The sequence below is a fragment of the Burkholderia sp. IDO3 genome, from assembly GCF_003366075.1.
Taxonomy (GTDB): Bacteria; Pseudomonadota; Gammaproteobacteria; order Burkholderiales; family Burkholderiaceae; genus Burkholderia; species Burkholderia anthina.
Map to the genome: position 1 here is coordinate 2389991 of NZ_CP028963.1, position 112519 is coordinate 2502509.

The window sequence follows — 112519 nt, forward strand, 5'->3', positions numbered from 1 at the left end:
GGCGACGTCGCTGGGCACTTCCATGGAGGCTTTGTCCGATTCGAGCGTGATGAGCGTTTGCTCTTTTTCGATCACGTCGCCCGGCTTCACGTTGACTTCGATGACATCGACGCCGCTGAAATCGCCGATATCCGGAACCTTGACTTCGATGAGACTCATATACGTCCCCTTCTTGTTTAGCTACTGACAGAGGGAGAGGGCTCAACCGCTGAACGACGGCCAGACAAGAGAACGCGACGCTGGGCAGGACCACCTTTGCCGTCCGCCCAAGGACGCGCCTTTCTTTTGGTTACTTTTCTTTGGAAGACAAAGAAAAGTAACCGCCGCCCCGCGCAGGGGCAACGCTAGCAGACCGTTAGCAAAACAGGTTCAACGACGGGGCACGGCGAACCGACAAAAAACCACGCCCCGCGAGAGCCCTCAGCTCATCAAAGAATGATGCGACGGAAATCCCCGAGCAACGCCCCGAGATACGCATTGAACCGCGCGGCTTCCGCGCCATCGATGACGCGATGGTCATACGACAGCGACAGCGGCAGCGTCAGGCGCGGCACGAACTGCTTGCCGTCCCACACCGGCTTCATCTGGCCGCGCGACAACCCGAGGATTGCCACTTCCGGCGCGTTGATGATCGGCGTGAAGTTGGTGCCGCCGATCCCGCCGAGCGACGAGATCGAGAAGCAGCCGCCCTGCATCTGGTCCGGCTTCAGCTTGCCGTCGCGCGCCGCCTTCGACAGCTCGGCCATTTCCTTCGCGATATCGACGAGGCCCTTCTTGTCCGCATCGCGGATCACCGGCACGACGAGACCGTTCGGCGTGTCCGCGGCGAAACCGACGTGGTAGTACTGCTTGAACACCAGGTTGTCGCCGTCGAGGCTCGCGTTGAAGGTCGGGAACTTCTTCAGCGCCGCGACGACCGCCTTGATCACGAATGCGAGCATCGTGAACTTCACGCCCGCCTTCTCGTGTTCCTTGTTCAGTTGCACGCGCAGTGCTTCGAGCTCGGTGATGTCCGCTTCGTCGTTGTTCGTGACGTGCGGGATCATCACCCAGTTGCGATGCAGGTTCGCGCCCGAGATCTTCTTGATGCGCGACAGCGGCTTCGCCTCGAACGGGCCGAACTTCGAGAAGTCGACCTTCGGCCACGGCAGCAGGTTCAGCTCGCCGCCGCCCGCCGGCGCAGCTGCTGCGCCCGGCGCTGCGCGCTGGCCCGTCATCACGCCCTTCACGAAGCCCGTGATGTCGTCCTTCGTGATACGGCCCTTCGGACCGCTACCCTGCACGCGTGCGACTTCGACGCCGAGTTCGCGCGCGAACTTGCGCACCGACGGCGACGCGTGGCTTGCACGGTACTCGCCCGACGCAGCGGCGGCCGGCGCGGCAGCAGCCGGCGCCGGTGCAGCCTTCGCGGGTGCCGGTGCGGCAGCGGCCGGCGCCGGCGCGCTTGCCTGCGGCGCGGCGGCAGCCGGTGCGCCTGCGGCTTCGAGCAGCACGATCAGCGTGCCTTCCGATACCGAGTCGCCCACCTTGACCTTGATTTCCTTCACGACGCCGGCGGCCGGGCTCGGCACGTCCATCGTCGCCTTGTCCGACTCGAGCGTGACGAGCGACTGCTCCTTCTCGACCGTGTCGCCGACCTTCACGCCGATCTCGATCACCGGGACATCCTTGTAGTCGCCGATGTCGGGCACCTTCACTTCGAGCGTGCCGCCCGATGCGGCCGGTGCCGCAGCCGGAGCGGCGGCGGCCGGTGCGGGCGCTGCCGCCGGAGCCACTGCCGGTGCGGCCGCGCCGTTCACCTGCGCCGCGGCGCCGCCTTCGAGCAGGATGATCAGCGAGCCTTCCGACACGGAATCGCCCACCTTGATCTTCACTTCCTTGACCGTGCCGGCCGCCGGACTCGGGACATCCATCGTCGCCTTGTCCGACTCGAGCGTGACGAGCGACTGCTCGGGCTCGACCGTGTCGCCCACCTTGACGAGCACCTCGATGACGGGCACGTCCTTGTAATCGCCGATATCCGGCACCTTCACTTCGATCGCTTGACTCATCTTTTTGTGTCTCCATGGCCGCGCGCGCCCCTCCCGGAAGCGGCGCGCGGCGTCACACGGCGCGTGTGCGTTAAACGGTCATCGGGTTGGGCTTCGACGGATCGAGGTTGTACTTGGCGATCGCTTCCGCGACCACCTTGCGCTCGATCGTGCCTTCGTCGGCCAGCGCGTTGAGCGCGGCGACAGTAACCCAGTGACGGTCGACTTCGAAGAAGTGACGCAGTTTCTCGCGGGTGTCCGAACGACCGAAGCCGTCCGTGCCCAGCACGACGAAGCGGCGGTCGATCTGACCACGGATCTGGTCGACCAGCGCGCGCACGTAGTCGGTCGACGCGATGACCGGACCTTGCGTGTCCTTCAGGCACTTCTGGACGTGCGACAGACGACGCTCTTCGGTCGGATGGAGCAGGTTCCAGCGCTCGATTTCGTGACCTTCACGCGCGAGTTCGGTGAAGCTCGGCACGCTCCACAGATCGGCGGCAACGCCCCAGTCGTTCTTCAGCAGGTCGGCGGCGGCAATCACTTCGTTGAAGATCGTGCCCGCGCCGAGCAGTTGCACGCGCGGCGCCTTCTTGTCGGCGTCGGCCTTCTTGAACGCGTACATGCCCTTGATGATGTCGGCAGCCACGTGCTCGCCCTGCGGAATCGCCGGGTGCTCGTAGTTCTCGTTCATCACCGTGATGTAGTAGTACACGTCTTCCTGGTCCTGCACCATGCGGCGCAGACCGTCCTGGATGATCACGGCGAGTTCGTAGCCGAACGTCGGGTCGTAGCTCACGCAGTTCGGCACCGATGCCGCCCACAGGAGCGAGTGACCGTCTTCGTGCTGCAGGCCTTCGCCGTTCAGCGTCGTACGGCCTGCGGTGCCGCCGAGCAGGAAGCCGCGCGAGCGCATGTCGCCCGCGGCCCATGCCAGGTCGCCGATCCGCTGGAAGCCGAACATCGAGTAGAAGATGTAGAACGGCACCATGATCTCGCCGTGCGTCGAATACGACGTCGCCGCCGCGATCCAGTCGCACATGCCGCCCGCTTCGTTGATGCCTTCCTGCAGGATCTGGCCGGTTTCCGATTCCTTGTAGAACATCAGCTGGTCGGAATCTTCCGGCACGTACTTCTGGCCTTCCTGGTTCCAGATACCGATCTGGCGGAACAGGCCTTCCATGCCGAACGTACGCGATTCGTCCGGGACGATCGGCACGACGCGCTTGCCGAGCGTCTTGTCCTTCAGCAGGATGTTCAGGACGCGCACGAACGCCATCGTCGTCGAGATCTCGCGGCCTTCGCCCGTGCCCTTCAGCAGCGGCTCGAACGCGTCGAGCGCCGGCACCGGCAGCGACGTCGCCTTCTCGCGGCGATGCGGCAGGTAGCCGCCGAGGTCCATGCGCTTCTGGCGCATGTATTCGAGTTCCTTCGAGCCTTCCTCGAACTTCAGGTACGGCACGTCGGCGATCTGCTCGTCGGTGATCGGCAGGCGGAACTGGTCACGGAACTTCTTCAGTTGCTCGACCGGCAGCTTCTTCTGCTGGTGCGTGATGTTCATCGCCTGGCCCGACTCGCCCATCCCGTAGCCCTTGATGGTCTTCGCGAGGATGACGGTCGGCGCGCCCTTCGTGTGCGTGGCTTCGTGGAACGCCGCGTAGATCTTGTGCGGATCGTGGCCGCCGCGGTTCAGCGCCCAGATGTCGTCGTCGGACCAGTCGGCGACCAGCGCCTTCAGTTCAGGCGTGTTGAAGAAGTGTTCGCGCACGAACGCGCCCGACTCCGACTTGTACGTCTGGTATTCGCCGTCGACGGCTTCCATCATGCGGCGCATCAGCGCGCCCGACTTGTCGCGTGCGAACAGCGCATCCCAGCGGCTGCCCCAGATGACCTTGATCACGTTCCAGCCGGCGCCGCGGAATTCCGATTCGAGTTCCTGGATGATCTTGCCGTTGCCGCGCACCGGGCCGTCGAGACGCTGCAGGTTGCAGTTGATCACGAACACGAGGTTGTCGAGCTTCTCGCGGCTCGCCATCCCGATCGCGCCGAGCGATTCCGGTTCGTCCGTCTCGCCGTCGCCGAGGAACGCCCACACCTTGCGGCCTTCCGTCTTCGCGATGCCGCGCGCCTGCAGGTACTTCATGAAGCGGGCCTGGTAGATCGCCATGATCGGGCCGAGACCCATCGACACGGTCGGGAACTGCCAGAAGTCCGGCATCAGCCACGGGTGCGGGTACGACGAAATGCCGTTGCCGTCGACTTCCTGACGGAAGTTGTCGAGCTGCTCTTCCTTCAGGCGGCCGAGCAGGAACGCGCGGGAATACACGCCCGGCGACGAGTGGCCCTGCACGAACACGAGATCGCCGCCGTGCTGGTCGGACGCCGCGTGCCAGAAGTGGTTGTAGCCGACGTCGTAGAGCGTCGCGGCCGACGCGAACGATGCGATGTGGCCGCCGACGTTCGTGTCCTTGCCGGCGCGCAGCACCATCGCCAGCGCGTTCCAGCGCGTGTACGAACGGATGCGGTGCTCGACGTCCTGGTCGCCCGGGATCTTCGCCTGGGCTGCGACCGGAATCGTGTTGATGTACGGGGTATTGGCGGAAAACGGCAGGTGTTCGCCGTGCATGCGAGCGAATTCGATCTGCTTTTCGATCAGGTAGTGCGCGCGGCCGGTGCCCACGGAGGAGATCACGCCGTCGAGCGACTCGAGCCATTCAACGGTTTCTTGCGGGTCGTCGTCACGTTCGGCGGCGACATACTTCATCACTTCGTTCGGTACAGCGGACATTCTCGTCTCCTGGGTCCTGGAATGTGAGGATCGCTCTGATGCAGACGTCGCGACGCGGCCGGCTGCGGGCAAGCTCCGACGGATTGTAATGAGCGTGTACGGCCCGGGCAACAAAATTTTCGAATTATGAGATCTTTTCTCATAATGCGGAATATTGCTGCGCCGCACCCTTGTTTCGGGCGTCTCCGGCACGCGCCATCCGGACAAATCCGTTTCCGTTCAACATATCCGGTATAGGTTTTCCATGTATTGCGCTGCGCTACAATCCTGCCATGTTGACCGATCGGCTTTTCGCACGCTCGGCGCGACCGTCGGGCCCGCCGGCGGAGTCGCAGCCGTCTCGCTGGCACCACGGACCGTGGTGGTCCAATTCCTATTTGCTGACCCCGCTGCTGTCGATCCTCGTGTTCCTTGTGGTAATGAGCCTCATTCTATGGAGCCTCAATCGCCGCGAACAGCAACAGCAGGAAGACACCCTGTTCCGTAACGTCGCGTGGGCGCAGCAGCAGATCCGCCTGTCGATGACGGGCGCGCAGGAACAATTGCAGGCGCTGTCGCGCGATCTCGCGTCCGGCCGCCTCGACCAGAACGCGTTCCAGATGGCCGTCGCGGACGTGATGCAGACGCATCCGGAAATCCTCTATCTGAACTGGTATACGTCGCCCGGCGTGCAGCGCTGGCCGACCGTGCACCCGCCGCTGCTCGGCCAGCGGCTCGCGAAGCCCGGCGACGCGCAGATGCAGGACGCCGTGCGCGGCGCATACGACGAAGCGCGCAGCACGCGCCGCCAGGCCTATTCGCCGCTGATCTACGACGACTTCGGCAACGGCTACATCACGCTGCAGACGCCCGTGATGCGCGGCGACCGCGAATATCTCGGCTCGATCGCCGCGGTGTTCTCGGTCGAAGGGATCCTGAAGCACGACATCCCGCAGGAGTTGTCGTCGAAGTACAAGATCTCGATCACCGACGCGAACAACCGCGAGCTGTCGTCGACGTCGACGCGCCCGCGCCTGCCGCGCGACTCCCACTACGACCTGCCGCTCGACCCGCCGGGCCAGGGGCTGACCGTGCGCGTGTACGCGTTCCCGCAGCTCACGAACCTGACCAACAATACGCTCGTGTGGCTCGTCGCCGGCCTGTCGTGCTTCGTGCTGTGGAGCCTCTGGAGCCTGTGGAAACACACGCGCCAGCGCTTCGAGGCGCAGCAGGCGCTGTACGCCGAAGCCTTCTTCCGTCGCGCGATGGAAAACTCGGTGCTGATCGGCATGCGCGTGCTCGACATGCACGGCCGCATCACGCACGTGAACCCGGCGTTCTGCCGGATGACGGGCTGGGACGAGACCGACCTCGTCGGCAAGGTCGCGCCGTTCCCGTACTGGCCGCGCGACGCGTACCCGGAAATGCAGCGCCAGCTCGACATGACGCTGCGCGGCAAGGCGCCGAGTTCGGGCTTCGAGCTGCGCGTGCGGCGCAAGAACGGCACGCTGTTCCATGCACGTCTCTACGTGTCGCCGCTGATCGACAGCTCGGGCCGCCAGACGGGCTGGATGTCGTCGATGACCGACATCACCGAGCCGAAGCGCGCGCGCGAGGAACTCGCGGCCGCGCACGAGCGCTTCACGACGGTGCTCGAAAGCCTCGACGCCGCCGTGTCGGTGCTCGCCGCCGACGAAGCCGAGCTGCTGTTCGCGAACCGCTACTACCGCCACCTGTTCGGCATCCGCCCGGACGGTCACCTCGAGCTGTCGGGCGGCGGTTTCGATCGTGCGCAGGCATCGTCGGACTCGATCGACATGGTCGACGCGTTCGCGGGCCTGCCGGCGGCCGCGCTGACAAGCAGCACGGCGGACGCGCAGGAGGTGTACGTCGAGAGCATCCAGAAGTGGTTCGAGGTGCGCCGCCAGTACATCCAGTGGGTGGACGGCCACCTCGCGCAGATGCAGATCGCGACCGACATCACCACCCGCAAGAAGGCGCAGGAACTCGCGCACCAGCAGGAAGAGAAGCTGCAGTTCACGAGCCGATTGATGACGATGGGCGAAATGGCGTCGTCGATCGCGCACGAACTGAATCAGCCGCTCGCCGCGATCAACAACTACTGCTCGGGCACGCTCGCGCTCGTGAAGAGCAGCCGCGGCACGCCCGAAACCTTGCAGCCCGCGCTAGAGAAGACCGCGCAGCAGGCGCTGCGCGCGGGAATGATCGTCAAGCGCATCCGCGAATTCGTGAAGCGCAGCGAGCCCAAGCGCCAGCCGGCGCGCGTCGCGGACATCGTCGCCGACGCGGTCGGGCTCGCCGAGATCGAGGCCAGAAAGCGCAGGATCCGGATCGTCACGGAAATCCTCGCAAGAATGCCTATTATTTATGTCGACCCCGTGCTGATCGAGCAGGTGCTCATGAACCTGATGAAGAACGCGGCCGAAGCGATGGCCGACGTGAAGCCGGCGTCGGCGGACGGCATGATCCGCGTCGTCGCCGACATCGATGCGGGATTCGTCGACATCCGCGTGATCGACCAAGGCCCGGGCGTCGACGAAGCGACCGCCGAGCGCCTGTTCGAACCGTTTTACAGCACCAAGTCCGATGGCATGGGCATGGGGCTGAACATCTGCCGTTCGATCATCGAATCGCATCGGGGGCGTCTGTGGGTGGTCAACAATGTCGAACCGGACGGCCGCATTTCCGGCGCGACATTCCACTGCAGCCTGCCCATTGGGGAACCCGCTGATCTCGGCCAAGGGGGGCGCGAGGCATCGGCATCACATACCGTTACGGGAGAACTATGAATAGCCCTGTCACCACCACTCAGGAAACTGTCTTCGTCGTCGACGACGACGAGGCCGTACGGGACTCGCTGCGCTGGCTGCTGGAGGCGAACGGCTATCGCGTGCAATGCTTCTCGAGCGCCGAGCAGTTCCTCGATGCCTATCAGCCGGCGCAGCAGGCCGGCCAGATCGCATGCCTGATCCTCGACGTACGGATGTCGGGCATGAGCGGCCTCGAACTGCAGGAGCGCCTGATCGCCGACAACGCCGCGCTGCCGATCATCTTCGTCACGGGCCACGGCGACGTGCCGATGGCGGTGTCCACGATGAAAAAGGGTGCGATGGACTTTATCGAGAAACCGTTCGACGAGGCCGAGCTGCGCAAGCTCGTCGAGCGGATGCTCGACAAGGCCCGAAGCGAAAGCAAGAGCGTCCAGGAGCAGCGCGCCGCCAGCGAACGCCTGTCGAAGCTGACCGCGCGCGAACAGCAGGTGCTCGAGCGCATCATCGCGGGCCGCCTGAACAAGCAGATCGCCGACGATCTCGGGATCAGCATCAAGACGGTCGAAGCGCACCGCGCGAACATCATGGAAAAGCTCAACGTCAACACCGTGGCCGATCTGCTGCGCCTCGCGCTGTCCAAGAAGCAGGCCTGAGCGTTGCTCGCGGCCGCGGGGCGCCTGTCCGGCCGGCCGCGCCACCGCGCCGCGCGATGCGGCCCACTCGCGCGGTGCTTTCCCGCTTTCGTCGCGGGACGTCTCGCACCGCCGCCATGACGCTTCCCGTGTATTCGCTGTCGGACGACGACAAGCGAACGGTATAATTGCGTGCTTTGCTGCGGCGTTTCGCGCGCCGCACGCCCGCATTCCAACTTCCCGGCAGGACCACCACCATGACAGCCCTCCTCATCGACGGCAACGCCCTATCGAAGACCTTGCGCGCGCAGGCCGCCGAACGCGCCGCCGCCCTGACCGCACGCGGCCACCAGCCCGGCCTCGCGGTGATCCTCGTCGGCGCCAACCCGGCGAGCGAAGTCTACGTGCGCAACAAGATCAAGGCGTGCGAGGACAACGGCTTCTTCTCGCAAAAGGACGCGTACCCGGAAACGCTGTCGGAAGCCGATCTGCTCGCGCGCATCGACGCGCTGAACCGCGATCCGAAGATCCACGGCATCCTGGTCCAGCTGCCGCTGCCCGCGCACATCGACAGCCACAAGGTGATCGAGGCGATCGCACCGGAGAAGGACGTCGACGGTTTCCACGTCGCGAATGCCGGCGCGCTGATGACCGGCAAGCCGCTGTTCCGCCCGTGCACGCCGTACGGCGTGATGAAGATGTTCGAAGCGCACGGCATCCCGCTGCAGGGCGCGAACGCCGTCGTGATCGGCCGCTCGAACATCGTCGGCAAGCCGATGGCGATGCTGCTGCTCGAAGCCGGCGCGACCGTGACGATCTGCCACAGCAAGACGCGCGACCTCGCCGCACACACGCGCCAGGCCGACATCGTGGTTGCCGCGGTCGGCAAGCGCAACATCCTGACGGCCGACATGGTGAAGCCGGGCGCGACGGTGATCGACGTCGGCATGAACCGCGACGACGCGGGCAAGCTGTGCGGCGACGTCGACTTCACCGGCGTGAAGGAAGTCGCCGGCCACATCACGCCGGTGCCGGGCGGCGTCGGGCCGATGACCATCACGATGCTGCTGATCAACACGATCGAAGCCGCCGAGCGCGCCGCCGCGGCCGCCTGATCGTCCTGCCCCGCCCAGCCGGCGCGCATTCGTGCGCCGGCATCTTGCCGGCCGCCGTCGCGGCCGCGTCATGACGCCGCGTTCGCGGCCCGTATCCGACCCTCCTCCTCCCGCCATCGGCCGTATCCCAATCGCGTCGTTAGAAACTAACGATTGGAAAGCGCGCGATGCGCCCCAATAATGTCGGTATCGGGCGCCGCCGTATCGCGCCTCACCCTTTTCACCCCGGTTCATCCGGCAACAGACAGGGAGTCTTAATGTCCGCCAGCGCCAACACCAATCCGCTCCTCGATTTCTCCGGCCTGCCCCGCTTCGGCGAGATTCGCCCGGAACACGTGACGCCCGCGCTCGATACGCTGCTCGACGCCGCCAACCGCGCGGTCGACACCGCGAGCGCGCCCGCGACGCCGGCGACCTGGGCCGATATCGTCGAGACGGTCGAGCAGGCGACGGAGCCGCTCGGACGTGCATGGGGCGTCATCGGCCACCTGAACGCAGTCGCCGATACGCCGGAGCTGCGCGCCGCCTACGGCGAGAACCTGCCGCGCGTGACCGAATTCTGGTCGAGCGTCGGCCAGAACCTCGCGCTGTACGAGAAGTACAAGGCGATCGCCGCGAGCGCCGAATATGCGACGCTGTCCGTCGAGCGCAAGAAGATCCTCGACAACGCACTGCGCGATTTCCGCCTGTCGGGCGCCGAGCTGCCCGAAGACCAGAAGCCGCGCTTCGCCGAACTGCAGGAACAGCAGGCCGCGCTGTCGAAGGCGTTCTCCGATCACGTGCTCGACGCGACCAACGCGTACGCGTATTTCGCGCAGGACGAGGCCGATCTGGCCGGTCTGCCGGGCGACGCGATCGAAGCCGCGCGTGAAGCCGCGCAGAAGGAGGGCAAGGAAGGCTGGAAATTCACGCTGCACTTCCCGTCCTACTTCCCGGTGCTGCAGTACGCCGAGAACCGCGCGATGCGCGAGACGCTGTACCGCGCCTATGCGACCCGCGCGTCGGAACTCGGGCCGCAGTACGGCGGCGGCAAGGCCGAGTGGGACAACACGGCGATCGTCGCCGATGAACTGAAGCTGCGCCGCGAAGAAGCGCAGATGCTCGGCTACCGCAACTTCGCCGAAGTGTCGCTCGCACCGAAAATGGCCGAATCGCCGCAGCAGGTGATTTCGTTCCTCGAGGATCTGGCAACGCGCGCGCGCCCGCATGCGGACAAGGACTGGGACGAACTGCGCGCGTTCGCGGCGAAGGAGCTCGGCCTGACCGAACTCGCGCCGTGGGACGTCGCGTTCGCGGCCGAACGGCTGCGCCAGCAGCGCTACGCGTTCTCGGAAAACGAGGTCAAGCAGTACTTCCCGGAACCGGCCGTGCTGAAGGGCCTGTTTAACGTCACCGAAACGCTGTTCGGCGTGCGGATCAAGCCGGACGACGCGCCGGTATGGCACAAGGACGTACGCTTTTTCCGCGTCGAGAACCGCGACGGCTCGCTCGTCGCGCAGTTCTATCTCGACCTGTACGCACGCGAAGGCAAGCGCGGCGGTGCGTGGATGGACGACGCACGTGCGCGCGCGAAGCGCGGCAGTGCCGTGCAAACGCCGGTCGCGTACCTGACCTGCAACTTCTCGGCGCCGGTCGGCGGCAAGCCCGCGTGCTTCACGCACGACGAAGTCATCACGCTGTTCCATGAATTCGGCCACGGGCTGCATCACATGCTCACGCGCGTCGACGAGCTCGGCGTGTCGGGCATCAACGGCGTCGAATGGGACGCGGTCGAGCTGCCGTCGCAGTTCATGGAAAACTTCTGCTGGGAATGGGACGTGCTGTCGTCGATGTCGTCGCACGTCGACACGGGCGCCTCGCTGCCGCGCGCGCTGTTCGACAAGATGATCGCCGCGAAGAACTTCCAGAGCGGGCTCGGCACGCTGCGCCAGATCGTGTTCTCGATGTTCGACATGCTGCTGCACGTCGACTTCGATCCGGCGGGCGCGACCGGCGTGAACGCGTTCGCGCGCGAGATCAACGAGCGCTACCACGTGATCCCGCAGGCGGCGTTCTCGCGCTGGCCGAACACGTTCAGCCACATCTTCGCGGGCGGCTATGCGGCCGGCTACTACAGCTACAAGTGGGCCGAAGTGCTGTCGGCGGACGCGTACGCGGCGTTCGAGGAAGCGGCCGCCGCACGCGGCAGCGTGCTCGACGCGGAAACCGGCACGCGCTATCGCCGCGAAATCCTGGAAGTCGGCGGCAGCCGCCCGGCGATGGATTCGTTCAAGGCCTTCCGCGGCCGCGAGCCGGAAATCGACGCGCTGCTGCGTCACAACGGGATGGCCGCGCCCGCGCACTGAGCGCGCTTGCCTGCCCGGTTCGCCGGCGGATCGAAACAAGGCACCGCTTCGGCGGTGCCTTTTTCATGGTGCGGGCGGGTCGCCGCCGGCTGCGTCGGCCTCGTCGGCCTCCTGGACTTCGTCGGCTTCGTCGTCGAACAGCGAGAACTGCCCGTGACGCTCGGCCGTATCTTCGTCGATACGCACGCCGACGCCCAGCAGCCGCACGGCCTGCGCACGTCGCCGCAACCCCTTCGCGAGCAGCGTGACGGCCGTCTGCGCACTCGTCGCGTCGGCCACGCATTCGACCGTCGTGCGCTGGAAATCGGCGAAGCGGATCTTCACGTACAGCTTGCGGATCGCGCGTGCCGCACCTGCGCGCGCGATCCGCGCATCGAGCTGCACGACGAGACGGCGAATCTCGTCCGCGCATTGCTCGAGCGTCGTCAGGTCGGTCACGTAGGTCGTCTCGACGCTGACCGACTTGCGCTCCTGGTCGGCCTGCACCGGCCGCTCGTCGATCCCCCGCGCCAGCTGGTACAAACGCCGCCCGAACGCACCGAACTCGCGGTGCAGATCGATCAGCGACCAGTCGCGCAACTGCGCGCAGGTCTGGATGCCGAGCCGGTCGAGCCGCGTGGCCGTCACCTTGCCCACGCCGTGCAGCTTGCGCACCGGCAGCGCCGCGACGAACGCATCGACTTCATGCGGGCGCACGACGAACAGGCCGTCGGGCTTGTTCCAGTCGGACGCGATCTTCGCAATGAACTTGTTCGGCGCGACACCGGCCGACACCGTCACGCCGACCGTGTCGTATACGCGCTGGCGAATCTCGCGCGCAATCAGCGTCGCGCTGCCCTGGCACAGTTCGGAACCGCTGACGTCGAGGTATGCCTCGTCGAGCGACAGCGGCTCGACGTCATACGTGTAGTCGCGATAGATCGCCATGATCTGCCGCGACGCCGCGCGGTACTTGTCCATCGCGGACGGCAGAATCAGCAGGTCCGGACACTTGCGCATCGCGAGCGCCGACGACATCGCCGAATGCACGCCGTAACGCCGCGCCTCGTAGTTGCAGGTCGCGATCACGCCGCGCTGATCGGGCCGGCCGCCGACCGCGAGCGGCCGGTTGCGCAGCGACGGGTCGTCGCGCATCTCCACCGACGCGTAAAAGCAGTCGCAATCGCAGTGGATGATCTTGCGCACGCGCGGCGGCGCGTCGCCGGATGGCGCGCCCGGATCGGCAGGCGGGAGGATGGTCGGGTTCACGGTGCCGATACTGTACAAAAACACAGTGACCGTTTCAACTGCCACGTGTTGCCTCGATCGGCCGTCGCCCTTTCCGGTCCGTTCGCGCCATCCGCGTGCGGCGACCCTGGCCGGGCGCACCGTACCGGTCCGCTTCGCGCGGATCGTACCGCCGCGCGGACGGGCCGCCCCCTATACTCGTCTGCCACGACATACGAAACGCACAGGTGACGGATGAAGACGATCGGACTGATCGGCGGGATGAGCTGGGAATCGTCGGCCGAGTATTACCGGATGATCAATCGCCACTCGAAGGCGCTGCACGGCGGCCATCACAACGCGAAAAGCGTGCTGGTCACGGTCGATTTCGCGGAGATCGAAGCGCTGCAGCGCGCGCAGGACTGGGCCGCGCTCGGCGAACGCATGGCCGATGCCGCGCGTCAGCTCGAAGCGGCCGGCGCCGATCTCGTCGTGCTGACGACCAATACGATGCACCGCGTGCACGAAGCGATCGAAGCGGCGGTGACGCTGCCGTTCCTGCACATCGCCGATCCGACCGGCGCCGCGCTGCGCGCCGCGGGCGTCGAGCGCGTCGCGCTGCTCGGCACGCGCTACACGATGGAGCTGCCGTTCTATGCGGAACGGCTGCGCGACAAGTTCGGCCTCGACGTGCTGGTACCGGACGAAGCCGCGCGCGGCGACGTGCACCGGATCATCTACGACAAGCTGTGTCATGGCGTGATCGACGCGGAGTCGCGCGCACGCTACGTGACGATCATCGACGCACTGGCGAAGCGCGGCGCGCAGGCCGTGATTCTCGGTTGCACGGAAATCACGCTGCTGATCGGCGCGGACGACTCGCCGCTGCCGGTGTTCGATACGACCGCGCTGCATGCGAAGGCGGCGGTCGAGTGGGCGGCGGGCTGAACGACGCGCATCGTCGTGCGCCGCGTAACGGTCGCGCACCGGATGCACGCGCCGGCAACCGCCGCGCGATGCAGCGGCCGCATTATTCCGCGGAACGCAAATAGCTATCCCGGGCTGCCCCCTCCCGCTGTTCCCGCTTCCCCGCTCTCGCCTGCCGCATGGGGCCGCAGCGGACAGCCCCCCGCGCATCGCGCGCGTGTCATCCGGCCCGCCGACACCACGGGTTATCCATTGGTCATAAAGTGACCGCACATTGGCATGCGAGCAGCGTCGCTGCGATCGACGCCGCTCGTCGCGATCTCTTTTCCACCAACAGGGGAACAGGAACATGAAAAAGCTCAACGCCGCGATCGGTGCGTTGCTCGCCGTGTCGACCATGCTCAACGCGCACGCCGATCCCAACATCACCGCGTCGGCCGCAACGACACCGAAAGGCGGCTTCGACCGGATGGCATGGGACATCACGCCCGAAGTCGTTCCGGGCAACGTCAACGCCAGTTACTACTGGGCCAATGAGTTGTCGTCCGAGCATGGCGGGCACGCGATCTACACCGGCATCCAGCCCCGCACCCAGGGTAGCAACCTCGTGATCTTCAGCGCATTCGGCACCGGCACGACGCCGCTGTCCGCGAATTGCCGCGGCGGCGCCGACGGCGGCGCGGGAACGTCGTGCTCGATTGCGTACGCGTGGAAACCGGGTCGCGCATACCGGCTGCAGATCACGCACACGCAGGCCGATCGCAGCGACGGGCGCTCGACCGTCGAAGGCTTCATCACGGACGTCGCCACCGGCATCACGACGCCGACCGGCAGCATCGCGGTGCCGGCGGACTGGGGCGGCCTGTCGAGTTCGGCTTACCTGTTCGACGAGTACTTCCCGTTCAACGGCGCGTCGAAGGATCCGCTGCAGCGACCGTGCGTGCCGTATGCACGCTACACGACGTCGCTGCCGCATTTCTATCTGAAGGGGGTGGACTATCCGACGACCGAACGGTCGATCCGGGTGAATACCGGCATGGACAAGTGCGCGGTGCTGGCCGGTGCGCCGAACGCGCGGGCCACGCTCGTCAACACGACGACGTATCTGCTCGAGAACGGCTTCCTGCCTGGAAGCCCGGGCGCGCCGAAATGACATTCGAGCGCTGAAAACAAAAAACCCGGCACGGGGCCGGGTTCCTGTCGACGAAGCGCGCATCGGTCACTTGCGCAGCACATCGTCTGGTGTGCTTGGTTGCGGGGGTAGGATTTGAACCTACGACCTTCGGGTTATGAGCCCGACGAGCTGCCAGACTGCTCCACCCCGCGTCAGAGAAATAAATTATAGGGTGAGGAAGTACTCACGTCAACACTTTTGTCACAATTTCTTTACAAGCCATCGACGTCGCGATGCGCGCCCGCTCTCCGCATCGCGTGCCGCGCACGTTCGCGCCCCGCGCTCGCGGTAAGATGGCGGCCTTCGCATTCACCCCGCACGCACTCCCTCGTTCATGAAAATCGCCACCTGCGATTTTCATTCACGTCTAAGCCTGTCTAAAAACGACTACCCCATCGCCCGAAACCCTAAGCCCATCAAGGGTTTTAGCCGAATGACGTCTAACAATATCCAAGGGTGGTTAATGAAATTTGGGTAGCTAGACGGGTAGCTAATCTGTCGGCAATATCGCCTGACTACCCACGAGGAACGATATGGCTAGGCAAACGAATGTGCTCGACGACATGCAGCTGCGGCGCTGGATCGCGGCCGGGAAGCCGGTCGCAAAGTCCGATGGTGACGGGCTGACTTTCACTCTTTCGACTGGCGGCACCGCCGCGTGGATTCTGCGTTACCGGCTGGCCGGCGGTCGCCGGCGCGAGTTGACGCTCGGCAACTACCCCGACCTGTCGCTCGCGGCCGCTCGCAAGGCGGCCCGTGCGCACCGCGTCGCGATCGACAACGGCGCCGACCCGGCCGCAGCAAAGAAGACCGAGCGCGCGGCGTCGGCCGCTGCCTGGACCGTGAACGATCTCGTCGCCGACTTCCGCACGAAGCGGTTCGCACAGGACATCGAGAAACCGCTTTCGGCCAGCACAATCTATTACCGCACATGGGATCTCGACAACGTCGTCGGCCCGAAGCTCGGTTCGCTGGAAGTGCGCCGCGTGACGCCGGCCGACATCGTGCAGGCCGTCGAGGATGCCGGCCGCGGCTGGACAATGTCGAAGCGGATCCTCACGACCATGACGCAGGTGTTCGACCACGCGTGCGGCCGCAAGATCATCGCTGCGAACCCATGCGCCGGCGTGAAGCTGACGGCGATCATGGGCGCCCGCCCGAAGGTCAAACCGCGCGTGATGCTGGCCGTCGACGAGCTCGCGCGGATGCTGCCCGGCATTGACGACACGATCGGCCGCGCCAACGGCTTGATGCTGCGCGTGCTGCTCGCGACGTGCGTGCGCACGAACGAACTCGTCAAGGCCCGCAAGGAATTCATCGACCTGCAGCGCGGCACGTGGTTCGTCGCCGACGAGACGGTCAAGACCCGCAACGGGTTCCTCGTGCCGCTCGTGCCGCTCGTCGCGTCGTGGATCGAGGAACTGATCGCGCTATCCGGCGATTCGCCGTGGCTGCTGCCGGCGCGCGGTCAACAACGTATCAACCGGCTCGGCGAGACGCACGTCGGGAATACGACGCTATGGGCGGCGATCGACCGTGCCTTCCTGCGCGGTGGCCTCGAAGTCCGGCGCTTCACGCCGCACGATACCCGCAGCACGGCCAAGGGCCACATGATGAACATGGGCATCCCGAAAGAGATCACCGAGATCGCGCTGAACCACAAGCTCAAAGGGATGGAGGGAATCTACGACGTGCGTCAGGAAATTCCCGAGCGGCGCGCGGCGCTGGAAAAGTGGGCCGAGTTTGTCGGTGCGTGCGCGGACGGTCGCGAAGCCGACATCATCCCGATCCGGCCGCCCCTCGGCGTGGCCGCTTGACGCAAAGCAAACAGACGCAAATACTGTGTTTTTATACAGTATTTGCGACGTGCATAAACCCGGCTCCGGCCTATTCATCGAGACGATCAACCACCCATGCTGGACGTGCGAGCACTGGTCCGGTGTGGCGTTCTGCGGCGGTGCGCATGCGATATGCATGCACCCCGGCAACGTCGACGGTGTTGTGACGCGGCCGCGCTTAGGGTGCGCATTTTGGGAACTGGCGATCGGCCTGGACGAACTCGACGATGAAACGTGCGACCGGCTCGCACATCAGTTCGCGCGGCCGACGCGCTATACGGCGGTGAGCTGAGCCGTTGCAGTAATATGGCGCCATCCCATTGCCGCCGGCAGCCCACATGCGCACGTTCGCTTTCCAACTTGGGGCGCTTTTACTTTACGGCTTGGTGCTCGCTGCGTCGGTTTGGCTTGGTGTCAGGGTAAGCAACGCGACTGGCCGAGGATGGCTCGGTATTCTTTCCGGCGCTATGGCGTTCTGTGCGGCCGGAACGTTGCTCGCGCTGCAAGGCTTGCCTGCGCCGGGCGGTTACGGTCTCGACTGACGGCCAACCGTCAGCGCGTCGTAGTCGCGCTCGCACTGCTTGCCGGCGATGCCCCGGTCGTCAGCGATCTTTGCCAGCTCGCCCGCGCGCTCGTCAGCCCGGCCGAGCACGTCGGCAAGCAGATCGAGGGCGTCGCCGGTTGCCGGGCTTCCGGCGGCAACGGCGGAATGGCGGGCAGCTGCGACGAGCTGATCGACGCGCTGCTGCAGGCTGCCAGCGGCAGCACGAGCAGCGAAAGCATCAGCCAGTGCCGCGGTGCGTTGTTGGTTCGCATCGTTTGCGATCTCCGTTTGAGCCGCAGTGCGGCGTTGTTCTTCGGCGCGCGCGGCTTTCAGGTCGCGGATCTGTTTCGCCTGGTCGGCAACGGTCGCGGACTGGTCGGCATCGTGATGGCCCTTGAAGTAACCGGCGCCGGCCGTGATAGCGAGCGAGACGATGAAGGCCAGCCAGACGCGCGGGTCGAGGATCGTCATGCCGCAATCTCCCCACCGGCAGCCTGGTACGCAGCGAGCAGCCGCTCGATGTCGTTTTCACGCTGCCCGTAACCGGCACCCGGCAGACTGGCCCATACGTTCGACACCTTCGCGACCGCCTCGCGGAATCGCCCTGCGTCGATCAGCGGCAGCGCGCCATGCTCGCGAAGCTGCTGCAGCGCGTACCGATCCTGCGAGATGGGCCCGAAGTCGGGCAGCTTCATCTGCGCCTGATAAATGCGCCACCAGCGATACAGGATCTGGTAGCGGCCGGCGGCCGTCGACGGCACCGGGATCTGCCGGTTGAGCATGTTCGGGTGCGCTGCGTAGCTCGAGAACAGCAGCGGGCGCGCCGGCGTCGCGCCGACCAGCACGTTATAGCCGTCGTCCGATTTCGCAAGCAGCGCGGCGCCGATCTCGCTCGCGGCGATCGTGTCGAGGAAAGCGACGCGGTTCTTGCCGCCCGCCGATGCGATGTCAATGCGCGCCATTGTGCTTGTGCTCCTTCTTCCACCAGTAAGCCTTGCGCCCCATCACCCATAGCGACACGATCGCCATGCCGACCATCATCAGCGTCTCGGGCAGGTCGATCGCCGACAGCATGCGAATCGGCTTCAGGACGTTGACGGCCGAGGCGATGCCGATAATCGAGAAGCCGACGGTGCCCCACCAGCCCGTAGCAATCGCGTCAGTAACCGCGATCCACACGCAGAAGCCGAGCACGACGAGGTTTGCGAAAACGAAGATCGTGACCATCACTGCCCTCCAAGGAAGCGTCGTTTCAAAGCCCCGATGAAGTCTGCGTTGTTGATTTCTTTGAACAGCTCTTTCGTGATAGCCAGCCCGAACAGGCCGATCAGGAAGCCGATCGCCTGCTGCGCGCCGCTGTCCGTGATCGCGAACCACGTGACGATCAGTGGCCCGACGAAGTACGAGAACGTGGCGCCTGCGACGAACGACACGGCCTTCTGACGGCCCGTCAGTCCGTCACCGATGAAGCGCAGCGCGATCAGCGATCCGATGGCGCCGGGGACGATTTTGACGAGCAAAGCACCGGCCGCCGCGAGCACGCTGGTTGTGGGTTCAGCCATTCGATTCCCCTGTGGTTACGCGGCCTTGGACTCGAGCGCGGTAACGCGATCCGCCAACGCGAGTTGAGCGGCAAGCATCCCGGCAAGCATGAAGAACAGCAGTTCGTTGTCGCGGAACGAATACAGGTCTCCGGCTTCGCGAGCGGGCACCGCCACCGCGCCATCTTCATCAAGCACGGCATCGATTGCGTCCCACTTGTCGTAACAGATGAACGAGTAGCGCATCGGATCGAGTCCGTGCGCCTGCATGATCTCGATGGCGCGTTGCACCGTCATGCCGACGTGCAGGCGCGCGCCATCGGTCCCCTTCTCAGTGATCATCGCAAGGAACTGGTAGGCGCCGATCTCAGCGACGAGTGCTTGTGCTGCCGCAATCTCGTTCGCGTTGAGCGAGCGCACTGCGGATTTCAGTCGAGCATCCGACGTGTTGATCGCGCCTGTACCGGCGAAAAATTCCTTCCACCGGAGGGCCGCCGTCCCGTTATTGCGCGCATTGTCCGTTGTGGGTGAAATCGCCCCGGAGAATGTCGTCGTGGCCGCGTTGATTGCGATCGCCCCGCCGTTGTTGGCGTTTCCCGCCGTATCGCCGCCACTATGGACGATCGACGAATCTGCCGATGCGGTGCTGGTCGACGTGTGATAGCGGTTCGTGTACGTCGAACTCGGGTTTCGAAGCATGCTCGTAATGGCGTCGTAGCCCCACGTGGAACCCGTAGCAGGATCGTAGCGAGAGACCTGACTCCACCATTCCTGCTTGTACGTCGGACTTCCGTATGCATCGCGAAAATCGCCCAGTACGATACCGCTCGTCGGACCGATGATCCCCGTGCCCGCACTGTCGCGTTGAAGGTTCGATACCCACACATTGCCGGCCGCCGGGCCGGCCGCAAACGGAACCGGGTCGAGCAGATAGCGCATGTTCGCCTGACCGCACGCGACCACGTGGTTATCGCCCTTCCCGACGCGGAATCCGATTTTCATCGTCGCCGTCGACGTGTAGGACTGGTCCGAGCGGACGTAGCAGTTCGAGATCGCGCTGTTCGTGCAATACGCCTCGATGCCGATAAACCCGTCTGGCTTCGCGTCAGGTGTCGTCTTTTCCAGCACGAACACATTGGTGAACATGTTGTACGCGCGCTGGTAAGTCGTGCCGGTATCCTGCATCTGGATACCCCGGAAATGCACCTTGAAGTGGGTATCCGAAATGACGTGGTTGTTCGCAGGATTGGTGTAATCGCTGAATACCGCGCCATAGCCGCAATCAACGTGCGTGCCGCCGGTCATGACCAGACCCTCGCTGCGCCCGCGAATCTGCGTGCAGGTCGACAACGCCTCCATCTTCGGGCGGAACACACGAAGCCCGGTCAGGTCGTTTGCGACGATCCCCTTCGCACCTGTTTGCGAGTTATAGAACTCGTTCAGGAACGAGCCGTAGATGATCGCATCGTCGATGTGGCAATCGAACAGGTTGTACTCGGACCCGAGTTCGCCGAGCTCGTAGTGGATCGCCCATTCTTCCGGATACAACGGCGCCTGGTTGTCGCCACGCCAAATCGATTCTGAGCAGGTCTGTACGCGAATCGACTGAAACGTGCGCGAGTAACCCCGCGTCGTGAGCCACGGCTTGACCTTGACAGCAGAGAACCCGCTCGCGAAGGTCGCCGTCGTCGTCAGTGCAATGTCCTCGAGAATGGGAAATACCGGCACGCCGGGCTGACCCGACAAATCGAATACAAGACCGTTCACGCCGTCGAACATGATCCGGCTGCGGGCAAAGCCCTGCCCGACCAGACGCAGCCCGTTCTTCAGATCCTGAAGCGCGCCCGTCACTCGGTAGCATCCGACGACCTTCGCACTGCCGCCCCAGCTATTCAGGCCGTTGACGTACTCGATGAGGTCATTGAGCGGCCCCGTCTGATCGTCGTTCTCGTCGCCGGTCAGACCGAACTTCGTTTTCAGGTCGACCGTTTCATCGAGGGCTTTCTTGACGAGGATGCCAAACGTCGGATTCTCAGCCGGGAAGTACGTGACGTAACCGCCACCCGGCTCGATGCCCTTGACCAGCGTTTCAGCATAAGTTCGGACGGCCTTGTCGCCTGCATCGGCATACGACTTGACGGACCGCATGTTCGCGGCATCCGTATCGGCGATCGGATCGCCAAGGTTCGCGATGCGGTTGTTGTTCGCACGGTACGCGCCGAAGCCGTTAATGTCGTACTTTCCAAGCAGCAACGCCCGCGACAGGCCCGGCACGCCGCCCCCGAAAATTGCCCAAATTTGCTGACAAATCATCGTCAGCTTGTCGAGCGCCTTCTCCGTGGTCTTCGCCGGGAACGGGTCGTTCTGCTGGTATTCGCGTTGCTGTGTGATCGCGACTTGCCGCTCGATGACGAGCTGATACCCGGTCGGGGGTGCCACGAACATCGTGAGCGTACCGCCGCCCGGCAGGCCCGCGCCGCTCAAAAAGAAGTCCGTACCGAACACAAGGTCCGTACCGGCCCCGTCCTTCGCGAGCGAAGCTTCGATATCCTCGTTCAGCAGAAAGTAGAACGGGATCGGAAAATCGGTAGTGGAGCCGTCACCGTTGTATGTGACGCTTTGGGTCGACGAGTTGACGGTCATGACGCAGCCCTGTTAGAGACTGTGCCATGCTGACGCTCGGCCATCGCGGAATCTTGCGTCTTTCCGTCTATGCTAGGATCGCCGGAAACACGAAACGGGGGTCACAATGAAGAAGATAGCCTGCGCTGTGGCGGCACTGTTGGTTGCGAATTTGGCGGTCGCGGCCGACTGGCGCCCCATTGACGGGGTGTGGGCGAAGGGCGCTACCTTCTCAATCGACCAAGCGACGGTCGACCGGACCGGCAAGCTCACGAAGGTATGGGTTAAGGCGTCGTTCGATGCTCCACAGCGCTACCGCTCCGGAAGCGAGTCGCACATCTACCAGTCCGCGATTTCGCAATACGTTTTCGATTGCCGGACCCGGCAAGCCGCGATCGTTCAGTCGGTGACGTACGACAAAGCCGACGGCGATGGCGTGCCTGTCGACTCAACGAAATACCCGAACCCCATCGCCAACCTGGCCGAAGTCGTGCCCGGCTCCATCGGCGCCGGGCTCCTGCAGGCTGTCTGTCGCCCCGCTTAACCGAACGCCGCTGCGAGGTTCGGTGCACGCTGCGGCGCGCCAGTGCCGGGCGACCAGTAGTAGTCGTTGTGGTACTGGTTGCGCGACCGGTTCATGTTCCGCTGCGTGACGCCCGGCGAAAGATTCTCGGCGAGGTTGTCCCAAATAAGGCGGTTCCACACCGTTTTCCAAAACCACAGGTTGATGAGTGGCGTGTTCGACTGCGCGATCTTCAGCAGATCGGCGCCAACGTGCGTGTCCTTGCCCTGCGCTGCGTCCTGCACGTTCGACGAGATCGCGCGCAGTGGCTGGAACATCGTCGACAGCAGCGGGCCGCCGACCGCGCTACCGAGCAATGAGCCGTAGTCGGCCGATTCGAACGCGGCGACGAGCATGTCACCCACGAAGCCGGCGCCCCCACCCACCGAGAAAGCACGTGTCCAGAATCCGCCTGCGTGCTTCACGTCGTCGAACACCGGCTCGGGATCCTTGCCGGCGAGCAGGTTCTTCGCCTGCGTCGAGATCGCACCGATCAGCGTCGTGCTGACGACGAGCGCCGCCGCGTATGCCATCGGGTTTGCGAGTGCGGGCGCGCCGTCGACGCGGAAGTCACCCGAGCGCCGCATGTCGCCGATGCGCCCCCAGTGCCGCGAGATCATCGCCATCGGGAAGGACTTGAACTGCATAAATGACTTCTTCAGCTCGCCCGTGACGGTGCCTGGCGTGGCCGACGCGATCACCTTCGTGCGCAGATCCGGATTCAGCACGGCGAATTCGCCTTCCTCGCGGATCATGCCGAGCAGCTTCGGCACGATATCAGCCGCGCGCGCGTCACCGGTCGCGTACAGCGCATCGGGCGTCAGGTATTCGGCATCGCCGTACTTGCCCGGCGTTGCCTTGTTCACGATCGCCCAATCGTCGGCCGTCAACCCTGCACGCGTCAGCGCGCGGCGGTCCCATTCGGTCAGGCTGCCCCAATCAGTGCGACCGATCCCCGCGAGCCCGCGCATCATGTGCGACTGGAACGCCGTGCGCAGCGCGTCGGTCCAGCCGGTGACGCCGCCGAACTTCATCGTCGCGGCGGACAGGTTGCGGGCCCACGTCGTCGCAAGGTTGTCGGTGCCCCACCGATTCAGGCCGTGCTCGAGCGATTCGGCGATAAGCCCCTGCGACGACAGCCACGAGCGGAAGTCCTTCGAGCCGGGCGCCATCAGCCGCGCAGCCGTGCCGAGCGTCTTGAAGAACGGCACTTTGTTGTAGCCGGCGGTCACAAACATCGTGCCGACGTCGCCGAGCGCCGCCAGAATCGTGCCCTGCAGCTTCACGGCGCTGACCGTCGTGCGCAGCGTCTCCATCTGGCGCGCGAGCGCCGGATTAACGGGGGTGTTTGTCGCGCCGGTCACGTAGTTCCAGTACGCGCCGACCGACGTCATGCCGCCTTCGAGCGTGCGCATTTCCGTGCCGTCGTGCACGGCCGTCAGCTGCATCTGCGTCTTCATGTTGCGCGTCGGATTCGGGCCGTACCGCTCGACGAGCGCGATGTTCTTCGCCATGCCGCCGACGTGATCGACCAGCGCGTTCAACAGTGAGCCCTCGCCGAACTGGCGGTTGTACTGCATGTGCGCGTCCGCGTCCCGGAAGTGCAGCACGCGGTGCGCAGATCCGGCGTTCGCGCGCGCGGCGTTGCCGGCCGTCTCGCCCGGCACGATCTTGTTGACGCCGCCGTATGCGATGGTGTCCCACACGCCCTGCTTGCGCGGCGCGATGTTGCCGCGCGCGGTGGCGTTCGCACGCTCCCACGCCTCGCGGTCCTCGCCGACCAGCACCTTGCGCAGTTCGACGTCGCTCAGCGGGTTCCCGGCGTCGTCGAGATACCGCGAGCGGTCGAGCAGCGGCATCACAGCATCGGCCCAGGCGTGCCGCTGCGCATCCGACCCGTTGCCGAGCACCTTGCTTTGCGCGTGCCGGATCGGCACGTAGCCATAGTCGAGCTCACCGACGTTGCCGCCGGCACGGTTGAAGCGCTCGCGCATCGCGCCCGTCGTCTTGCCGATCTGCTCGGCGGCCGCCTTCGCGACCTCGTTGCCTGTCGAGCCGTCCGCGCCGCGATACACCTCGCGGATGATGTCGCGTTCCATCGCGGGGTTGTCCACGTCGAACGCGCGCGCGAGGAAGTTCTGCCCGACCTTCATCGCGTCGATCGCGCCCATCGTCTGCCGCATGTAATCCGACTTGATCGCGCCGGCGGTTACGTACGTTTGCTCGATGTCGTGCTTTACGACTGTCTCGCGCGCGCGCTTACGGTGAGCGCTTTCGGGATCGGCATAGAGCGCTTCCTGAATCCGATCGGTCGTCTCGATCTGCTTCGCGATCTGCAACTGCTTGCGGGCCCGGTCGAGATCAGCCTCATGCACGAGCTGCTGCCGCGCCCACTCAGCGCCTGCCGCAACGCGATCGGCCTGCGACATCGCCGACCACGCGGCCGGATCCTGACGCGCGGTCGAGCGCATGCCAGCGCGCACGCGGTTCTCGATTCCGTCGATCTCGGTCTGCGTGAGCTTCCGGCCAGCGGCCGCCTCGACCGCGTTGACGCACTTCTGGTGCATTTAGCCCCCCAAGCTGATGAAGCAGTTCGCGGCGACTTCGAACAGCCCCGCGTCCTGTGTGTTCATGGCGTGTTCGTCATCGATCTGGCGCATCAGGTCCGCGACGGTGCCCGTGCGCTCGCCGGCGGGCGTGTCGATCGTCACTTGCATGTCCGGCCGCAGCGCGGCGGCGTCACGCAAGTTCGCGTCGATCGCACGTGCGCTCGGCGCGCCAGTGTTCGAAGGGGTATTCGCGCGCGGCGCTGCGCCGGCGGGAATCATGTCGGCCGCCTGCAACACCGGTTCCAGCGGCTCGCGGTACGGCACTGGCTCGCGGCGCGTCTGCGCGCGCACGACATCCTCGACGAACCGCGACAGCGGCGTGCGGCGCGTGGCCGGCGCGTCGATTCCGGCGCGCGCGGTGCGCAGATCTGCCAGCTGAGCATCGAGCGCACCGAGCTGCTGGTGCGCTTGCTGTGCGCGTGCGTTTTCCTCGATCGCGCCGCGCAGACGCTGCACCTGCGCCTCGTGGTCGGCGATCGCCGCATCGATCTGCTTTTGCGCCTTTGCGGCCGCGGCCTTGTACTTCATGCCTTGGTCCTGCAGCTGGCGTGTCAGCTCTTTCACGCCGGCGGCGGAATCGTCCGGCCGCGCGGCGGTGAGCTGATCGAGCTCGGCGCGCATCTGCGACACGGCGCCCTGATCAGCGAGGCCCGCAGCTTGCTGCGCGACGTCAGTGCGCTGCGTTTCCGTGTCAGCGATAAGCGAGTCGAGCGCTGTCGCGCGCGCCGAGTCATCACCCGTGACGAACCGCGCGACATCCGGGAACTGTCCGGCATCCATCTGACGCGCGGCGAGTTCGAACGCATCCTGGTGCGCGGTCATCGCGGCGATGTCGCCGGGCGTGCCGAACACGTACGCGTCGTCGACGATCCGCTGGCCGCGCGCGAGCAGTGCCGCGTCGACCTGCTCGGGCGTCACGTGGAACGTCGCCGAATCGATACCACGCGTCGCGAGGTAGTCGTTCACGCGATCGAGATACGCGGCTGTCTCGTTCGCCGGCGGGCGCTCGCCGCGCAGCACTGCGGCCGCCTGCTTCGGGCCGCCGTTGTAGTCGGCGATCATCGCCTGCAGGTTGCCGCCGTACTGCTTCTGCGTGTCGGCCAGATACTTCGCCATGCCGTCGAGCGCCTGCACGGGATCCGTCGGATCGGTCACGCCGTACTTTCGCAGGTTCTCGGGCATCATCTGCGACACGCCGGCGGCGCCCTTCGGCGACACCTGGCGCGAATTCGACTTCTCGCCAGCGTTCTTCAACGCGAGCATAAGGTCCGGCGGTACGCCGGCTGCCTGCGCTGCCTGCACGGCATAGGTGTCGAGCTGCGGCGAGTCGTACGGCAGCGCGCGGCGGGCATCGAGCGCGAGCGACTGCAGCGGCAACCGCAGCGGCTGCCGCCGTCTGCCGCGCGGCGCGCGCCGTTGCCGCGGTATGTGCGCCCGCGAACGCGCCTGCCATCAGCGTCGAGGCGGCGATGTTCACGGGATCGAGCGGGTCGATCTGGTCGGCGAGGTGGTCGTAATCAGCATTGCGCAAGATCGCTTTCTCGATCGTCGCCTGCGCGATCGCGGCGCCCGGGCCGCCGGCCGCGACGAGTCCCGCCGTGCGCGCAACGGTCGAGCCGGCAACCGGCAACACCGCGCCGGCCGCCGTGAGCGCGCCCTCGACCGCACCGACTGCCGTCCGCGTACCGACTTCGACGCCTTGCCGCTTCAGGTCTTCCGCACGCGACATGCCGATCGACGTGCCGCCGACAGCGGCGCCAGCCAGCGGCCCGCCAAGCACGGCAGCCGGTACGATCTGCGTCAGCCCCGACACGACGCCCTGCACGGTCTGATCGATCGTGGTCGCGCGCGTCGGGTCCGGCTTGAACGTATCCGACAGGTCGTACGCCTTCGTGCCGAGCGGCGACTCGAACAGGTGCCCGACGCGCTGCTTCGCGATCGCCGCGTTCACCTGCTTGTCGGCGTCGGCCTGCGCCTGCGGGTTCAGTGTCAGCGTGTCGGGATCGACGTACACCTGACTCAGGCCCGCGGCTAGGTCCGACGCTGCGCCGAACAGCGCCGTCCCACCCTGCCCGAGCCCGCGTCCGACGGCGCGCGCGATCGAGGTGATAGACGTCGACGGATAGACGCGCGGCTCAGGTACATCGATCTGGTTCTGCCCGCTCAGAAAGCTGGCGGTCTGGTCGGCAACAGCGAATCGACCGCATTACATACCTCCCGGGAACGGCATGGTCGGAGATTGTCCGGCCGGCGCCGCGCCGGTCTGTGCGTTCTTCGTCGGGAACGTCAGATTGCACCGTGACCGGCGCGCCCGTCTTGTCCGTGACGAACTTGGATCCGAGTCGACACCGCGTACGTCCCGCGCAAGCACGACACGCACGAGCCGGTAGCTCGCGAACTGCTTCACGAAGTCGGCGACCGGAATCTCGTGCCCGTTCGCGAGCACGCTGTCGACGCCCGGATTTTCGATGTTCGCAGCCGTCACCGACTTCACGGCGCTCTGGAAATCGTCCTCGCGCCAGCCGTACGGCATGCGACAATGTTCGGCTTGCCGTTGATCTGCTGGCCGCCCGTCGTCGAGATCCCGCCCGTCGCGCCGCTGATCGCGTTTTGCACGTCGGTGCTGCTCGGTTGCGTGCGCCCCCGCCGCGCGCCGCGCTGCCGGCGGCGATGAAGTACGCGGCTTCTTTCGCGTCGTCGGCCTGCTCGGGCGGCAGCGCGTCGCCGATCGCGTTCGCGATTGTGGCGCGCATGCCCGTGCCTGCGACTTCGTCGATTTTGACCGTCTTGTCCTTCAGCGCCTGCGCGCCCGTCAGAATGAACGTGCTGAGCGGGCGCCCCGCTCGTCGTCAGCAGCGGTTTGCCCGCCCACGTCCGCGGCGCCAGCCTTCAGTGCGAGCGCCATCGCCGGGCTCTTTTCCTTCCACTGCGCTGCGAGATCCGCGATGCGGCCGGCATTGCCGAACGCCTGCCCGATCTGGTTCAGCCTGCGCCTTCGTATCGATCGGCAGCGCGTCGACGGCGGTCAGCGTCTTTTCAGCCTCGTCCGGCGTCAACAGCGACACGCGACGGCCCGCCGCCTGCTCGACGGCGCCGGCGCTCTGTGCACGCGACGTGAGCGACGTGACGAGATTCGGCACGCTCGACGTGTCCACCTGCGGCACGCCCTGCAGCACCCCGCGGTCGAGCGCCGCGTTCCACGGGTCGGCCTTGTACGCGGCGACGCTCGCCGTGTGGATCTGCTCGAGCTGCTTCACGGCGGCCGCCTGATCCGGGTCGGTGCCGCGCGTAGCCGCTTCGGTCTGATACTGCTGAAGGGTCGCGGCCTGCTGCGGCAGCGACGCGCTCGCGAAGCCTGCGCGCTGGCTCGCCATGCCGACCAGTTCGCGCACCGCGCCGGCCACGCTCGTCCCTGCCGTCGCGGTCATGAGTTGGTTCGTGAATTCCGGGCTCAGCTGCTTTCCCTCATTCACGAGCGTCAACGCCTGTTGTGCAGGTCGACGGCCGTGTTCTCGCGCTGCAGCGCGCGTCGCCTCGGCGGCGTTCTGCTGCTGCGCGACGAGCGTGCGCGCGTGGCCTGCAGCGCGACCAGCTTGTGCGGCGGCAGATCGCCGACCCACTCGTAGCCGGCCGGCAGCGGCTGGTCGGGCTTCTGCGTCATCGCGCCGAGCGCGGCCGCCGGGTCTGCCGACACCATGCGCATGCCGGCCGCCGTCGACGCCACGTCCTTGAAGTTGTCCGACAGCTTCGCCTTCGTCTGCGGGTCGAGTGCGGCGGAATCGATCAGTGCGAGCTGCGACGCCCGCGTCGAGCCGTACAGGCTCGGATCCATCGCGATCGCGCGCGCCGCGGTGTCGTTGCCCTGCTGATACTGGTTGACGTTGTACGCGCGATGCTGCTCGGCTTGCCACGTCACCGCCTGCCCGGCGAGCGACGTGCGCAGATCGCCGAGCTGCATCGTGTAGAACCGCTTCGCCGGGCCTTCCGGCATCTGCTGCAGTTGTTGCTGCGCGTAGTCGTCGAAGCCCTTGATCAGGTTCGGCGTGAAGTCCGGCGCGCCCGGCGCGGCGCTATCCTTCGCGGTCTGCATGTTTTGCAGCCACGTCACGCGATCGTCGCCGATCTGGCGCGCGACGGCGGCCTGCTCGTCTTGACGCTTCTGCGCGGCGAGCACGTCTGCGCCCTGCCCGAGCGCTGTGCCAACCTGCTGCACCGCCGCGCCCGTGCTGTCATCGACGACAGTCAGCGGCGTGCGTGCGCCTGACGTCTGCAGCGCGGGCGTGACCTGCCGATCGTAGACGGGAATTCGAATCGACATTACACGCCCCCCGTAAAGCCGAACTTATTCGCGCCCGAGTACAGCCCGGCCGTCATGTTGCCCGCGCGCCCGAACGACGACAGCCCGCCGAGCGACGAGAACGAACCGCCCGTGCTGCTCGAGAACAGGCTGCTGCCGGACTTCGCGTACGATGCGACACCGCCGAGCAGCGACGCAGCGGCCGAGATCCCGCCGGCGAGCGCACTATTTCGTGCGCTGGCGCGCGCGCTGCGCGCCGCATACCGATCTTGCTGCGCCTGGTCCTCGAGCGACTGGCCCTGCAGAATGCCCTGGTAGCGCGTCTGCAGCGCGTCGAGCTCGGCATTGCGCACGCTCTGCACCTGCGTGTCGAGTGCCGAGCCACTGTTCGGATCGAACCCGGATTCGGCCACGGACGCACGCTGCGCACCGAGCTGCTGCGCCGCCTGCGCGCGCTGCGCTTCCTCTCGGTTCACGTTCTGCGCGTAGACCTGCCCGGCCTGCTGGTCGGACAGCGCGGCGTTACGATCGAGCGCGGCGGCCTGCTGGTTCGCCTGCGCCGACTTCGCCATGCCTCCCGAGATTGCGCCAACCGCCGAGACGGCGGCACTGCCAATGGTCAGTGCGGATACCGGATCCACTATTTCACCCTCGCAAAAAGAATCACGTCCCGCCCGTCGACGGTGTATTTCCGGCGCACGCCCTCGTTCACGAAGCCGAGGTGCTCGGCCCACGCGATGCCGGCCGCGTGCGATGCGTCGACGTCCATTTCGATACGGCGCCACGGCGCGTCGTCGAGCACGGCGCGCACCATCCGATGCGCGGGCCGGAATCGGCGCAGCAGCGCGGACGAGATCAGCGTCCACGCCTGCGCGCGGTTTTCCCAAATCTCGACGATGCCGCCGCAACCGAGCGTCACGTCGCCGTCGACGATCGCCCACCCGACACGTGTCAGCGTGCATAGTTTCTCGGCGTACTCGCGCGTCAGCGCACCAGCGACACCGGCTTGCGCCGGCTGCAGCTGGACCGACATGATGTGCTCAGGTGTCAGGCGCTTAGCGATCATCTTGCGTATCCAGAATCGGGAAGAAGCCGAGCAGCGTCACCGGCAGCGGCTGATCGTTTTGATAGCAAACCCACGACTGCCCCTCGTAACCGCCGCGCCAGTTCGATTCCATATCGCCGTCGAACAGCGGCACCGCGTTGTCCATCGCATTCGACGGCCTACGGAAATTCAGCGGTTCGAGATCGCTGTCGTCGAATGACGGGCCGACGGCGCCGCCCTGGCTCCGCGAGAAGCGCGTCACGATGTTCGACACGCGCTTTGTCTTTCCTTGCGCTGTCCCGTTTGCGGCGCCGGCGTTCAGCTGCATGGTTTGGATACGACATTTCGTCGGAACTCCGATGTGCACGACAGACGCCGGCCAGTCGAGCGGGATCGATCCGGCCGCGACCGTGCGTGACGGGTGCACCGCGCCGTCGGTCAGCACCGCGACGGTTTGCCCTTCGAGGTGCGCCAGCCCGGTAACGGCGGTGGTCGGCGCGCCGCTATAGGTAATACCCGCATCGACGTAGAATGCCGACGACTGCGCGTCGTCGTCCTGCAGCGACGGGTTCAGGTATTCGACATAGCGCACCGTGTGCCCGTTGATCGTGCGGCGCACGATCACCCACAGGTCATCGGATGCGCCATCCGGCGCGGGCATCGATGCAACACATTCGACGAACCCGTTCGCGTCCGGATGGCGGTGCCAGCCGTAGACGTCGCTGCGGCCTGCTTCTTCGTCATACGTGCAGCCGATCAGCTGGCCGTCGGCGCGCGCGGCCCAAATGACGGAGTGCGGCTCCTGCTGATAGCAGAGCGACATGATTCCGTTGTTCGAGCCAGCGCGGCCGCGCGTAATGTGGTCGGCGATCTTCGTGACGTCCGTCGACACGTAGTTGTCGGACGAAAAGTCGTATTTGAAGTCGCGCAGCTTGCGGCCCGACTTCTGCACGAACAGGATCGTGCCGCCGACCTCGACCGGCTGCAGGCGCTTCGAGCCGTACGACGTGCGCCGGCGGGCGTTCATGTTCGTCGCGCTCAGCGCCTGCGAACCGTTCGCCTTGCCGATCACCCACTCGTCGCCGGTCATCCCGACGAGCAGGCTGTCGGATTCGACCATCCACGCGAGCTTGTTGAGCCGGCGCGCGTTGAGCTGCTGCACGATAGCCGAGTCGTCGGTCGCCTGGTCGGCGTCCTTCGTCTTGAACACCTCGAAGTCAGCCGACACCGACAGCGCGAGCCAGCGATCGCGCATCATGCACAGGCGTTCGCTCCAGAACGTCCCCATCTGCGGGAAGCCGTCGGTCGAGTTGAACAGCGAGCGGCCCCATTTGTACGTACCCGATGCGACGACCGTGTTCGGCAGCATGCACGGATCGGCGGGATCGTTCGTCGTCACGGTGCCCGCGACGTGCTGCGCGTCGGTGAAAGCCGTGATCAGCACCGTGCCGTAACCCGAATGCTGATACTCCCATTCCGCGCCGATCGAGCCCCACTCGTCGGTCGTCGACTCGTCCTGCCCGGTGCCATCCCATCGACGGCCGATCGTATGCGTCGGTGTCTCTGCGCCCGTGACCTGCGGCGTGTTCGCGCCGATCTGCGTGCACTTATACACGCGGTTGTCGACGCGACGAAGATCGCCGACGGCGATCTTCTGGTGCACGACCCACGGCTTGACGTACGAGTTATCGACTTGCTCGAGATAGAACAGTGTGCCGATGTCGGACGCCCGGAAAATGCCCGAGCTCGCCGTCAGCGTCACTGCGCCAGTCTGCGCGCTTGCCTGCACCGTCACGCTGCTGTCGATGTTCACCGACGCGAACGGGCCGCCCACGAACGTGACGGCCTGCAGCGTGAACGTCGTCGCCCCGGTGCGCAGCAGCTTCTGCGTCGGGTACGCGCCGTGGAACAGGTACATCGTGTCCGCGCTTTGCGCGACGCGGATCGCGAACGTGCCGTCCTCCGTCGTCAGGTCTGCGAGCGCGTACGGCGTCGCGATCTCGACGGGTGTGCCGGCGCTGACGAGCTGGCCGCGATTCACGAAGAAGCGAAGGTAGTGATCGCCGAATTCCAGCATGTACGCGATGCCGTCCGACACGATGAACGGCAGCAACCACGCCTGCTTGGTCGAATCCTTGATCGGTGCGACGAAGCGCTTGCCGCCGCGGCGGATCGCCGGGCCCTGCACCGTGGCGATGAAGTTCTCCATCACCTTGCACCCGTTCGGGTACTTGGCCAGGTCTACGCGCGCGCCGAGCAGCGGCGAAAGCTCGCCGGCGTCGAACGAAACCTGCTGCGGTGCTGCCTTCGGCATGCGCCCTCCTAACTACGTACGATCGGGGTTTCGGCCAGGTACGGCACGCCGTTGCGCGATTCCAGCCACGTGTCGTCACCGATCGGCTGCGACGGGCGTTCGATCGCGTTGACGCGGATCGCCTTCGTGATCGCCTGCTCGTGCTCGGCCCATGCGGCTTGGCGCTTCGTCGAGCTCTGCGTCAGGGTTTCGCACGCCTCGGCGGCGAGGCGACATGCGAACGCCTCGCGGAACAGCGGATCCATCGCGTTCGGATCGGTGACGCGCTTCGCGTATCGGATCGCGAGCGGCGCTTGCAGATCGGTCAGCAGGTTGCCGTTCTCGATGCTGAACAGCCCGCGCGTGTCGGTACGCGGATAGATAAGGAACTGCCCGATCTGGATCAGGCGAATGAAGTCGGCGGGCAGTCGGTACTGATAGCCGAACCCGAACAGCGGCGCATCGGCGAGCGCCGCAAGCTGCGCGCGGGTCTTCGCGAACGACCAGACGTGCTCACGCAGGCACGCGTCGAGCACGTCGTCGTACATCGAATTCAGCGCGGCCGCTGCCTTCGAGTCCTCGTCGAGCGAAGTGATGCGCGCCGACCCGAGCTTGGTCAGCGCGCGATTCGCGATGCCTACCTGCGACGCCATTCGTCAGTCCGTTATTGCAGATCGTCGCCGGCCTGCGCGTCGGACGAGTCGGAACCATTCTTCGGATCCGTGCTCAACGTGCCGTCGGAGCGACCACGGGCTTTTGGGCCCGTCGGCGCCTCGTCGGACGGAACGAACCAGCGAGCCTTTTCGCCCTTCTCGACCTCAAACACTTCGCCAACGCGCTTGCGCGCTCCGCGGTAGAAGCCCGTTTGAATTGCCTTAACCTTCGGCATGTTTTACCTCGTTGTGTGCGTTGAGAGGGCGGCGACTGCCGCCCATCGATCAGCCAGCGTCGCTTACGCGATGCCGTCCGGATACGCCTGCCACGCCGTCGGATCCTGATCGGTCAGGAACGCGTTGAGCGTCACGCCCGGCGACGTGCCACCGAGCGTGTAGTTCAGGCGCAGATAGCGCTCGTTCGCGAACGGCATACCGATCACGAGACGCTGGCCAGCGGTCAGCGCGGCAGCGGCCGGCGAAACCGAGGCGATCTTCGTCGGCGACGAGAAACCGGAGTTGTCGTCGGTTTCCAGGTCGATCTGGTACGTGCCCGTACCGACCGCAGCAACCGCGACAGCGACGACGATCCACAGCGGACGGCCGGGACCGATGTCGCGGTCGCTGCCGAGGTCGATGATGTTCTGCGATGCGCCCGACGCCGACAGCGCCTGCGCACGCGAGAATTCGAGAAGCGAGTCGATGTACATTGCGATGTCCTTTCGAATGGGTTCGGTGGATGCCGACGGCGCCGTAGCGCCGCCCCGCCGCGTTAGACGACGCGCGATTCCGAGTTGAGGATCGCGTCCGTGCGGCGCACCGGGATGCCGTCGAACATCATCACGCGTTGACCCGACACGGTGTCCCACGTCAGGTTGTTCGCGATCTTGTCGATGATGCCGAGGCGCAGCTTTTCGCGAATGTTGCGGTTGACGTACCAGGCAGCGCGGCCCATGCCGAACTGCGGGATGCGTTCCGACGCCATGATCATGTAGCGGATCAGCGCCTGCGTATTCGCCGACGTTGCGAGATCGGACACGTCGATGTTGCAGACACGCGCCACGTAGCGCCAGTCGCGCAGCGTGAAGCCGAGATCCCACTTGTAGTGGGTGCGGTACGCTTCCATGCGGCCGCCATTGCCGTCGGCGTTTTCGACCGTCACCTGGCCCTTGTCGGTCACGGTGAGCCCGGTCTTCGAGCCCTTCGGCGTGATCATGTGCGCCGTATTCGGGCCCCACACGACCAGCCAGATCGACGTGTTGTCGGCGCCCGTGCCGCCAGCGTCGACGATGTTGTCGGCGTTCTGCGCGGCGAGCGAGTTGTAGCGCGGTGCGAGGCCCGTGAACTCGGCCGGCGCGGAACCTTCGTTGCCGTAGATCAGCGTCTGCGCGGCTTCTTGGTTGATGCCCTCGATGTGCGCGTGATCCTCCGACAGACGGAACGCCATCGCGTTGTCGTTCAGGTCGGCGGCAGCCTTGTCGACTTCTGCGTAGTCTTCGAGCTGGCCGCAATTGTCCGTGACCTGCACCTTCGTGGCCTTCGTCGGCTGAACGCCGCCGTACAGCTTGCGCCACGTCGGCGTCGGAAGACCGGAACGAATCGTCGTCCGGTTGCCCGTCGGCAGGTTGCCCTCGACGAACGTCGCGTCCGCGAGGATCTCGTTCGTCTGGTCGAGAATCTCGATCGTCTGTGCGACGGTGCCGTCCGGATCGAGGCCCTTCGCGATGTCCGCGAGGGTCGGGTTGTTCGTTGCAAGAGTAGGCATGGATGCTCCTTACGTTTTCGTGTTGGCGTAGAACTTCGCAGCGCGTTGTTCTTGAGTGAGCGCCGCGCCGCTGCCGCCGCCATCGCCACCCGGATTCAAAGTCCCTTCGCTCAGCGACGCGCCGATCTGCGAGAACACCTTGATCGCCGCCGCGTCGCCGGATGCACCGGCGAGCTTGTCGATCACCTCGGCCGACACACCAAACTTCCGCATCGCCTGACGGCCGAGCTCGACGTTCCTGTCGTAGCTGTCGCCCCATTCGCCTTTCAGCGCGGTGAGCTCCGCTTCGCCCTTCGCCAGTCGCGCGGCCTCGGCTGCCGTGTTCTGCTCGCCGACGTATCCGTTCCACTTCGCGGCCAGCGCCTTCGCGGCCTCGGCCGGGATACCGGCCTCGTGGAACCACGTCGCTGCGGTCTTCGCAAAGTCACCGTCGCCGAGCTGGTATTCTTCGACGGTCGCCGGCGCCGCATGCTTCGCTTCAAACTCACGCATCGCCTTCACTGCGTCGCCCACATCCTTGAAGCCCTTGGCCTCGACGAACTGGCGCAGCTCAGCGTCGGCGATAGATTGCAGCCACGCGGGCGCAGAATCGTGCGTGCCTGCTGCGGCAGTGTTGCCGTCGGCCGGCGCAGCGCCGGTTGCAGGCTGACCACCTTCGCCGGCCGGCGCGCCCGTTGCTGCGGGAGCTGCCGCCGGCGCACCGCCGGTCGGTTCGCCAGTCGTGCCGGACTCGCCTTCGAGCAGCCGGAATTTGCGGAACATGCGGTAAAACATGGAACCTCCTGAATCGGTTGGTTGTGGCCGAGGCGTTAGCTCGCCGGCTGCGCCACGGCGCGAACGAGCGCCATCACGCCGGTTTGGATGTCGGTCTTGCCGATATCGGCCCAGCGCCGCGGTTCGGCCTCGTTGAAACGCCGGAACTCGCGGCACTCGTCGGTCGCGCCCGCGTAGATCGAAACACCGGCGGCCTCGGGCCTGTCGAGCGAACGAATCGCATCGGCGCGCTTCGTTTCCCACTGCGTATCGATGAGCCCGGTGAGCCGCGCCTGCAACGCGAGCAGTTCCGCGCCCTTTGCCTTGATCTCGTTCATGAGATCGATCTCGTACTGCGACAGATCGCGGTAGCCCTTGATGTGCTTGTGCTGGTTGTCCATGCTGGTTCCTGGTCAGGTCGTCGGGGTGTTGCTGTAGAACTTGGCGGCGCGCTGCTCGGGCGATTGCGTTTCAGGTGCGAGCGCCATATCCGTGATCTGCAGCGACAGGCTGGTGTCGGTGCCCTTCTGGTTCTCGTACTGGCTTTTGCTGCACACCTCGACGCGCGCCATCAGCGTCAGCGGCACCCCGACGTCCGGCAGCGCGGTCATGCCGAGCTTGGCCAGCACCTCGTCGTCCAGGTAGATCGACAGCCCGCACGGATACGCCGGCTGATCCTCGGGCGCGGCGAGCGCGGTGTCTTCGGTGACTTCGGCCTTCGCTTCGGCCGGCGTGAGCTTCATCGATACGAGATTCATTCGGGGGCCTCGTCCTTCAGGGAGTTGAGCTGTTCGTCGTCCATGCCGAGGATCTGGATCAGGCGCACGAACACCTCGCGCCGGCCCTCGGCGACCATCGTCGCGAGCGGGTCGATCGTTCGCTGCACGGGGGACGTGATCACGGTCGACTGGTTGGCGCGGCAGAACTGCGCGAGATCCGCGAGCACGGCCTCGCCGGCCGGCGTCAACTTCCCGCGCTCGTCGCAGAAGCACCGCCGGTATTGCTCACGGCGGTTCCAGAATCGGAGAAAGCGGCTCACGGGTGCGCGCATCACACCCTCGCCGTTTGCGCGTTCACCTGCGCGTCGCTGAGATCCTTGATTGCACCGGCGGCCACGGGCGCTGCGGCGAGCATCTGCTGCATCTGCGCGGCCTGCGCGTCGGCAGCGTCCTGCGCCTGCAGTTCCTCGTCGGTGTTCATGGCCTCGACCGGCACCCCGCCGGAATCGGCGAGCAGGCGCGCGATGCGCTGACCGTTCGGCACCTTCGCGGCGCGCGGATCGAACTGCGCAACGATGCCGAGCTGCTGCAGCCACTGCAGCGTCGCGGCGCTCTCGCCAGCACGCATTGCCTTGTTCAGCGGGCTGTCGTAATCGATGTCGACGTTCGCGCCGGCGTCGATCAGTTCCTGCGGCATTTCCGGCAGCTGGCCGGCTTCTGCGAGGATGTCGATCTCGCGCGCGATCATCGGGCCGAGCAGTTCCGACTGCGTGCGGCCGAGCGTCGGTGCGAGCAGCACGCCCTTCTCCTGCGCGCGCTGCAGCACCTCGGTTGCGGTCATGTCGCCGCTGTCGACGAGGATCTGGAACAGCGTGACGTAGAACCACTGGTTGATCGTCTGCCGCGTGTCCTGCGAGAACTCGATGCCGATCTGCGCCTGCTTGCCCGTAAGCAGCGGCTTCACCATTTCCTCGCCCTTCTCGTTCAGGCCGCCCCAATTCAGGGAGCCGGAACGCAGGTCGAAACCTTCGAGCACGCCGTCCTCGCTCGCGAGCAGCGGCGGGTCGACCATCTTCTGCGCGCCGCGGATGTTGGTCTTCGCCATGTCGTTCGCCATGCGAATGTCCGGCATGGCGTCGTACGCGGGGCTGCCGCCGTACACATCGGCGGTGCCGACGTAGAAGCGCCCGATCGCGAACGGGAACGTGCGAAAGCCGCTGTTCTGGATGATCCGATCGCGGCCTTCGTCGAGCCAGTACGATGCGAATCGCATGTTGCGGCCGTCGAGCTTGCGCGTATCGCGATCGGCGCGCGGTTCGACGGCGTGATAGAAGATCGCCGACTTCTCGGGGTCACGCTCGAGCGCCGACTGCATGGACGGCGACAGGTTCTCGCGGCCAAAGCGCTGCGCGGCCTGGCGCAACGTCAGTTCCCACTGCACGTGCGTCTTGTCGATCAGCCCGGCATTGTTCTCGGCGAACCAGAGGCGCTGCATCGGCACGTTGCGATAGACGATGCCCTCGCCGACGTCGTGCTCGATCATCAGCGCGCCGGGCCCGAACAGGCCGATGCTCTGGTAGGTCGCGCCCATCTGCGTGACAAAGCCGCCCTGCCAGCGATAGCGCGCGCCGAACAGCGTGTGCACGACCTGCTGCAGATACGCCTTCACGGCCGCCGCTTCGTTCAGCGCGGTGTCGCCGGTCTTCAGCCGGTGCCACATCTGCGTCGCCGGCGTGATCATGGAATCCATCGCGGCGACGAAGTTGCGCAGCGCGAGCGGTGCGGTCGAGTCGAACATCTTCTGCGAGCGCTCGCGGCCCTTCTCGCTGTCCGGGCGCGGCAGCTGGCCGAACTTGTCGAGGCGCGGCATCAGGTAGTCGATGACGTCGTTCCACACCGCCTCGTACGACTGCCGTTTTTCCTTCATGCGGCCGTGGTCGGCGTTCAGCGCCTGCAGCAGCTTCGCGTCGTCGTTCGTCATTGGCCGAGCATGGCTTTGCCGGCGGCGCTGGCCGCGGGCGCGTTGACGGACGAGGAAGCAACCGACGTGGAGTCGCCGGCGAGGATCGTCGCGGCGGTGCCTCGGCGCTTGCGCAGCTTCGCGGTAGCGTCGTCGGCGGCCGCCGTGGTGTCGGTCGTCGCTTGCGTGTTGTCGGGCAGCGGGGCTGCTGCCGGGATGTCAGGGCTGAGCCCGAGGAAATTCATGCGCCTCTCCGGAGATTCCCGAAGAGGCTAGGCGGTCACGCACGCAGAATCGTGCGTTGTTGCGGCGGGGTGTCAGGCGGGCAACGTAGATCCGGCGATTTCGAGTGCTTGCGCGAAGCTGGCGGCATCGCTGAACGGCACTTCGATGTCGCGGTTGCCGGCACGGGCGTAGATGACGAATTGTCCGTTGCCCTCGTCGCGGATGCCGAACACGACTTGGAGCTTGGGAATGCTGATCCCCGCCATTTCCGGGGTTGCTGAATCGACGACAAGCGCCATACACCCTCCTGTGGTTGAACTTCGATTCTAGTCCGTCGTCGCGCGCGTCGGCCGCTTGCCGCTCGATCGCTTCACGCGCACCAGGTGCTTGTGCTCACCCGCGCCGACAAGCAGGTACTGGCTCGCTTCGGCCACGTGCGAGTACATGTTCTTGTCAGCCTTGTCCGCGTACCGCTCGCCGCTCACTGCCATGCGGCGGAAGCAGTAGCCGCCCGACAGCGCCTTGCGCAGCGTACGGCAATCCGGGTGGATCAGCAGCCCCGGCTCGCCGTCGATGATCCGCGTCAGCGCCTCGTCGACAGCGCCATAGCGCAGCGCGGTGTCGTTCGTCGGCGCGGGCTTCGCCTCGAAGCCTGCAGCGCGCAGGATCCGGAACGGCGTGTCCTCGTCGTCAGCCTGCGAGCGCTGGTCGCCGGCCGGGTCGCCGTAGATGCCGCCGATCTCGAAGCCCGGGTAGATCTCGGCGAGGTGCCGCTTCAGCTCGATGCCGAACTTCTTCGCGCCCATGCTCGTCGCGACGACTTCCGACCGGATGCGCCAGCCACCCATCGGTTTGCGCTGCCCGATCACCGCGGCCGGTGTCAGGCCGAAGTCCATGCCGATCCAGAGCGGCTGCGACTTCGACAGCTCGAACGGCTTGCAGTGCAGCGAATCCGCGTAGTCGGGATGCACCGGCCGACCGTCGACGACGAACCCGTACTGGTTGCCAAGGTTCACCTTGATCCAGTCGAATTTCTTGCCCTCCATGCCGCGCTCGTAGTACCGCGCCGGCAGGTTGTCGATGTTCTCGGCGTCCGCGTTCACGACCCACCGATCGCCGTCGCGGATGACGCCGCCCGGCTGGCGGAAGAACGCGTAGCCCTCGGGCTTCGTTTCCTCGGCCAGCACGTAGTACCAGTGGTCCGAGTCCGGCGCGTTGGTGTCGCCGAACACGCCGTACCACGTCGGGTGCACGTCCTTCGGATAGCGGCCGACGCGCAGGTCGAGCATGTCGAGGATCGGCTTCGCGAGCTCCTTCACCTCGTTCAGCCACGCGAACGTCAGCTGCATGCCGCGCAGCTTGCGCTCGTGCTCGGGGCGATCGAGCGCGATGAATACCATTTCGGCTTCGACGGTCGTGCCGTCCTCGAGCTCGAACGACAGGTAGTGCGTCGGCGGTTCGAGGCCGCCGCCCACCCATCGGCCCAGGTCGCCGAACATGTCGAGCCAGTCCTTCGCGGTCGTCGACAGCAGGTCGGGATAGGTGTTCCGCACGGCCGCGCCGCGCGAGCGCCGCACGCCGTCGGCGTCGGGCTCCTGCTCGCACATGATGCGGAACGCCTTCCAGCAGCTCGCGTTCGTTTTGCCGCTGCCGAGCGGGCCCATGATGAACGACCGCGACGCGCGGGACAGGATGTAGCGCTCGAGTTCGGCGCCCTGCGGCTTGTAGTGGAATTCGATTTCGCTCATGGAAAACCGGGCGTCGCGCCCGTCGAATGGGTAGCTAAGTGGGTAGCTGCGCGCGGTTTTCGTATGTTGCGCGGCGCGCAGCGCCCGCCAGATAAGGCGATCACGGATCGCTTTAAATCGCCGTTGCGGATTTCAACGCGTTACGACGCCTTCCCGCCGTCCTTCTTTCGGCCCGTCAGATCCTTCACGCGCACGCGCGGCTTCGTCAGTTCGAGCTTGTCGTTCAGCAGACCGTGATGCCGGAACATCAGCTCGACCAGGCGGTCTTTCGACTGCGTCTTGATCTCGAAGCCTTCCTTCGTGCGCTTCAGGCCCGTGTAGAGCGCGCGCACGGCCGGCGACAGCTTGCGCGTGTCCGCGATCACCTCGTGCTGGATGCCTTCGCCGAAACACTCGGGGCAATCGGCGTGCGGATCGCGACGTGGATCGAAGCCGAGGCCGCCCGACTCATCCGGCGGCGCAGGCCACGCGTCCGGCGGCACCTTGGCCTTCTTCGCGGCTGCGATCGCCCGCGCGTGCCCGTTGATCGCGAGCGCGAGTTCGCGCTCGTTCTTCCACTGGTACGCGTGGCCGACGCCCCAGCAATGTCGGCAGCAGCGATGTTGGAACGAGATCAGCTGATTCACGTCGGTGAGCAACATCGACTCGGCGAGTTTCAGCACCTGGTCGGCGGTCATGCGCGTGCGCTCGCCGCGCTCTTTCATCGCTTTGTCGACTGCGGCGCGGATCGCAGGTTTCCGCAAGTTCTCGTCGCCGATCGCGGCGGCGCTGCGCTCGCTGTATCCGGCGCGCCGCGCGGCGCCTGTAGCGTTCAGGTCGATCAGGTACTCGTCGACGAATCGCTGCTGCTTTGCGGTCAGCTTGCTCATGCCCGCACCACCCGCGCCAGAGGGTTCGAACGCAGCGCGATCGGCCGGCGCGGCGCGTCTATGCGCCGCTTGCCCGTCTTTTCGCACCAGAGATCGAGGATCAGCTCACCGCGTACGTGCGACGGCTCGCACACTTCCTCGGTGTACGCACGCACGGCGGGCTCGCTGATCACGCCACGCAGTTCGCGCGCCACGTCTTTCGGCATCAGGTCGAGGCGCCGCAGGTCGAACAGCACCTCGCGCCAATCAATTCCGCTTTGGGTCATGGTTTGCCCTTCCTTCATCGTTGACCGGAGCATTGTTCATCGCTCCGGTAAAGTCAAACTCGTAAATTCGTACAACTTAACGTGCAATTTTTAGCGCCTTCCGGTTTGCGACGTTAGCGACGATAAAACCCGTTTTTCCCTAAACTTTTCTCGCTCCTATAGAGACAAAAAGTTTATGAAAAGTGGGGGTTTATCGTCGCTAACGTCGCAACTGCGGCCCCGTGCCCACCAACAACGCGCAAATTTCTGCGCGTTCACTCAACCAAGGTCACAACCTTCGAAGTCCACTTCGTCGTCCACGCAAATTCCTGCAAATCCGCGCCCACGAATTCCGTGTGAGTCTTTAACTTGCAAAAAACCGCGCGCACCAAGGCGACGCGCCAACGCGCGCGAATTGGCAATAAATCGCAGTTCGCCGCGCTGCTCGGCGAACGAGCGCCAGGATCGCCACAAATCCTCGTTCGACGCTGCGCCCCCACTGTCGACCTTGCAGCGCTCGTCCATCCACTCGCCGAGCAGATCCATGTCGGCTTTGTATGCGTCGCGTGCCGCGGCGACAGACCGCGGCGGCTTGAGGCCGTGCGCCCGGTACGCGAGCGCGCCGCGCACGGACCACGCGAGCACGCCGGCCAGCTCGGCCGCGATGCGCTCGGCGCGCGCCGGATCCTTCACGACGTCCGGGTCGCGGTCGAAATTCCGGGTGAACGGCACGAGCATCAGGCGCCGCCAGATCGCATGGTCGTCGCCCTTCACGATCGGGCGATGGTTGGTCGGCATAAACGCGACCCACGTCGGCACGATCTCGACCGTCGCTTTCGCGTACATGCCGCGCGCCGGGATCGGGTCGCCGCCTGTCATGCTCTTGATCAGCCCCTCGCGCAGCTCGCTGCCCTCGTCAGGCTCGCTCACGTAGACGAAGCGCGCGCCGCGCAGGCGCAGCAGATCCTCGCGCGCGGCACCGGCCGAGCCGCCGCCACCCGCGCCGGCCGACAGGAACGTCTCGGCGCTGGCCGACTTCGCGTGCCCGCCGAACGCCGAACGGATCGCGCCGAGCACGGTCGACTTCCCGTTAGAACCCATACCGTAGGGGATCGCGAGCAAATCCTCGCGCGGCACGCCCATCAGCGCGTAGCCGATGAGACGCTGGAAGAACTCGATCTGCTCGGCGTCGTCGAAGAACACGTCGCGCACGGTCTGCTCGAACAGCGGCGCGGCCGCGCGCGGGTCGTACGACACCGGCGTGACGACGGTGATGCGGTGTTCCTTGTCCGGCGCCAGCAGCTCGCCCGTGCGCAGGTTGACGGCGCCGTTCGCGACGCCGAGCAGGTGCGTGTGGCGGTCGAGCTCGGTGACGGGCACGACGACGCGCGGATCGGACGCGGCCAGGCGGATCATGTTCGACACCATCGCGGCCTTCTGACACACCGCGCAGAACTTGAAGAACTCGATCCGTTCCTCGGCCGTCTGCAGCTCGTCGGCCTCATCCGGCAGCGCGCGGATCGTCTCCTTCGCCATGTTCTCGAGCTCGACCTGTACGGCGCGGCGCCAGTAGACGCCCGTCCACATGTACCAGGCTTCCAGCTCGGGCACGTACATCAGGCCTGCGCCGAAGCGATCGAGCATCCGCTCGGCGTTGCCGAACTCCGTGCGCGCGCGGTAGCCCTTCGGCGGCTCGTCGGCGCCCTTCTTTTTCCCGGCGCGCGGCGGCTTTGCCGGCGGTGGATCCGATTGCACGAAGATCACGTCGTCATCATCGAACGGTGCGTCGTCGCGGGTCTCGGCCACCGGCGCGGCAGCGCGCGGCGCACCAACGGCGACCGCCTCGACGCGGGCGGCAACTTCGAAATCGTCTTCGATCGGTTCCTGCCAGCCGTGCGCGCGCGCCAGGTGCAGCACCGTGCGGCCCGTGATCGGTGCGCGCTCGTCGACACCGGTCTTGCCGATGTGCGGCCATACGCGCTCGTCGAGGAATCGCGGGTTGTACTTGCTCGAGCGAGCCGAAAACTCGTGCGCGAGCGCGAGGCCCGCGTCGTCGCCGCGCGCCGCGTGGTGGATCCCGAACACGACGTCGCGCCACTGTTCGTAGTCGAGCTCGTCATCACCTGCGTTCGGGATCATGTCGAGCGCCGACTTCAGCGTTTCGAGCTCGACCGGCACGTCGACCGCGCCGGGCATCACGATTTCCTCGCGCGCGACGTGCGGCACCGGCGCGCTCACCGGCCAATCCATTTCCGCCGCGTATTCCTTCGGCATGTCGTCGAGCTCGAACGAATCGAGCGGCACCGACGCGCCGGCCAGCGGCAGCACGAACATGTTGCCGAAGCCGTCACTCGGCACGCTGTTCTGCTTCGGGAACACCTCGACCTGTCCGGCCGCGACGCCCTTCGTGCCGTCGCGCAGCTCGCACGCGGCGAGCGCATCACGCAGCAGGCACCGCACGCTGTACGCGTCCTGCGGCTCGTCCCACAGCATGTAGATGTGCAGCCCCGCCCCACCGGACGAGCGGAACGGGATCGGGCGCATGCCGCGCGCCTCGAGCTGCGTCATCACGCGCAGCGCCGCGACCTGCATGTCGTACCACGACGTCTCGCCCTTGTGCGAATCCAGATCGAGACACGCGACGCGCGTCGTCGACTCGCCCGGCGCGATCTGCGCGGCGCCGTAGGCCGGCCCACCGTTCACGTGATGCGCGAGCCGATCGGCCGTCAGCGGCCTGCGAATGTGTGACGGCGGCCCATCGCGCTTTATCCAGCAGTGCGAAGTGACGACGCGCGAAACGATCGGCGCGAGCGCCGCGACCAGAGTCTCATTGTTCATAGGAAATGTGCGCAGAACCGCGCGAGGATGTGGTGTCGGCGGGCACTCGCGATACCGACCCAATTTGCTGTTTCGGATGCGTTTTGCATGGACGAATACCCACACAGGCAACACGGGTATTCCCGTATGTGCCTGATTTTTCGGTTAATGTTCGGCCCGTGTTAGGTCGTACCTGACACTTTAGACGGGCAGCCCGTCGCGCGGATTGGGGTATAGCGCCGGCGCAATTTGGTGCGGCGTGAACTTCCAGTTCGTCAGCTCGGCTAGGCGCAGGACGCGCAGCTCGGGCACGCGGCCCTTGTCGATCCACTCGTAGATGGAGATTCGCGAGATGCCGAACGCCGCCGCGACAGCGGTTGCGCCGCCGGCCTCGGTTACTGCGTCCTTGATGAGTGACACGTTGCCCCCGTTCAATGTCAGGTAATGCTGTACATGGTAGTTATGCACTGCCGTACAGTCAACTGAAAGTTAGGAGTTTGTCGTGACGACCAAAATCGAACACATCGGCACCCGCATTCGTGACTTACGCACGGCGAAGTTCTTGACCGGACAGCAGCTCGCGGACGTGTTCGGGATTTCGCGCGGCTCCGTGTCCGAGTGGGAAAACGGGCGCTCCAAGCCTGACTCCGAAAAGCTGGTCCGCTTGGCCGAGGTTCTCGACACGACGGTCGAATACCTGCTGAACGGCGATATGAATGCACCGAAACACCACACTGCCTCTGCCGTGACACGCGCCCGACTGCGTGGCGCAGCGCAGCAGCCGCTTAAAAACGTTGACGAAGTTGAAAGCAACGTTACAGAATGGCCGGTAGGAAAGCTGCCCCTTATTTCATGGGTGCAGGCAGGTGAATGGAGCGAGATCGTGGACAATTTTCAACCGGGCGACGCAGAGGACTGGATCGCGTGCCCATTCCCGAGCGGACGGCACGGCTTCGTGCTGCGCGTCGTCGGCGACAGTATGTACAACCCGGGCGGCGACATCTCGTTCCGTGACGGCGACTTCATCAGCGTGAATCCGGAGCGCGACGCACTGCACCGCAGCCTGGTGATCGCGCGCCGCAACCGTGAAAAGGCGACGTTCAAGCAGCTGCTGCTCGACGAAAGCGAAGGCCCAATGCTGCACGCACTCAACCCGAACTGGCCGACACGTTACATTCCGTTCGACAAGACGACCGAGATCGTCGGCGTCGTCACCGGCCAGTGGCGCCCGCTCGTGTAAGCCGCACTGACCGCCAAACCGATACCCGCCGCGAGCGGGTATTTTTTCGCACTTTCTGTACAGCATCGCTTGACACCGAGGTATGGCGTCACCTACGATTCGTGTACAGCGTTGCCTAACGCGACGCACCCACCGAATCGGAGATCGTCGTGTTGCACACCGCCTATTTCGTGCTCGGTCTGCTGACCGACATTTTCCTCGCCGCAGTTGTCTGTCTGTTCGCGTTCGAGCACGGCAAGCACAACGCGCAGCGATCGTGAACTTCCACCGCCTGCACACCGAGATCGTGCCGCTCGCCGGCGGCTATCTCGAAGTCGCTTGTCCGGACATGGAGCGCCCCGCGCTGCAGCGTCACTGGCAGATCCGGCGCGTGGTGGACTGGAAGCACGTCGTCTGGTGCTGAACTGAATTACCTGCCGCGGCTCCGCGAGCCGCACAACCGTTAAGGAGTACTTTACATGAGTCTCGAACAGGCCCTCGCCGACAACACCGCGGCGATCAAGGAACTCACCGCCGCCCTGCTGTCGATCGGCGCACTGCAAACCGCGCAAGCAAGCGCCGCGCTGCACTCGGCGCCCGGCGTGCAGGCAGTCGCCGCCGCGCAGAAGCAGCTGAACGACAAGGAAGCCGGCGCGGCAAAAAAGCCGACGTCGGGCACGGCAGCGAATGCGCCTGCCGCCGATGCCTCGGGGTCCGCGCAGACCGCGAACGAATCGAAGCAGTCTGGCGCGACGTCTGCACAGACTCCCGCGAAATCCAGCGACGAGCAGCCGCTCGGCGCGCGACAACCGTGGGCAGATCACACGGCTGAAATCTACGCCGAGCTGAAGGACGCCGAGGCGACGCAGGAAAACGTGAAGCGCCTGATCGTCACGGGCCTGAACTCGAAGATCCCGGGCGACGGCCGCGCGATCGCCGAGGCCGTGCTCGCGCGCTTCGGTGCGAACGCCGTCAGCGAGAAACCCGGCAAGCGCGGCCTGACCGCTGACCAGTACGAGGACGTGTTCGCCTACGGCCTGCGCGTGCTGGCCGGCGAGATCGATCCGCGCGAATCCGAACAGGCGGCAGCATGAACCAGACCGCAATCGCGGCCGTCGTCGAGGATCAGGAGCACGCGCTCTTGTCCCCCTCGTCGGCCTATACCTGGATCGAGTGCGGCGCGTCGACGGCCGCGCAGATCGGCCAGCCGGACGAGTCGAGCGAGTATGCCGACGAAGGCACGGCGGCGCACGAGCTCGCGAAGTGGTGCCTAACCGCTGACGAGGACGCCGAGCAGCACATCGGCACGGTAATCCCGGTCGGCACGGTCGTGATCGGCCGTGACGAGCAGTCTGGCGAGACGATCACCGAGCCGCGTCGCTCGTTCGAAGTCGACGAGGAAATGGCCGCCTACGTGCAGCTGTACCTCGACGGCGTGCGCGAGCGCGTCGCGGCGCTCGAACTGGCCGGCGCCGAGGTGACACTGCTCGTCGAGCAACGGCTGTCGATCGAGCACATCACGGGCGAAGCCGGCGCGAAGGGCACGAGCGACTGCGTGATCATCGCCGTATGGCCGGACGGCCGCGCCGAGATCGAAGTGCGCGACCTGAAGTACGGGCGCGGCGTCGCGGTGCAGGCCGAGCGCAACTATCAGGCCATGATCTACGCCGACGCGGCGCACGAGGAACACAGCGCGTTCTACGACTTCGAGCGTATCAACATCGTCATCCACCAGCCGCGTGTGAACGAGAAGCCGAGCGAGTGGGCCACGACGCCGGCCGACCTGCACGCGTGGATCTCGGAAACCGCGAAGCCGGCCGCCGAGCGCGCGCTGCTGTACGTCGACAGCGTCGAGCTCGCACCGCTCAGCCGGAGCGACTTCAACCCGGGCGAGAAGCAGTGCAAGTTCTGCAAGGCCAAGGCGGTGTGCCCGGCGCTCGCCGCGCACGTCGAGCAGACGATCGGCGAAGACTTCGACACCGTGGCGGACGCACTCGCGGGCGGCACCGATGCCGGCGCAGCCGATCCGAAGCACGTCGACCTGCTCGACAACGAACGCCTCGGCGTCGTCTATGCGTCGCTCGATCTGATCGACTCGTGGGCGAAGGCCGTGCGCGGCCGCATCGAGCACGAGCTGCTGCAGGCTCGCGCGGTGCCGGGCGTGAAGCTCGTCGCCGGCCGCCGCGGTGCACGCCAGTGGAACGAGCCTGAAGCCGCCGAGGCGCTGCTGAAGTCGATGCGCCTGAAGCAGGACCAGATGTACAACTTCAAGCTCATCAGCCCCACGCAGGCCGACAAGCTGCTGTCGAAGGAATCGCCCCGACGCTGGAAAAAGGTCGAGGCCCTGATCGTGCAGCGTGACGGCCGCCCGTCGGTCGCGCCGGATTCCGACCCACGCCCCGCCCTCGAAATCCAACCGCCCGAAGACGACTTCGAAGTCGCGGCGGCCGACGACGGGAGCGACCTTGCATGACACCAGACCAACTTCGAGCCGTTCGCGAACCCGAAGAACGCGCGAAAGCGGCGCGGCGCCGCGAACAGATTGCCATTGCCGCATTGGCGACGTTGAAGTTCGAACTGATCGACAACACCCGTCTCGGCTACGAGGGTGCGGTCGCCCGCGTAGCACGCGATGCAGTCGCAATCGCTGACGCGCTGATCGCGCGTCTCGACAAATAACCCCTATTCCACCGAAGGAGCCACACCCATGAAAGTCAAGCTCACCAACGTCCGTATCGCCTTCATCAACAACCTGCGCACGGCCGCAGAATTCGAAGCCGGTGACGGCAAGTTCCGCTACAGCGCGACGTTCCTCGTCGAGAAAGGCAGCGAGAACGACAAGGCGATCGAGGCAGCAATCCAGGCGGTCGCGGCCGAAGGCTGGCCGAAGAAAGGCCCGGCAATGGTCGAAAGCTTCCGCACCAATTCGAACAAGTTCTGCTACCAGAACGGCGACCTGAAGGACTTCGACGGCTTCGAGGGCCACAACTACATCGCCGCGCACCGCAAGCGCGACGACGGCCGCCCGTTGCTGCTCGACAACGTCGCGGATCCGGACACCAACAAGCCCGCGCGCCTCGTCGATTCGAATGGCGAATGGCTCGCCGGCAAGGAAGGCCGCATCTACGCCGGCTGCTACGTGAACGCGACGATCGACATTTACGCGCAGACGAAGACCAACCCGGGCATCCGCTGCGGCCTGATGGGCGTGCAGTTCCACGCAGCCGGCGACAGCTTCTCGGGCGCGAGCCGCGCGAACGAAGACGACTTCGAGGCAGCCGCGCCGGCGGACACCGAGGACGAACTCGGCTAAATGCAGCCCCGGGCCTCGCGCCCGGGCGCCCTCTGATACGCGGGGCGCTCGTCTCCAGCCGTGGCCGGCGCCACGGCACAAAACCCTTTCTCGCTACCCGTCGTCGCCCGCAGGTCAGCCGCACGGCGACGGCATGCGCAAACCGCGAGCGCTGAAATCAGACAGCGGAAAGATCGGGACGCCGGACCTTCGCACTACTTATCAGGAGATCGACGTGAACAACGGAACCACTGTTCTATGGGATGGCGCACCACTGCTGCCGCCGATCGGCGCGTTGGTCCTGATCGAACACGGCCGCGACGACAAGGACCACGTCTGCGTCGTGACCGGCTACGAGGTGCACCCGAGTTTGCGCGGTAACGACCACCGTGTTTTCGTGAATCTCGTTTATCGAGGCACGGCCACGCAGAACCAGCGGTTGCTCAACGATCTGCGGCCACTGACGAAAGCCCGATCGATTGCCGCGAAATGAGCGTCATCCTGCCGCGCCGGCGTGTGCACATCCGCTGCAGTCGGGAGAAGTGCAAACGGCGCTTCACGCTGCCGAAGCACCCCGACGAGTACGTGCGCGGATGGAAGTGCACCGGCTGCGGCGGGACGAAGTTTCGCGTGATCAAGAACCGAGCGAAAGAAGCCTGCGCGACCGAGTGCCAGTGCGGCGCATTCATCTGGACGGGCTCGACCGGACGCTACGAATGCACGAAGCACCGGCGCGGCACGGTCGGCTGTTTCTTCCGGCGCAACGGCGAGGAGCGCAAGCCGGGCGACCCCGACTACCTGGACCCGAACTATGAACCCGAAACAGCAGATGCCGCTTGACCTGCACGGCGGCCATCACGTCGGCCCGCTGTTCGTGCCCGTGAAGCGCCGCGCGCCGATCCTGCGCACGAGCCGGATGCACGGCGCCCGCCGGCGCGCACGCGAGCGTCGCGCGACCCCGGCGTGGGCGAACCTCGCGGCTATCCGCGCGCTGTACGCGGCGGCCGAGGCGCGCACGCGCGAAACCGGCGAGCAGCACACCGTCGATCACATCGTGCCGCTCGACGGGAAACTGGTGTGCGGGCTGCACGTGCACTGGAACATGCGCGTCACGCACTGGCGCGAGAACGCGGTTAAAGCCTGGCACACGTGGCCGGATATGCCGTTCGAGCAGATCGCCCTTTTCTAACAACCCGTAGGCTGTATCTGACGGATACAGCCTATCGCCTGTACAGGATTGCTCTGATGGAATTCGAACTGTTCACCGGCGACTGCATCGACGTGATGCGCGCCCTGCCGGCGGCGTCCTTCGACGCGATCATAACCGACCCGCCGTACGGCGAGACGTCGCTCGATTGGGATCGGCACGTCGCCGAATGGACGGTAGAGGCCGCGCGGCTGCTAAAGCCGACCGGCTCGCTGTGGTGCTTCGGCTCGCTGCGCTTTTTCATGGAGCGCGCGAAAGACTTCGCTGACTGGACGATCGCGCAGGACACCGTATGGGAGAAGCACAACGGTACGAACATGTTCAACGATCGGTTTCGTCGTGTTCACGAGCACGCGATTCACGCTTACCGCGGCGCGTGGCGCGACGTCTACAAGAAACCGCTGTTCACGCACGACGCCCGCGCGCGCGTCGTCCGCCGAAAGGTACGCCCCGCGCAATGGGGTGACATCGGCGCAGCGTCGTATGCGTCCGTCGACGGCGGCCCGCGGCTGATGCGATCGGTCATGTTCTGCCGCTCGATGCATGGTAGCGCCGTGCACCCTACGCAGAAGCCTGTCGAGGTTGTCGCACCGCTCATCGAATATTCCTGCCCGCCGGGCGGCCGCGTGCTTGATCCGTTTATGGGCAGCGGCACGACCGGCGTAGCGGCGGCGCAGCTTGGTTGCGACTTCGTCGGCATCGAGCTGCGCGCGGACTTCGTCGCGATCGCTGGCGAGCGCATCGCCCACGCTTACGGACTGGACCTCGCATGACAGGTGCCTACTACAACGAGATCGATCCGCATGCCGCTCAGTGGCTGCGCAACCTGATCGCCGCCGGCCACATCGCGCCCGGCGACGTCGACGAACGGAGTATCGAGGATGTCCAACCTGATGACCTGCGCGGATACAGCCAGTGCCATTTCTTCGCCGGCATCGGCGTGTGGTCCTACGCATTGCGGCGCGCCGGCTGGGCCGACGACCGTCCCGTGTGGACAGGCTCCTGTCCGTGCCAACCTTTCTCCGCGGCAGGCAAAGGAGCTGGGTTTGATGACGAGCGGCACCTGTGGCCTGCGTGGTACTGGCTCATCGGCGAGTGCCGCCCTCCAGTCATCTTTGGAGAGCAAGTTGCGAGCTCGGCTGTCGAGCCTTGGATCGACCTTGTACACGCTGACATGGAAGCGCTGGACTACCCCTTCGGGTGTGTCCCGTTTCCGTCTGCGGGCGTCGGCGCCCCGCACATCCGCGACCGCGCGTACTGGATGGCCTACGCCGACCACGCGCGATCACAAGGACGGCGCGGAATGCGCGAACGTGCCGCTGAACGCTCTACTCGGTCGGGTGGCGTGGCTGGCCGGCTGGCCGACGCCGGTCGTCAACGATTCGAGCAACACGCGCAATGCGACCGCGAACCGCTCGCCAGATGCGAAGCCGGCGCACTCAGGGATGACGCTTCTGGACGCGGCGACGTTTGCGGGCTGGCCGACACCAGCGGCAGCGGACGGCTCGGGCGGCAAGGGATTCCGGCCAGGTGTTTCGATGACGGGTCGCATGCCAGACGGATCGAAAGTCACGATGGATCTGTCGGCTGCGACGAAGCTCGCATTTCACGAGTTGAGCCAGCCTGCCCGACTAACGGCGTCTGGCGAGATGCTGACTGGCTGCTCTGCCGGGATGGAAAGTGGCGGCCAGTTGAACCCGGCACATTCCCGCTGGTTGATGGGGCTCCCTCGCGAGTGGGACGACTGCGCGCCTACGGCAACGCGATCAACGCCGAAGCGGCAACCGCGTTCATCGAAGCCAGCTGCGCCGCGCTCGGCGACTACGACCTTTGCTGACGACGGAGCGGATCTCGCATGAAGCTCTGGCTCGACACCGAAACGTATAGCCCCACCCCGCTGAAGCACGGCACGCACCGCTATGCCGAACAGGTCGAGGTAATGATCTGGACGTGGGCCATCGACGACGGCCCGGTCGGCACGTGGGATAAGACCACTGGCGCACCGATGCCGGCTGAACTCGACATGGCGATCGACGAGGCCGACGAACACTGGTGGCAGAACGGCGGCATGTTCGATCGCGTCGTGCTGTCGCACGCCGAGCCCGAGATCTACGCGCGCATGCCCGAGGAAAAGTGGCGCGACACGATGGTGCAGGCGTACGCGCACGGGCTGCCCGGCGCGCTCGCCCTGCTCTGCGAGATCTTCAACGTGCCGACCGACCAGGCGAAGGATAAGGAAGGGGCGCAACTGATCCAGTTGTTCTGCAAGCCGCGGCCCGCGTTCAGCGAGCTGCGCCGCGCCACGCGCGAGACACACCCCGAGCAGTGGGCGAAGTTCCTCGACTACGCTGGCCGCGACATTACCGCGATGCGCGCCGTGCACAAGGCGATGCCGCGCTGGAACTACCCGAACAACGCGGCCGAGCTGGCGCTCTGGCACCAGGATCAGCGCATCAACATGCGTGGCATGCAGATGGACGTCGAGCTCGCCGAGGCCGCGGTGCGTGCGATCGATCGTGCGCAGAAGGATCTCGCTGCGCGCACGGTCGAGCTCACCGACGGCGAAGTCGCGAAGGCCACGCAACGCGACAAGCTGCTGGCGCACCTGCTCGCCGAGTATGGCGTCGACCTGCCCGACATGAAGAAGTCGACGCTCGAGCGCCGCATCAACGATCCCGACCTGCCCGACCCGCTGCGCGAACTGCTGGCGATCCGGCTCGAAGCGACGATGACGAGCTCATCGAAATACAAAACCCTGCTGCGCGGCGTGTCGGCCGACGGCCGGCTGCGCGGCCTCATGCAGTTCTGCGGCGCTGCGCGCACGGGCCGCGTCGCGCACCGGCTCTACCAGCCCGGCAACATGCCCCGCCCTGACGTCGGCCTGATGGCGCGCGAACTCGGGCTGCCGAAGTTCTCCGACGGCGACGCCGAGCGATACACCGAACTCGGCATCGAGGCGTTGAAAAACGGCTCGGCCGATCTCGTGTTCGAGAACGTCATCGGCCTGACGGCGAACGTCGTGCGCGGCACGATCATCGCGCCGGACGGCAAGAAGCTGTGCGTGTCCGACCTTTCGAACATCGAGGGGCGCGACGCGGCGTGGCTCGCCGGCGAGAAGTGGAAGCTGCAGGCGTTCCGCGACTACGACGCGGGCACCGGGCCCGACTTGTACAAGCTGGCCTACGCGCGCTCGTTCGGCGTCGACATCGCCGAGGTGACGAAGGAGCGCCGCCAGCTCGGCAAGGTGCAGGAACTCGCGCTCGCATACGAGGGCGGCGTCGGCGCGTTCGTCACGTTCACGATGACGTACAAGATGGATCTCGACGATATCCGCACGGCCGTGTTCGCGGCGCTCGACACCGTCGACCCGGAGATCGTGCGCGGCGCGCGCGGCATGTGGGATTGGGCCGTGAAGAAGCGCCGCACGCTCGGCCTGCCGCAGGACGTATTCATCGCCTGCGACATCCTCAAACGCGCATGGCGCGCCGCGCATCCGCAGATCTCAAGCTATTGGGGCGAACTGCGCGACGCGGCGGTGCTCGCGATCAGCTCGCCGGGCAGGACCGTGCACGCGCGGCGCGTGATCATGCGGCGCGATGGCGAGTGGCTGCGCGTGCAGCTACCGAGCAAGCGCCAGCTCTGCTATCTCGCGCCGCGCGTCAGCGACGACGGCGAGATCAGCTACATGGGTGTGAACCAGTACACCCGGAAGTGGCAGCGCACGAAGACCTACGGCGGGAAGATCTTCGAGAACCTGTGCCAGGCCGTCGCGCGCGACGTGCTGTTCTACAACGCGCCTGCCGTCGAGGCCGCCGGCTACGACATCGTGCTGTCGATCCACGACGAGCTGATTACAGAAGCGCCTGACACGGACGACTATTCGGCCGACGAACTGTCGGGCCTGATCGCGACCGCGCCGGCGTGGGCCGAAGGCATGCCGCTGGCCGCCGCCGGGTTCTCTGCGTACCGCTACAAGAAGGATTGATCATGGGCGAAATTGCAGACGAACACCTCGACCGCATGTTCGATCGGATGTTCGACGACGAGGACAGCTTTTTCACCGGTCCCGGCCCGTTCCGGCGGGGCTTCGACCGTACGTGCGACCGCTGCGGCAAGGCCGGCTTGAAGTGGCGCGAAGACGATACCGGCTGGCGTCTGTACGAGCGCGAACGCGGCGACCTAAACCAGTGCCTGCGGCACGAATGCAACCCTCCGTCGGAAGATGATTTCGACGTCATCGACCCCGCCGAAAATTCTCGTTGTTAGGCATTGCTGTACGTTCGCGTTAGGTGTATTGTACAGTTACACTTAACACGAACGGAGAACGGCGTGCAGACCATCCACTTCACCATCGCGCAGCTCAAGGCCGCGCAAATCCTCGCAGCACATCAAGACATCCGCTACTACCTCAACGGCGTGTTCATCGAGGCAACGCCGTTCGAAACCCGGCTCGTCGCAACCGACGGTCACAAGGCGGGTGTTTTCCGATACGCAGTCGAGAACGATGTTTCGGACGGCGCAACGGCCGAGGTGATCATTCCGCACGACGCCATCGATAAGCTCAAGGTGGCTAAAAGCGACCTGACGGCAGTCGTACGCCTCGAGGTGGACGATCGCCAGTGTGCGCTGTGTGTCGACGCAATGAGCGCGCGCATCCAATTCGTCGCAGTCGACGGTCGCTATCCCGACTACCGGCGCATCTTCCCGAAAACGATGTCTGGCGTTCCGGGCCAGTACCGCGCCGATCTGCTGATGGATTTCGCGAAAGCCGCGAAGCTGCTGATCAAAAAGTCGCCGGCAGTGATGCCGCGACTCACCTACGACGGCAACTGCGCACGCGTGTCGTTCGACGATTACGACGACTTCGCAGGCGTGGTGATGGGGTGGCAAATCCCCGCTGCGTCGAAGACGCGCCCGGCCGATACGAGCTGGATCTAAGGAGACGGCCATGCTCGAGAAGACCGTCGAAACCTACCTCGTCGACCGTGTCCGCGCAGCGGGCGGCGGCGCCTACAAATTCAGCAGCCCCGCGCGAGTGAGCGTGCCCGACCGCATCGTCGTGTTCCCGCCGGCGCGCATCTACTTCGTCGAGTTGAAGCGGCCCGGCGGCAAGCCGACGCGGGGCCAGATGCGCGAGCACGAGCGCCTGCGCGCGCTCGGCTGCGACGTGCGCGTGATCGACAGCCGCGAAGCTGTCGACGCGTTCGTGCGCGAAGTCAGCGCGGCGCCCGCGCTAACGCAGGGCGGCCATTGCGAACGCGCCGGCGGTTGCGTATGCGGCGGCGATCTGCCGCGCGTGCGCGAGGGTTGTTCGGAGTGGGTGAAGGCTGGCAACGCCCCGCGCGCGCCGTGGCCAGTGCTCGAACCGCTGCACCTCGAAGCGATCGTGTTCGCCTACAACGAGGGCTATTCGAAGGCGTATGACGGCCGCACGTTCCCGAATCCGTTTGCTGAATCAGGATCTCAGGCCGCCGCCTGGGTGCTCGGCACGCGCGATGGCAAGGACGCCCGTGCGCAGCGAGGTGTCGCGTGAAAGCCGCAATCTACGCCCTCGCCTGCGTCGGTGCGTTCGTCATGACGCTGGCCCTTGCTGGCGCGCTCGGCATCGGCAACTTCCGTCTGTACTACGGCCTGACCGCCGTCGAATTCTGCGCGGCGGGGTACGGCACGTGATGCAGACGATCAAACCCCGCGCGCGGCAGCTCAGCGCCGGCAACTGGTACGTGACGGACCGCCGCGGCATCGCCGCTTTCGACGACACGCTCGACGGCGCGCTCGCGCTGTACTTCCGTTGCGTGTTGCACGTCGCGACGGAGCCGCGCCCATGACCGCCCGCCGCAAGTTCATCCCGTGGGAGTATCAGGGCCCCATCATCGAGCACGAGCAGGAGATCGAGCGGTCGAACGTGTGGGCTGGCATGGGCCTCGGCAAGACGGGCAGCACGCTCACGGCGCTCGAATCGCTCTACCACTTCGGGATCGAGACGATGCCGACGCTCGTGTGCGCGCCGCTGCGTGTCGCTCAGTCGACCTGGCCGGACGAGTGCGAGAAGTGGGAACACCTGTCCGGCATGGAAGTGGTGCCGATCCTCGGCGATCCGGCGCGCCGCGCGATGCAGCTGCGCCGCGACGCGCCTGTGTTCTCGATCAACTACGAGAACATCCCCTGGCTGATCGACTGGTTCAAGCACAACCCACGCCCGTGGCCGTTCGGCACGGTCGTGGCCGACGAGTCGACGAAGCTGAAGTCGACGCGCGTGTCGAACCAGCGCAGCACGAAGGGCAAGGATTTCGTGAAAAAGTCCGGCGGCAGCGTGCGCGGCCGTGCCCTCGCCGAAGTCGCGCACACGAAGGTGCGGCGATGGGTGAACCTCACCGGCACGCCGTCACCGAACGGGCTGCAGGATCTCTGGGGGCAGCAGTGGTTCGTCGACGGCGGCCAGCGGCTCGGGCGCAGCTACTCGGCGTTCGAGGAACGTTGGTTCCAGTCCGTGCCAAACGGCAACGGCTACCACCAGACGCGCCCGTTGCCGCATGCGCAGCCGCAGATTCAGGAAGCACTCGCCGACTGCACGATCTCGCTCGATCCGGCCGACTGGTTCGACCTGGACGAGCCGATCGTGCGCCCGGTCTACGTCGAGCTGCCGGCGGCCGCGCGGCGGCTGTACCGTGACATGGAACGCCAGATGTTCATGGAGATCGACGACAGCCCGATCGAGGCCATGAACGCCGCGAGCAAGACGATGAAGTGCCTGCAGCTCGCGAACGGCGCCGTCTACAAGCAGGAAGACGACGGCCACGACACCGCGCCGTGGCACGAGGTGCACGACCTGAAGCTGCAGGCGCTCGAAGAGATCGTCGAGGAAGCGGCCGGCATGCCGGTGCTCGTCGCCTACCACTTCAAGTCGGATCTCGCGCGGCTGCAGCGCGCGTTCCCGCGCGGGCGGCAGCTCGACCACAACCCGCAGACAATCCGCGACTGGAACGCCGGCAAGATCCCCGTGATGTTCGCGCACCCCGCCAGCGCCGGCCACGGCCTGAACCTGCAGGACGGCGGCAACATCCTCGCGGTCTTCGGCCACTGGTGGAACCTCGAGGAATACATGCAGATCGTCGAGCGGATCGGCCCCGTGCGCCAGCTGCAGGCCGGGCACCGCCGCCCCGTTTTCATCTACCCGATCATCGCGCGCGACACGATCGACGAGGACGTCGTCGAGCGCCGCGAAACGAAGCGCGCCGTGCAGGACATCCTGCTCGACGCCATGAAACGCCGCGCCGGCCGTTGACCGCGCGCAGACCAGGAGCAACCACCATGCACACGCCCCTTCAATCCCCGCCGACACCGACGCCGCCCGTGAAGCTTTACCGCGTCGCCGAGGTGTCGAAGATGCTCGGCGTCTGCCGGGCCACCGTCTACAATCTGGTGCGCGACGGCAAGCTCACGCTCGTGAAGATTGGCAAGCGTTCGAGCGGCATCACGTCGACCAGTTTGGACGCGCTTGTGTCGCGCCCGAACAACACAAATTGAATCGGGTAGCTAGATGGGTAGTCAAAACCGGATTTCAGCTACCCATCGCCAGCAAACCCGCGCCGGATAAGGCGAAGAGGATTTAATGAAGATTGCCACCTGGAACGTCAACTCGCTCAACGTCCGCAAGCAGCACGTGCTCGACTGGCTCGCGCAAAGCGGGACCGACGTGCTGTGCCTGCAGGAACTGAAGCTGCCGGACGAGAAATACCCGCGCGCCGATCTGGAAGCAGCCGGCTACCGCAGCTGGTTCACGGGTCAGAAGACCTACAACGGCGTCGCGATCCTCGTGCGCGACACGCTCGCCGTCGACGAATCGGACGTCGTGCGCAACATCCCCGGTTTCGAGGACCCGCAGCAGCGTGTCGTTGCGGTGACGGTCGACGGCGTGCGCATCGTGTCCGCATATTTCCCGAACGGCCAGGCTCCCGACTCCGACAAGTTCGTCTACAAGATGCAGTGGCTCGATGCGCTGCAGGCGTGGCTGGGCACCGAGATGCAGCGCCATCCGAAACTCGCGCTGCTCGGCGACTTCAACATCGCGCCCGAAGATCGCGACGTGCACGACCCGGCGAAATGGGAAGGCCAGAACCTCGTGTCGCCGCAGGAGCGCGCGCACTTCGCGAAGCTGATCGAGCTCGGCTTCGTCGATGCGTTCCGTCGCTTCGAGCAACCCGAGAAGACCTTCACGTGGTGGGACTACCGGATGTTCGCGTTCCGCCGCAACGCGGGGCTGCGCATCGACCACATCCTGCTGTCGCCGGCGCTCGCCGAAACCTGCGCGTCGTGCGAGGTCGACCGCGTGCCGCGCACGTGGGAACAGCCGTCCGATCACACGCCCGTCGTCGCGATCGTCGGCTAAGCGCCCCACCCGCTCACGCCCGCGCTCAACCGCGCGCGGGCGCGGGCCCGAGATGGGCCCACAGGAAGCCGAATTCCGCCGCATCCGCTTCGGCACGCTCCAGATCGTCGGCGCTGCCGTGGCCGCCGTCGGTGTTCTCCCAGTACCACACCCGTTCGTGACCCAGCGCATGCATGCGCGCGGCCATCTTGCGCGCATGCGCGGGATGCACGCGATCGTCGCGCGTGGACGTCGTGAGCAGCAGCGGCGGATATACGACGCCTTCGCTCACGCGGTGATACGGCGAATAGGCGGCGAGCGCCGCGCCTTCGCGCGGATCGTCCGGATCGCCGTACTCGTCGAGCCACGCGGCACCTGCGTGCAGCTTCGGGTAGCGCCGCATGTCGAGCAGCGGCACGCGGCACAGCACCGCGCCGAACAGCTCCGGCCGCTGCACCATGCATGCGCCGACCAGCAGCCCGCCGTTGCTGCCGCCCTCGATCCCGAGCTGCGCGGCCGTCGTCACGCCAGTGCGAATCAGATCCTCGGCCACTGCGATGAAGTCGTCGAACGAACGCTGCCGATGCTCGCGCTGCGCGTCGACGTGCCAGCCCGGCCCGAATTCGCCGCCGCCGCGGATGTGCGCGAACGCCGCGACGCCGCCGCGTTCGAGCCATGCGATGCCGAGTGCATCGCTATAGCCCGGCAGGTTCGGAATCGCGAAGCCGCCATAGCCGGACAGCAGGCATGGCCGCGCGACGCGAGGCGTACCCCGCGCATCGCGTTCATCCAGCGCGTCGCGCGGCCCGATCAGCGTGTACGGGACGATCGTGCCGTCGCGCGAGCGCGCGTTCGCACGGCGCACGACGAGTCCGGCCGCATCGAAACGCACCGGCGGACGGTCGAGCAGCACGCGGCGCGACGGTGCATCGGCCGCCCGGTCGGCCAAATCGGCGAGCCAGCATTCGGGCGGATCGACGTAGGTGTCGACGTCCACATACACGTCGTCGTTCAGCGTCGACTCGACCGGCTCGACATCGATCTGCGCGTCGCCCGGCCAGTCGAACGGCCGCGCGTCCCACGTCCACGCACCGTCGTCGCGCTGCGTCGGCTGCCACAGCATCGTGCGGTTGTGCACGTCGTCGAGCCAGCTCGCGATCAGCGTGGTGCGCGTGTGCGTCCACGTGCACGCGGACGTCGACGGCCGCGGCTCGAACAGCGTCGTGAATTCGCGCGACCCGGCGAGGAACGCCTGCTCGCGGATCGCGAGCAGCGAGCCGCCCGCGTGATGCGTGCCGCCGCAGTCCCAGTCGAGCCGCGGCTCCAGCATCAGCCAGCCTTCCCAGAAACCGACCTCGACATGGGTCGGCACATCGTAGCGCGCCCATTCGCCGGCGTCGGTCAGCCAGTACGAATGCGCGTCGAAGAAGTCCACGCTGCGCCACGCGACATGGCGGCCGTCGATCGGATCGAACCACGCGCCCGCGCTGATGTCGTCGGGTTCGCCGCGAAACACGACGGGCGCATCCGCGAGCGGCGTGCCGCGCACCCAGCGTCGCGCGTCGTACGGATAGCCGGCCGCGGTCGCATGCGCTTCGCCGCGATCCCAGCTCACGTAGACGGTATCGCGGTCGATCCAGCCGACCGTGTGATGTCCCGGCGCGTCGATCGTGAAACCGCCGTCGACGAAACGGCGCTGCACGAGATCGAACTCGCGCACGACGACCGCGTCGGCGCCGCCCGGCGACAGCGACAGCAGCGCCCGGTCGCCGTCCGGATACAGGATCGTGTCCTGCTCGAACACCCACGACTCGCCCTCCTGCGCGCCGAGCGCATCGACGTCGAGCAGCGTTTCCCAGTCGGGCCGGCCGGCGCGCCAGTCGTCCCAGCGCGCGCGGCGCCACAGTCCTTTGGGATGGAGATCGTCCTGCCACAGGTCGTACGCCCAGTCGCGCCAGCGAGTCGGGATCACCGGGCGTTCGCGCGGCAGATACGCCTGGGCGAGCCGCGCGGCGAGCGCGCGATATGCATCGTCGTCGCGCAGCGCGACACGCGTGCGCGCATTCTGCTCGTCGACCCACGCGCGGGCGCGCTTGCTGTCGAGCGCTTCGAGAAAACGGAACGGATCGGCCCCGGCGGGCCAGCGGAAGGAATCGGACATGACGGAGACGCACGTGACGGCAAACCGCGATTATGTCCGATCGCGGCATGCGCGACGTCCGCGCATGCCGCGTGCGGTGCTTACGGCTCCAGGTGGAGCTCCTGGATCTTGCGCGTGATCGTGTTGCGACCAATGCCGAGCCGCTCCGCCGCCTCGACCTTGCGGCCGCGCGTGAAATCGAGCGCCTCGCGGATCACGGCCGCCTCGAAGCGGCGCGCGAGTTCGTCCATCACGTCGCCCGAATTCTCGCGCAACAGCCGCGCGACTTCGGTACGCAGGCCGCTCTCCCACATCGGATAGCCGGCCGGTGTGCCGTTCGGTGCGGCCGCGACGGGCGCAGCCGTCAGCTGTACTGCGCCGGGTACCGGCTGTGCGCGCGCCACGTCGCCGGCAGCGCTGCCGCCGTACGCATCCGCGCCGTCGGCCGTTGCGGCCACCGGCGCGCCGGCCGGCACGAGATCGGGCGGCAAGTCTTTGATCTCGACCGTCTGCGCGGGCGCCATCACGGTCAGCCAGTTCGCGAGGTTCTCGAGTTGCCGCACGTTGCCGGGAAACGCCAGCGATGTCAGGTACGCGAGCGCCTCGTCGGACACGCGCTTCGGCTCGACACCGAGATCGCGCGCACTCTTTTGCAGGAAGTGGCGCGTGAGCAGCGCGATGTCCTCGCTGCGCTCGCGCAGCGGCGGCAGCCGCAGCCGGATCACGTTGAGCCGGTGGTAAAGGTCTTCGCGGAACAGCCCCTGACGCACGCGCGCCTCGAGATTCTGGTGCGTCGCGGCGATCACGCGCACGTTCGCGCGCAGCGGGTTGTGACCGCCGACGCGATAGAACTGGCCGTCCGACAGCACGCGCAACAGGCGCGTCTGCAGATCGAACGGCATGTCGCCGATTTCGTCGAGGAACAACGTGCCGTTCTCGGCCTGCTCGAAACGGCCCTGGCGCGTGGTTTGCGCGCCGGTGAACGCGCCGCGCTCATGGCCGAACAATTCGGATTCGAGCAAATCCTTCGGAATCGCCGCGGTGTTCAGCGCGATGAACGGGCCGTTCGCACGCGGGCTGTGACGGTGCAGCGCACGCGCGACGAGCTCCTTGCCGGTGCCCGATTCGCCCGTGATCAGCACGGTCGCGGCCGAGTGCGACAGGCGGCCGATCGCGCGGAACATGTCCTGCATCGCGGGCGCCTGCCCGAGCATCTCGGGCGCTTCGGCCACGCGCTCGTCCTGCGGCGCGCCGCCGCGCAGGCTTTCCTCGACCGCGCGCCGAATCAGCTCGACGGCCTTGTCGACGTCGAACGGCTTCGCGAGATATTCGAACGCGCCGCCCTGGAACGCCGCGACGGCGCTGTCGAGGTCGGAAAACGCCGTCATGATGATGACGGGCAGGCCCGGCAGACGCTCGTGCATCGCCTGCAGCAACTCGAGGCCGGATCCGCCCGGCATCCGGATGTCGGACACGAGCACCTGCGGTGTCTCGTGATCGAGTGCGGCCAGCGCATCGCGCACGTTCGCGAAACTCTTCGTCGCGAAGCTGTCCCGGGCGAGCGCCTTTTCAAGCACCCAGCGGATCGATTGGTCGTCGTCTACTATCCAGATCGGCTTCATAGGTCGGTCAGATATTGGTGAATCCGGTGAATCGCACTGCCGCTCAATGGTCGAGCGGCAGCAGAATCTGAAACTCGGTACGTCCGGGCCGGCTCTCGACCTCGATCATCCCGTCGTGCTGCTGCACGAAGGTCTGCGCGAGCGTGAGGCCGAGGCCGCTGCCGTCGTCGCGGCCGGACACGAGCGGATAGAAGATCCGGTCGCGGATCTCTTCCGGAATGCCAGGCCCGTTGTCGACCACGTGCAAGTCCAGTGCCAGCTTGTACAGGCGCTTCGCGATCGTCACCTTGCGCGCGACGCGCGTGCGCAGCTCGATCTTCGCGTCGCCCTGCGCGATCCGCTCGCGCAGCGCCTGCGCGGCGTTGCGCACGATGTTCAGCAGCGCCTGGATCAGTTGCTCCTTGTCGCCGCGCAAGTCCGGCACGCTCACGTCGTAGTCGCGCTCGATCGTGAGCCCGCGCGGAAATTCCGCGAGCATCACCGCGCGCACGCGTTCGCACACTTCATGAATGTTCACGTCGCCGACGATGTGCGGATGCCGATGCGGCTCCAGCAACCGGTCGACGAGCGTCTGCAGGCGGTCGGACTCCTTGATGATCACCTGCGTGTATTCGCGCAACTCGCCGCGCTCGCGCTCGCTCAGTTCGAATTCGAGCAGCTGGGCTGCGCCGCGAATGCCGCCGAGCGGGTTCTTGATCTCGTGCGCGAGGTTGCGAATCAGTTGCTTGTTGACCGCGGTCAGATCGTGAATGCGCTCCTCGCGATCGGTACGCGACTGCCGTTCGTTCTCGAACAGCTCGACGAGCACGAAATCGGGCGCGGTCTCGAGGAAACCGACGATCGCATGCACGTGCAGCGCCTCGTGGCCGGGCCGGTCGAGCACCGTGTCGAGATGCGTCGCGTGAAAGCGCTCCTCGCCGATCGCGGTGATCGTCGACGCGAGCGCGTTCGCGTTCGGGAAAATCTCGCCCCACGGCCGCTGCGCGAGCTGCCGGCGCGAAAGGTCGAGCATCGCCTCCGCGGACGGATTCGCGAACACGACCCGCAGCGTCTTGCGGTCGAGCACGATCACGACCGTCGGCAGCGCTTCCAGCCCCGCCAGCAGGCCCGAGTGCATGAGCCGCTCGTCTTCCGTCAGTCGCTCGGGCTGCCCCGTCTTCGCCTTGATCAGATTCTTCAGAGCCATCGTGCGTATCGTCGCGCCTCACCGGGTCGGAAAATGGAAATGCTCGGAACAAAAAAGGGACGGCTGGACGCCGTCCCCTTTCAGACTCCGCGGTTCCCGCCGCAGGCCGCGCGACGGGAACGAACCGGCATGACGGCGCTGAATCTAAGCGCCATCGCCGATTACAGCGAGTAGTACATCTCGAACTCGATCGGGTGCGTCGTCATGCGGAACTTCGCCAGCTCCTGCTCCTTCAGCCCCAGGTACGCGTCGAGCATGCCGTCGGTGAACACGCCACCGCGCGTCAGGAACTCGCGATCCTTGTCGAGCGCTTCCAGCGCCTGGTCGAGGCCTGCGCAGACGGTCGGGATCTTTGCATCCTCTTCCGGCGGCAGGTCGTACAGGTTCTTGTCCGCTGCTTCGCCCGGATGGATCTTGTTCTGGATCCCGTCCAGACCCGCCATCATCAGTGCCGAGAACAGCAGATACGGGTTCGCCATCGGATCCGGGAAGCGCGTTTCGATACGGCGGCCCTTCGGGTTCGACACGTGCGGAATGCGGATCGATGCCGAACGGTTGCGCGCCGAGTAAGCGAGCTTGACCGGTGCTTCGAAGTGCGGAACCAGACGCTTGTACGAGTTCGTCGTCGGATTCGTGATCGCGTTCAGCGCGCGGGCGTGCTTGATGATGCCGCCGATGTAGAACAGCGCCATTTCCGACAGGCCGGCATAGCCGTTGCCCGCGAACAGGTTCTGGCCGTCCTTCCAGATCGACTGGTGAACGTGCATGCCAGAACCGTTGTCGCCGACGACCGGCTTCGGCATGAACGTCGCCGTCTTGCCGTACGAGTGCGCGACGTTATGGATGATGTACTTCGACCATTGCGTCCAGTCGGCGCGCTCGACCAGCGTCGAGAACTTCGTGCCGATTTCGTTCTGGCCCTGGCCCGCCACTTCGTGGTGGTGCACTTCGACCGGGATGCCGAGCTGTTCGAGCAGCAGGCACATTTCCGAACGCATGTCCTGGAACGTGTCGACCGGCGCGACCGGGAAGTAGCCGCCCTTCGTGCCCGGACGGTGGCCCGTGTTGCCGCCTTCGAATTCCTTGCCCGACGACCACGGCGCTTCTTCCGAGTTGATCTTCACGAAGCAGCCCGACATGTCCGTGTTCCACTGGACCGAGTCGAAAATGAAGAATTCCGGTTCCGGACCGAAGTAGGCGGTGTCGCCGATGCCCGTGCTCTTCAGGTACGCTTCGGCGCGCTTCGCGAGCGAGCGCGGGTCGCGCTCGTAGCCCTTGCCGTCGGCCGGCTCGACCACGTCGCAGGTCAGCACCAGGGTCGACTCTTCATAGAACGGGTCGATGAAGGCAGCGTTCGGGTCCGGCATGAGCAGCATGTCCGACGCCTCGATACCCTTCCAGCCCGCGATCGACGAACCGTCGAATGCATGACCGCTCTCGAACTTGTCTTCGTCAAACGCCGAAACCGGCACCGACACGTGCTGTTCCTTGCCGCGCGTATCCGTGAAGCGGAAATCGACAAACTTGACGTCCTCGTCCTTCACGAGCTGCATGACGTCGGCGACGGTTTTACTCATAACCTCTTCTCCTGATTGAACAATTCCGGCGGACTGGGAACCGCCTCGTTTATCGAGCTGCCCGGAGTCTGGCTTTGGCGCAGCGCGCTCCGGGTCGACCGAATTCTATATAGCAGCTTCCATGCCAACCCTGCGCCGAATCGGCGAGAATCGCGCCCGCCCGCGCCGTGGCGGGGCCCGGCTGCGCAATTCCGGGGCCACGCACCGCGGCGCCCGCCGGCCGATCGCACCGCGATGGTGCAATCGGCGCGGCACATCGGCGGGATGGAATCATTCTGGTGCATGCGCGCCATTCTGCACTCTTTTGGTGAGTGCGTGGGCGGTGCATGCACCGCACGGCGCCCGGACATCCCTGCGGCGGCAGCGCGCTAGAATGCGCGTTTGACCGATACGGAGACCTCCTGCCATGAGTACGCTCGACCAGCTTTACGCCAAGGCCGAAGAACGCCGCACCCAGGGCTCGCTCGACTATGCCGGCGCGCTGCTGCCGGTCGAGGCATTCGAACTGCTGCAGCTCGACCCGTCGGCCCGCCTCGTCGACGTGCGCACCCGCGCCGAGCTCGACTGGATCGGCCGCCCGCTCGTCGGCGACGGCCAGTACCTGCACATCGAATGGACGCGCTACCCGGGCGGCGTGCCGAACGCCGAATTCGTCAACGAACTAAAGGCAGCCATCGCACCCGACACGCCCGTGCTGTTCCTGTGCCGCAGCGCCGCGCGCTCGAAGCTCGCCGCGGTCGCCTCCGCGCAGGCCGGCTTCACGAAGGCGCTCGACCTGCTCGAAGGCTTCGAAGGCGCGAAGGACGCCGAAGGCCATCGCAAGACGGTCGACGGCTGGTGCTTCCGAAAACTGCCGTGGATCGGCGCCTGAGCGCGCCTGCCGTCCGCCGCGCCCGACTGCGACATCGTCGAGCCGGGCGATGACACCCCGATGACGGGCCGCGTTGCGCGGCCCGTGCCTTTTGTGCGGCCGTTTCGTGCTTGTGCGCGACCGGATTGCCGGCCGCTCAGGCGCGCGGCGCGTCCGGTTCGACGATGTCGCCGCCGAGCAGGTGCACGCCTTCGCGCAGCTTCACGAACGCGGCCGCGACCGCCTCCGGCTCGCCCTTCACGCCGAGATCGATATGCCGGCGCGCGTAGATCCCGCCGCGCTCGGCGTCGCCCACGCTCGGCAGGCTGAACACGCGCACGCCGGGGAAGTCGCGCTCGATCCTTTCCATCAGCGGCGCGAGCGTCGATTCCGGCAGTTCGAACACGTACAGCGAGCGCTCCGCGTGCGGGCTCGCGTGATGCAGGTGCCGGTACTTCGTGTCGAGCACCCATTCGATCATCGGCCACGCCATGACCGGGAAGCCCGGCACGAAGTGCAGATCGCCGACCGAGAAGCCGGGAATCCGGTTGTACCCGTTCGGGATGATCGCGGCACCCGCCGGGAACACGCCCATGTTGAAGCGGTGCTGGTTTTCCGGCGAATCGAAGTTGACCGGCGTGGCCGGATCGGTGTGCATCTCGCGGATGCGCTCCGAGATCAGCACCTTCGCTTCCGGATGCAGCTCGAGCGGCACGCCGAGCGCGGCGGCCGCGCACTGGCGCGTGTGGTCGTCCGGCGTCGCGCCGATCCCGCCCGTCGAGAACACGATGTCGCCGGATGCGATCGCGCGCGCGAGCGTCGCGGTGATGCGCGCCGGATCGTCGCCGATGTATTCGGCCCAGTCGAGCGCGAGGCCGCGCGCGCCGAGCAGCTCGATGACCTTCGCCAGATGCTTGTCCTGCCGGCGGCCCGAAAGGATTTCGTCGCCGATGATGATGATGCCGATGCTCATGCCTGCCCCATGTCGATTGCGGTGGCGCGCGAGCTCGCGCGCAGGTCTTCCAGCGCGCGCAGGCAGTAGTGCCCGAACCACAGCGCCGAGAAGACGAGGATGAAAGCGTATACCCAGATCATGGCCGCCGCGACGAACGGGAACAGCACCATCATCCAGACCGACGAGACCCACACGAAGGTCGGAACGGTGCCGAGCAGCCCGGTCGCGACGCCGATGCCGATCAGCGGCCAGCGATGCTGCCGCACGAGTGCCCGGCGCTCGTCGCGGCTCGCGTGCTGCGCGAGCGCGTCGTAGGTCATCACGCGGTACGTGAGCCAGCCCCAGATCACGGGCGGCAGCAGCGCGAAGAACGGCGGAATCAGCCACAGCGGGATCGTGACGACGAGCAGCACGACGCCGACGAGCGCCGCGCCGAGCGAATTGAACACGCTGCCGAAGAACGTGCCGCCGCGCTTCGTCTCGAGCGCAGCGAACTGCCGGTTCGACAGGTGCCTGATCACGACCGGCATCGAAATCGCCGCGATCAGCAGCAGCACGGTAAGCACGATCAGCGGAATCGCCAGCGACACGACGACGAACGGCGCGATGACCGCATGCAGCTGCGACATCCCGATCGCGTCGAATGCGCGGTACAGCGCGGCCGTCAGCATGAAGCCGTCGAGCGCGCCGCGCGCGGCGTCGATCAGTGTCTGCCACGAGAACCACAGCACGACGCCCCACAGCAGCGCCGACACGACGAACGGCATCAGGGTGAGCCACAGCATGCGCGGGTGCAGCGCGCTGACGAGCGCCCGGACGAAGGAGCGCAGCAAGTCGTTCATGCGAGCCTTTGGTGCCTGTATTGATGGAGAAAAACGGGGAAAGGATAAACCACACGGCCCGCATGCGCCAAAGCACATGCGGGCCGTGTGGGAACGCCGTTCAACGGGAAAATGACCGGATCAGGCCGATGCCGCGCCGCGCTTCGCGGGAACGATGCGCCGGAAGATGCGCACGAACGCGAGGCCGTGCTGCGCCCAGAAGCCTTCGCCGTAGGACACGCCTTCGACCTGCTCGCGGATGCCGGTCGGCTCGACCGTGCGGTTCCACGACGCGGTGCCGAACATCATGTCCCACCACGGGAACAGCACGCCGAAGTTGCAGCCGTACTTGGTGCCTTCGTGGCCGTAGCCGACGGCGTGGTGGCGCCGGTGGAAGGTCGGGCTCACGAGCAGGCGCTCGCCGAGCCGGCCGAACGACAGCCGCGCATTCGTATGCTGGATGCTCTGCAGGAAGTTGGTGACCGCGGTCAGCACGACGAACTGCGATGGCGTCACGCCGATCACGAGCGCGATCGCCGCGAAGAAGCACGATTGCAGCACGTCGTCGAGCAGGTGGTTGCGATCGTCGCACCACAGCGACATCTGCCGCTGGCTGTGATGGACCGCGTGCAGCTCCCACCAGATGCCGAACTTGTGCTGCCAGCGGTGATACCAGTAGCCGGCGAAGTCGAGCACGACGAGGTAGATCGCAAACGCGACGATCGGCTGCGAGGTCACGCCCGGCCACAGATAGTCGAGGTTGAAATTCGCGACGCCATGCAGGCGCATCCACGCCTGGAAGTTGTCGAACACCGGCTGCAGCGCGAAGAAGAAGAACAGCGTGTAGATGCCGAGCTTCGAGATCGCCGTGTAGATCACGTCGACCCGCACCGCGCGGCGGTTCTTCCAGCGCTCGACGGGCGCGAGCGCCTCGAGCGGGCGCAGCAGCGCGAACATCAGCACCATCTGCAGCGCGCCGATGATGACCCAGTAGAGTGCGTCGTAGGTGTCCTCGTCATAGTCCATCAGGTTGAACTTGAAGAGGAGCGGCTGCACGACGTCGACATACAGCCAGGTCTGGATGTCCGACACGAACGCATCGATCAGGTGCAGCATCGTTCGCCTCCGTCCGTCACGCGCCGTTCGCAGCCTTCCACGGCGCGCGGTCGTAGAAGTAGATCCCGTGCGGCGAGCGGCCGACGGAGATCGTCTGCACCAGCTTGCGCGACGGCAAGTCGATGATACCGACCTTCTTCGCGAAGCGGAACGTCACCCACAGCGTCTTCTTGTCGGCGGACAGCTCCATGTCGTCCGGCCCCGGCAGCAGGCCGGTGATGTCGCCGACGTTGGTGAGCGTGTTCTCGTCGATGATGCTGATCGTATTCGCGACCCGGTTCGTGACCGCGACGTGCGTGCCGTCGGCGAGCGAACGGAAGTTGTGCGCGCCCTTGCCCGTCACGATCTGCTTGACGACCTTCTGGTTGCGCCAGTCGACCACCGCGACGTAATCCGAGCCGGTCATCCCGACCAGCAGGTACTTGTCGTCCGGCGTGAGCCACAGGCCCGCCGGCACCTTGCCGACCTTCATCTTCCACTTGACCGTCTGCGTCGGCAGATCGATCGCCGCGATCTCGCCGGACACCTGCAGCGACACGAGCAGCGTCTTGCTGTCCTTCGTGAACGCGAGGTGGCTCGGCATGACTCCGAGCGGCACGCGCTTCACGAGGCGCAGGTCGCGACCGTCGTAGCCGTAGATGTCGACGCGGTCGAGGCGCAGCCCGGCAGCCGCGAACCATTTGCGGTCGGGCGAGAAGCCGAGCTGGTACGGATCGTCGATCCCTTCGACGGTGCGCTGCAGCTTGCCCGTCTTCGGATCGAGGAACATCAGGCTGTTCGAGACCGAATTTGCGACGATCAGCGACGCATTGTCGGGCGTAATCATCAGGTGGTGCGGCTCCTTGCCGGTTGGCATCGTGGAGACGACCTGGCGGGTCTGCTGATCGATCAGGGAAAGCGTCGCTTCGGCCGAGTTGAGGACGATCACGTTATTCGCGTGTGCGGCGGGCGCCAGTACGGCGGCGGCCAGCGCGAGCGTGCGGCCGAAAGAAAGGAAAGTGCGCATGAAGACTCACGTCGTGGAACAACAGTCATTGTAAAACGTTCGACCGGCCCCGCCGGTTGACGGGAGCCGGCGTTGCGCCACTTCGACGCACGCCGCGACGGCCATACGGCCGGCTGCGGCAGGCGCTGCGCCGCCGACCGGGGCCGGCGGCCGGTGCGGGCCCGGAAAACCGCCGTTGCACTAGCGCTGCATCGACTCCCAGACCTTGTGCAGACGCTTGACAGAGACAGGCATCGGCGTGCGCAGTTCCTGCGCAAATAACGAAATTCGCAGTTCCTCGAGCAGCCAGCGGAATTCCGCGAGCCGCGAGTCCGCCACGCCGCCGCGCTGCGACACCGCGCGCTGGTACTGCTGAACGAGCGGCAGCAGCTCGGCGGACTGCTTCGCGTCGCGCGCCGGATCGGCCTTCAGCTTGTCGATCCGCAGCGCGATGCCCTTCAGGTAGCGCGGAAAGTGCGCAAGCTGCACGTAAGGGGTGTCGATCACGAAGCGCTTGCCGACCAGCGCCGCGAGCTGCTGCTGGAGATCGGCGTGGGCCTGCGCGAACGGTTTCGCCTGTGCGAGCTTCTTCGCGAGACCCGCGTATTCGGCGAGGATCTGCCCGACGAGCCGCGCGATCTCCTGCGCAAGCAGGTTCAGGCGGCTGCGGCCCTCGTCGCGACGCGCGTGGAAGCTCGCGTCGTCGTCGGGCAGCGGATCCTGCAGGCACGCGCGGTCGAGCGCCGTGTCGATCAACTGGTCGCGCAGCTCGTCCTGCGTGCCGAGCGACATGTACTGCATCGCCATCTCGCGCAGCCCCGGCAGGTTCTTCTCGAGGAACTTGATCGGCTCCTTCAGTTGCAGCGCGAACAGGCGCCGCAGGCCGGCCCGGTGGATCCGCGCGGCCTCCTCGGGCGAGTCGAACACCTCGACGTCGCAGTGCGTGCCGCGATCGACGAGCGCCGGGTAGCCGTACAGCGTCTGGCCGCGCCGGCGGATCTCCAGCAGCTCGGGGAGCTTGCCGAAGTTCCACGTCGTCAGGTTCTCATACAGCGCCGTCGCGCCCGCTTCCGCCGGCGCGGCCGTCTGCGGCGCGGCGCCCTTGCCCGCCTTGCCGCCCTTCGCTGCGGGCGCCGGTGCCAGTGCCTGCCCGGCTGCGGACGCCGGCGCGTCGCCCGTGTCGGTTTCGCCGCCCGGGGAGATCGTCGACGCCGCCGCGATCTTCTGGAACTGCTGCTGCGCCTGCGCGCCGAGCTCCTGGCGCAGTTGCGCGAGGTTGCGCCCCATCGCGAGCTGGCGGCCGTGCTCGTCGATCACCTTGAAGTTCATGAACAGGTGCGCGGGCAGCGTCTCGAGCTTGAAGTCGGCCGTCTTCATCATGACCTGCGTCTGCGCACGCACGTCGGCGATCAGCGCCTCGACGAGACCGCCCGCGCCGAAGCGCTCGCGGCCCGTCCGCTCGACGAAACCGGCCGCGTACTCCGGCAGCGGCACGCAGTGCCGGCGCAGCTTCTGCGGCAGCGACTTGAGCAGCAGTTGCACCTTCTCCTTCAGCATCCCCGGCACGAGCCATTCGCAGCGGCGCGCGTCGACCTGGTTCAGCGCGTAGAGCGGCACCGCGAGCGTCACGCCGTCGCGCGGCGTGCCCGGCTCGAAGTGGTACGTGAGCGCCATCTCGACGCCGGCCATCGTCGCCCGCTTCGGGAACAGCTCGGTCGTCACGCCGGCCGCCTCGTGGCGCATCAGGTCGTCGCGCGACAGGTACAGCAGGCGCTGCCTGTCGTCCGGCTGGACGCCCTGCTTCACCTCGTCGCGATACCAGCGCTCGAACGCGGCGCCCGTGTGGATGCCCGCCGGAATCGCCTGGTCGTAGTACGCGTAGATCAGCTCGTCGTCGACCAGCACGTCCTGCCGGCGCGACTTGTGCTCGAGCTGCTCGATGTCGGCGAGCAGCTTGCGGTTGTGCGCGAAGAACGGCAGCTTCGTGTCGAATTCGCCTTCGACGAGCGCGCCGCGGATGAACAGCTCGCGCGCGCGCGCCGGATCCTGCTTGCCGAACGCGACGCGCCGGCGGTGGTAGATCGGCAGCCCGTACAGCGTCGCGCGCTCGAACGCGCTGACCTGGGCGGGACGCTTCTCCCAGTGCGGCTCGGACAGCGACTTCTTCAGCAGGTGCGCGCCGATCTTCTCGACCCACTCCGGCTCGATCTTCGCGAGGCAGCGCGCGTACAGCCGGCTCGTCTCGACGAGTTCGGCCGCCATCACCCAGCGGCCGGCCTTCTTCGCGAGCGCGGAGCCCGGCCATAGATAAAACTTGATCCCGCGCGCGCCGAGGTAATGCGGATCGTCGTCGGCCTTCATGCCGAGGTTGCCGAGCAGGCCGGTCAACAGGGCCAGATGCACCTGCTCATAGGTCGCCTCGGCCTCGTTGAGCCGCCAGCCGTGCTCGCGCACGACCGTCAGCAGTTGCGAATGGACGTCGCGCCATTCGCGCAGCCGCAGGTGCGACAGAAAATTCTGCCGGCACGCGTCGACGAGCTGGCGATTCGATTTCTTGTGCGCGACGGCCTCTTCGAACCACGCCCAGATCTTCAGCCATTGCAGGAATTCGGAGCGCTCGTCGGCGAACCGGCGATGCGCCTGGTCGGCCTGCTCCTGCGCCTCGATCGGGCGATCGCGCGGATCCTGCACGGACAGCGCGCTCGCGATGATCAGCACCTCGCGCAGCGACTGCTGGTCGCGCGCGGCGAGAATCATCCGGCCGACGCGCGGGTCGAGCGGCAGCCGCGCAAGCTCGCGCCCGAGCGGCGTCAGCGCGTTGTCGTCGTCGACCGCGCCGAGCTCGTTGAGCAACTGGTAGCCGTCCGCGATCGCGCGCCCGGGCGGCGGCTCGAGGAACGGAAACGATTCGATCGCCGTCAGGTGCAGCGACTTCATCCGCAGGATCACCGACGCGAGCGACGCGCGCAGGATTTCCGGATCGGTGAAGCGGGCGCGCGCCTGGTAGTCGGTTTCTTCATACAGGCGGATGCACACGCCGTCGGCCACCCGGCCACAGCGGCCCGCGCGCTGGTTCGCGGCGGCCTGCGAGATCGACTCGACCTGCAGCTGCTCGACCTTGTTGCGGTACGAATAGCGCTTCACGCGCGCGAGGCCCGTGTCAACGACGTAGCGGATGCCCGGCACCGTCAGCGACGTTTCGGCCACGTTGGTCGCGAGCACGATCCGGCGCGCGTTCGACGCCTTGAACACCTTGTCCTGGTCGGCCGCCGACAGCCGCGCGAAGAGCGGCAGGATCTCGGTATGCGGCGGGTGGTGCTTGCGCAGCGCCTCGGCCGCTTCGCGGATCTCGCGCTCGCCGGGCAGGAACACCAGCACGTCGCCGGGGCCTTCGCGGCACAGCTCGTCGACCGCGTCGACGATCGCGTCCATCAGGTCGCGTTCGGCCTCGCGCGCGGTCTTCACGCGGTCGCGGCCGCCGGTGCCTTCGGCGTTCTTCACGGCCGGGCGATCCTCGGCCACCGGCCGGTAACGCATCTCGACCGGATACAGCCGCCCGCTCACCTCGATCACGGGCGCCGGGCGCTCGTCGGTGCCGAAATGGCGCGCGAAGCGGTCGGCGTCGATCGTCGCGGACGTGACGATCAGCTTCAGGTCCGGCCGCCTCGGAAGAATCTCCTTCAGATAGCCGAGCAGGAAGTCGATGTTCAGGCTGCGCTCGTGCGCCTCGTCGATGATGAGCGTGTCGTACGCCTTCAGCAGCGGATCGGTCTGCGTCTCGGCGAGCAGGATCCCGTCCGTCATCAGCTTGACGGACGCGCCCGGCGCGAGATTGTCGGTGAAGCGCACCTTGTAGCCGACCACTTCGCCGAACGGCGTGCCGAGCTCCTCGGCGATGCGTCGGCCGGTCGACGACGCGGCCAGGCGCCGCGGCTGCGTGTGGCCGATCAGCCCCGTGCCGCCGGCACCGAGGCCGCGGCCGAGATCGAGACAGATCTTCGGCAACTGGGTGGTCTTGCCCGAGCCCGTTTCGCCGCAGACGATGACAACCTGATGACCGGCGATCGCACGCGCGATTTCGTCGCGTTTGCCCGACACGGGCAGGCTTTCGGGATACGTGATCGGCGGAACGGGGTTCGGTGCGACGGCGGCGCGCGGCGCACGCTCGCGGCGCGGTGCGCGCTCGCCGGTCGCCTGCGGCGCGCCCTTGACGGCTGGCTGGGCCGGCTGGCCCGACTCGCCGCGCCGTTCGCCGCCGCGCGGCCCGCGCGGCGGCTGGCTGGCCTGCTGTTGCTGCTGGCGCGGCGGCTGGCCCTGCTGCTGACGCGCATCGGCCGCACCATCCGGGTGCTTCGCCGACGGCGCTTTGGCCCGCGTCGGCGCGGGACTTTTAGGTACATTCGACATGGGGGCGCATTATAATCCCGCCCATGAATTCCCAAACCGACCTCCCTCCCGCCCAGACCGACGCCGCGACGTCGCCGGCCGCCGACGATTCGGCCGCCAGCCACGCGCAGTTCGTCGACTGGATGCGCTCCGTCGCGCCCTATATCCACAAGTTCCGCAACAGCACGTTCGTCGTGGGGTTCGGCGGCGAAGTGGTGCAGCAGGGGCTGCTGAACGCGCTCGTGTCCGACATCGCGCTGCTGCAGGCGATGGGCATCCAGATCGTGCTCGTGCACGGCTCGCGGCCGCAGGTCGAGGAGCAGCTGAGCCTGCATGGTGTCGAATCCGAGTTTTCGCACGGGCTGCGCATCACCGATGCGCGCGCGCTCGAATCCGCGAAGGAAGCGGCCGGCGAAGTGCGTCTCGACATCGAGGCCGCGATCAGCCAGGGTCTGCCGAACTCGCCGATGGCGCACGCGCACATCAGCGTCGTGTCCGGCAACTTCGTGACCGCGCGGCCGGTGGGGATTCTCGACGGGGTCGACTTCGCGCACACGGGCATCGTGCGCAAGATCGACGCCGAATCGATCCGTCATTCGCTCGCGAGCCGCAAGCTCGTGCTGCTGTCGCCGCTCGGCTTCTCGCCGACCGGCGAAGCGTTCAACCTGTCGATGGAAGACGTCGCATCGGCCGCCGCGATCGCGCTGCGCGCCGACAAGATCATCTTCCTGACCGAAGCGCCCGGCATCGTCGACGACGAGGGCGAGCTGGTCCGCGAAATGTCGCTGGATGCGGCCGCCGAGCTGCTCGATTCCGGCAACGTCCAGGGCGACGACGCGTTCTTCCTGAAGCATTCGATCCGCGCATGCCGCGGCGGCGTGACCCGGGCCCACCTGATTCCGCAGTCGCTCGACGGCAGCATGCTGCTCGAACTGTTCCTGCACGACGGCGTCGGCACGATGATCTCGTACGAGAACCTCGAGAGCCTGCGCGAAGCGACGCCGGACGACGTCGGCGGCATCCTGTCGCTGATCGAGCCGCTCGAATCCGACGGCACGCTGGTGCGGCGCGGCCGTCACCAGATCGAACGCGACATCGATCACTTCTCGGTGATCGAGCACGATGGCGTGCTGTTCGGCTGCGCGGCGCTGTATCCGTACCAGCAGGAAAAGATCGGCGAGATGGCGTGCCTGACGGTCGCGCCGGAAGCGCAAGGCTCCGGCGACGGCGAACGCCTGCTCAAGCGCATCGAGCAGCGCGCCCGCGCGCGCGGCCTCACGCACATCTTCGTGCTCACGACGCGCACCGAGCACTGGTTCCTCAAGCGCGGCTTCGTCAAGGTGAGCGTCGACGACCTGCCGGAAGACCGCCGCAAACTCTATAACTGGCAGCGCAAGTCGCTCGTGCTGATGAAACAGCTCTGAGCGCAGGCACGACTGCCCTCCCCCAGACACCGATTACAGGAGAAGTACACGATGGCTCGAATGATCCAATGCGCGAAGCTCGGCAAGGAAGCCGAAGCGCTCGATTTCCCGCCGCTGCCGGGCGAACTCGGCAAGCGCATCTACGAAAGCGTGTCGAAGGAAGCATGGCAAGGCTGGCTCAAGCAGCAGACGATGCTGATCAACGAGAACCGCCTGAACATGGCCGACCCGCGCGCGCGCCAGTACCTGATGAAGCAGACCGAGAAGTACTTCTTCGGCGACGGCGCGGACCAGGCGTCCGGCTACGTGCCGCCGACCGAAGGCTGAGCCTCCGCGAATCGCGATGGCCGGCCATGCCGGCGCATCGCACAAAAAGCAAACGGCACCGTGTATCGCACGGTGCCGTTTGCTTTTGGCGGGGCGTTTTCCGGGAACGCGCCGCCCCGCCCGGCTTACCCCGCCGGTTTCAACGTGGCGCGCTCGTCCTCGCGCGCCGTCGTGCCCGCCGGGTTGTCGGCGCCGGTACTTTCGGTGCCCCATTCGGCCGCATCGCTGCGCTCGGCCGTCGACAGTTCGTTCGCGCGATAGCCGGTGCGATTCAGCAGCGCCAGCATGCACGCGAGCGATACGAGCGCATAGAGCCCCGACGCGATCGCGACGCCGACGATGCTGCCGGTCGCATTCAGGATCGCCTGCGCGAGCACCGGCGTGCCGCCGCCGACGACGAGCGCGCTCAACTGGTACGCGAGCGACAGCCCGGTGTAGCGGATGTTGGCCGGAAACACGCGTGCGAGCACGCCGCCGACCGCGCCGTAGAACATCGCGGACGGAATCGTCGAGATGCACATGCCCGCAACGGCGACCCCGTACGAACGCGTGGCGAGCGCATGGAACATCACCGGCATCAGCACGATCTCCGGAATCAGGATCCAGCACATCGCACGCCGCATGTCGACCTTCGACACGAACCACGCGCCGATCGGCTGCATCAGGAACTGCACGACGAGCGAGATCGACAGGATGCCGAGGAAGGTGCCCTGCGCATAGCCGAGCTCCTTGGTGGCCCACGACAGCGCGAACGTGCTGCGGAAGTACGTGACGTTGATCACCGGCAGCGTGCCGGCCGCGAGCAGTACGACGGGCCAGTGGTCGCGCACGACGTCGCGCAGCGGCAGCTTCACCGTACGCTTGCGCGCGAGCACGCGCTGCATGTCGACCGATTCCTCGAGCCGCAGCCGGATCACCATTCCGATGAGCACGAGTACGGCCGACAGCAGGAACGGGATGCGCCAGCCCCACATCAGAAACGACGGCGTCGGCAGCGCGCTCAGCGCGAAGAACGCGGCCGTCGCGAGCAGGTTGCCGGTAGGCGAACCCTGCTGTGCGAATGCCGCGTACAGGATGCTGCGATGCTTCGGCGCGTTCTCGCTCGCGATCAGCACCGCGCCGCCCCACTCGCCGCCGACAGCGATGCCCTGCAGCACGCGCAGCACGACGAGCCCCACCGGCGCCCATACGCCGATCGACGCATAGCCGGGCAAGAGACCGATGCCGGTCGTCGCGAGGCCCATCATCACGAGCGTGATCACGAGCGCCGTCTTGCGGCCGACGCGATCGCCGAGATGCCCGAACACGATCCCGCCGAGCGGCCGCGCGGCGAAGCCGGCCCAGAACGTGACGAATGCGAGCAGCGTCGCGACGCCGGGATCCATCGTGCTGGAAAAGAACACCTTGCCGAACACGAGCGCCGCGGCCGTGCCGTAGATGTAGAAGTCGTACCACTCGATCGTGGTGCCGACGAATGCCGCGAGGGCGGCGCGGCCGGGCCGCGGTTGCGGTTGTGCGGCGGACGGGGATTGCGGACGGCTCATCGATGTCTCCATGTTCGTGATCGGCCGCGCGACTGTCGCGCGCGTTGCCGGATGGCCGGCATTGCGCCGCCGGCTGGCGGTGTTGCGGTGTTGCGGTGTTGCGTTGAGTCCGCCGAGGGGGTTCACGTGCAGCCGCCCCCTCGGCCGGTCACGTCGGGTCCGGTGCGACCTTCAGCACGCCGGCGTCGAGCAGTTGCTGCTGGAGCACCGGATCGACGCCGAGGCGATCGAGCACCGCGCGCGTGTCGCGCCCGAGCGCGGGCGGCGGCGTGCGGTAAGTCGCCGGCGTACGCGACAGCTTCACCGGCGATGCGGTGCCGCGATACGCGCCGAGCTCGACGAACAGGTTCCGGTGCAGCGCATGCGGATCGCGCGTGACGTCGCCGACGTTGCGTACCGGCCCGCACGGCACGCCCGCTGCCATCAGGTCGCGGGCGAGCGGCTCGCACGAATGCGCGGCGAGCCGTGCCTCCAGCTCGACCTTCAGCTGCGAGCGGTGCGCGCAACGGCTGCGGTTGTCGACGAAACGCGGGTCGCCGGCCAGCGCCGGCGCGCCGAGATGCGCGACGAGCCGCGCGAACTGCCGGTCGTTGCCGACCGCGAGAAAGATCGGCACGGTGGCCGTGCGGTAGCTGTCGTACGGCGCGATGTTCGGATGCGCGTTGCCGCTGCGCTCGGGCACGCGCCCCGAGCCGAAGAAGTTCGGCAGGTGCGGATGCAGCAGCGACACGCCGCAGTCGTACAGCGCGATGTCGATCGACTGGCCCTGGCCGCTCTTCTCCCGCTCCGCGAGCGCGAGCAGGATGCCGGCCAGCGCGTTGAGCCCCGTGACCATGTCGACGATCGGCAGACCGATGCGCATCGCACCGCCGTCGCGCTCGCCATTCACGCTCATCAGCCCGGCCATCGCCTGGATAACCGCGTCGTAGCCGGGCAGCCCGCCGAGCGGGCCGTCTTCGCCGAAGCCCGTCACCGCGCAGTGGATCAGGCGCGGAAAAAGCGGCCGCAGGTCGCGCGCGTAGTCCATCCCCCAGCGCGCGAGCGTGCCGGGCTTGAAGTTCTCGACGAGTACGTCGGCCTCTTCGAGCAGGCGCCACAGGATCGCGCGCCCTTCGTCGCGGGACAGGTCGAGCGCGAGCCCTTCCTTGTTGCGGTTCACACCCATGAAGTACCACGCGGTGTCGCCGAGGAACGGCGGCCCCCAGCCGCGCGTCTCGTCGCCGTCCGGCGGCTCGATCTTGACGACCGTCGCGCCGTGGTCGGCGAGCGCCTGCGTACAGTACGGGCCGCCGAGCACGCGGCTCAGGTCGACGACCTTCAGACCGTCCAGTGCCCCTCGCGTCGCGCTCATCGTTCGACCTCCGGCAGCAGGTCGAGCGCCATGTCGAGCGGCACCGGCGTGCCGCGCAGCAGCGCGTCGAACGCCGCCGGTTCGTCGTCGCGCGACGGCGGCGCGAGCGGGTCGACCGGCAGCAGCTTGTGACGCACGATCAGGTGCGCGAGCGCGAGGCGCCGGTAATCGGGCGCGAGCCGCACGCCTTCGCATGCCATCAGCACGGCCGCGCTCGCGTAATACAGCGCCGACGCGGCCTGCCGCACGCGTGCATCGTCGCCATCCGCCGCGACCCGCGCGAGCGCGTCGCACGCGCGCGTCAGGATGCGCCGCAGTGCCGCGCGGCTCGCGTCGGGCAGCGGCGCGGCGCCGAGCCGGTCGCCGAGGAACGTACGCAGCGCGTCGAGCGCATGCTCGCGCTGCGCGGCACGCGCGACGTCGAGCGCGACGATGTTGCTCGTGCCTTCCCAGATCGAGCCGAGATGCGCATCGCGCACGAGACGCGCATCGCTCCACTCCTCGATGTAGCCGGTGCCGCCGCGCACTTCCATCGCATCGCCCGTCACGCGGCGTGCGTCGCGGCACGCGCGGAACTTGATCAGCGGCGTCAGGATGCGCACGCAGCGCGCGGCCTGCTCGTCACCCGCATCCGCCTGCGGCAGCAGCAGCGCGATCTGCATGAACATCGCGCGCGCGGCCTCGGCGGGCAGCAGCATCTTCATCAGCTGGCGCTGCATCAGCGGCATCTCGATCAGCTTGCGGCCGAACGCGGCGCGGTTCGCCGCCACGTGCAGCGACTCGTTCAGCGCGCGCCGCATCAGCCCGGCCGCCCGCACGCCGTTCGACAGCCGCGACATGTTGATCATGTCGGCCATCTGGTGAAAGCCGCGACCGATCTCGCCGATCAGATACGCCTGCGCGCCTTCGAGCGCGATCTCGCCGCTCGCCATCGAGCGGCTGCCGAGCTTGTCCTTCAACCGCACGATCCGGTACGCGTTGCGCGTGCCGTCCGGCAGCGTCTTCGGCAACAGGAACAGCGCGAGGCCCTTGATGCCGTCCGGCGCGCCGTCGGGCCGCGCCAGCACCATCGCGAGATCGGCGTCCGCGTTCGAGCAGAACCACTTGTCGCCGTACAGACGCCAGACCGCGTTGCCCTGCGCATCCGTTTCGCGCGCCGCGCGCGTCGCGATGCGCGCGACGTCGGAGCCGGCCGCCTGCTCGGTCATGAACATCGCGCCCTGGAACAGCGTGTCGAAATCGCGCGACGCGAGCATCGGCAGGTAACGCTCGACGAGCGCCGGCTCGCCGAAACGGCGCAGCGTGCGCGTAAGCGAATCGGTCATGCTGACCGGGCAGCACAGCCCGAATTCGGCCTGCACGAACAGGAACGTCAGCGCGTATTTGACGAGCGGCGCCACCGCCTCGGGCTGGTGGCTCAGCGACGCCAGCCCGAGCTCCGCATAGGCGACGCGCTCGAGCGCGACATACGCGGGATCCTTGTCGATCCGCTGCACGGCCTCGCCACGCCGGTTGCGGTACTCGAGCACGGGCGGATGCTTGTCCGCGCGCGATGCCCATTCGTCGAGCTCGCCCGACACGCGTGCGCCGAGCGCATGCAGCCGCGGTTCGAGTGCTGCGTATTGGTCGGTGCCGAGATGCAGCTTCAGCAATGCGCCGAGATCGGGATCGGCCGTGAAGAAATTGATGCCCCGGCTGTCGGGGATATTGGATGCGCCGGCCTCCGGCGTGCGAGCGGTGTCGTTCATGCGTGCGTCTCCATGGTGGCCCGGCTGCCGGCCGCTGCCCGCGCCGTGGCGGCGCGGCCGGCCGATGCCAGTCGTTCAGCAGAGCGTAGGCGCGCGATCGATAAGCGTCCAATACAGGATTTATCCGGTACGATAGACGACGCTTATCGATGCCGATGCGGCGAGGAGACAGCATGGAACTGAGGCAGTTGCGCTACTTCGTGGCGGTCGCCGAAGAGCTGCATTTCGGGCGCGCGGCGAAGCGCCTGTTCATCTCGCAGCCGGCGCTGAGCTTCGACATCCGCAAGTTCGAGGAAGCGCTCGGCGTGCAGCTTTTTTCGCGGACCAACAAGACCGTCGCACTGACCAATGCGGGCGCGGTGCTGCTCGGCGAAGCGCGCCGGCTGCTGTTGCAGGCGGCCGAGGCCGAGCGCCTCACCGTGCGTTCGGCGTCGGGGCTCGCGGGCCGGCTGCGGATCGGCTTCGTGCATTCGATGCTGTATCGCGGGCTGCCCGATGCGGTGCGGCGCTTCGAGGCCGACTATCCGGGCGTCGAGGTCGTGCTGAGCGAGATGAACACGCAGGCGCAAGTCCAGGCGATCCAGCGCGGCCAGATCGATCTCGGCTACGCGCACTGGGGCCACTGCCCGCCCGAGGTCGAATCGGCGCCCGTCTACGCGGAACCGTTCATGTGCTGCCTGCCGGCCGCGCATCCGCTCGCGCGGCGCCGGCAGGTCGCGCTCGCCGCGCTGGCCGCGGAGCCGTTCATCCTGTTTCCGCGTGAAGCGGCGCCGCACTATCACGACCTGATCATCGCGCAATGCGTGAACGCGGGATTCAGCCCGCTGATCCGTCACGAGGCGCGGCTGTGGCAGACGATCCTGTCGATGATCGAGTTCGGAATGGGCATCGCGCTGGTGCCGCGCGTGCTGCAGCAAGTGAAGAGCGACCGGCTGGCATTCCGGCCGCTGAGGGATGGGTCGCTCGAATCGCGCACGCTCGAACTGAAGCGCAGCGGCACCGCCGAACCGGTCGCGCTGCGCTTCGCCGACTACGTGCGCGCGTCGATCGACGCGCTGCCCGTGCTGGCGGGCTGACCCGGCCCGCCGCTACTTCGCTCCCGGTTGCAGCACCGGCTGCGCGCGCCGGTACCACACCGCGTACACGACGGACAGCACGATCAGGAACGGAATCCCGAAGATCAGCGTCATGTGGAACTCGGCCGTGAAGTAGGTCGTCACCATCACCGCGAGCATCAGCCCCGCACCGAGCAGCGTCAGCAGCGGAAAGCCGCGCATCCGGAATGCGGGCGCCGGCAGGCCGAGCGCCGCGCGGCGACGCCGGAAGCAATAGTGCGTGACGAAGATCATCATCCACGTGAACAGCGCGCCGAACATCGACACCGCCATCATGATCGTGAACGACGCGTCCGGATACAGCACGCTCAACACCGTGGCGAGCGCGATGCCGAGCGTCGACAGCATCAGCGCACCGAACGGCACGCCGCGCGCGTTCACTTCGCCGAGCGCCTTCGGCGCATGGCCCGCGCGCGACAGGCTGAACATCATCCGCGTCGTGATGTAGAGCTGGCTGTTCATCGCGGACAGCGCGGCGATCAGCACGACGAAGTTGATCAGCCCCGCCGCGCCCGGCAGGTGGATCGCCTCCATCACCTTCACGAACGGGCTCTCGTCGCGCCCTGCCGCCGTCCACGGCACGATCGCGAGCATCAGCGCGAGCGTGACGAGATAGAACAGCACGAGCCGCACGATGGTCGAGCGGAATGCGCGCGTGACCGCGTGCTCGGGGTCTTCCGCCTCCCCGGCCGCGACCGCGATCATCTCGATGCTCAGGTAGCTGAAGATCGACACGATCACCGCGACCCACATCCCCCACACGCCCTTCGGAAAGAAGCCGCCGTGATCCGTGTAATGGTGGAAGCCGGCACGCGCCGCGCCGTTGCCCACGAGCGCCGGATCGCCGAACACGACGTACGCGCCGAGCACGATGAAGCCGACGATCGCCGCGATCTTCACGACGGAGAAGCCGTACTCGACCGCGCCGAACACGTCGACGCTGCGTGCATTGACGAACACGAGCAGCGCCGAGAAGCCGACGATCCATAGCCAGCCCGGCACGCCCGGGAACCAGTACTTCATGTACAGCGCGATCGCGGTGACTTCGGTGCCGACCGCGAGCACGATGCACGCCCAGTACGCATAGCGCACGAGAAACCCGGCCCACGGGCTCACGTAATGTTCGGCGTACGCACCGAACGACCCGGAGGTCGGGTGCGCGACCGTCATCTCCGCGAGACAGCCCATCAGCAACAGCGAGATGAACGCGCCGATCGCGTAGCTCACGAGCACGCTCGGGCCCGCGAAGCCGATCGCGAACCCGCTGCCGAGAAAGAGACCGGTGCCGATCGCACCGCCGATCGCGATCATCGCCATCTGCCGTGCGGAAAGCGTGCGGCGCAGACCGTGCTCGCGCGCCGCGATGTGCTGGAATTGCCCTTCTGGTTGCATCGAATGACCTCGTTCGAAAGCGATTGTCCGGTCGAAACTTCGACGGCGCGCTGGCCGGCGCCGGACCGCACCGGCCGTCGCGCGCCGTGTGCTCAGAACATGTGGCGCAGGCCGGCCGCGATGCCCGTCTGGTTGCCGCGTCCGGGCATTTCGGTGAACGCGCCGCCGCTCACGCGGTTGTAGTCGAGCGTCGCGTAGACCTGCGTGGCCTTCGACAGCGCGTACTCGGCCTCGAGCACGCCCGTATAGCGCTTTCCGCCGTTGCCCGCGACGCCGTTGACGTTGCGGATGTCGTCGTAGTACGCGACGCCCGTCACCGATACCGCGGGCGTGATCTTCACGCTCGCACCGGTGTAGAAGATCGCGTCGCGGCGCGGGTTGTCGACGAACGAACCGTAGGTCACGTCGCGCCCCGCCGCGTTCAGCAATTGCTGGTCGAGCATGCCCGTGCGGTCGATGCCGCCGAGGTAGCCCGCATACAGCGTCGCCACGCCGAACGCATAGCGTGCGCCCGCGCCCCATGCTTGCTGCGCGCGGCTCGTCTGGTCGCGCACCTGCTGGTACGTCGCGCCGACCATCAGCCCGCCGAGCGTGTACGACACGTGCGTGCCCCAGTACGCATTCGCGCCGAGACTGCCCGCCACGCCGCCGAAGCCGTAGCTCGCACCGACGTTCAGCCCGCCGAACGTGCCGTCATAGCTGACGACGTTGCTCGCGCGGCCCTGCGTGAGGAAGTACGGCCACATGTTGGCCGTGTAGTTGCCGACCGTCAGCGGATCGAGATCGCCGAACAGGTTGAACGCTTCGGTTGCCTGCCGGCCGAGCTTCACGGTGCCCCAGTCGCCGGCGAGGCCGACATATGCGTAGCGGCCGAACAATGCGCCGTCGAGCTGCCCGTTCTGCGGCTCGAAGCCGCTCTCGAGCTGGAAGATCGCCTTCAGTCCGCCACCGAGCGCTTCGCTGCCCTTCAGGCCCCAGCGGCTGTTGGTGATCGCGCCGTTGGTCATCTGCACGCTCGCGTCGTTCGATGCGTCCGCGTGCGTCGTATAGCGGATGCTCTGGTCGACGATCCCGTACAGCGTCACGCTGCTCTGCGCCATCGCGCCGCTCGCGGCGAGCAGGCCCGCCATCGTCGGCAGTGCGAATCGACTGATTCTCTTCATGTTTGTCTCCATCCTTGTCTTTCGTTTGTTGATGTTGTCGGTATCGTGGTGACTGCTGTCCGCGCGTGGCGGCATGCGTGCTAGTCGCGCGCCGCCGGCAGCGCGACGTACGCGACGAGTTCGACGCGCATGTCCGGATGCGCGAAGCCCTGCACGCCCACGCACGTGCGGTTCGGGTACGGTTCACGGAAGTGGCGCCGGTATTCGGCGTCGAATTCCGGCATTGCGCTCACGTCGGACAGGTAGACGAGCACCTGCGCGACGTCGTCCATCGTCGCGCCCGCCGCGGCCGCGGCCTTCGCGAGATTGCCGAGCGTGATGCGTGCCTGCTCGGTCATCGTGTCGCCGACGATCGCGCCGGACGCATCGACCGGCCCGTGACCGGTAAACATCAGCCCGCCCGCGCGGGTCGCCCACGAGAACGGCTGCGCGAGCTGCGGCAAGTCGACCGGGATCCTGTCTGCCATCGTGTCCTCCTTCGATTCGAAACCGGTTGCTCAGGCCGCCTGGCGCGGCGCGCCGCCGAGCACGTCGGCGATCGCGTTCGCGACGTGCTCGACGTTCGCGTCGTTCAGCCCCGCGATGCACATGCGGCCCGAGCGCAGCAGATAGACGCCGTGCGACGTGCGCAGGCGATCCACGTCGGTCGCGGCGATGCCCGTATAGCTGAACATCCCGCGCTGCGTGACGAGTGCGTCGAAGGCCGGCGCGGGCAGGCGCGCATCGAGCCGCGCCTTCAGCGCGCCGCGCATGCGCTTGATGCGCGCGCGCACCTGTGCGACCTCGTCTTCCCAGCGCGCGCGCAGCGCGTCGTCGTTCAGCACCGTCGACACGAGCTGCGCGCCGAACAGCGGCGGGCTCGAATAGGTGCGGCGCACGCCGGCCTGCAGCTGGCTCAGCACCGTCGCGGCTTCGCCCGCGCTCGCGCAGACGATCGACAGCCCGCCGACGCGCTCGCCGTACAACGAGAAATTCTTCGAGAACGAATTGCTGACGATCGCCGGCAACCCTGCCTCGACGATCGCGCGCACGGCCCATGCATCGTCGTCGAGACCGTCGCCGAAGCCCTGATACGCCATGTCGAGAAACGGAATCAGCCCGCGGCGCACGAGCACGTCGATCACCGCACGCCATGCGTCGTGGCTCAGGTCGAGGCCCGTCGGGTTGTGGCAGCACGGCTGCAGCAGCACGATGCTGCGCGCGGGCAGCGCGTCGAGCGCCGCGAGCATCGCGTCGACGCGCAAGCCGTTGCGTGCTTCGTCGTAGTACGGATACGTGTGCACGTCGAGCCCGGCCGCCGAGAAGATCACGCGATGGTTGTCCCACGTCGGATCGCTGATCCAGATCGCGCTGTCGGGGAAATAGCGCTTCACGAACTCGGCGCCGAGGCGCAGCGCGCCCGACCCGCCGAGCGTCTGCAGCGTCGCGATGCGGCCCTGCGCGAGTGCCGCGCAATCGGCGCCGAACACGAGACGCTGCACGCCCTGCCGGTACGCGGCGAGCCCTTCCATCGGCAGGTAGGTGTGCGGCGCGCCCGCTTCGCGCAGCCGCTCGGCCGCGATGCGCGTGCTCTCGAGCACCGGGATGCGGCCCGCATCGTCGTAGTAGAGGCCGATGCTGAGGTTGACCTTGTGCGGATGCGCATCCTGCTGGAATGCCTGGAACAGCGACAGGATCGGATCGCCCGGATAGGCGGGAATGTGTTCGTACATGGCGGAATGTCGGTAGGAGTGGAAATCGGTGCGACCGGCGGCATGGCATCGGGCCGGGCCGTGCGATCGAGGCATGGGGCGCATGTTATCGAGGACGAAATAGAATGAGCTTCACTTTTCGGTGACGATCCGAACCGATTGCAGTAGAGTCTTCGACTACCATCTCAAAATTGACGGGATTCTGCGAAATGACCCTGGATCGAACCGACATGCGGATCCTCCGGCACCTCGAACGGGACGGACGCATCAGCAATCAGGACCTGTCGAACGCGGTCGCGCTGTCGCCGTCGGCATGCCTGCGGCGCGTGAAGCTGCTCGAGGAACGCGGCGCCATTGCGGGCTACCGCTGCACGATCGAGCCGAAGAAGGTGGGCGTGGCGTTCGAGGCGCTGGTGCACGTCTCGATGCGCCCGGACGTGCCCGAGTGGCACGACCGGTTCGTGGAGGCGATCCAGCAGTGGCCGGAAGTCGTCGCCGCGCAGATCGTGACGGGCGGATCGAACTACGTGCTGACGGTGCGCGCGCGCGACCTCGACCACTACTCCGACTTCGTGATCAATCGGCTGCACCGCGCCACCGGCGTGATGTCGATCAATTCGAGCATCGTGCTCGCGACGCTCAAACGCGACGGCTCGATCCTGGATCTCGTCGAGCCGTCGACGGCCGGCTGACGGACAGTCGCGCGGCCCTGAAAATTATTTGCAGAAAGGTCTTTACGAACCCCAAAAGCTCTGACATAATTTGATTCTTCTTTGGGCGGTTAGCTCAGCGGTAGAGCACTGCCTTCACACGGCAGGGGTCACTGGTTCGATCCCAGTACCGCCCACCAAGGATTCATCGGTGTGTGAAGCCCGAAGAACAAAGGCCCTCAGGCGAAAGCCGAGGGCCTTTTTCTTTGCGCGCAAAACCTCGCCGAATGCCCTTTTGGCGCGAGCGGGTGCACCTCGAACATTAGCCCAGACAACGACCAACGACCAACGACTGTCTGGAGCATCCAGTAGCATCAATCTTGAAGCGGGGAAACTATTGGGCGCGCGTGCATTCGTCGATGCGGCTACCCCCTAAAGTTACCCGCGAGAGTGTCGCTCGCGATGCTGGCATGTCGAGCAATCAGCGTAAGACCGCATTGCGCGTCGCCGCCGTTCCGAAGGCCGAGTTCGAGCGGCAAGTCGAGAGCGAGAAGCCGCCGTCGCGCTTGGATTGGCCGCATACGACGACGAACGCACGAAGGCGAAGGAACGGCAGCGGGAAGGATTGCGTAAAGGAAACTCTCCCGTTCCGGCCAGCCGGCCGGAACGGGGACAAGACGAGCGCACGAACGAGTCGCGTGAACACGTCGCAAAACTGACAGGCGTTAGCGGTCGCGCCGTGAGTCGGGATTAGCGCTTGCGGCGTCGCGGATCGATGCCGTTCTGTTCGAGTAGCTTGCGGAGGCGCGTGTTGTCCATCCATAGCGTAGCGAACGCAGACACCATCATCAAAATGGGAAACCATTCGCCAGTCCCGGCGATGATGGCCCAGCCGACAACGAAGCAAATGAGTGCCGTTCCGATAAGCAAGAGGCGATCCGCAATCCATTTCATCGCGCACCCCGGATCGCCGTGTTCGTTTTCAGACCGAGATAGCTATGCGGGCCGGGCGCGAGAACTTCGGGATGCCGCAGGATTTGCGCCATGACGAGCGGATGAATCGCCAGCCCGTAGCGTGCTCCCCATTGCGCGACCGCAAGTGACGTGTTTGCGTTGCCCTTGCCGATGCCGCAAGCAAGCGACGCATCAGTCGCGACCATCAGGCTACCGATAACCGCGCCTAGATAGATGCTGCCAAGAATCGACGTGCCGACCGTGACCATTTCCAACTTCGTCGTCGCACCGATCAATTCGGCGACCGTCGCGTTTGCGCCTAATGCCTTCAGGGCGCCCATCATTGAGCCTACGCTCGCGAGCGACGTTTGCAGTGTCGCGAACAGCGTTGCGGGAACGGGCATATGAAGCGCGTTCATATTGTCTTGGAAGGCTTGCGAAAAACTGGTGCAAGTCGGTGACGACATGGGGCTTTCTCCGGATTGGGCGGGAATTTTCGCATATCCGCCATACCGCCCGACCCGACAACCCTAACAGGTCATCCGGAAGATGGAGGCTACGCCAATGGTCCGCATCGGCGCTAGGGCGGGTTGCTAGGGTTAGGCCGCCGCCCACCCTTACCCCGCATCACGAACGGCCCTACGGCCCGAAAACCAAACCGTCAAAAGGTGACAGTCTGTCGCATACAGACCTGCAAGGGATGTCAGTTTGCTTTATGCTGCCGTCGGTCTGCATGAAGCCGTCCCTTCACACGGCAGGGGTCACTGGTTCGATCCCAGTACCGCCCACCAAAGAATTCAAGGGCCTGCGTCTCACGACGCAGGCCCTTTTCGTTTTGCGCGCCGCTTTCGCATGTTTCATGCGTCGCAAGCGACAACGCGTCACGCGACATCCGTCTGCCACGTAATATCCAGTAACGAATTCGTAACACTGATCTGATAGCGGCTGACTAGAATCGATCGACAATGACAGCCGGCCGAGCGGCACCGGCTCCCGAGTCCAATCAAGACGAACGGGGATCTGGACCGCGCGTTGCGCGGCTGGTTCATACCGTCGCGACTACCCATGACATCGTCGAATTCACACACCCTGTGGCTGACCGGCTTGAGTGGCGCCGGCAAGTCCACGCTCTCGCGCGAGATCGCCGCACACTTGCGCGCGCACAACAACATTCCTGTCTGTATTCTCGACGGCGACGAACTGCGCTCGGGCGTCTCTCCCGATCTCGGATTCAGGCGCGACGATCGCGCCGAGAATTGCCGACGCACCGCGGAAATCGCGAAGCTGCTGAACAGCCAGGGCATCATGGTTGTGGTCGCGCTGATTTCGCCGTATGAAGTCGACCGGCAACTGGCGCGCAAGATCGTCGGTGCCAAGCGCTTCGTCGAAATCTATCTGAAGACCGACATCGAGACCTGCTCCGCGCGCGATCCGAAACGTCTGTACGCCAAGGCGATCACCGGCCAGACGCGCCAGTTCACCGGCATCTCCGATCCGTACGAAGTACCCGTGTCCCCGGATCTCGTCGTCGAAACCGGAGCGATGTCCATCTCCGAGTGCGTCGCGCGCATCATCGAATTCGACCAGCAGCGCTTCGACCACGTCTGATCGACGCGCCGCGACGGCTCACTTTGCGCGCGCGACACGCTCCGCCGTCGCGTCGAACGCGCGCTTCGCCTTGTCGACGATCTCGTCGACCTCCCCCTCCCGAATCACGAGCGGCGGCGACAGCAGCATCCGGTCGCCGGTCGCACGCATGATCAGGTTGCCGTTGAAACAAAAGTCGCGGCAGATCGTGCCGACATCGACGCTCGCGTCGAAACGCTCGCGCCGGTCGCGATCGCGCGCGATCTGCACGCCGGCAACCAGCCCTGCCCCCGCAATCTCGCCGACGATCGGATGCTCGCCGAGCGCCTCTCGCAGCCGGCGCTGGAAATACGGACCGATGTCGCGCTTCACGCGCTCGACGATGCCTTCGTCGCGCAGCAGCTTCAGGTTCGCGACGGCAACGGCCGCGGCGACCGGGTGGCCCGAGTACGTGAGGCCGTGGTTGAATTCGCCGTGGTCGATGATCGGGCGCGCGATGCGCTCGTGAATGCCCACCGCGCCCATCGGCACGTAGCCCGACGTCAGGCCCTTGGCCATCGTGATCAGGTCCGGCTCGAAACCGAAATGCTGGTGCGCGAACCATTCGCCGGTGCGGCCGAACCCGCCGATCACTTCGTCCGCGACGAGCAGGATGTCGTACTTGCGGCAGATCCGCTGGATTTCCGGCCAGTACGTCGACGGCGGGAAGATCACGCCGCCCGCCCCCTGGAACGGCTCGCCGATGAACGCGGCGACGTTCTCCGCACCCAGTTCGAGGATCTTCGCTTCGAGCTGCTGCGCGCGTGCGAGGCCGAATGCCTCGGGCGTCTCGCCGGCCTGCGCTTCGCCGAAGAAGTACGGCTGGTCGATGTGCACGATGTGCTCCACCTTCGACGGCATCTGCTCGTGCATGTAGCCCATCCCGCCGAGCGTGCCGCCGGCGATCGTCGAGCCGTGATAACCGTTCTTGCGCGAGATCACGTATTTCTTCTGCGGCTTGCCCTGCACGCGCCAGTACTGGTGCACGAGGCGCAGCACGGTGTCGTTGCCTTCCGAGCCGCTGTTGCAATAGAAGAAGTGGTTGAAGCCCGCGGGCGTCACTTCGGCGAGCATCGCCGACAGCTCGATCACCGGCGGGTGCGTCGTCTTGAAGAACGTGTTGTAGAACGGCAGTTCCTGGAGCTGGCGATACGCGGCGTCGGCGAGTTCCTTGCGGCCGTAGCCGACGTTCACGCACCAGAGGCCGGCCATCCCGTCGATCACCTTGTTGCCGTCGGAATCCCACAGATAGACGCCGTCGGCCTTCACGATCACGCGGCTGCCCGCGCGGTTCAGCGCACCCATGTCGGAAAACGGGTGGATGTGGTGCGCGGCGTCGAGCGCGCGGTATTCGGCGGTCGGCCGCGCGGCGACGGATTCGTTTCGTTCGGTCATGTTTTCTCCGCAAGACGATGCCGCACGCTCATACGTGCAGCAGAAGATGCCTGCGTTCCCACGAACTGATCACGCGGAAGAACGCTTCGTATTCGGTATCCTTCAACGCCAGATACGCCTTCACGAACTTGTCGCCGAGAATGCCGGCGAGCGGCGTGCACGCGGCCATCAGCGAGATGCCCTCCTCCAGATTGCGCGGCAACTGGTACGGCAGGTCGTAGCCGTCCGACGCGATCGGCTCGGTCGGCGCGAGGTTCTGCGTGAGGCCGAGATAGCCGGCGGCGAGCGTCGCCGCGAACGCCAGATACGGATTGCAGTCGACGCCCGGAATCCGGTTCTCGATACGCCGCGCGACCGGCGCCGACTGCGGAATGCGAAAGCCGACCGTGCGGTTGTCGTAGCCCCACTGCACGTTGATCGGCGCGGCCATGAAGCGCGACAGCCGGCGGTACGAGTTGATGTACGGCGCGAAGATCGGCATCAGCGCGGGCGTGTATTTCTGCAGCCCGGCGAGATAGCTGTGGAACATCGGCGACACGGCGCCGCCTTCGTCGGCGAACAGGTTGTGCCCCGTGCGTGCATCGGCCAGGCTCTGGTGGATATGCATCGCTGAGCCCGGCTCGTTTTCCATCGGCTTGGCCATGAACGTCGCGTACATGTTGTGGCGCAGCGCGGCCTCGCGCACCGTGCGCTTGAACAGGAACACCTGATCGGCCAGCGACAGCGCGTCGCCGTGCACGAAATTGATCTCCATCTGCGCGGCGCCGACTTCGTGAATCAGGGTCTCGATATCGAGGCCCTGCATCTCGCAGTATTCGTAGATGTCCTCGAACAGCGGATCGAATTCGTTGACGGCTTCGATCGAATACGACTGGCGGCCGGTTTCCGCACGGCCGGTGCGCCCGACCGGCGGACGCAACGGCAGATCGGGATCGGCGTTCATGTCGACCAGATAGAACTCGAGCTCGGGCGCGACCACCGGCCTCCAGCCCTTCGCCTTGTACAGATCGAGCACGCGGCGCAGCACGTAGCGCGGCGAGATCTCGACGGGCGAGCCGTCGAAGTGCACGCAATCGTGAATCACCTGCGCGGTCGGATCGACGGCCCACGGAATCAGGCAGATCGTCGACGGATCGGGCACGCACACCATGTCGGGATCGGTCACGCCGGTCAGCGTGCCGTCCTCCGGATAGTCGCCGGTGACGGTCTGCACCATCACGGCCTGCGGCAGGCGCATCGATTCGCCGGACTCGAATTTGTTGCGCGGAATGATCTTGCCGCGCGCGATGCCGGCCATGTCGGGAATGATCGCCTCGACTTCCGTGATGCGATGCTGACGCAGGAATTCGCTCAGTTCGGGTTGCATGATCGGCCTCGTTCAGTCGATGTCGGATGCGGCCGGCGACGGCATGGTGCCGCCTGCCGCATGAATGCGATGCGTCATGCGCGCGCGGCACGCCGCGCCGAATGCCGCGAAGATGTCGCGCGACAGCGGTTGCTCCGCGAAACGCCACTCGGGATGCCACTGCACGCCGAGCGCGAACGCGCGCGCGCCGCGCACGCTGACGGCCTCGATCAGGCCGTCGGGGGCGCTCGCCTCGATCGCGAGCCCGGCACCGAGCCGCGCGATGCCCTGGTCGTGCAGCGAATTGACCATCGCGTCGTGCGCGCCGCGCGCCACGCGTTGCAACAGCCCGCCCGGCGCGAGCTGCACACGGTGCGCGGGGCCGTACTGCCGCTCGAGCGGGTCGCCCGTGCGCTCGCGGTGATCGTCGAAACCAGGGCTCGCATGCAGCCGCTGATGCAGCGTGCCGCCATAGGCGACGTTCAGCTCCTGCATGCCGCGGCAGATCGCGAGCACGGGCACGCCCGCGTCGATCGACGCGCGGATCAGCGGCAACGCGGTCGCATCGCGCGCGGGATCGTGCAGCGTGTCGGGCGTGCTGGCCGGACCGCCGTAATGATGGGGTTCGACGTTCGAATAGCTGCCGGTCAGCAGCAGCCCGTCGATCGACGCGACGAGCGCATCGACCGGCTGCCGCGCGCCGAGCGCGGGCAGCACGAACGCCAGCGCGCCGGCGCCGTCGACGAGCGCGACGAGGTACTTCTCGCCTGCCGTGTGGTTCGGATGAGCGCCGCGCATGATGCGATCGGCGGTGACGGCTACGATCGGGCGCGCGCGCATGGTCGCCTCCGCGGTAAGCGCGCGGCGCATGCCGGCGCGCACGACGAGGGAAACCCGCGCCGGCGCGGCACGCGTCCATGCGCGATGCTGCCGCGCGATCGGTGCGGCAACGTGCGGCGCGGCCCGATGCTCAAGCGTGAAGGGACGCTAGGGTAACAACGACGCGCTGCCGTCGCACTGCACGGCACTGAACACGTACGCGGTCACGAGGTTGAAGCGGCGCAGGCCGCGATGGGACACAGCGAAGAAACGAGGCTCGCGTGGGAGGGCGGTGCGCGTGCCGCGATCTGCAGGCCGGATCGGCCCGGCTTGAGGCGGCGCGCCCGCCGACGGACTTCGGGTCCGACGTATCGAAGGGCTGGCGGCTTTCACGATCGTACTCGACTGACTGATGAAGGCAGGACACGTGTCGCGATGAAACGGGAGCGGCAATGCCGCGCGGCGACACGTCGGCAAGGTGTCTCGCAGCGGATTCCGGCACGGTACGGCGATGATCGACGCCGTCTGCACCGGTGCGCGCGCGACGACTTCCTGACATTCAGCTTATATCACCTAAAAATTGCGTCAAATTTTCAGGTGTCGAATCCGACATCGATCAGACGAAAAAAAACGGCATCGACCGGGCGGGTCGATGCCGTTTTGTGCGCCGCGTCGATGCGTTCAGCCCGCGCCGGCGGGACGCGACGCGATGCTGCCTCGCGCTGCCGCATGCAGCGGCCGATGGCTCAACGATGTGCGAGCGCGGTTTCGACGAGCGTCTGCAGCAGCGGCACGATTTGCGCGGCGCGCGCTTCGTCGTATGCGTACGGACGCGTCTCTTCCATGTACGTGATCTGCGACAGTTCGAGCTGCACGGCTTCGACGCCGGTCTCGGGCACGCCATAGTGACGCGTGATGTAGCCGCCCTTGAAGCGCCCGTTCGCGACGGCCGTATAGCCGCCATGCGCGCTCACGCACGCGGCCAGCGCCTCGGCGAGGCCGGGCGCCGCGCTCGCGCCGCTCGACGTGCCGAAGTTGAAGTCCGGCAGGCGCCCGTCGAAGAAGCGCGGCACGTGCGAGCGGATCGAATGCGCTTCCCACACGAGCACGCGGCCGTGCTCGCGCTTCAGGCGCGCGATCTCGCCTTGCAGCGCGTCGTGATACGGCAGCCAGTAACGGTCGCGACGGCGCATGATCTCGTCGTTGCCGGGCAGCGCGTTCGCCGGATACAGCGGCGCCTTGTCGAACGTGTCGACCGGCACGAGCCCGGTCGTGTCCTGCCCGGGATACAGGTTCTCGTTGTCGGGCGGGCGGTTCAGGTCGACGACGTAACGCGCGTGCGACGGCACGAGGATCGATGCGCCGAGCTTCGCGGCGAACCCGTACAGCCGCTCCAGATGCCAGTCGCAATCGTCGACGAAGCGCGCGTCGGGCGTCATCGTCGCGGCGATGTCGTCGGGAATATGCGTGCCAGCGTGCGGAATCGAGATCAGCAGCGGCAGCGTGCCCTGCTTCAGCGTGAATACAGCCGGTTGTTCAGTCATGTCGCTTCACCGTAAAAGTCTGCCGGCGCACGCGGACGGCGTGCGCCGGATGCTGCGCGTTCAGCGCAGCAGTTGCGCCAGCGCGGCGCGGTAGTCGGCATACGCAACGGCTTCGTCGCGATGGCGACGGCCGCTCACGACACACTCGCCGCCCGTGTAGACGTCGCGTACCGGCGTGTCGCCGTGCTCGGCGAACACCGCGCCCGACAGCCAGGACGCGCTGTCGTGTTCCGCGATCGCCGGATGATCGGGATCGAGCACGAGCCAGTCGGCGCGCGCGCCTTCGCGCAGCGCGCCGATGCGCCGCCCGCTTGCCTGCGCACCGCCCGCGAGGGACGCATCGAACAGACGATCGGCGACATGCGCCTGCGTGTCGCTCGCCAGCACGTTGCGCGCGCGATGCACGAGCCGCTGCCCGTATTCGAGCAGGCGCAGCTCAGAGCGCCAGTCGACCGACGCATGGCTGTCGGAACCGACGCCGATCACGCCGCCCTGCGCGAGATAGTCGACGGCCGGGAACACGCCGTCGCCGAGGTTCGCTTCGGTCGTCAGGCACAGGCCGGCCACCGCACGGCGCTTCGCGAGCGCCGCCGTTTCGGCCGCGTCGACGTGCGTCGCGTGCACGAGGCACCAGCGCGCATCGACGTCGAAGCGATCGAGCAGCCATTGCACGGGACGTGCGCCGTAGGCACGCACGCAGTCGTCCACTTCGGCCGTCTGCTCGGCGATATGGATGTGCACCGGCGCATCGTCGGGCAAGCCTTCGAGCAGCATGCGCAGCCCGTTCTCGGACACCGCGCGCAGCGAGTGCGGCGCGACGCCGTAGCGCAGCCCGCCATGCTCGGGCGCGACGCGGCGCATCGCGTCGAGCAGCTTGAGCAGCCCGTCCGGCGTGTTGATGAAGCGGCGCTGGTCGTCACGCGGCGGCTTGTTGCCGAAGCCGGCGAACTGGTACGACACCGGCAGCATCGTGATGCCGATGCCGGCCGAGCGCGCCGCGTCGATCACGCGCGTACCGAGTTCCGCGATCTGCGGATAGCGCGAGCCGTCCTGCGTGTGGTGCACGTAGTGGAATTCGCACACCGACGTGTAGCCGCACTTGAGCATCTCGACGTACAGCCAGCGTGCGATCGCCGCGAGTGCATCGGGCGTGATCTTCAGCGCGAAGCGGTACATCAGGTCGCGCCAGCTCCAGAAGCTGTCGGCGGGATTCGCGCGGTATTCGGTGAGCCCCGCCATCGCGCGCTGGAACGCGTGCGAATGCAGGTTCGGCATGCCGGGCAGCACGGGCCCGGCCGCGCGCGCGACGCCTGCCGGCGCGTCGGTGTCGGGCGTCACGCCGGTCAGCGTGCCGGCCGCGTCCCAGCGCAGCAGCACGTTGCGGCGCCAGCCATCGGGCAGGTATGCGTGGTCCGCGAACAACGTCATTTCGGTCATCGTCAGTCTCGATTCGTCCAGGGCTGGCCGTTCGTCCGGCGAAACACGGTCGCACCGCCGCGCACGACCTGCTGGCACAGCGGCCGGCCGATCCAGTAAGCGAGCTCCGCCAGCGAGCCGACCGGCCAGACCGCGAAGTCGGCCTGGCGGCCGGCTTCGAGCGCACCATGGCGATCCGCGCGGCCGAGCGCCGCGGCCGCATGGCGCGTCACGCCCTGCAGCACCTCGGGTACCGTCATGCGGAACAGCGTGCAGCCCATGTTCATCGTCAGCAGCAGCGATTCGAGCGGCGACGTGCCGGGATTGTGATCGGTCGCGAGCGCGATCGGCACGCCGTGCTTGCGCAGCAGGTCGAGCGGCGGCAATTGCGTTTCGCGGATGAAGTAGTACGCGCCGGGCAGCAGCACGGCGACCGTGCCGGCCGCCTTCATGGCTTCGATGCCAGCTTCGTCGAGAAACTCGAGGTGATCGGCGGACAGCGCGCGGTAACGCGCGGCCAGTGCGGTGCCGCCCGCGTTCGACAGCTGTTCCGCGTGCAGCTTCACGGGCAAGCCGCGCCGCGTCGCGGCCTCGAATACGCGCTCGGTCTGCGCGAGCGAAAAACCGATGCGTTCGCAGAACACGTCGACCGCGTCGACGAGCCCTTCGTCGGCCAGCGCCGGCAGCATGCGTTCGCACACTTCGTCGATGTATTCGTCCGCGCGGCCCGCATATTCCGGCGGCAGCGCGTGCGCGCCGAGGAACGTGGTGTACACGGTGACCGGGAAACGCTCGCCCAGCTGGCGCGCGACGCGCAGCATCTTGCGTTCGCTCGCGAGGTCGAGCCCGTAGCCCGACTTGATCTCGAGCGCGGTCACGCCTTCGGCGAGCAGCGGCTGCAGGCGTGAGGCGGCCTGCACGAACAGCGCCGTCTCGTCGGCCGCGCGCGTCGCGCGCACCGTCGACACGATCCCGCCGCCCTGCCGCGCGATCTCCTCGTAGCTGACGCCCGCGAGGCGCTGCGCGAACTCGTCGGCGCGCGTGCCGCCATACACGAGGTGCGTGTGGCAGTCGACGAGGCCCGGCGTCACCCACGCGCCGTGCAAATCCTCGCGCTGCCAGTGCGCATAGCCGTGCGGCAGCGCGGAGAACGCGCCGAGCCATGCGATCGTGCCGGTTTCGTCGACGGCGATCGCCGCGTCGTCGATCGTTTCGTCGGGATGGCCGTGCGGACACAGCCTCAGGTGATGCCAGACAGTCGGTTTCATGCGTTCAGTCTCGTTCGCCGACGGTGAGCGACACGGCGAGCAGCGCGCCGCCTCCGCTCACGACGACGTCAAGCGCACGCCGCGGCCCGTCGAGCCGCAGCGTGTCCATTTCCTGCAGCGCGTAGTGCGCGCCGTCGATCTCGACGCCGACCGCGCCGGTCGCGCAAAACAGCAGCACGGTATCGGCGCGCTCGACACGGTGCGTGCCTTCGGGCCACACGTCGACCGACCCGCGCGCAGCCGAACGGCGCGTCATCAGGTTGAAGTCGCGCGTCGCGCCGTCGTGCAGCGTCGCGTCGATCGCCGCTTCGCCCGCGAAATCCGCGCGCGCGAGCGGCACGTCGAGCACGTGCTTCGCACCGCCCGCTTCCGCGAGCGTCATGCCCGCGCCGGACAGCAGCACGAGCGTGCGGTCGATGCCGTCGAAACGCGAGAACGGCCCGGCCGCGCCGACGTCCGCGACGCTCACGCGCCATGCGAACGTATCGAGCGCGGCGCCCGGCGGGAACGCGCCGATTTCGCGCGTCACGCCGCCACCGTTCTTCCACGGCGATGCGACGAGATCCGCTGCGCGGATCGTCGTCGCGATCACCGGCGCCTGGTCGAGCGCCGTCATGCTCAGCGGCCGAGCATCGGCAGCTTCAGGCCGGCTTCGCGGGCCGTCTGCTGCGCGAGTTCGTAGCCGGCATCCGCGTGGCGCATCACGCCCGTCGCCGGATCGTTCAGCAGCACGCGACCGAGACGCTCGTGCGCATCGGCGGTGCCGTCGGCGACGATCACGACGCCCGAGTGCTGCGAGAAGCCCATGCCGACGCCGCCGCCATGATGCAGCGACACCCACGATGCGCCGCCTGCGGTGTTCAGCAGCGCGTTCAGCAGCGGCCAGTCGCTCACGGCGTCCGAACCGTCCTTCATCGATTCCGTCTCGCGGTTCGGGCTCGCGACCGAACCCGTGTCGAGGTGGTCGCGGCCGATCACGATCGGGGCCTTCAGTTCGCCGTTCTTCACCATCTCGTTGAACGCCTGGCCGAGGCGATAGCGATCCTTCACGCCAACCCAGCAGATCCGTGCCGGCAGGCCCTGGAACGCGATGCGCTCACGTGCCATGTCGAGCCAGTTGTGCAGGTGCGGATCGTCGGGGATCAGCTCCTTCACCTTCTGGTCGGTCTTGTAGATGTCTTCCGGATCGCCCGACAGCGCGACCCAGCGGAACGGGCCCTTGCCTTCGCAGAACAGCGGGCGGATATACGCCGGCACGAAGCCCGGGAAGTCGAATGCGTTCTCGACGCCCATTTCCAGCGCCATCTGGCGGATGTTGTTGCCGTAGTCGAGCGTCGCCGCGCCACGTTCCTGCAGATCCAGCATCGCCTGCACCTGGACGGCCATCGACTGCTTCGCGACCTTCACGATGCTCTGCGGGTCGACCTTCTGCGCTTCGCGCCATTGCGCGACGGTCCAGCCTTGCGGCAGGTAGCCGTTGATCGGGTCGTGCGCGCTCGTCTGATCGGTCACGCAATCCGGCGTGATGCCGCGCTTGACGAGTTCCGGGAACACGTCGGCCGCGTTGCCGAGCAGGCCGATCGACACCGGCTTGCCGGTGCGCTTCGCTTCCTCGATCATGCCGAGCGCTTCGTCGAGCGTCGTCGCCTTCTTGTCGACGTAACGCGTCTTCAGACGGAAATCGATGCGCGTCTCGTCGCATTCGACCGCGATCATCGAGAAGCCGGCCATCGTCGCTGCCAGCGGCTGCGCGCCGCCCATGCCGCCCAGGCCGCCCGTCAGGATCCAGCGGCCCGACGGATCGCCGTTGAAGTGCTGGTTCGCGACCGAGAAGAAGGTTTCGTAGGTGCCCTGCACGATGCCCTGGCTACCGATGTAGATCCAGCTGCCGGCCGTCATCTGACCGTACATCATCAGGCCCTTGCGGTCGAGTTCGTGGAAGTGATCCCAGTTCGCCCAGTGCGGCACGAGGTTCGAGTTCGCGAGCAGCACGCGCGGCGCATCCTTGTGCGTGCGGAACACACCGACCGGCTTGCCCGACTGGATCAGCAGCGTCTCGTTCTCTTCGAGATCCTTCAGCGACGCGAGGATCTGGTCGTAGCATTCCCAGTTGCGCGCCGCGCGGCCGATGCCGCCGTACACGACGAGTGCGTGCGGGTGCTCGGCGACTTCCGCGTCGAGGTTGTTCTGGATCATCCGGTAGGCCGCTTCGGCCAGCCAGGTCTTGCAGACCTTCTCGCTGCCGCGCGGTGCGCGGATCGTGCGCGTCGGATCGAGACGGGGATCGATGTGTTTCGGATGGTTCATGACGACTGCTCCCGAGGGAAAGTGAATATCAATAAGGAATCAGAAATGCCCGGTGAAGCGATAACGGCTGCCGGGATGCCACAAATTCGCCACCGAGGCGACGACGCCCTGCGACCAGGTACGCCGATGTAAAACCAGACACGGCTCGACGTCGTCCATCCGCAACTGCTCGCGCCGCTCGGGCGCCGGAGCCGCCGCTTCGATCCGGTACTCGACGCGCTGCAGCGGTGCCGCGCGCATCAGGTACAGGTTCGGCGTCGTATTCGTGAAATCCTGCTCGGCATAATCCGGCGCGACCGCCGGATTCACCCATCGTTCTTCGAGCTGGACGGGTTCGTCGTTCTCGAAGTGCAACACCTGCGAATGAAACAGCTTCGTGCGCACGGTCACCTGCATCTCGTCGGCGAGCGCCTCGTCGGCGCGGATCGTCGCGAGGCCGAGCACGCTGGCGTGATACGCATGCCCGCGCGCGCCGACCTCCTCCGAAATGCTGCGGATCGCAACCAGCGTCGACTCGTACTTCGGCCGCGCGACGTAGGTGCCGGCGCCCTTCATGCGCGTCAGCACCTGCTCGGCCGTCAACTCGCGCAACGCGCGGTTGACGGTCATGCGCGCGACCTTGAACTCGCGGGCCAGTTCGTTCTCGGAGGGCACCTGGTCGCCCTCCGCCCACTCGCCGGCGTGAATGCGGCCCAGGATGAAATCCTTGATCTCCTGGTAGACCGGCGCACTCATGGGCTTACTGTTCCGATGCGAACGAGAACGGCGCGACCTTCGCGAACGCGCGCTCGCCGACGAGCTTCGCGATCACGGCGATGTCCGGTGCGAAGTAGTGGTCGAGCTCGTAGTGCGCAACCTTGCCGCGGATCGTTTCCATCACCGGCGCCAGCTTCGGGCTCGTGTGGTACGGCGCGCGCAGGTCGACGCCTTGTGCCGCGGCCAGCAGTTCGATCGCGAGGATGTGCTTCGTGTTGTCCGCGATGTCGGCGAGCTTGCGCGCGGCGAACGTCGCCATCGACACGTGGTCTTCCTGGTTCGCCGAGGTCGGCAGCGAGTCGACCGACGCCGGGTGCGCGAGCGTCTTGTTTTCCGATGCCAGTGCGGCAGCCGTCACGTGGGCGATCATGAAGCCCGAGTTCACGCCGCCGTCCCGCACGAGGAACGGGGGCAGACCCGACAGCGTCGCGTCGATCAGCAGCGCGATGCGGCGTTCGGCCAGCGCGCCGATTTCCGAAGCGGCGAGCGCGAGGTTGTCGGCCGCGAACGCGACGGGTTCGGCGTGGAAGTTGCCGCCCGACAGCACTTCGCCGGTATCCGGGAAGATCAGCGGGTTGTCCGACACGGCGTTCGCTTCGACGAGCAGCACGGCGGCCGCGTGACGCATCTGGTCCAGGCACGCGCCCATCACCTGCGGCTGGCAGCGCAGGCTGTACGGATCCTGCACCTTGTCGCAGTCGCGGTGCGACTGGTTGATCGGCGAACCTTCGAGCAGGTCGCGGTACGACGCCGCCGCGTCGATCTGGCCTTGATGGCCGCGCAGTTCGTGAATACGTGCGTCGAACGGCTTCACCGAGCCGGCTGCCGCGTCGACCGACAGCGCACCCGCGACGAGCGCGGTGCGGTACAGGTCTTCGATCGCGAACATGTTGTCGAGCGCCAGTGCGGTCGATGCCTGCGTGCCGTTCAGCAGCGCGAGGCCTTCCTTCGCCTGCAGCGTCAGCGGCGCGAGGCCCGCGACACGCAGACCGTCGAGCGCGCTGGCGCGCTCGCCGCGGATGAACACTTCACCGACGCCGAGCAGCACGGCCGACATGTGTGCGAGCGGCGCGAGGTCGCCCGATGCGCCGACCGAGCCCTTCACCGGGATCAGCGGCAGCACGTCGGCGTTGAACAGCGTGATCAGCGCGTCCATCACTTCGCGGCGGATACCCGAGTGGCCGCGGCCGAGGCTCGACAGCTTCAGCGCCATCAGCAGGCGCACCGACGAGCGCGCCATCGGCTCGCCCACGCCGACGGCGTGCGACAACACCAGGTTCTTCTGCAGCAGCTCGAGCTGGTCGTGCGGGATGTGCGTGCTGGCCAGACGGCCGAAGCCCGTGTTGATGCCGTATGCCGGCTCGCCCTTCGCCGCGATGTCGGCGACGGCCTTCGCGCCGGCGTCGATCTTCGCGAAGCTCGCCGGGTCGAGCGTGAGCTGCATGGATTCGCGAGCGATCTTGCGCAGTTGCGGGAGGGTCAGGTGGCCGGGGGTCAACGTAATCATGTGAGCAATCCTGTCTAGACAAGTTCGGGATGGCTTGCAGTTTAGCCACCGGAACTTGTCTAGACAACCCCGTTTTTCATGATTTCGACTCGGGAGTTTCCCTGATGTCCGGCGCGGCCCGCCGGGTCGGCCTGACGCACTCCGCGTTTAACATATGTTGCAATTATTTTGTCTTTGGCAACATACGAATCCTCACTCGCCTACAATCCGCCTACGGAGACTCGCCATGAACATCCCGCCCCGGTTGACCGCCCTTTTCGGCCGCAGCCTGCTCGTCGCCTCGTGCGCGCTCGCGTGCGGCGCGCCGGTCGCAGCCGAGCCGCTGTCCGGCACGCTCGAGAAGATCCGGCAGAACAACCTGATCTCGATCGGCCATCGCGAGACGTCGGTGCCGTTCTCCTATGTCGACACCAGCGGCAAGGTCATCGGTTTCTCGCAGGATCTGTGCGATCGCGTGATCGCCGCCGTGAAGGCGCGCACCGGCAAGCCCGACCTGCAGGTGCGCTTCATCCCGGTCACGTCGCAGAACCGTATCCCGATCGTGCAGAACGGCACCGTCGATCTCGAATGCGGGGTGACCACCAACCTCGCCGCACGGCACGCCCAGGTCGCGTTCTCGACCACCTTCTTCGTCGCGACCACGCGCCTGCTCACGCGCACGAATTCGGGCATCCACGACTTCCCCGATCTCGCCGGCAAGACGGTCGTGACGAACCAGGGCACGACGTCCGAGCGCCTGCTGCGCAAGATGAACGAGGAAAAGAAGATGAACATGCAGATCATCAGCGCGAAGGACTACGGCGAAGGACGCCTCACGCTCGAATCCGGCCGCGCGGCCGCTTACATGATGGACGACGTGCTGCTCGCCGGCGTGCGCCAGCTCGCGGCGAAGCCGGCCGACTGGGCGATCGTCGGCACGCCGCAATCGTCGGAAGCGTACGGGTTCATGTCGCGCAAGGACGATCCGCAGTTCAAGGCGCTCGTGGATGGCGTGCTCGTGCAGCTGATGAAGAGCGGCGAGATCAACGCGCTGTACGACAAGTGGTTCATGAAGCCGGTGCCGCCGAAGGGGCTCGCGTTCGACTTCCCGATGAGCGACGTGATCAAGGCGCGCTATGCGGCACCCAACGACGCACCGCTCGAGTAATTGCCGCGGGCGGACGCCCGCTCAGCGCGTCCACGCGACGCACGCCGCGTAGCCGGGCGCGGCGTCGAGCCAGCCCGCGTCGAACGCGGCCACGCCGGCGGCCGGCGCAGCCGGCGCGACGATCGTCGTCGCCGGTGTCGCCGCATCGCGCGGCGGCACCACCGCGAACGCACGCAACCCGCCGCCGATGCCGGTGCCGAGCGCCTTCAGCAGCGCCTCCTTCGCGGACCACACGCGCATGAACGCGTCCGCGCGGGCGGCGGGCGGCAGGCTGTCGAGATACGCTGCCTCGGCGGGGGCGCACACTTCGCTCGTCAGCGCACGCCAGTCGGTCGGCCGGTCGCAGCATTCGATGTCGACGCCGACGCGCGCGGCAGCCGCCCACGCGATCAGCGCGTGATCGCCCGCGTGCGATACGTTGAAATCGAGCGATGTGCGATGCGCCGGGTCCAGCGACGGACGTCCCGATGCGTCGACGACGATCGCGATGCGATTCGGCGCAACGCCGAGCGCGGCGCCCAGCACGTCGCGCAGCGCGGCACGCGTGCCGGCGCTGCGCACCGCGTCCTCGTGCCTGAAGTACCGTCCGGCGCGCGTGCGCTCGGCATCGCTCAGCGCCGCATACGCGGGTGACGCGAGCGGCACGTGCCAATCGAAATCGATGCGCGCGACCTGCACGCCGGCACGTGACGCGGCCGGCGGCACGTCGAGCATGTGCAAGCGCCACGCGCGGGGCGTGTCGGCAGGGAAACCGGAATCGGGCGGAATGGACATCGGCACGCAGCAGCCAGTGGCAGTGGAACGAAACGTCCGATGTTAATCGATTGCGTCGATCAGGAGCCGGTGCGGAGCGATTTGCATCATGCGCGGCGGCACCGTGCATGTGTTCGTCATCGTCTTCATCGCCGCGCCGCGCACGGCTGCACGCCGCGCACGCTCACCCGTTCGCGGCGACGCCCGGCACGCCGCTTGCCGCCCGTCGCGCACGTTGGGCCGGATGACGCGCGTGAACGCTGCCCGGCGCGTCGGCCGGCAGCGCGCCGTGCTGCAGCCAGTACAGCGCGACCGGCCACAGCGTGTCGGTGAAGCGGCTGTGGAAGAACGCGAAGTGGCCGATCGCGTCGACGCCGATATCGCGCGGCGCGATCCGCAGGTGCGTGACGTCGCTGTCCGTGTAGTAGCCGACCAGCCGTTCGATCGCGTCGACCGTGCCGAACCCGTCGTCGTCGAGACCGATCGCGAGCATCGGCGCCGCGAGCCGCGCGAAACGGTCCGGCAACGCCGCGCGGCTCGCGGCGCTCTCGGCGAGCAGGCCGCGCGTGTAGGTGTCCTCGAAGCGCGGCTGCGATCGCACCCACGACAGCGCGACGCCGCGCGGCGTATCTTCCATCCAGCCGAGCCGTTTCGCGGGCACGTAGCCGAACACGGCCGCGAGCGCCGGCATCGCGACGTGCCACTTCCACCACATGCGCCGCCGCTCTTCCGGGCGATAGTCGCGCCAGTACGCATACTGCGCGCCGACGGTCACGACGTGACGCACGTGCGCGTTCGACGCCGCGAGCCCGAGCACACACCCGCCGATGCTGTGCGCGACGACGTCGAGCGGCTGGCCGGGAAACGCATCGAGCGCGTAGCGCAGCGCGGCCTCGCAATCGAGCCGCCCCCAGTCGAGCCAGTTCGCGCGCAGCTTCGCGAGCTGCGCGGGGCGCGATCCGCCGATCCCGCGATAGTCGTACACGAGCACGTCGCGCCCCTGCGCGAACAGCCACGCCGCGAAGCGGAAGTAATAGTCGCAACGCACCGAGGTCGCGCAATTGACGACCGTCACGGGCCGCGCGGCCCCGCCGCCCCCGCGATGGCGCCACACGTAGCCGCGCAGCGTGTAGCCGTCGGCCGCGCTCAGCGTCACGGGCTCGGGCGGCAACGCACCGGCCGCGCGCTCCGTCGGGCCCGCGGCCTGCACGGCACCGCCTGCTTCGTTCGAAATCGTCATCCTGTCTCCTGTGCCGCCCCGCATGACCCCGCGCCCGCGATCGTCGGCCAGCCTCCATTGAACTTGACGCGCCCCGCGTTCTCAACCAATCTTGCTGCTCCGTTCGCATGAGCCAAACGCATGTCAACGCCGCTCGTCCGTCTCCCGTCGCTGGACCTCGTGCGCGGCTTCGTCGCCGTCGGCCGCCGCATGAGCATCACGCTCGCCGCGCAGGATCTGTGCGTCACGCAATCGGCGGTCAGCCGCCAGGTGCATGCGCTCGAAGCGCATCTCGGCGTCGCGCTGCTGCAGCGCGGCTATCGCAAGATCGCGTTCACGCCGGAAGGCGAACGGCTGTTCCGCGCCGCGGATGCGGCATTGCTCAGCCTGCAGGACACCGTCGCATCGCTCGCCGCCGTGCGCGAGCGTCAGCCCGTCACGATCACCGCGAGCATCGGCGTCACCGCGCTGTGGCTGCTGCCGCGACTCGGGCGCCTGCAGGCGCGCCTGCCCGACATCGACTTGCGCGTCGCCGCGAACGACAAGGTACTCGATTTGCGCGCGGAAGGCATCGACCTGGGGATCCGCTACTGCCCGCGCGAGCGCGCGCCGGCCGGCGCACTGCGGCTGTTCGACGAGATCGTGGTGCCGGTCGCGCATCCGGCGCTCGCCGCGCGGCCCGTCACCGACGCGGCCGCGATCGCCGATCACGTGCTGCTCGAATTCGACGGGCCGCCGCAACCGCAACTGCAGTGGCGCGCGCATCTGCACGCGGCCGGGCTCGGCGATGCGCGCCCGAAGGGCGTGCTGCGCTTCAACCAGTACGACCAGGTGATCCAGGCCGCGATCGCCGGCCAGGGCGTTGCGCTCGGACGGCTCGCGCTCGTCGCGCCGATGCTCGCGGACGGGCGGCTCGCGGTGCTCGGCCCGCACTCGCAGGCGCTGTCGGATGCGTACGGCTACTGGCTGTTCCGGCATGATCCGGCCCCGCGGCGCGAAGTCGCCGACGTGCGCGACTGGATCGTCGCGGAAGCGGTCGAGTGCGATGCGGCGATGCATGTGTACGACGTGACGCAGCCGTAAGCCGGGCGCGATTTTCCGATTTTCCGCATCGGGCCGGAAAGTGACGCCGGCGCGGCATGGCAGGCTGGATCGCGTCTCGGCAAGCGATCCGGACGTATGCCCGCTCCGCCGCCGCCATCGTCCCGATTCGCACCGCCTGTCCGCACCGCTCCGTCCTGCATCGCCGCCAGTCCCGTCGCATTCCCACCACGCATGCGAACCCGACCGAATGATCGCTTGAGCGACATCGCGGCCGGATCGTCTAATCGGATCGAACGCGGCCCTCGCGCCGCATGCATTCATCCGGAGACACGCATGACCCCGATCGAACAAGACGTCCGGCGCCGCTGGCTGCCGGTGCTCGCCGGCGGCCTGATCATGGGCGCAGCGCTCGGCATCCGCCACGTGCAGGGACTGTTTCTCGCCCCCGTCACGCTCGACCACGGCTGGTCGCGCGAAGCGTTCGGCCTCGCGCTCGCGCTGCAGAACCTGATCTGGGGAATCGCGCAGCCGTTCACGGGAATGATCGCGGACCGCTTCGGGTCGCTGCGCGTGATCGTGGCCGGCATGCTGCTGTACGCGGCCGGGCTCGTCATGATGGCGCTGGCGGCATCGACCGGCGCGTTCACGGTCGGCGCGGGGCTCGTGATCGGCATCGCGCTGTCGGGTTCGGCCTTCGCGTCGATCTACGGCGCGCTGAGCCGCCTGTTTCCGCCCGACCGGCGCGGCTGGGCGCTCGGCGTCGCCGGTGCGATCGGCGGGCTCGGCCAGTTCTGCATGGTGCCGGTCGCGCAGGTGCTGATCGGCGGCATCGGCTGGCAGCATGCGTTCATCGCGCTGGCGCTCGTCGCGGCCTTGCTCGCGCCGCTCGCCATGTTCGTGCGCGACCAGCCCGCGCAGGCCGCCGGCCATGCGGACGGCCCCGACCAGTCGATCGGCGCGGCCGTGCGCGAAGCGTTCGCGCATCGCGGCTTCTGGCTGCTGAACGCCGGTTTCTTCGCATGCGGATTCCAGCTCGCGTTCATCGCGACCCACCTGCCCGCCTATCTGCTCGATCACGGCCTGCCGGCGCGCCATGCCAGCGTCGCGCTCGCGCTGATCGCGCTGACCAACGTGGCCGGCACCTATGCATGCGGCCATCTCGGCGGCCTGCTGCGGCGCAAGTACGTGCTGTCGGTGCTGTATCTCGTGCGCGCGCTGACGATGGCCGCGTTCGTCGCGGCACCGCTGTCGCCCGCGAGCGTCTACGTGTTCGCAGCCGTGATGGGCTTCACGTGGCTCGGCACGGTGCCGCTGACCAACGGCGTGATCTCGCAGGTGTTCGGCGTGCGCTACATCGCGACGCTGTTCGGCTTCGTGTTCTTCGGCCACCAGCTCGGCAGCTTCTTCGGCGTGTGGCTCGGCGCGCTCGTGTACGACGCGACGCATTCGTACCTGCCGCTGTGGATCGGCTCGATCGCGCTCGGCGTGCTGGCGGCGCTGCTGCACCTGCCGATCGACGACGCACGCGTCGCACGCCCGGCACCGGGCAAGGCCGCATGGGCCTGATCCGCACGGCGCTCGCCGCCGGCGCGCTCGCGTTCGTCGCGTGGTGCGGCGCGGCCTACTTCGATTCGGGCGTCGCGCTCGCGCTGCTCGAGCACGCGGCGTTCTGCGAGTGACGCGGCACGCCATGCCGCCCGCCAGGGACGATCGGCGGCGCAACGCGCCGCTAGCGACGCTTCGGCAACGTGGCCAGCGCATCGAGCGCGCGGCGGCACGGGCTGATCGGTCACGCGCAGATCGTCGCGGAACCACACGATCGCCGGAGCAACGGACGACTTGGCTGGCACTGACACCTCGCGGCAGGAAACTCAAAAGTGACCCGTATTGTCGCGGCAGGGTCGGGCGATGTCGATGTCCGGGATGCATGCTCCGCACGCCCAGGCGCCGCTGACCGGCGATGCCACAGTCCAATCGCCGAATCGCCGGCCCGGTGAAACGCCTTAGTCCATTCCGACGATTCTTCCCCGCGTGCACCGGCCTACGCTCGACGTCGGGTTCGCCGCGATGCGCGGCGCATCCGCCATACCCGCATACGCCGGCGACTCAGGCGCGCACTCGCGGTCCCGCCCTCCTCTCAATTTCACCCGATACCTGCCATGACCAAACCAGCCAACCTCGTCACCTCGATCACCGTCGACATCGACGCGCCCGCTTCCGTCGTCTGGGAAGTGCTGACCGATTTCCCGCGCTACGGCGAATGGAACACGTTCTGCATCGGCCTCGAAACGACCGGCCGGATCGGCGACTTCGTGTACATGCAGGTGCGCATTCCGGGCACGGACACCGTGATTCCGGTCAACGAGATCCTCGTCGCGTGCGAGTCCGGACGCCTGCTGTCATGGGAACAGCGCCCGACCGACGACAACAAGGACGCCGCGCGCCGCGATCAATACGTCGAAGCCGACGGCGCCGAACGCTGCCGCTACTTCACGACCGACCAGTTCCTCGGCGTCAACGCGGAAACGATCATGCGCGAGCACGGCGGCTGGGTGAAACAGGGGTTCGACCAGTGCGCGCGCGACGTGAAGCAGCGTGCGGAAGCCCTGCATGCGGCGCGCCGGCGCAAGCGTGCGTGACGGAGCACGATCGATGCCCGATTTGCAGACGCTCTCCGATCATCACGACATCCGCGAGCTGATCGTCGCGTATTCGAGCGCGATCGACGTGCGCAACTTCGACGCGCTCGATGCCGTGTTCACGCGCGACGCCGCGATCGACTATCGCGCGATGGGCGGCATCGCCGGCGCGTATCCGGACGTGAAGGCATGGCTGCGCACCGTGCTGCCGCAGTTTCCGCGGTACCAGCACATGGTGGGTAACGTATCGATCACGCTCGACGGCGACACCGCGCGCGGCCGCACGATCTGCTTCAATCCGATGGAAGTCGTGCTGCCGGACGGCGGCACGCAGGTGATGTTTCTCGGGCTCTGGTACGTCGACCGGTTCGTGCGTACGGCCCTGGGCTGGCGCATCGCCGAGCGTGTCGAGGAACGTTGCTACGGCCACAACGTGCCGCCCGTACTGGCGGGCGCGACCGGTTGAACCCGCACGCCGCATGACGCGCGCGCCGTGGCCTCGCGGCACGGCGCGCGTCCCGGCCCCTCGGGTCAGTCGAGACGGAATGCCGCTTCGAAGCGCGCGGCGAACGCGTCGAACTCGGTTTCCGGCAGATGGTTGATGCCGCCCGCGCGCTTGCGTCCGCCGCCGGTCGGGAACCCGCGGCAGAACTCGTCGGCGCCGAGCGGCCGGCCGTCGGGCACGCGCACGCTGACGACCAGCCCGCCCTGCGCACGCGGCGACAGCACCGCGAGCGCCGCATGCGGCGCGTTGCGCATCCGCTCGTTCGCGAGCATGCCCGTCGCGCGCCGCGCCCATGGATGATCCGGCATCCTGATCAGCGTCGCGCCCGGCACGTCGCGCAGCGGTGCGAGCGCGCACGCTAGCGCCATGTCGTCGCGGTAGCCGTCGCGCAGCGCGGCGAACACCGGCGTGCCGCGCACGAAGTCGAGCGGATCGACGCACGGCAGCATCGCGTCGGCCAGCACGGCAGGATCGAAATGCAGATCGCCGACGCACTCGCCATATGCGTTGTAGTTCAGATAGAGCCCGAGTTCGGCAAGCGTGCACCGCTCGGCTTCGTCGATCCCGTGCTCGCGCGCCAGCGCGTCGCCGAGCGCCGGCAATTCGTCGCCGAACGCCGCGACGATCGCCCAGCGCACGTGCCGGCCGTCGAGATAGCGATTCACGAGCGCGCTCGTGCAGACGTCGGCCGCCGTGTCGATATACGCGTCGAAACGCGCATCGCCCGGCAGATCGCCCGCGAAGTGATGATCGAAATAGCGGACCGCCGCGCCGTCGCGCAGCAGCCGTGCGCACGCGTCGCGATTCTGGTCGTGCGACACGTCGAGCACGGTCACGCGATCGCCCTCGCGCGCATCGATCCGCTCGAGCAGCTTGATGTCGCGCTTCACGCCCGTCACGAGCGTGCCCGACGCCCCTTCCGCGAGCCGCAGCTGCTGCAGCGCGCACAGGCCGTCCGCATCGCCGTTGAACGCGAAGAAATGCCGTCCCTGATGGTTTTCCCGCATGATCCGTTACTCCCTCCTCAGGGCATGAAATCGCCGCCGTTCGCATCGAGCGTCGCGCCGGTCACCGCGTTCGCGTAATCCGACGCCAGGAACAGCGCCGCGCGCGCGCAATCGTCGTCGGTCGGCAGCTTCGCGAGCGCGATGTTCGACGCGATCGGCGCGATGATCTCGTCTTCCGTCATCCCGTATTCGGCCGCGGCCTGCCGGAAATACGTCTGCGTCGGCACGCCCCACATCCAGCCCATGTGGATGCTGTTCGCGCGGATGCCGTGCACGCCGAGTTCGCGCGCCAGGTATTTTGCCGCAACCGCGAGCGCGCCCTTCGATACAGCGTAGCCCGATTCCCCTGCAAATGGCTTGCGGGTCGCCTGCGTGTTGATCATCACGATCGCGCCGCGCTTCTGCCGCTTCATGTGCGGCACGACTTCCTGCGTGAGCGTCATCGTCCCGAACACGTTGGTGTCGAACACCGCGCGCCAGCCGTCCAGATCGGCCTCCTCGACCGGCTCCGGAAACGTGCCGTGCACGAACGCGCTGTTCACGAGCGCGTCGATCCGGCCGAAGCGCTCGATCGTCTGTGTCGCGAGCCGCCGGCATTGCGCACGCTCGGCGATGTCGGTGCGCACCTTCAGCACGTCGCACGCAACGCCCAGCTCGCGGATCCGGGCCTCCGCATCGTCGAGCTTTTCCATCGTGCGCGCCGCGACCACCACGCCGCGCGCGCCCTCGCGCGCCGCCTCGACCGCAAGCTTCACGCCGAGCCCGGGCCCGATCCCGGAAATCACGACGATCTTGTCCTTCAGCAACATGGGTTGTCTCCTGGTTGTCGTTCGTCTTGCGGCGTGCCGTCAGCCGGCCGCCTGCAGGTGCCGCGCGCGATACGCGGCGAAGTCGTGCGCGAGCTGCGCATCGGTGAAGCCGAAGCGCGCGATCGAATAGTCGTGCGCCGCGCGCTTGTCGCGGCCGTTGCGCGCCATCCAGTCCGTCATCGCCGCGCGCTGCGCCGCATCGAGCGGCATCCCCGCGAAGCGGTACACGGCTTCGGCGACGCCGAGCGGATTCGATACGGTGTCCTCGAAACGCACGTCGAGAAACCGGTCGGCGGGCAGCGCGTCGCGCGCGCTCATCGCGGCGCCTATCGCGCGCGCCATCCCCGCGTTCCACTGCGCGCCGACCGCGAGCGGGTCCGGGTCGTCCGCATACATCTGCCACAGCGTGTGCGCCATGCTCGCCATCGACGGAATCGTCTGCGCCGGATCGCGGTGCGTGAGCACGACCTGCGCACGCGGAAACACGCGGCACAGCACGTCGAGCGCGTGCAGGTGCTGCGGCGTCTTCAAGAGCCAGCGCCCGGCCGGCGCGACGCCGCGCCGCGCCTTCTGCCACTGCAGGAACTGCAGCATCCGCTTCAGGTACGTATAGACCGGCGTCAGGTCCTGCTGCGCGAGCCACGCCGTGTAGCGCGGCACGTTCGCGTACGAATCCATCGCGCACACGAACGAATGCTCCATCAGCATGAATTCTTCGTCGGCGAGCATCGCGTCGAGCGGATGGATCGTCAGGATCTGCGGAATGCAGTCGATCATCGTCGCGACTTCGGCCTGCGCGCGCGCAATGCGCACGGTCGGCGCGGCGAGCGTCTCGCCGGCGAGCGGCGCCGGATAGCGCGTTTCCCACCATGCGGCCGAATGAAACCGCGCGTCGACGGCAAGCAGCCGCTGCAACAGCGTCGTACCGGTGCGCGGCAGGCCGACGATCACGAGCGGATCGTCGATCGCGATGTCGGCGATCTCCGGATGACGACGGAAGTAATCCTCGACGACGAGCCGGTTCACGAGCTGGCCGACGAGCTTCTCGCGCATCATCTGAGCGCCGCGCCCTGACAGCTTCGCTTCGTCGATCAGCGATGCGCACATCACGTCGAGCGCCTCGCGATACGGGCCGTCGCCGAACGCGGTAAGTCCGCCGGTGCGCGACACGGCCTCGGCAATCAGTCCGTCGGCGTCGAGCTGCGCGCGGATCGGGTCGAGCAGCGCGTTCATGCGGCCTCCTTCAGCGCGGCGAGCTTCACGACGCGCGTGCGCGGATGCACCGGCTGCGCGGCGCCGACCCAGCGCCAGCAGATCGTGCCCGTGCGATGCCCGGCCGTATCGAGCCAGTTCGCGCCGCCCGGCCGCGACGCGGCGACCACCACCGTCACGCCGCCGTCGGTATTCAGCCGCGCGCTGTGCTTGTTCACGCTGATGTCGAAGTTCCGGTAGTCGAGCGACTCCATCCAGTAGTTGTTGAGCTGCACGTTCCAGAAGTCGCAGTCCGGCACCGTGTCGACGTCGATCACCAGCGCTTCGTCCTCGGCCAGCGACCAGCACGAGTGGTAGTAGTAGATGTTCGGGTCGCCGCCGACCGACTGGCACAGCGCCTGGTCCGCGGGCGGCAGCGCGTTCACGTGCGACCCGTAGCTCGCGGCCCAGTCCGCGAACAGCTTCGACGTCTGCTCGACGAACTGCGCGGCGCGCGTGAGGCCGCCTTGCAGCGCGAGCGGATCGAGCGGCGCCGGCCGCTCGTGCGCGCCGATGCGCTCGATCTTCAGTTGCGCGGGCGTCTCCGCGCGCCTGTCGAGGAAGGTCTGGCGCACCAGCAGCGCGTTCGTGCCGGGCTCCATGCGCACCCAGTTGCCCGCGCGCGACGTCTCGCTCAGCACGATCTCGAAGCTGCCGTCCGGCGCGACCTCGAGTTGCTTCGCATCGAGAAAGCCCGTCTGCAGCATCTTGCCGTCGGTCTCGTACCCGCCCTTCTGCGTGCCGAAGCTCAGGTACGCGACCGTGCCGCGCCGCCCCGTCACGCGATATGCGCAGCGGCCGTCGATGCGTGCGTACTGGTAGAGGTTGTCGGGATTGTCGGCGCCGATCTTCGCGGTCTCGTGCGACGGCGAGAAGAAACCGGGCCACGCACCGTCCGCGAACTCGACGTGCATTTCGAGCGCGATGCGCATCAGCCGGCTCAGGTAGCGGAAACCTTCCGCCCGCGTAAGCGGATCGTCCGGCGC

General features: G+C 66.7%; 108 protein-coding genes, 2 tRNA genes and 3 pseudogenes (3 of these 113 running past the window's edge). 43 read left to right on the forward strand and 70 right to left on the reverse strand.

Going from position 1 to position 112519, the window contains the following annotated elements; all coding sequences use genetic code 11:
* A pseudogene (locus DCN14_RS39170) lies at window positions 1-40 on the reverse strand (hypothetical protein) (its annotated part extends 272 nt beyond the left edge of the window); the annotation flags it as partial.
* A pseudogene (locus tag DCN14_RS39175) lies at window positions 1-159 on the reverse strand (biotin/lipoyl-containing protein); its annotated part reaches 3 nt to the left of the window's first position; the annotation flags it as partial. The pseudogenes DCN14_RS39175 and DCN14_RS39170, both read right to left, overlap by 43 nt.
* Window positions 160-428: 269 nt before the next feature.
* Window positions 429-2051 carry a dihydrolipoyllysine-residue acetyltransferase gene (gene aceF, locus DCN14_RS25775; protein ID WP_096507230.1) on the reverse strand — a complete coding sequence of 541 codons (1623 nt, stop codon included), beginning with the start codon at window positions 2049-2051 and terminating at the stop codon, window positions 429-431.
* Between the two features lie 70 nt (window positions 2052-2121).
* Window positions 2122-4818: a pyruvate dehydrogenase (acetyl-transferring), homodimeric type gene (gene aceE / locus DCN14_RS25780; RefSeq protein WP_096507331.1), complete on the reverse strand. Its 2697-nt coding sequence runs from the start codon at window positions 4816-4818 to the stop codon at window positions 2122-2124.
* 135 nt (window positions 4819-4953) lie between these two features.
* Window positions 4954-5171 (reverse strand): annotated as a pseudogene (locus DCN14_RS39180) (hypothetical protein); the annotation flags it as partial.
* On the opposite strand from DCN14_RS39180, the gene fixL reads away from it, so the two are divergent.
* From fixL to DCN14_RS25805, 4 genes are all read left to right on the forward strand, one after another.
* Window positions 5091-7607 carry an oxygen sensor histidine kinase FixL gene (gene fixL, locus DCN14_RS25790; RefSeq protein WP_096507330.1) on the forward strand — a complete coding sequence of 839 codons (2517 nt, stop codon included), beginning with the start codon at window positions 5091-5093 and terminating at the stop codon, window positions 7605-7607. The pseudogene DCN14_RS39180 and the gene fixL sit on opposite strands and share 81 nt — an antisense overlap.
* Window positions 7604-8242, forward strand: a complete 639-nt coding sequence (fixJ, locus tag DCN14_RS25795; protein WP_006493245.1) for an oxygen response regulator transcription factor FixJ — start codon at window positions 7604-7606, stop codon at window positions 8240-8242. The genes fixL and fixJ overlap by 4 nt, the downstream gene beginning before the upstream one ends.
* Before the next feature lie 236 nt (window positions 8243-8478).
* Window positions 8479-9336, forward strand: coding sequence for a bifunctional methylenetetrahydrofolate dehydrogenase/methenyltetrahydrofolate cyclohydrolase FolD (gene folD / locus DCN14_RS25800; RefSeq protein ID WP_096507229.1), 858 nt, complete (start codon window positions 8479-8481; stop codon window positions 9334-9336).
* Between the two features lie 257 nt (window positions 9337-9593).
* Window positions 9594-11681 carry a M3 family metallopeptidase gene (locus DCN14_RS25805; protein ID WP_096507228.1) on the forward strand — a complete coding sequence of 696 codons (2088 nt, stop codon included), beginning with the start codon at window positions 9594-9596 and terminating at the stop codon, window positions 11679-11681.
* Between the two features lie 63 nt (window positions 11682-11744).
* On the opposite strand, the gene dinB is transcribed toward DCN14_RS25805, so the two are convergent.
* On the reverse strand, window positions 11745-12953 hold the full coding sequence (dinB, locus tag DCN14_RS25810) for a DNA polymerase IV (protein WP_096507227.1): 1209 nt from the start codon (window positions 12951-12953) through the stop codon (window positions 11745-11747).
* Between the two features lie 189 nt (window positions 12954-13142).
* On the opposite strand from dinB, the gene DCN14_RS25815 reads away from it, so the two are divergent.
* Window positions 13143-13835 carry an aspartate/glutamate racemase family protein gene (locus DCN14_RS25815; RefSeq protein ID WP_096507226.1) on the forward strand — a complete coding sequence of 231 codons (693 nt, stop codon included), beginning with the start codon at window positions 13143-13145 and terminating at the stop codon, window positions 13833-13835.
* A 328-nt stretch (window positions 13836-14163) separates the two neighbouring features.
* Window positions 14164-14967, forward strand: coding sequence for a hypothetical protein (locus DCN14_RS25820; RefSeq protein ID WP_096507225.1), 804 nt, complete (start codon window positions 14164-14166; stop codon window positions 14965-14967).
* Between the two features lie 96 nt (window positions 14968-15063).
* Here the strand turns inward: DCN14_RS25820 and DCN14_RS25825 are convergent.
* Window positions 15064-15140: transfer RNA gene (locus DCN14_RS25825), tRNA-Met, on the reverse strand.
* Window positions 15141-15521: 381 nt separating this feature from the next.
* Here DCN14_RS25825 and DCN14_RS25830 point away from each other — a divergent pair.
* Together DCN14_RS25830 and DCN14_RS25835 are read left to right on the forward strand one after the other, a co-directional pair.
* Window positions 15522-16805: a site-specific integrase gene (locus DCN14_RS25830; protein WP_096507224.1), complete on the forward strand. Its 1284-nt coding sequence runs from the start codon at window positions 15522-15524 to the stop codon at window positions 16803-16805.
* A 157-nt stretch (window positions 16806-16962) separates the two neighbouring features.
* On the forward strand, window positions 16963-17118 hold the full coding sequence (locus DCN14_RS25835) for a hypothetical protein (RefSeq protein WP_162826244.1): 156 nt from the start codon (window positions 16963-16965) through the stop codon (window positions 17116-17118).
* Window positions 17119-17352: 234 nt separating this feature from the next.
* Here the strand turns inward: DCN14_RS25835 and DCN14_RS25840 are convergent, their stop codons facing one another.
* The 5 genes from DCN14_RS25840 to DCN14_RS25860 are packed head-to-tail and all read right to left on the reverse strand — an operon-like array spanning window position 17353 to window position 21554.
* Complete coding sequence (locus DCN14_RS25840) at window positions 17353-17841, reverse strand: DUF2514 family protein (protein ID WP_096507222.1); 489 nt, start codon at window positions 17839-17841, stop codon at window positions 17353-17355.
* The gene (locus DCN14_RS25845) at window positions 17838-18332 is read right to left on the reverse strand and encodes a glycoside hydrolase family 104 protein (RefSeq protein WP_096507221.1); all 495 of its coding nucleotides are present in this window, start codon (window positions 18330-18332) and stop codon (window positions 17838-17840) included. Before DCN14_RS25845 ends, DCN14_RS25840 begins: the two co-directional genes overlap by 4 nt.
* Window positions 18319-18597, reverse strand: coding sequence for a holin (locus tag DCN14_RS25850; RefSeq protein WP_240327337.1), 279 nt, complete (start codon window positions 18595-18597; stop codon window positions 18319-18321). The genes DCN14_RS25845 and DCN14_RS25850 overlap by 14 nt, the downstream gene beginning before the upstream one ends.
* Complete coding sequence (locus DCN14_RS25855) at window positions 18597-18932, reverse strand: holin (protein ID WP_096507219.1); 336 nt, start codon at window positions 18930-18932, stop codon at window positions 18597-18599. Before DCN14_RS25855 ends, DCN14_RS25850 begins: the two co-directional genes overlap by 1 nt.
* A gap of 15 nt (window positions 18933-18947) precedes the next feature.
* On the reverse strand, window positions 18948-21554 hold the full coding sequence (locus DCN14_RS25860) for a tail fiber domain-containing protein (protein WP_096507218.1): 2607 nt from the start codon (window positions 21552-21554) through the stop codon (window positions 18948-18950).
* A 106-nt stretch (window positions 21555-21660) separates the two neighbouring features.
* Here DCN14_RS25860 and DCN14_RS25865 point away from each other — a divergent pair, with 106 nt between their 5' ends.
* Entirely contained in the window at window positions 21661-22077 is a 417-nt protein-coding gene (locus tag DCN14_RS25865; RefSeq protein WP_096507217.1) for a surface-adhesin E family protein, read from the forward strand.
* Here the strand turns inward: DCN14_RS25865 and DCN14_RS25870 are convergent.
* Window positions 22074-24662, reverse strand: a complete 2589-nt coding sequence (locus tag DCN14_RS25870) for a hypothetical protein (RefSeq protein ID WP_096507216.1) — start codon at window positions 24660-24662, stop codon at window positions 22074-22076. The genes DCN14_RS25865 and DCN14_RS25870 overlap by 4 nt on opposite strands.
* Window positions 24663-26081 (reverse strand): lytic transglycosylase domain-containing protein, encoded by a 1419-nt coding sequence (locus DCN14_RS38785; RefSeq protein ID WP_240327338.1) that lies wholly within the window; start codon window positions 26079-26081, stop codon window positions 24663-24665.
* A 49-nt stretch (window positions 26082-26130) separates the two neighbouring features.
* On the opposite strand from DCN14_RS38785, the gene DCN14_RS38790 reads away from it, so the two are divergent.
* Entirely contained in the window at window positions 26131-26739 is a 609-nt protein-coding gene (locus DCN14_RS38790; RefSeq protein WP_240327339.1) for a hypothetical protein, read from the forward strand.
* A gap of 171 nt (window positions 26740-26910) precedes the next feature.
* Here the strand turns inward: DCN14_RS38790 and DCN14_RS38795 are convergent, their stop codons facing one another.
* The 22 genes from DCN14_RS38795 to DCN14_RS25970 all read right to left on the reverse strand — a co-directional run bounded on the left by DCN14_RS38795 (window position 26911) and on the right by DCN14_RS25970 (window position 44513).
* On the reverse strand, window positions 26911-27237 hold the full coding sequence (locus tag DCN14_RS38795; protein ID WP_240327342.1) for a hypothetical protein: 327 nt from the start codon (window positions 27235-27237) through the stop codon (window positions 26911-26913).
* A 316-nt stretch (window positions 27238-27553) separates the two neighbouring features.
* Complete coding sequence (locus DCN14_RS38800; RefSeq protein ID WP_240327343.1) at window positions 27554-28132, reverse strand: hypothetical protein; 579 nt, start codon at window positions 28130-28132, stop codon at window positions 27554-27556.
* A 50-nt stretch (window positions 28133-28182) separates the two neighbouring features.
* Window positions 28183-29022 (reverse strand): hypothetical protein, encoded by an 840-nt coding sequence (locus DCN14_RS38805; RefSeq protein WP_240327344.1) that lies wholly within the window; start codon window positions 29020-29022, stop codon window positions 28183-28185.
* Complete coding sequence (locus tag DCN14_RS25885; protein WP_205212601.1) at window positions 29022-29573, reverse strand: hypothetical protein; 552 nt, start codon at window positions 29571-29573, stop codon at window positions 29022-29024. Before DCN14_RS25885 ends, DCN14_RS38805 begins: the two co-directional genes overlap by 1 nt.
* A 68-nt stretch (window positions 29574-29641) precedes the next feature.
* Window positions 29642-30067 (reverse strand): GNAT family acetyltransferase, encoded by a 426-nt coding sequence (locus tag DCN14_RS25890; RefSeq protein WP_096508843.1) that lies wholly within the window; start codon window positions 30065-30067, stop codon window positions 29642-29644.
* Complete coding sequence (locus DCN14_RS25895) at window positions 30057-32360, reverse strand: hypothetical protein (protein ID WP_096508844.1); 2304 nt, start codon at window positions 32358-32360, stop codon at window positions 30057-30059. The genes DCN14_RS25890 and DCN14_RS25895 overlap by 11 nt, the downstream gene beginning before the upstream one ends.
* An 8-nt stretch (window positions 32361-32368) precedes the next feature.
* Entirely contained in the window at window positions 32369-32992 is a 624-nt protein-coding gene (locus DCN14_RS25900) for a hypothetical protein (RefSeq protein WP_096508845.1), read from the reverse strand.
* Between the two features lie 11 nt (window positions 32993-33003).
* Complete coding sequence (locus tag DCN14_RS25905; protein ID WP_096508846.1) at window positions 33004-33228, reverse strand: hypothetical protein; 225 nt, start codon at window positions 33226-33228, stop codon at window positions 33004-33006.
* Window positions 33229-33291: 63 nt separating this feature from the next.
* Window positions 33292-33702, reverse strand: coding sequence for a Bbp16 family capsid cement protein (locus tag DCN14_RS25910; protein ID WP_096508847.1), 411 nt, complete (start codon window positions 33700-33702; stop codon window positions 33292-33294).
* A gap of 62 nt (window positions 33703-33764) precedes the next feature.
* Window positions 33765-34757: a major capsid protein gene (locus DCN14_RS25915; protein ID WP_096508848.1), complete on the reverse strand. Its 993-nt coding sequence runs from the start codon at window positions 34755-34757 to the stop codon at window positions 33765-33767.
* A gap of 9 nt (window positions 34758-34766) precedes the next feature.
* Window positions 34767-35531, reverse strand: a complete 765-nt coding sequence (locus tag DCN14_RS25920; protein ID WP_240327346.1) for a hypothetical protein — start codon at window positions 35529-35531, stop codon at window positions 34767-34769.
* A 35-nt stretch (window positions 35532-35566) separates the two neighbouring features.
* The gene (locus DCN14_RS25925) at window positions 35567-35911 is read right to left on the reverse strand and encodes a hypothetical protein (protein WP_096508849.1); all 345 of its coding nucleotides are present in this window, start codon (window positions 35909-35911) and stop codon (window positions 35567-35569) included.
* A gap of 12 nt (window positions 35912-35923) precedes the next feature.
* Window positions 35924-36268 (reverse strand): capsid staple protein, encoded by a 345-nt coding sequence (gp10, locus tag DCN14_RS25930; protein WP_096508850.1) that lies wholly within the window; start codon window positions 36266-36268, stop codon window positions 35924-35926.
* On the reverse strand, window positions 36265-36561 hold the full coding sequence (locus DCN14_RS25935) for a hypothetical protein (protein ID WP_096508851.1): 297 nt from the start codon (window positions 36559-36561) through the stop codon (window positions 36265-36267). The genes gp10 and DCN14_RS25935 overlap by 4 nt, the downstream gene beginning before the upstream one ends.
* Window positions 36561-38210 (reverse strand): portal protein, encoded by a 1650-nt coding sequence (locus DCN14_RS25940; protein WP_096508852.1) that lies wholly within the window; start codon window positions 38208-38210, stop codon window positions 36561-36563. Before DCN14_RS25940 ends, DCN14_RS25935 begins: the two co-directional genes overlap by 1 nt.
* A complete protein-coding gene (locus DCN14_RS25945; RefSeq protein WP_096508853.1) occupies window positions 38207-38434 on the reverse strand; it encodes a hypothetical protein in 228 nt (75 codons plus the stop codon). Before DCN14_RS25945 ends, DCN14_RS25940 begins: the two co-directional genes overlap by 4 nt.
* A 72-nt stretch (window positions 38435-38506) precedes the next feature.
* A complete protein-coding gene (locus DCN14_RS38105) occupies window positions 38507-38713 on the reverse strand; it encodes a hypothetical protein (RefSeq protein ID WP_143331748.1) in 207 nt (68 codons plus the stop codon).
* A 27-nt stretch (window positions 38714-38740) separates the two neighbouring features.
* Window positions 38741-40162 carry a TerL gene (locus DCN14_RS25950; protein ID WP_096508854.1) on the reverse strand — a complete coding sequence of 474 codons (1422 nt, stop codon included), beginning with the start codon at window positions 40160-40162 and terminating at the stop codon, window positions 38741-38743.
* A 140-nt stretch (window positions 40163-40302) separates the two neighbouring features.
* On the reverse strand, window positions 40303-41031 hold the full coding sequence (locus DCN14_RS25955; RefSeq protein WP_096508855.1) for a terminase small subunit: 729 nt from the start codon (window positions 41029-41031) through the stop codon (window positions 40303-40305).
* Complete coding sequence (locus DCN14_RS25960) at window positions 41028-41297, reverse strand: hypothetical protein (protein WP_240327348.1); 270 nt, start codon at window positions 41295-41297, stop codon at window positions 41028-41030. The genes DCN14_RS25955 and DCN14_RS25960 overlap by 4 nt, the downstream gene beginning before the upstream one ends.
* A 258-nt stretch (window positions 41298-41555) precedes the next feature.
* Window positions 41556-44114: a phage/plasmid primase, P4 family gene (locus DCN14_RS25965; RefSeq protein ID WP_240327349.1), complete on the reverse strand. Its 2559-nt coding sequence runs from the start codon at window positions 44112-44114 to the stop codon at window positions 41556-41558.
* Window positions 44115-44294: 180 nt separating this feature from the next.
* Window positions 44295-44513 (reverse strand): Cro/CI family transcriptional regulator, encoded by a 219-nt coding sequence (locus tag DCN14_RS25970; protein WP_096508870.1) that lies wholly within the window; start codon window positions 44511-44513, stop codon window positions 44295-44297.
* Window positions 44514-44595: 82 nt separating this feature from the next.
* On the opposite strand from DCN14_RS25970, the gene DCN14_RS25975 reads away from it, so the two are divergent.
* From DCN14_RS25975 to xth, 20 genes are all read left to right on the forward strand, one after another.
* Window positions 44596-45333 carry an XRE family transcriptional regulator gene (locus DCN14_RS25975; protein WP_096508857.1) on the forward strand — a complete coding sequence of 246 codons (738 nt, stop codon included), beginning with the start codon at window positions 44596-44598 and terminating at the stop codon, window positions 45331-45333.
* A 256-nt stretch (window positions 45334-45589) separates the two neighbouring features.
* Entirely contained in the window at window positions 45590-45736 is a 147-nt protein-coding gene (locus tag DCN14_RS38110) for a hypothetical protein (protein ID WP_162826211.1), read from the forward strand.
* Window positions 45737-45791: 55 nt separating this feature from the next.
* Entirely contained in the window at window positions 45792-46406 is a 615-nt protein-coding gene (locus tag DCN14_RS25980) for a hypothetical protein (protein WP_096508858.1), read from the forward strand.
* Complete coding sequence (locus DCN14_RS25985; RefSeq protein ID WP_096508859.1) at window positions 46403-47785, forward strand: DUF2800 domain-containing protein; 1383 nt, start codon at window positions 46403-46405, stop codon at window positions 47783-47785. Before DCN14_RS25980 ends, DCN14_RS25985 begins: the two co-directional genes overlap by 4 nt.
* On the forward strand, window positions 47782-47991 hold the full coding sequence (locus tag DCN14_RS25990; protein WP_096508860.1) for a hypothetical protein: 210 nt from the start codon (window positions 47782-47784) through the stop codon (window positions 47989-47991). The genes DCN14_RS25985 and DCN14_RS25990 overlap by 4 nt, the downstream gene beginning before the upstream one ends.
* Before the next feature lie 28 nt (window positions 47992-48019).
* A complete protein-coding gene (locus tag DCN14_RS25995) occupies window positions 48020-48625 on the forward strand; it encodes an ssDNA-binding protein (protein ID WP_096508861.1) in 606 nt (201 codons plus the stop codon).
* Window positions 48626-48758: 133 nt separating this feature from the next.
* Window positions 48759-49097, forward strand: a complete 339-nt coding sequence (locus DCN14_RS26000) for a hypothetical protein (protein ID WP_205212602.1) — start codon at window positions 48759-48761, stop codon at window positions 49095-49097.
* Window positions 49094-49444: a hypothetical protein gene (locus tag DCN14_RS26005; protein ID WP_096508862.1), complete on the forward strand. Its 351-nt coding sequence runs from the start codon at window positions 49094-49096 to the stop codon at window positions 49442-49444. Before DCN14_RS26000 ends, DCN14_RS26005 begins: the two co-directional genes overlap by 4 nt.
* A complete protein-coding gene (locus DCN14_RS26010) occupies window positions 49416-49793 on the forward strand; it encodes a hypothetical protein (protein ID WP_205212603.1) in 378 nt (125 codons plus the stop codon). Before DCN14_RS26005 ends, DCN14_RS26010 begins: the two co-directional genes overlap by 29 nt.
* 56 nt (window positions 49794-49849) lie before the next feature.
* Window positions 49850-50584, forward strand: a complete 735-nt coding sequence (locus tag DCN14_RS26015) for a site-specific DNA-methyltransferase (RefSeq protein ID WP_096508864.1) — start codon at window positions 49850-49852, stop codon at window positions 50582-50584.
* Entirely contained in the window at window positions 50581-51648 is a 1068-nt protein-coding gene (locus DCN14_RS26020) for a DNA cytosine methyltransferase (protein ID WP_096508865.1), read from the forward strand. Before DCN14_RS26015 ends, DCN14_RS26020 begins: the two co-directional genes overlap by 4 nt.
* 18 nt (window positions 51649-51666) lie before the next feature.
* Window positions 51667-53796, forward strand: a complete 2130-nt coding sequence (locus DCN14_RS26025) for a DNA polymerase I (protein WP_096508866.1) — start codon at window positions 51667-51669, stop codon at window positions 53794-53796.
* Window positions 53797-53798: 2 nt separating this feature from the next.
* Entirely contained in the window at window positions 53799-54077 is a 279-nt protein-coding gene (locus DCN14_RS26030) for a hypothetical protein (RefSeq protein WP_096508867.1), read from the forward strand.
* Between the two features lie 63 nt (window positions 54078-54140).
* Window positions 54141-54749 (forward strand): DNA polymerase III subunit beta, encoded by a 609-nt coding sequence (locus DCN14_RS26035; RefSeq protein WP_205212604.1) that lies wholly within the window; start codon window positions 54141-54143, stop codon window positions 54747-54749.
* A 10-nt stretch (window positions 54750-54759) separates the two neighbouring features.
* Entirely contained in the window at window positions 54760-55344 is a 585-nt protein-coding gene (locus DCN14_RS38475) for a VRR-NUC domain-containing protein (protein ID WP_205212605.1), read from the forward strand.
* Window positions 55341-55484 carry a hypothetical protein gene (locus DCN14_RS38115; protein WP_162826212.1) on the forward strand — a complete coding sequence of 48 codons (144 nt, stop codon included), beginning with the start codon at window positions 55341-55343 and terminating at the stop codon, window positions 55482-55484. Before DCN14_RS38475 ends, DCN14_RS38115 begins: the two co-directional genes overlap by 4 nt.
* Entirely contained in the window at window positions 55484-55639 is a 156-nt protein-coding gene (locus tag DCN14_RS26045) for a hypothetical protein (RefSeq protein ID WP_205212606.1), read from the forward strand. Before DCN14_RS38115 ends, DCN14_RS26045 begins: the two co-directional genes overlap by 1 nt.
* On the forward strand, window positions 55636-57096 hold the full coding sequence (locus DCN14_RS26050; protein ID WP_115531445.1) for a DEAD/DEAH box helicase: 1461 nt from the start codon (window positions 55636-55638) through the stop codon (window positions 57094-57096). The genes DCN14_RS26045 and DCN14_RS26050 overlap by 4 nt, the downstream gene beginning before the upstream one ends.
* 26 nt (window positions 57097-57122) lie before the next feature.
* Window positions 57123-57338 carry a helix-turn-helix domain-containing protein gene (locus DCN14_RS26055; RefSeq protein WP_115531446.1) on the forward strand — a complete coding sequence of 72 codons (216 nt, stop codon included), beginning with the start codon at window positions 57123-57125 and terminating at the stop codon, window positions 57336-57338.
* An 85-nt stretch (window positions 57339-57423) separates the two neighbouring features.
* Window positions 57424-58200, forward strand: coding sequence for an exodeoxyribonuclease III (gene xth, locus DCN14_RS26060; RefSeq protein ID WP_096508993.1), 777 nt, complete (start codon window positions 57424-57426; stop codon window positions 58198-58200).
* A 25-nt stretch (window positions 58201-58225) separates the two neighbouring features.
* On the opposite strand, the gene DCN14_RS26065 is transcribed toward xth, so the two are convergent.
* The 4 genes from DCN14_RS26065 to glnA all read right to left on the reverse strand — a co-directional run bounded on the left by DCN14_RS26065 (window position 58226) and on the right by glnA (window position 64704).
* The gene (locus DCN14_RS26065; protein ID WP_096508994.1) at window positions 58226-60340 is read right to left on the reverse strand and encodes a prolyl oligopeptidase family serine peptidase; all 2115 of its coding nucleotides are present in this window, start codon (window positions 60338-60340) and stop codon (window positions 58226-58228) included.
* Window positions 60341-60420: 80 nt separating this feature from the next.
* Window positions 60421-61941 carry a nitrogen regulation protein NR(I) gene (gene ntrC / locus DCN14_RS26070; protein ID WP_096508995.1) on the reverse strand — a complete coding sequence of 507 codons (1521 nt, stop codon included), beginning with the start codon at window positions 61939-61941 and terminating at the stop codon, window positions 60421-60423.
* A 43-nt stretch (window positions 61942-61984) separates the two neighbouring features.
* Window positions 61985-63127, reverse strand: coding sequence for a nitrogen regulation protein NR(II) (gene glnL, locus DCN14_RS26075; RefSeq protein ID WP_162826245.1), 1143 nt, complete (start codon window positions 63125-63127; stop codon window positions 61985-61987).
* A 161-nt stretch (window positions 63128-63288) separates the two neighbouring features.
* Window positions 63289-64704 carry a type I glutamate--ammonia ligase gene (gene glnA, locus DCN14_RS26080; protein WP_096508996.1) on the reverse strand — a complete coding sequence of 472 codons (1416 nt, stop codon included), beginning with the start codon at window positions 64702-64704 and terminating at the stop codon, window positions 63289-63291.
* 406 nt (window positions 64705-65110) lie between these two features.
* On the opposite strand from glnA, the gene DCN14_RS26085 reads away from it, so the two are divergent.
* A complete protein-coding gene (locus tag DCN14_RS26085; protein ID WP_096508997.1) occupies window positions 65111-65575 on the forward strand; it encodes a rhodanese-like domain-containing protein in 465 nt (154 codons plus the stop codon).
* Between the two features lie 136 nt (window positions 65576-65711).
* On the opposite strand, the gene DCN14_RS26090 is transcribed toward DCN14_RS26085, so the two are convergent.
* The 5 genes from DCN14_RS26090 to hrpA form a co-directional block, all read right to left on the reverse strand.
* Window positions 65712-66527, reverse strand: a complete 816-nt coding sequence (locus tag DCN14_RS26090; RefSeq protein ID WP_096508998.1) for a molybdopterin-binding protein — start codon at window positions 66525-66527, stop codon at window positions 65712-65714.
* Entirely contained in the window at window positions 66524-67351 is an 828-nt protein-coding gene (locus DCN14_RS26095; protein WP_096508999.1) for an EI24 domain-containing protein, read from the reverse strand. The genes DCN14_RS26090 and DCN14_RS26095 overlap by 4 nt, the downstream gene beginning before the upstream one ends.
* A 120-nt stretch (window positions 67352-67471) precedes the next feature.
* A complete protein-coding gene (locus tag DCN14_RS26100; protein WP_096509000.1) occupies window positions 67472-68446 on the reverse strand; it encodes a sterol desaturase family protein in 975 nt (324 codons plus the stop codon).
* A 16-nt stretch (window positions 68447-68462) separates the two neighbouring features.
* Window positions 68463-69452, reverse strand: coding sequence for a beta-propeller fold lactonase family protein (locus tag DCN14_RS26105; RefSeq protein WP_096509001.1), 990 nt, complete (start codon window positions 69450-69452; stop codon window positions 68463-68465).
* A 180-nt stretch (window positions 69453-69632) separates the two neighbouring features.
* Window positions 69633-73838, reverse strand: coding sequence for an ATP-dependent RNA helicase HrpA (gene hrpA, locus DCN14_RS26110; RefSeq protein ID WP_115531447.1), 4206 nt, complete (start codon window positions 73836-73838; stop codon window positions 69633-69635).
* A gap of 23 nt (window positions 73839-73861) precedes the next feature.
* Here hrpA and argA point away from each other — a divergent pair, with 23 nt between their 5' ends.
* Together argA and DCN14_RS26120 are read left to right on the forward strand one after the other, a co-directional pair.
* On the forward strand, window positions 73862-75241 hold the full coding sequence (gene argA, locus DCN14_RS26115) for an amino-acid N-acetyltransferase (RefSeq protein WP_096508623.1): 1380 nt from the start codon (window positions 73862-73864) through the stop codon (window positions 75239-75241).
* A 51-nt stretch (window positions 75242-75292) separates the two neighbouring features.
* Window positions 75293-75568: an oxidative damage protection protein gene (locus DCN14_RS26120; RefSeq protein ID WP_096508624.1), complete on the forward strand. Its 276-nt coding sequence runs from the start codon at window positions 75293-75295 to the stop codon at window positions 75566-75568.
* A gap of 125 nt (window positions 75569-75693) precedes the next feature.
* Here DCN14_RS26120 and DCN14_RS26125 read toward each other — a convergent pair whose 3' ends face one another.
* From DCN14_RS26125 to DCN14_RS26135, 3 genes are all read right to left on the reverse strand, one after another.
* Window positions 75694-77112: an MFS transporter gene (locus tag DCN14_RS26125; protein WP_096508625.1), complete on the reverse strand. Its 1419-nt coding sequence runs from the start codon at window positions 77110-77112 to the stop codon at window positions 75694-75696.
* A gap of 148 nt (window positions 77113-77260) precedes the next feature.
* Complete coding sequence (locus DCN14_RS26130) at window positions 77261-78463, reverse strand: CoA transferase (protein ID WP_096508626.1); 1203 nt, start codon at window positions 78461-78463, stop codon at window positions 77261-77263.
* On the reverse strand, window positions 78460-80211 hold the full coding sequence (locus tag DCN14_RS26135; RefSeq protein WP_096508627.1) for an acyl-CoA dehydrogenase family protein: 1752 nt from the start codon (window positions 80209-80211) through the stop codon (window positions 78460-78462). The genes DCN14_RS26130 and DCN14_RS26135 overlap by 4 nt, the downstream gene beginning before the upstream one ends.
* Before the next feature lie 173 nt (window positions 80212-80384).
* Between DCN14_RS26135 and DCN14_RS26140 the strand changes: the two genes are divergently transcribed.
* Window positions 80385-81287 carry a LysR family transcriptional regulator gene (locus DCN14_RS26140; protein WP_096508628.1) on the forward strand — a complete coding sequence of 301 codons (903 nt, stop codon included), beginning with the start codon at window positions 80385-80387 and terminating at the stop codon, window positions 81285-81287.
* A gap of 12 nt (window positions 81288-81299) precedes the next feature.
* Here DCN14_RS26140 and DCN14_RS26145 read toward each other — a convergent pair whose 3' ends face one another.
* From DCN14_RS26145 to DCN14_RS26160, 4 genes are all read right to left on the reverse strand, one after another.
* On the reverse strand, window positions 81300-82718 hold the full coding sequence (locus DCN14_RS26145) for an amino acid permease (RefSeq protein ID WP_096508629.1): 1419 nt from the start codon (window positions 82716-82718) through the stop codon (window positions 81300-81302).
* A gap of 92 nt (window positions 82719-82810) precedes the next feature.
* The gene (locus DCN14_RS26150; RefSeq protein ID WP_172441954.1) at window positions 82811-83848 is read right to left on the reverse strand and encodes a porin; all 1038 of its coding nucleotides are present in this window, start codon (window positions 83846-83848) and stop codon (window positions 82811-82813) included.
* A gap of 113 nt (window positions 83849-83961) precedes the next feature.
* Complete coding sequence (locus tag DCN14_RS26155; protein ID WP_096508631.1) at window positions 83962-84348, reverse strand: RidA family protein; 387 nt, start codon at window positions 84346-84348, stop codon at window positions 83962-83964.
* Window positions 84349-84378: 30 nt separating this feature from the next.
* Entirely contained in the window at window positions 84379-85593 is a 1215-nt protein-coding gene (locus tag DCN14_RS26160; protein WP_096508632.1) for an amino acid aminotransferase, read from the reverse strand.
* 188 nt (window positions 85594-85781) lie between these two features.
* Here DCN14_RS26160 and DCN14_RS26165 point away from each other — a divergent pair, with 188 nt between their 5' ends.
* Complete coding sequence (locus DCN14_RS26165) at window positions 85782-86264, forward strand: Lrp/AsnC family transcriptional regulator (RefSeq protein ID WP_096508633.1); 483 nt, start codon at window positions 85782-85784, stop codon at window positions 86262-86264.
* A gap of 83 nt (window positions 86265-86347) precedes the next feature.
* Window positions 86348-86422: transfer RNA gene (locus DCN14_RS26170), tRNA-Val, on the forward strand.
* Window positions 86423-86972: 550 nt separating this feature from the next.
* Here the strand turns inward: DCN14_RS26170 and DCN14_RS26175 are convergent.
* Together DCN14_RS26175 and DCN14_RS26180 are read right to left on the reverse strand one after the other, a co-directional pair.
* A complete protein-coding gene (locus tag DCN14_RS26175; protein WP_096508634.1) occupies window positions 86973-87176 on the reverse strand; it encodes a hypothetical protein in 204 nt (67 codons plus the stop codon).
* A complete protein-coding gene (locus tag DCN14_RS26180; protein ID WP_239007599.1) occupies window positions 87173-87643 on the reverse strand; it encodes a hypothetical protein in 471 nt (156 codons plus the stop codon). The genes DCN14_RS26175 and DCN14_RS26180 overlap by 4 nt, the downstream gene beginning before the upstream one ends.
* 598 nt (window positions 87644-88241) lie before the next feature.
* Here DCN14_RS26180 and cysC point away from each other — a divergent pair.
* Window positions 88242-88784: an adenylyl-sulfate kinase gene (gene cysC, locus DCN14_RS26185; RefSeq protein WP_096508636.1), complete on the forward strand. Its 543-nt coding sequence runs from the start codon at window positions 88242-88244 to the stop codon at window positions 88782-88784.
* An 18-nt stretch (window positions 88785-88802) separates the two neighbouring features.
* Here cysC and DCN14_RS26190 read toward each other — a convergent pair whose 3' ends face one another.
* From DCN14_RS26190 to hutH, 10 genes are all read right to left on the reverse strand, one after another.
* The gene (locus tag DCN14_RS26190) at window positions 88803-90197 is read right to left on the reverse strand and encodes an aspartate aminotransferase family protein (protein ID WP_096508637.1); all 1395 of its coding nucleotides are present in this window, start codon (window positions 90195-90197) and stop codon (window positions 88803-88805) included.
* A 28-nt stretch (window positions 90198-90225) separates the two neighbouring features.
* Complete coding sequence (locus tag DCN14_RS26195; protein WP_096508638.1) at window positions 90226-91563, reverse strand: glutamine synthetase family protein; 1338 nt, start codon at window positions 91561-91563, stop codon at window positions 90226-90228.
* 12 nt (window positions 91564-91575) lie between these two features.
* Entirely contained in the window at window positions 91576-92382 is an 807-nt protein-coding gene (locus tag DCN14_RS26200) for a gamma-glutamyl-gamma-aminobutyrate hydrolase family protein (protein WP_096508667.1), read from the reverse strand.
* A gap of 725 nt (window positions 92383-93107) precedes the next feature.
* Window positions 93108-93905 (reverse strand): N-formylglutamate deformylase, encoded by a 798-nt coding sequence (hutG, locus tag DCN14_RS26210; protein ID WP_096508639.1) that lies wholly within the window; start codon window positions 93903-93905, stop codon window positions 93108-93110.
* Window positions 93906-93965: 60 nt separating this feature from the next.
* Window positions 93966-95342, reverse strand: a complete 1377-nt coding sequence (locus tag DCN14_RS26215) for a formimidoylglutamate deiminase (RefSeq protein ID WP_096508640.1) — start codon at window positions 95340-95342, stop codon at window positions 93966-93968.
* Window positions 95343-95344: 2 nt separating this feature from the next.
* Complete coding sequence (gene hutI, locus DCN14_RS26220) at window positions 95345-96589, reverse strand: imidazolonepropionase (protein ID WP_096508641.1); 1245 nt, start codon at window positions 96587-96589, stop codon at window positions 95345-95347.
* A gap of 4 nt (window positions 96590-96593) precedes the next feature.
* Window positions 96594-97205 (reverse strand): HutD family protein, encoded by a 612-nt coding sequence (locus DCN14_RS26225; protein ID WP_096508642.1) that lies wholly within the window; start codon window positions 97203-97205, stop codon window positions 96594-96596.
* Between the two features lie 2 nt (window positions 97206-97207).
* Window positions 97208-98896, reverse strand: a complete 1689-nt coding sequence (gene hutU, locus DCN14_RS26230) for a urocanate hydratase (protein ID WP_096508643.1) — start codon at window positions 98894-98896, stop codon at window positions 97208-97210.
* Between the two features lie 39 nt (window positions 98897-98935).
* Window positions 98936-99631: a histidine utilization repressor gene (hutC, locus tag DCN14_RS26235; RefSeq protein ID WP_096508644.1), complete on the reverse strand. Its 696-nt coding sequence runs from the start codon at window positions 99629-99631 to the stop codon at window positions 98936-98938.
* A 4-nt stretch (window positions 99632-99635) separates the two neighbouring features.
* Window positions 99636-101159 carry a histidine ammonia-lyase gene (hutH, locus tag DCN14_RS26240; RefSeq protein ID WP_096508645.1) on the reverse strand — a complete coding sequence of 508 codons (1524 nt, stop codon included), beginning with the start codon at window positions 101157-101159 and terminating at the stop codon, window positions 99636-99638.
* A gap of 226 nt (window positions 101160-101385) precedes the next feature.
* Here hutH and DCN14_RS26245 point away from each other — a divergent pair, with 226 nt between their 5' ends.
* Window positions 101386-102306 carry a glutamate/aspartate ABC transporter substrate-binding protein gene (locus tag DCN14_RS26245; RefSeq protein WP_096508646.1) on the forward strand — a complete coding sequence of 307 codons (921 nt, stop codon included), beginning with the start codon at window positions 101386-101388 and terminating at the stop codon, window positions 102304-102306.
* A 21-nt stretch (window positions 102307-102327) separates the two neighbouring features.
* Here the strand turns inward: DCN14_RS26245 and DCN14_RS26250 are convergent, their stop codons facing one another.
* Entirely contained in the window at window positions 102328-103080 is a 753-nt protein-coding gene (locus DCN14_RS26250) for a 4'-phosphopantetheinyl transferase superfamily protein (protein ID WP_096508647.1), read from the reverse strand.
* A gap of 163 nt (window positions 103081-103243) precedes the next feature.
* Window positions 103244-104299, reverse strand: coding sequence for an alpha/beta fold hydrolase (locus tag DCN14_RS26255; RefSeq protein ID WP_096508648.1), 1056 nt, complete (start codon window positions 104297-104299; stop codon window positions 103244-103246).
* Window positions 104300-104419: 120 nt separating this feature from the next.
* Here DCN14_RS26255 and DCN14_RS26260 point away from each other — a divergent pair, with 120 nt between their 5' ends.
* The 5 genes from DCN14_RS26260 (at window position 104420) to DCN14_RS26275 (ending at window position 108427) form a co-directional block, all read left to right on the forward strand.
* Window positions 104420-105361, forward strand: coding sequence for a LysR substrate-binding domain-containing protein (locus tag DCN14_RS26260; RefSeq protein ID WP_115531448.1), 942 nt, complete (start codon window positions 104420-104422; stop codon window positions 105359-105361).
* A 294-nt stretch (window positions 105362-105655) separates the two neighbouring features.
* The gene (locus DCN14_RS26265; RefSeq protein WP_096508650.1) at window positions 105656-106888 is read left to right on the forward strand and encodes an MFS transporter; all 1233 of its coding nucleotides are present in this window, start codon (window positions 105656-105658) and stop codon (window positions 106886-106888) included.
* Complete coding sequence (locus DCN14_RS39045) at window positions 106879-107001, forward strand: hypothetical protein (RefSeq protein ID WP_275404940.1); 123 nt, start codon at window positions 106879-106881, stop codon at window positions 106999-107001. Before DCN14_RS26265 ends, DCN14_RS39045 begins: the two co-directional genes overlap by 10 nt.
* A gap of 480 nt (window positions 107002-107481) precedes the next feature.
* Window positions 107482-107961 carry an SRPBCC domain-containing protein gene (locus DCN14_RS26270; protein WP_096508651.1) on the forward strand — a complete coding sequence of 160 codons (480 nt, stop codon included), beginning with the start codon at window positions 107482-107484 and terminating at the stop codon, window positions 107959-107961.
* Between the two features lie 13 nt (window positions 107962-107974).
* Window positions 107975-108427, forward strand: a complete 453-nt coding sequence (locus DCN14_RS26275) for a nuclear transport factor 2 family protein (RefSeq protein ID WP_096508652.1) — start codon at window positions 107975-107977, stop codon at window positions 108425-108427.
* A 65-nt stretch (window positions 108428-108492) separates the two neighbouring features.
* Here the strand turns inward: DCN14_RS26275 and DCN14_RS26280 are convergent, their stop codons facing one another.
* The 4 genes in view from DCN14_RS26280 to DCN14_RS26295 are tightly spaced (at most 39 nt apart) and all read right to left on the reverse strand, a layout consistent with a single transcriptional unit that may run on beyond the window.
* The gene (locus tag DCN14_RS26280; protein ID WP_096508653.1) at window positions 108493-109473 is read right to left on the reverse strand and encodes an acetyltransferase; all 981 of its coding nucleotides are present in this window, start codon (window positions 109471-109473) and stop codon (window positions 108493-108495) included.
* 17 nt (window positions 109474-109490) lie between these two features.
* Window positions 109491-110282 (reverse strand): SDR family oxidoreductase, encoded by a 792-nt coding sequence (locus DCN14_RS26285; protein ID WP_096508654.1) that lies wholly within the window; start codon window positions 110280-110282, stop codon window positions 109491-109493.
* Between the two features lie 39 nt (window positions 110283-110321).
* On the reverse strand, window positions 110322-111515 hold the full coding sequence (locus DCN14_RS26290; RefSeq protein WP_096508655.1) for a sulfotransferase: 1194 nt from the start codon (window positions 111513-111515) through the stop codon (window positions 110322-110324).
* Window positions 111512-112519 carry the 3' portion of a DUF1214 domain-containing protein gene (locus DCN14_RS26295; protein WP_096508656.1) on the reverse strand. The gene runs 102 nt beyond the window's last position, so only the last 1008 of its 1110 coding nucleotides appear in the window; its start codon lies beyond the right edge, outside the window — the gene reads right to left on this strand; the stop codon is at window positions 111512-111514. Before DCN14_RS26295 ends, DCN14_RS26290 begins: the two co-directional genes overlap by 4 nt.

Excerpts from the sequence above, each read along its gene's own strand:
- aceF (WP_096507230.1), bottom strand. The coding sequence starts at position 2,051 with ATGAGTCAAGCGATCGAAGTGAAGGTGCCGGATATCGGCGATTACAAG.
- aceE (WP_096507331.1), bottom strand. The coding sequence starts at position 4,818 with ATGTCCGCTGTACCGAACGAAGTGATGAAGTATGTCGCCGCCGAACGT.
- fixL (WP_096507330.1), top strand. The coding sequence starts at position 5,091 with ATGTTGACCGATCGGCTTTTCGCACGCTCGGCGCGACCGTCGGGCCCG.
- fixJ (WP_006493245.1), top strand. The coding sequence starts at position 7,604 with ATGAATAGCCCTGTCACCACCACTCAGGAAACTGTCTTCGTCGTCGAC.
- folD (WP_096507229.1), top strand. The coding sequence starts at position 8,479 with ATGACAGCCCTCCTCATCGACGGCAACGCCCTATCGAAGACCTTGCGC.
- DCN14_RS25805 (WP_096507228.1), top strand. The coding sequence starts at position 9,594 with ATGTCCGCCAGCGCCAACACCAATCCGCTCCTCGATTTCTCCGGCCTG.
- DCN14_RS25815 (WP_096507226.1), top strand. The coding sequence starts at position 13,143 with ATGAAGACGATCGGACTGATCGGCGGGATGAGCTGGGAATCGTCGGCC.
- DCN14_RS25820 (WP_096507225.1), top strand. The coding sequence starts at position 14,164 with ATGAAAAAGCTCAACGCCGCGATCGGTGCGTTGCTCGCCGTGTCGACC.
- DCN14_RS25830 (WP_096507224.1), top strand. The coding sequence starts at position 15,522 with ATGGCTAGGCAAACGAATGTGCTCGACGACATGCAGCTGCGGCGCTGG.
- DCN14_RS25835 (WP_162826244.1), top strand. The coding sequence starts at position 16,963 with ATGCACCCCGGCAACGTCGACGGTGTTGTGACGCGGCCGCGCTTAGGG.
- DCN14_RS25840 (WP_096507222.1), bottom strand. The coding sequence starts at position 17,841 with ATGACGATCCTCGACCCGCGCGTCTGGCTGGCCTTCATCGTCTCGCTC.
- DCN14_RS25845 (WP_096507221.1), bottom strand. The coding sequence starts at position 18,332 with ATGGCGCGCATTGACATCGCATCGGCGGGCGGCAAGAACCGCGTCGCT.
- DCN14_RS25850 (WP_240327337.1), bottom strand. The coding sequence starts at position 18,597 with ATGGTCACGATCTTCGTTTTCGCAAACCTCGTCGTGCTCGGCTTCTGC.
- DCN14_RS25855 (WP_096507219.1), bottom strand. The coding sequence starts at position 18,932 with ATGGCTGAACCCACAACCAGCGTGCTCGCGGCGGCCGGTGCTTTGCTC.
- DCN14_RS25860 (WP_096507218.1), bottom strand. The coding sequence starts at position 21,554 with ATGACCGTCAACTCGTCGACCCAAAGCGTCACATACAACGGTGACGGC.
- DCN14_RS25865 (WP_096507217.1), top strand. The coding sequence starts at position 21,661 with ATGAAGAAGATAGCCTGCGCTGTGGCGGCACTGTTGGTTGCGAATTTG.
- DCN14_RS25870 (WP_096507216.1), bottom strand. The coding sequence starts at position 24,662 with ATGCACCAGAAGTGCGTCAACGCGGTCGAGGCGGCCGCTGGCCGGAAG.
- DCN14_RS38790 (WP_240327339.1), top strand. The coding sequence starts at position 26,131 with ATGTGCGCCCGCGAACGCGCCTGCCATCAGCGTCGAGGCGGCGATGTT.
- DCN14_RS38795 (WP_240327342.1), bottom strand. The coding sequence starts at position 27,237 with ATGCCGTACGGCTGGCGCGAGGACGATTTCCAGAGCGCCGTGAAGTCG.
- DCN14_RS38800 (WP_240327343.1), bottom strand. The coding sequence starts at position 28,132 with ATGACCGCGACGGCAGGGACGAGCGTGGCCGGCGCGGTGCGCGAACTG.
- DCN14_RS38805 (WP_240327344.1), bottom strand. The coding sequence starts at position 29,022 with ATGTCGATTCGAATTCCCGTCTACGATCGGCAGGTCACGCCCGCGCTG.
- DCN14_RS25885 (WP_205212601.1), bottom strand. The coding sequence starts at position 29,573 with ATGGCGAAGTCGGCGCAGGCGAACCAGCAGGCCGCCGCGCTCGATCGT.
- DCN14_RS25890 (WP_096508843.1), bottom strand. The coding sequence starts at position 30,067 with ATGATCGCTAAGCGCCTGACACCTGAGCACATCATGTCGGTCCAGCTG.
- DCN14_RS25895 (WP_096508844.1), bottom strand. The coding sequence starts at position 32,360 with ATGCCGAAGGCAGCACCGCAGCAGGTTTCGTTCGACGCCGGCGAGCTT.
- DCN14_RS25900 (WP_096508845.1), bottom strand. The coding sequence starts at position 32,992 with ATGGCGTCGCAGGTAGGCATCGCGAATCGCGCGCTGACCAAGCTCGGG.
- DCN14_RS25905 (WP_096508846.1), bottom strand. The coding sequence starts at position 33,228 with ATGCCGAAGGTTAAGGCAATTCAAACGGGCTTCTACCGCGGAGCGCGC.
- DCN14_RS25910 (WP_096508847.1), bottom strand. The coding sequence starts at position 33,702 with ATGTACATCGACTCGCTTCTCGAATTCTCGCGTGCGCAGGCGCTGTCG.
- DCN14_RS25915 (WP_096508848.1), bottom strand. The coding sequence starts at position 34,757 with ATGCCTACTCTTGCAACGAACAACCCGACCCTCGCGGACATCGCGAAG.
- DCN14_RS25920 (WP_240327346.1), bottom strand. The coding sequence starts at position 35,531 with ATGTTTTACCGCATGTTCCGCAAATTCCGGCTGCTCGAAGGCGAGTCC.
- DCN14_RS25925 (WP_096508849.1), bottom strand. The coding sequence starts at position 35,911 with ATGGACAACCAGCACAAGCACATCAAGGGCTACCGCGATCTGTCGCAG.
- gp10 (WP_096508850.1), bottom strand. The coding sequence starts at position 36,268 with ATGAATCTCGTATCGATGAAGCTCACGCCGGCCGAAGCGAAGGCCGAA.
- DCN14_RS25935 (WP_096508851.1), bottom strand. The coding sequence starts at position 36,561 with ATGCGCGCACCCGTGAGCCGCTTTCTCCGATTCTGGAACCGCCGTGAG.
- DCN14_RS25940 (WP_096508852.1), bottom strand. The coding sequence starts at position 38,210 with ATGACGAACGACGACGCGAAGCTGCTGCAGGCGCTGAACGCCGACCAC.
- DCN14_RS25945 (WP_096508853.1), bottom strand. The coding sequence starts at position 38,434 with ATGAATTTCCTCGGGCTCAGCCCTGACATCCCGGCAGCAGCCCCGCTG.
- DCN14_RS38105 (WP_143331748.1), bottom strand. The coding sequence starts at position 38,713 with ATGGCGCTTGTCGTCGATTCAGCAACCCCGGAAATGGCGGGGATCAGC.
- DCN14_RS25950 (WP_096508854.1), bottom strand. The coding sequence starts at position 40,162 with ATGAGCGAAATCGAATTCCACTACAAGCCGCAGGGCGCCGAACTCGAG.
- DCN14_RS25955 (WP_096508855.1), bottom strand. The coding sequence starts at position 41,031 with ATGAGCAAGCTGACCGCAAAGCAGCAGCGATTCGTCGACGAGTACCTG.
- DCN14_RS25960 (WP_240327348.1), bottom strand. The coding sequence starts at position 41,297 with ATGACCCAAAGCGGAATTGATTGGCGCGAGGTGCTGTTCGACCTGCGG.
- DCN14_RS25965 (WP_240327349.1), bottom strand. The coding sequence starts at position 44,114 with ATGAACAATGAGACTCTGGTCGCGGCGCTCGCGCCGATCGTTTCGCGC.
- DCN14_RS25980 (WP_096508858.1), top strand. The coding sequence starts at position 45,792 with ATGAGTCTCGAACAGGCCCTCGCCGACAACACCGCGGCGATCAAGGAA.
- DCN14_RS25985 (WP_096508859.1), top strand. The coding sequence starts at position 46,403 with ATGAACCAGACCGCAATCGCGGCCGTCGTCGAGGATCAGGAGCACGCG.
- DCN14_RS25990 (WP_096508860.1), top strand. The coding sequence starts at position 47,782 with ATGACACCAGACCAACTTCGAGCCGTTCGCGAACCCGAAGAACGCGCG.
- DCN14_RS25995 (WP_096508861.1), top strand. The coding sequence starts at position 48,020 with ATGAAAGTCAAGCTCACCAACGTCCGTATCGCCTTCATCAACAACCTG.
- DCN14_RS26000 (WP_205212602.1), top strand. The coding sequence starts at position 48,759 with ATGCGCAAACCGCGAGCGCTGAAATCAGACAGCGGAAAGATCGGGACG.
- DCN14_RS26005 (WP_096508862.1), top strand. The coding sequence starts at position 49,094 with ATGAGCGTCATCCTGCCGCGCCGGCGTGTGCACATCCGCTGCAGTCGG.
- DCN14_RS26010 (WP_205212603.1), top strand. The coding sequence starts at position 49,416 with ATGAACCCGAAACAGCAGATGCCGCTTGACCTGCACGGCGGCCATCAC.
- DCN14_RS26015 (WP_096508864.1), top strand. The coding sequence starts at position 49,850 with ATGGAATTCGAACTGTTCACCGGCGACTGCATCGACGTGATGCGCGCC.
- DCN14_RS26020 (WP_096508865.1), top strand. The coding sequence starts at position 50,581 with ATGACAGGTGCCTACTACAACGAGATCGATCCGCATGCCGCTCAGTGG.
- DCN14_RS26025 (WP_096508866.1), top strand. The coding sequence starts at position 51,667 with ATGAAGCTCTGGCTCGACACCGAAACGTATAGCCCCACCCCGCTGAAG.
- DCN14_RS26030 (WP_096508867.1), top strand. The coding sequence starts at position 53,799 with ATGGGCGAAATTGCAGACGAACACCTCGACCGCATGTTCGATCGGATG.
- DCN14_RS38475 (WP_205212605.1), top strand. The coding sequence starts at position 54,760 with ATGCTCGAGAAGACCGTCGAAACCTACCTCGTCGACCGTGTCCGCGCA.
- DCN14_RS26045 (WP_205212606.1), top strand. The coding sequence starts at position 55,484 with ATGCAGACGATCAAACCCCGCGCGCGGCAGCTCAGCGCCGGCAACTGG.
- DCN14_RS26050 (WP_115531445.1), top strand. The coding sequence starts at position 55,636 with ATGACCGCCCGCCGCAAGTTCATCCCGTGGGAGTATCAGGGCCCCATC.
- DCN14_RS26055 (WP_115531446.1), top strand. The coding sequence starts at position 57,123 with ATGCACACGCCCCTTCAATCCCCGCCGACACCGACGCCGCCCGTGAAG.
- xth (WP_096508993.1), top strand. The coding sequence starts at position 57,424 with ATGAAGATTGCCACCTGGAACGTCAACTCGCTCAACGTCCGCAAGCAG.
- DCN14_RS26065 (WP_096508994.1), bottom strand. The coding sequence starts at position 60,340 with ATGTCCGATTCCTTCCGCTGGCCCGCCGGGGCCGATCCGTTCCGTTTT.
- ntrC (WP_096508995.1), bottom strand. The coding sequence starts at position 61,941 with ATGAAGCCGATCTGGATAGTAGACGACGACCAATCGATCCGCTGGGTG.
- glnL (WP_162826245.1), bottom strand. The coding sequence starts at position 63,127 with ATGGCTCTGAAGAATCTGATCAAGGCGAAGACGGGGCAGCCCGAGCGA.
- glnA (WP_096508996.1), bottom strand. The coding sequence starts at position 64,704 with ATGAGTAAAACCGTCGCCGACGTCATGCAGCTCGTGAAGGACGAGGAC.
- DCN14_RS26085 (WP_096508997.1), top strand. The coding sequence starts at position 65,111 with ATGAGTACGCTCGACCAGCTTTACGCCAAGGCCGAAGAACGCCGCACC.
- DCN14_RS26090 (WP_096508998.1), bottom strand. The coding sequence starts at position 66,527 with ATGAGCATCGGCATCATCATCATCGGCGACGAAATCCTTTCGGGCCGC.
- DCN14_RS26095 (WP_096508999.1), bottom strand. The coding sequence starts at position 67,351 with ATGAACGACTTGCTGCGCTCCTTCGTCCGGGCGCTCGTCAGCGCGCTG.
- DCN14_RS26100 (WP_096509000.1), bottom strand. The coding sequence starts at position 68,446 with ATGCTGCACCTGATCGATGCGTTCGTGTCGGACATCCAGACCTGGCTG.
- DCN14_RS26105 (WP_096509001.1), bottom strand. The coding sequence starts at position 69,452 with ATGCGCACTTTCCTTTCTTTCGGCCGCACGCTCGCGCTGGCCGCCGCC.
- hrpA (WP_115531447.1), bottom strand. The coding sequence starts at position 73,838 with ATGTCGAATGTACCTAAAAGTCCCGCGCCGACGCGGGCCAAAGCGCCG.
- argA (WP_096508623.1), top strand. The coding sequence starts at position 73,862 with ATGAATTCCCAAACCGACCTCCCTCCCGCCCAGACCGACGCCGCGACG.
- DCN14_RS26120 (WP_096508624.1), top strand. The coding sequence starts at position 75,293 with ATGGCTCGAATGATCCAATGCGCGAAGCTCGGCAAGGAAGCCGAAGCG.
- DCN14_RS26125 (WP_096508625.1), bottom strand. The coding sequence starts at position 77,112 with ATGAGCCGTCCGCAATCCCCGTCCGCCGCACAACCGCAACCGCGGCCC.
- DCN14_RS26130 (WP_096508626.1), bottom strand. The coding sequence starts at position 78,463 with ATGAGCGCGACGCGAGGGGCACTGGACGGTCTGAAGGTCGTCGACCTG.
- DCN14_RS26135 (WP_096508627.1), bottom strand. The coding sequence starts at position 80,211 with ATGAACGACACCGCTCGCACGCCGGAGGCCGGCGCATCCAATATCCCC.
- DCN14_RS26140 (WP_096508628.1), top strand. The coding sequence starts at position 80,385 with ATGGAACTGAGGCAGTTGCGCTACTTCGTGGCGGTCGCCGAAGAGCTG.
- DCN14_RS26145 (WP_096508629.1), bottom strand. The coding sequence starts at position 82,718 with ATGCAACCAGAAGGGCAATTCCAGCACATCGCGGCGCGCGAGCACGGT.
- DCN14_RS26150 (WP_172441954.1), bottom strand. The coding sequence starts at position 83,848 with ATGGCGGGCCTGCTCGCCGCGAGCGGCGCGATGGCGCAGAGCAGCGTG.
- DCN14_RS26155 (WP_096508631.1), bottom strand. The coding sequence starts at position 84,348 with ATGGCAGACAGGATCCCGGTCGACTTGCCGCAGCTCGCGCAGCCGTTC.
- DCN14_RS26160 (WP_096508632.1), bottom strand. The coding sequence starts at position 85,593 with ATGTACGAACACATTCCCGCCTATCCGGGCGATCCGATCCTGTCGCTG.
- DCN14_RS26165 (WP_096508633.1), top strand. The coding sequence starts at position 85,782 with ATGACCCTGGATCGAACCGACATGCGGATCCTCCGGCACCTCGAACGG.
- DCN14_RS26175 (WP_096508634.1), bottom strand. The coding sequence starts at position 87,176 with ATGAAATGGATTGCGGATCGCCTCTTGCTTATCGGAACGGCACTCATT.
- DCN14_RS26180 (WP_239007599.1), bottom strand. The coding sequence starts at position 87,643 with ATGTCGTCACCGACTTGCACCAGTTTTTCGCAAGCCTTCCAAGACAAT.
- cysC (WP_096508636.1), top strand. The coding sequence starts at position 88,242 with ATGACATCGTCGAATTCACACACCCTGTGGCTGACCGGCTTGAGTGGC.
- DCN14_RS26190 (WP_096508637.1), bottom strand. The coding sequence starts at position 90,197 with ATGACCGAACGAAACGAATCCGTCGCCGCGCGGCCGACCGCCGAATAC.
- DCN14_RS26195 (WP_096508638.1), bottom strand. The coding sequence starts at position 91,563 with ATGCAACCCGAACTGAGCGAATTCCTGCGTCAGCATCGCATCACGGAA.
- DCN14_RS26200 (WP_096508667.1), bottom strand. The coding sequence starts at position 92,382 with ATGCGCGCGCGCCCGATCGTAGCCGTCACCGCCGATCGCATCATGCGC.
- hutG (WP_096508639.1), bottom strand. The coding sequence starts at position 93,905 with ATGACTGAACAACCGGCTGTATTCACGCTGAAGCAGGGCACGCTGCCG.
- DCN14_RS26215 (WP_096508640.1), bottom strand. The coding sequence starts at position 95,342 with ATGACCGAAATGACGTTGTTCGCGGACCACGCATACCTGCCCGATGGC.
- hutI (WP_096508641.1), bottom strand. The coding sequence starts at position 96,589 with ATGAAACCGACTGTCTGGCATCACCTGAGGCTGTGTCCGCACGGCCAT.
- DCN14_RS26225 (WP_096508642.1), bottom strand. The coding sequence starts at position 97,205 with ATGACGGCGCTCGACCAGGCGCCGGTGATCGCGACGACGATCCGCGCA.
- hutU (WP_096508643.1), bottom strand. The coding sequence starts at position 98,896 with ATGAACCATCCGAAACACATCGATCCCCGTCTCGATCCGACGCGCACG.
- hutC (WP_096508644.1), bottom strand. The coding sequence starts at position 99,631 with ATGAGTGCGCCGGTCTACCAGGAGATCAAGGATTTCATCCTGGGCCGC.
- hutH (WP_096508645.1), bottom strand. The coding sequence starts at position 101,159 with ATGATTACGTTGACCCCCGGCCACCTGACCCTCCCGCAACTGCGCAAG.
- DCN14_RS26245 (WP_096508646.1), top strand. The coding sequence starts at position 101,386 with ATGAACATCCCGCCCCGGTTGACCGCCCTTTTCGGCCGCAGCCTGCTC.
- DCN14_RS26250 (WP_096508647.1), bottom strand. The coding sequence starts at position 103,080 with ATGTCCATTCCGCCCGATTCCGGTTTCCCTGCCGACACGCCCCGCGCG.
- DCN14_RS26255 (WP_096508648.1), bottom strand. The coding sequence starts at position 104,299 with ATGACGATTTCGAACGAAGCAGGCGGTGCCGTGCAGGCCGCGGGCCCG.
- DCN14_RS26260 (WP_115531448.1), top strand. The coding sequence starts at position 104,420 with ATGTCAACGCCGCTCGTCCGTCTCCCGTCGCTGGACCTCGTGCGCGGC.
- DCN14_RS26265 (WP_096508650.1), top strand. The coding sequence starts at position 105,656 with ATGACCCCGATCGAACAAGACGTCCGGCGCCGCTGGCTGCCGGTGCTC.
- DCN14_RS39045 (WP_275404940.1), top strand. The coding sequence starts at position 106,879 with ATGGGCCTGATCCGCACGGCGCTCGCCGCCGGCGCGCTCGCGTTCGTC.
- DCN14_RS26270 (WP_096508651.1), top strand. The coding sequence starts at position 107,482 with ATGACCAAACCAGCCAACCTCGTCACCTCGATCACCGTCGACATCGAC.
- DCN14_RS26275 (WP_096508652.1), top strand. The coding sequence starts at position 107,975 with ATGCCCGATTTGCAGACGCTCTCCGATCATCACGACATCCGCGAGCTG.
- DCN14_RS26280 (WP_096508653.1), bottom strand. The coding sequence starts at position 109,473 with ATGCGGGAAAACCATCAGGGACGGCATTTCTTCGCGTTCAACGGCGAT.
- DCN14_RS26285 (WP_096508654.1), bottom strand. The coding sequence starts at position 110,282 with ATGTTGCTGAAGGACAAGATCGTCGTGATTTCCGGGATCGGGCCCGGG.
- DCN14_RS26290 (WP_096508655.1), bottom strand. The coding sequence starts at position 111,515 with ATGAACGCGCTGCTCGACCCGATCCGCGCGCAGCTCGACGCCGACGGA.